Origin of the sequence: Pandoraea pneumonica (genome assembly GCF_902459645.1) — a bacterium.
Taxonomy (GTDB): Bacteria; Pseudomonadota; Gammaproteobacteria; order Burkholderiales; family Burkholderiaceae; genus Pandoraea; species Pandoraea pneumonica.
This window is the reverse complement of sequence record NZ_CABPSK010000001.1, coordinates 1,092,945-1,208,287: the sequence shown is the minus strand read 5'-3', so window position 1 is coordinate 1,208,287 and position 115,343 is coordinate 1,092,945. Positions and strand designations below refer to the sequence as shown.

Sequence of the window (115,343 nt, the reverse complement as noted above, 5' to 3'; positions counted from 1 at the left end):
TGCTGGCGATTTGCCGGGCGCGGGGCGTGCCTGCCCGCTACGTCAGCGGCTACATCGACCCGGGCGACGTGCCGCACGCGGCAAGCCACGCATGGGTCGACGTATGGGTCGACGGGGCCGGATGGGTTAGCATCGACGTCACGCACGCGTGCTTCGCCAGTGGTAATTACTGCCGGTTGGCGGTTGGGCGGGACTACGAGTCTGCCGCCCCCGTGCGCGGCATGCGCAGCGGCGGAGCGACCGAAGCCTTGCACGTGTCCGTGCAGGTCGACGCGGCACCGCTCGACCAATAGCCGATGGGCGTTGATTGATGACTTTTAGCAGCAACATCACAAGAATCACTCGCTGGGGCACCGAATTGGACGGTGCCCCGCATTGCAAGACAGGAACGACATGACGTATTGCGTGGCCATGAAGCTCGATGCCGGGCTGGTCTTTCTCTCCGATACCCGCACCAACGCGGGCGTCGATCACGTGAGCACCTTCCGCAAAATGCTGGTGTTCGAGCGCCCGGGCGAGCGCGTGCTCGTGCTGCTCTCGGCGGGCAATCTCGCCGTGACGCAGGCGGTGCGGCAGCATCTGGTGGAAGCGCGCGACGCCAATACGCTTTGGAACGCCAAGACCATGACCGACGTGGCGCGCGTCGTGGGCCAGGCCATTCGCGACGTGTACGAGCGTGACGCCAAGGCGCTCGAAGCGTTTGGCGTCGACTTCAATTGCAGCTTCCTGCTGGGCGGCCAGATTGCCGGTGCGCCGAGCCGATTGTTCCAACTGTATTCGGCGGGCAATTTCATCGAAGCGTCGTCGGTGAACCCGTATTTCCAGATTGGCGAATCGAAGTATGGCAAGCCGATCATCGACCGGCTCGTGACGCCAGCCACATCGCTCGACGACGGCGCCAAGTGCGCACTGATCTCGATGGATTCGACGCTGCGCTCGAATGTGTCCGTGGGGCTGCCGCTCGATTTGCTCGTGTACGAAGAAGACACGTTACGCGTGACGCGCTTTGCCTCGCTCAACGACGAGAACGTCTATTACAAGATGATTCACGACACGTGGGGCGAACGGCTTCGCCAGGTATTCGACGAATTGCCCGAACCGCAATGGGCGGCCACCGTGCCGGAGACGCCGACCGGGCTGCCGCCGCTCGCCACGCCGCCCGATGGCGTGCCGGGCGCAACCGAGCCGGGTGCCGTGCAATCGCTCGCGCAGACGTTCAAGCTCAAGATGCCGTCCTGACCGCGTGGGGTAGGGCAATCGCATCAGCATAAAAAAACGGCGTGACCGAAAAGTCACGCCGTTTTCATTGGCACGTTGCGCCATCAGGTTTGCATCTGCGGGGCAAGCAACTCGCCACCGTTGACCGTGCGCCAGTAAAGCCACGCGCTCACGGCCAGCGTCAGCAATTCGGTAATCAACAGCGTGTACCAAATGGCCGCGCCACCGAACGAGACGTTCAAGAGCCACAGCAAGCCGAGCAGCAACACCCAGCTACGCAACGCGGCGATCACGGCCGACGGACCCGGGGCCTCGATAGCGGTGAGAAAGCCCGCCACGATCAGGTTGCCTGCGGCCGGTAAGAACGCCACCGCGTACCACAGCACCGCGTGCTCCAGAATCGCCCATGCACTGCCGCCTTCCGGCAGAAACAGGAACGTGAGCGGACGTGAGAGGGTCGCCATGGCAATCGCCACCAGCACCGAGAAGCCCATCACCGCGATTACGCCGAGCTTGAACGAGCCCTTCAGCGCGGCCATGTCACGCGCGCCGCGATAGTAGCTGATCATCGGCTGCATGCTCTGCACCAGCGCCACCATCGTGACCGTCGCCCCTAGCGTCATGTATTCGAGAATGGCGTAGGCCGCCAGACCCGATTCGCCGAAGTTCGACAGAATCACCCGGTTGAACGCAAACACCGTAATCGCCGGGGCAATCGCGCCGAGGAATTCCGACGCGCCGTTGTACATCACACGGCCCACATACGATTCGCCGTTGCCGAAGGCGCGGCGGGCCGGTACGACCTGCTTGGCCAGCACGAAGTGATACGCCAGCATCACGCTGCTCGATACCATCATCGACAGCCCGGTCGCCAGCGACGCGCCATACATCCCCATGCCCTTGACGGCGATGAACCAGTAGTCGAGCGCCACATTGGCGAGCGCGCCGAGGAACATTGCATAGAGGCCGAAACGGGCCGCCGGTGCGCCTTCCACGCGCAGGAACAATTCCATCGCGTACAGGCCGTTGGCAAACAGCACGAACCAGCCCCAGCCGGACAGATACGCCACCACGTCGGTGGCGATCGCGCCCTCGGCACCCAGCATCGCGGCGATGTCGTGCTTGAAGATCAGCACCGCGGCGCTCATCGCGATACCGAAAGCGAGCATGGCCCAAAGCACTTGCGAAAACGCGCGGCGGGCATCCGCCTCACGGCCTTCGCCGAGCAAACGGGCGATCAGGGTCGCGCCGCCGACGCCGACCATCACGCTGAAGGCGTAGGGCACATACAGCAGCGGCACGACGAGGTTAAGCGCGGCGAGCGCTTGTTGGCCGACGTAGCGGCCGATGAAGATGCCGTCGATCAGCGTATAGATCGTGTAGACCCAACCGGAAAGGATGGTCGGCACGGCGAGCGCAGCGAACTGCTTGAAGAGTTGTTGGAACGCAGGCGTCCTCACGCCCTGCGTGGACGAATGGGAAATGGAATGAGACATGTTGGACATGATCCCCTCGATGACATACGCCGCGTCGTGTCGGGACGCGGCTCACCGTGGCTTGCACATCAGGTACTGCGAGATGGGGAGTGAAACCGGGTAGCGCGCAAGCGATGGCGCACCCGCTCCGCCCGAGGTAACGCACGCTGGCGCGGTGGCGTTATCGGGTCGGCAGGAAGGACGGCGGGAACATGGCCTGGTGCAAATGCACCCAGACAACGCCTTGCCGTGAATCGGAGAACAGAAGGAAATTCATGGTGTTTGTGCGTGACGCGCCTGCCGTGAAAGGCATCGCGCCGGTGTTCTGACGTCGTTGGAAGGTTACGGGGAGGTTCCCGGTATTGGATACCTTCTGAGCGTCACACCCGGACTGCCGGGCGCGTAGAACAGACCTGCACTCGCGTGACAAAGTTCCCAAGTGTTTGATTTTTATAAATTCGTGGGCATTGGCTTGCGGGCATGCTGTCACGCGCGCCCATAAAAAAGGGGCGCCGAAGCGCCCCAACATGGGTCCAGCAAGAAAGACGGTGTCAGCCGTTATTGTTGTGCGCCGCCATTGAACCACGCGGCAATCTTCTGGCGTTCTTCGTCGGTCATCTGGGTCACGTTACCCAGCGGCATCGACTTGAGCGCCACGCTTTGCTGATAAATACGCTGGGCGTTCTGCGAAATCTCGGCCGGCGTATCGAGCATCACACCGGCGGGTGCGCTGCCCATCATGGTCGGCTTGGCCGAGTGGCAAGTGGCACAACGTTGCGTGAGGATCGGCTGAATCTCCGAGAGCTTCACGGCAGGCGCGGCAGCTTCACCGTGCGCACTGGCGGCCGGGGCCGGAGTGGGGCGCGGGGCGGCAAACACGGCAACGCCAGCCAGCAGCGCAGCACCGGCAACCGGCAGTGCGTACAGATTCTTGCCTGCATGACGCAGCACGAAGAACTGACGAATCATTGCACCGGCAGCCATGATGATCGTGAGGATCACCCAGTTGTACTGGTTGCTGTACGTGAACGCGTAGTGGTTGCTGATCATGATGAACACGACCGGCAGCGTGAAGTACGTGTTGTGCACCGAGCGTTGCTTGCCCAGCTTGCCCCAGATCGGGTTCGGCACTTCGCCCTTCGTGAGCGCATCCACGCTCTTGCGTTGGCCCGGAATGATCCAGAAGAACACGTTCGCCGACATCGACGTGGCCATCATGGCGCCCACGATCAGGAAGGCGGCACGGCCAGCGAAGATGTGCGTCGTGGCAAACGTCGCGGCCACCACGAACAGCGCCACGGCGATACCCAGCACGCGCTCGTTCTTACCCAGCGCACGGCACAGGAAGTCATAGACGAACCAGCCGCCGATCAGGAACGCCACGGCGATGCCCACGGCCTGACCCGGTTGCAGGTCCATCACGTTCTTGTCGATCAGATACGTCTGCGGTTGCAGCAGATACAGCACGCAGAACAGGGCAAAGCCCGAGAGCCACGTGGTGTACGACTTCCACTTCGACCAGTGCAGGTCGGAAGGCATCTGCGGCGGCGAGTTCAGGTACTTCTGGGCGTGGTAGAAACCACCGCCGTGTACCGACCACATCTCACCGAATACGCCTTTTTGCTTGTCTTCGGCAGCCTTGGGCGGCTTCAGACCGTTATCCAACATCACGAAATAGAACGACTCGCCAATCCACGCAATCGCGGCCACCACGTGCAGCCAGCGCAACAGCAAATTGACCCAGTCGGTAATAAACGCTTCCATCTTATGTTCTCCTCAACTGCCTGACATTCACGCCCGCGGTTATTAGCTACCGCGATACGTGGAAAAGCTCCACGGCGACACCAGAAGGGGCACGTGGTAGTGCTGCGAAGGTTCGGCAATGCCGAAGCGCAAGACAACGCGATCGACGAAACGCGGGGCAGGCACGTCGACGCCCTGTGCCGCGAAGTAGTCGCCTGCGTGGAAAACCAGCTCGTACTCGCCGGCGACAAACTCTTCGCCTTCGAGCAGCGGCTTATCGCAGCGGCCGTCGTTATTGGTCTGCACGTCGCGCAGCGAGCGGCGTTCGCCGTCTACGCGCCACAGCTCGACACGGATGCCCGCGCCAGGCTTGCCGTGCGATGTATCAAGTACGTGGGTGGTCAGTCGTCCCATGGTGTCTCCTGTGATGGATGGCTGCATTGTAGGGAGATGGCGGCCCGGCAACGCGCGCAATACCAAAGATAAAAACGCGCACATACCATGTCACGCCTGACAAAAAGATGACGCGCATCAAGTGACTGCCTGAAGATGGCAAGCACGCTCAGCATGCACCGGATCGAGGAATTTTTGGACCACTATGGGTTTCGGTTATCCGGGGCATAACAGTATCCGCATGATGCGTGGACACGGCGGGCGGTGATCCGCCCGGAAAGCCCAATGGCAGCGTGCATTCTTGGGGAAAACCCGAAACTCAAGATAAGCATTCATGCATATGTTCTATGAAAAAAACACTATAGCCCCCGGTGGTCTTGCCGCAAAAGGCGTCGACCTGCAACATTGAGCCACCCCAAAAAATCAATCAAACAGCCCCCCTGGGATGGAGACGCAATGAGTGTGACAACGAAAACCGTCGATCCAGTCGACGAGAGACTGCCGATCGCAAAATTGTTCATGCTGGGCCTGCAACACGTGTTGGTGATGTATGCGGGTGCGGTCGCTGTACCGCTGATCATTGGGGGCGCGCTTGGCCTGCCCAAAGATCAGGTGGCTTTCCTGATTTCTGCTGACTTGATGTGCTGTGGTATCGCCACGCTGATTCAAAGCGTGGGTATTGGCCGCTTTGGTATCCGTATGCCGGTGATCATGGCCGTGACGTTCGCTGCCGTGGGCCCGATGCTCGCCATCGGCACCAACCCGGCGCTGGGCTTACCCGGCATCTTCGGCGCGACGATCGCCTCGGGCATCATCGGCACGCTCATTGCGCCACTGGTGGGCAAGCTGTTGCGGTTCTTCCCGCCGATCGTCACGGGCATTGTGATTACGTCCATCGGCCTGACGATCATCGGCGTGGGCATCAACTGGGCCGCTGGCGGTGTGGGCAACCCCGATTACGGCGACCCGGTGTATCTCGGCGTGTCGTTCGCGGTGCTCATCTTCATCTTGTTGATCACGCGTTTCGTGAAGGGCTTCTTCTCGAATATCGCCGTGCTGCTGGGCATTCTGTTCGGCTTTGGCATTGCGCTGATGCTGCACAAGGTGAGCTTCGACGGTCTCGATCAGGTGAAGTGGTTCGACGTGGTGCTGCCGTTCCACTTCGGTATGCCGGTGTTCGATCCGTGGGCCATTGCCACGCTGACGATCGTGATTCTGATTACGTTCATCGAATCGACGGGCATGTTCCTCGCGCTGGGTGAAATCGTCGGCAAGCCGGTCGATGAGAAGGCGCTGGTCGCTGGCCTGCGTGTGGACGGTGTGGCCACGGTGATTGGCGGCTTGTTCAACACGTTCCCGCATACGTCGTTCTCGCAGAACATCGGTCTGGTGGGCGTGACCGGCGTGAAGAGCCGCTGGGTGTGCGCCGCTGCCGGTGTGATTCTGCTGGTGTTCGGCCTGATTCCGAAGATGTCGGTGGTGGTCGCGTCGATTCCGCAATTCGTGTTGGGCGGTGCCGGTGTGGTGATGTTCGGCATGGTGCTCGCGACCGGTATCAAGATCTTGACCAAGGTCGACTACAACAACAATCGCTACAACCTGTACATCGTGGCCATCAGCATCGGTATGGCAATGATTCCGGTCGCCTCGAACAAGTTCTTCGCGAAGATGCCGGAACAGCTCGCCCCGTTGCTCCATAGCGGCATCTTGCTGGCCACGCTCTCGGCGGTGATCCTGAACGCTTATTTCAACGGCTTCAAGGCGCCGGCTGCGAACGGCCACGGCGAGAAGAGCGGTAACAGCATGGGGCTGGAGGCTCACTGATGAAAACGCTGCTCGTCAAAAACGCCGAAGTCGTCGTCACGATGGATGCCGGTCGCCGCGAGATCGCTCGCGGCGGGATCTACGTCGAAGACAACCGGATCGTGGCCGTGGGCAGCAGCGACTCGCTGCCCGCCACCGCCGACGAAGTGCTGGACATGACCGGGCACGTCGTGATTCCCGGTCTGGTCAACACGCACCACCATATGTACCAAAGCCTCACGCGCGCCATTCCGGCGGCGCAGGACGGCGAACTGTTCAACTGGCTGACGAATTTGTATCCGGTGTGGGCCAACCTCACGCCCGAGATGATCCGTGTCTCGACGCAAACGGCCATGGCCGAGTTGCTGCTCTCGGGCTGCACCACGTCGAGCGATCACCTCTACATTTATCCGAACGGTTGCAAGCTCGACGACAGCATCGAGGCGGCGGGTGAGATCGGCATGCGCTTTCACGCAAGCCGCGGCAGCATGAGCGTGGGCCAGAGCCAGGGCGGCTTGCCGCCCGATCGCGTGGTCGAGCGCGAGGCCGACATTCTGAAAGACACTCAGCGCCTGATCGAGAGCTACAACGACGCGGGCCGCTATTCGATGCTGCGCGTGGTGGTGGCGCCGTGCTCGCCGTTCTCGGTGAGCCGCGATCTGATGCGCGAGTCGGCGACGATGGCGCGTCACTATGGCGTGTCGCTGCACACCCACTTGGCGGAAAACGTCAACGACATCGCCTACAGCCGCGAGAAGTTCGGCATGACGCCGGCCGAGTACGCGCAGGATCTGGGCTGGGTCGGGCACGACGTCTGGCATGCCCACTGCGTGCAGCTCGACGATGCCGGTATTGCGCTCTTTGCCAAGACGGGCACCGGCGTGGCGCATTGCCCGTGTTCGAACATGCGACTGGCTTCAGGTATTGCGCCGATTCGCCGCATGCGCGACGCGGGCGTGCCGGTGTCGCTGGGCGTGGACGGTTCGGCCTCGAACGACGCCGCCAACATGATCAACGAAGTGCGTCAGGCGTTGCTGTTGCAGCGTGTGGGGTTCGGTCCGAATGCAATGACGGCGCGCGAAGCGCTGGAGATTGCGACGATCGGCGGCGCGCGTGTGCTGGGCCGCGACGACATCGGCGTGCTGGCCCCGGGCATGGCGGCCGACTTCGTAGCGTTCGATACCCGTGGCATCGGCATGGCCGGTGGCCTGCACGACCCGGTGGCGGCGCTAGTGTTTTGTAATCCCGGACAAGCTGCGTACAGCGTGGTGAACGGACGAGTGGTGGTGCGCGACGGGCGTCTGACGACGCTCGACCTGCCGTCACTCGTCACGCGTCACAACGCGCTGGCGCGGCAACTGGCCGAGGCTTCCCGATAACGCGTTGCCACACCGGCCACATATTCATGGTGTGTCGCCGAGCGTGGCAATAAATGTCGGGAAGTCTTAAGCGGTGTTCTCGTGCATGGGGGACGCCGCCTTGCGGTTCGGCGGAGCGGTGGGGGCCGCTCCGCCGGTAAAAACGGCAGCGTTGCTGGCAACTTCGCCAGCCGCTACACCGGCAAACTGACGGACAGATTTAGGGACAGATTTAGGGCAGGCTACGCGTCTCGAGCAGCGTCCGCGTGGCATCCGAGATGACGCTGCGCAGCCAGCGCACTTCGTCCGAGTAGTGCGTGCGTTCGTGCCACAGCTGGTAGTACTGCATCGGCGGGAAGTCGATGGGCGCTTCGACCACGGTCAGCGGCAGGAACTCGGCGTAGTGATCGGCAAAAAGGCGGGTGGTCGTGAAGATCAGATCCGACTTGAGTAGCACGTACGGCGCGAGATTGAAGTACGGAATCGTGACGACCACATTGCGCTTGAGGCGCTCGCGGGCCAGATGCATGTCAATGGCGCCGCGCTGCGCGACCGAGTAGGGCGTGGGCGCAAGGTGCGGGCTGGCGAGGTACTGATCGAGCGTGAGACCGCGCTTGGCATACGGGTGCGTGTTGCGCACCAGACAGACGATCTGATCGACGAACAGATTCGAGAGGTGAAGCTGCTCGGGCGGCTCGGGCCAGTTACCGATGACGATATCGACCTTGCCGTCTTCGAGCGCGTGCTCGTAGTCGAACGCCGGGCCGAGCGAGTGAAGTTCAAGCTGGGCGTTTGGCGCCTGCTGGCGAAAACGCTCGACGACGGTCGGCACGAAGAGGGTGTTCAGATAGTCGGGCGAGCCGATGCGGAACGTGCGAACGGTGGTGGCGGGATCGAAGTTCGACTGCTGAACGGTGATGCGCTCGATTTCACGCAGGGCGTTTTGGGTCGGTTCAAGCAGCGACTGACCGTATTCGGTAGGCACCATGCCCGACTTGCCGCGCACGAGCAGCGGGTCGCCGGTGATATCGCGCAGGCGGCGCAGGGCGGCGCTGATCGCGGGCTGCGACTGGTTCAGCTTGACGGCCGCTCGCGTGACGCTGCGCTCGATCAGCAAGGTGTGCAAGACGCGCAGCAAATAAGTATCGATCGGTTCGCGATTTTGGCTCATGACTAATATAACGATCCGAATATGTCGGACCCGGGATTGCATAAGTAAAACATTATGAGGCATAAGCGCCGGCCGACTCTATAGCGGAAAGCCCCTACCACCACAATAGCTGGTTCGCTTCGGGAAACTGCCATGTTATTGACACGCGCTCGACATTTCGCCGCGAATTGGGTATTTTCGGACCGCCCAAGCCCAGGACCGAGAATTCCGCCCGTGACATCCCCTTTGCAATCGACGCCACGCCTGGCGCTGACCGGCATCACCAAACGCTATCCGAGCGTGGTGGCCAACGACGACATCGCGTTGCACGTCTTACCCGGCGAGATCCACGCCGTGCTTGGCGAAAACGGCGCAGGCAAGAGCACCCTGATGAAGATCATCTACGGTGCTGTGCGCCCCGATGCCGGGGAAATTCTGTGGGAAGGCCAGCCGGTGCGTATCGAGAGCCCGGCCGCGGCACGCAAGCTGGGCATCGGCATGGTGTTCCAGCATTTCTCGCTGTTCGAGACGTTGACCGTCGCCGAGAACATTTCGCTCGCGCTCGACGATGCCGGTCACGACCTGAAGGCGCTGGCCGCCCGCATTCGCGAGGTATCGGCGCAGTACGGGCTGGAAGTCGACCCGGCGCGCCACGTTCACAGCCTGTCGGTCGGCGAGCGTCAGCGCGTGGAGATCGTGCGCTGTCTGCTGCAAAACCCGCGCTTGCTGATCATGGACGAGCCCACGTCGGTACTCACGCCGCAGGCGGTCCAAAAGCTCTTCACGACGCTGCGCCGCCTGGCGGCCGAAGGGTGCAGCATCGTCTACATCAGTCACAAACTCGACGAGATTCGCGATCTGTGCGATCGCGCCACGGTGCTGCGCGCGGGCAAAGTGTCCGGTCATGCGGTGCCGCGAGAAGAAACCGCCGAGACCCTCGCGCAGATGATGATCGGGCGCGCGTTGCCGCAAATCGAGCGTCGCGCGCATCAGCCCGGCGACGTGCTGCTGTCGATGCAGCACCTGTCGCTCGCTAGTGAAGACCCTTTCGGCACATCGCTGCACGATGTGACCCTCGACGTGCATGCGGGCGAAATCGTCGGCATTGCCGGGGTTTCCGGCAATGGTCAGGCGGAATTGCTAGCGGCGTTGTCGGGCGAGGCGCGCTCGGATCACCCGGATTCGATCAAACTCAACGACCGTGCCGTCGGCCGCATGGGCGCGGCCGCACGCCGCCGCCTCGGGCTGGCGTTCGTGCCGGAAGAGCGGCTGGGGCGGGGCGCCGTGCCCAGCATGTCGCTGACCGATAACGCGCTGCTTGGCGCGTCGGGCACGGCGCATCTGGGCCTGCTGCGCGGTGGTTGGGTCCGGCGCAGTGCGCTGCGGCGCTTCGCATCGCTGTGCATCGAGCGCTTCAACGTGAAGGCGGGCGGCCCGGACGCGGCGGCGCAAAGCCTGTCGGGCGGCAATCTTCAGAAATTCATCGTGGGGCGCGAGATCCTGCAAGAGCCCAAGGTGCTCGTGGTGGCGCAGCCGACGTGGGGCGTGGACGTCGGCGCGGCGAGTTTCATCCGTCAGCAATTGCTCGACTTGTCGTCGCGCGGCGTGGCCGTGCTGGTGCTCTCGGAAGAGCTCGACGAGTTGTTCGAAATTTGCGACCGGATTGCCGTGCTCGCGCAAGGGCGCTTGTCGCCGATGCGCAAGCCCGAGCAGACCGACGCGCGCGAAATCGGCCTGTGGATGGCGGGGATGTTCCCCGGTGGCCCCGGCCAGCGGGCCGCATAACCTCCTGCATTAACGGTAGCCCGCGGGTAGTTCGTGGGTAGCCCGCGCCCGCGCGGACACGACAACGTTTTCATCAAGACCAGACATCATGCTCGATTTCACGCTTGAGCCACGGCCAAGTCCCTCTCGCACCATGCGACTCGCCATGCCGCTGGTGGCCACGCTCATCACGTTGGCGGGCGGCGTGCTGATTTTCAGTTTCCTCGGCAAGAACCCGGCGCAGGCCATGGCCGCGTTCTTCCTCGCGCCGATCAGTAGCCTGAACGGCTGGTCGGAGTTGCTGCTCAAGGCGTCGCCGCTTTGCCTCATCGCGCTGGGGCTGGCCATCGGATACCGCGCGAATGTGTGGAACATCGGCGCAGAAGGGCAGTTGCTGCTGGGCGGGATCTTCGCGTCAGGCGTCGCCATTCATTTCGATGGGCATGGCGGCCCGTGGCTGCTGCCGCTGATGATGGTCGCGGGCGCGGTGGGCGGCATGCTGTGGGCGGCCATTCCGGCCCTGCTGCGCGTGAAGTTCAACGCCAATGAGATTCTCGTGAGCCTGATGCTCACGTACGTGGCGACGCAGTTGCTGATCTATCTGGTGAGCGGGCCTTGGCAAGACCCGCACGGCATGAATTTCCCGCAGTCGATCAATTTCAGCCGTGATGCGCTGTTCCCGCGCTTCTTCGGCGATTGGCACTGGGCACCGTGGCGCGGCACGCGTCTGAACGCCTCGGTATTCATGGCCGTGGTGGCCGTGCCTGCCGCATGGTTCTTCATGCGGAAGAGCTTCGCGGGCTATCGCATGGAAGTGGGCGGCCTTGCGCCGCTCGCTGCGCGCTACGCAGGCTATTCGGAACCGCGCGCCGTCTGGCTCGCGCTGTTGATCGGCGGGGCCGCTGCCGGGCTGGCAGGCACGGGCGAAGTGGCAGGGCCGGTCGGTCAGTTGCAGGCCACGTGGGCGCCGGGCTACGGCTTCACGGCGATTATCGTGGCGTTCGTCGGGCGGCTGCATCCGGTGGGCATCGTGCTCGCGAGCCTGCTCATGGCGTTGCTGTATCTGGGCGGGGAGGCGGTGCAGACCTCGCTGCAACTGCCCAAGGCCATCAGCGGCGTGTTTCAGGGGCTGCTGCTGTTCAGCCTGCTGGGGTGCGACGTGTTTGTGAATTACCGACTGCGTCGTCGCGCCCGTGCGCACGCGCAGAGCGTTTGAGGAGCGCGGCATGGACTGGATCAATTTGCTCACGCCGCTCGCTGCGAGTGCCGTCATCGCGGCCATTCCGCTGATGCTCGCCGCCTTGGGCGAACTCGTGACCGAAAAATCGGGCGTGCTCAATCTCGGCGTGGAAGGGATGATGCTCATGGGCGCTATCGGCGCCTTCGCCGTGACGGTGGTCACCGGCAGCCTGTGGCTCGGCGTGCTCGCCGGGATCGCTGCGGGCGTGGCGATGTCGGCGGTGTTCGCATGGCTCACGCTGACGTTGATGGCGAATCAGGTCGCTACCGGGCTCGCGCTGACGATCTTCGGCGTGGGGCTGTCGGCGTATGTGGGCCGCCCGTACACGGACGCCACGATCCCGATGCTGCGCGATCTGCCGATTCCCGGCCTGTCGTCGATCCCGGTGCTCGGGCCTTCGATCTTCTCGCTCAATCCGTTGGGCTATTTGGCTGCGGTGTTGCTGGTGGCCATCGCGTGGTTCTTGTATCGCACGCGTGCCGGGCTGGTGCTGCGCTCGGTCGGTGAAGCGCCGTCGGTGGCGCATTCTATCGGCTACCCGGTGGTGCGTATTCGTTATCTGGCCACGCTCTTTGGCGGTGCGATGTCGGGGCTGGCGGGCGCGTATTACTCCGTGGGGTATCTGCGCCTGTGGCAAGAGAATTTGACCGCTGGGCGTGGCTGGATCGCGCTGGCGTTGGTGGTGTTCGCCACGTGGCGTCCGGGGCGCACGGTGCTGGGCGCGCTGCTCTTCGGCGTGGTGATGGCACTGCAATTTCAGGCGCAGGCGATGGGCATTCGTATCCCGTCGCAAGCGCTCGCGAGCCTGCCGTATGTGGCGACCATCGTCGTGCTGGTGATCATTTCGCGCAATCGCCAGACCATTCGCCTGAACGCACCGGCCTCGCTGGGCAAACCGTTTTTTGCTGGGTCTTAAGTTAAGTCAGTTTTAATTCAATCGATACTGAGGAGAAAGTCGATGCGACGTAAAGTCCTGATCACGATGGCGAGCCTGGCGGCCGCCATGCTGGTTTCCGCCTGCGGCAAGCAGGAGAACAACACGGCCAGCGCGCCGGCCGCAGCATCCGACGCTTCGGCTGCCTCGGCAGCGCCGGCAGGCAAGGGCCCGCTCGGCGTGGCGTTTGTCTACATCGGCAACCCGGGCGATGCCGGCTGGACGTTCGCGCACGAGCAAGGCGCGAAGGCCGTGGAAGCCAAGTATGGCGACAAGGTGACGGTGACCCGCGTCGAGAACGTGCCGGAAGGTGCCGACTCGGAGCGCGTGTTCCGCGATCTGGCGAGCAAGGGCAACAAGCTGATCTTCGGTACGTCGTTCGGTTACATGGATTCGATGGTCAAGACGGCTGCCGACTTCCCCGACGTGACGTTCGAACACGCCACGGGCTTCAAGACCGCACCGAACCTCGGCACGTACGACGTGCGCACGTATGAAGGCGCGCATCTGGCCGGTGTGGTCGGTGGCCGTGTCACCAAGACGAACGTGATCGGGTACGTGGCGTCGGTGCCGATTCCCGAAGTGATCCGCAATATCGATGCGTTCACGATCGCGGCGCGCGAAGCCAACCCGAAGGTGAAGGTCAAGGTCGTTTGGATCAACAGTTGGTTCGATCCGGGCAAGGAACGTCAAGCCGCCGAGTCGCTGGTCGGGCAGGGCGCCGACGTGCTGATGCAGAACGTGGATTCGGCCGTGGTGATGCAAGTGGCTGAAGAGAAGAAGATTCACGCGTTCGGCTGGGATTCGGACATGAGCAAGTTCGGCCCGAACGCGCACCTGGCGTCGGCCGCGATCGACTGGAGCAAGTACTACATCCGCACGGTCGATGAAGTGATGCAGGGTTCGTGGAAGAACACCCCGGTCTGGGGCGGCATCAAGGAAGACGAAATCAACCTGGTTGCCATCAACGACAAGGCCGTGCCGGAAGCCGTGCGCAAGGCTGTGACCGAGCGTCACGACGCCATTCGCGATGGCAAGTACGATCCGTTCACCGGCCCGCTCAAGGGGCAGGACGGCAAGGAAATCGTGCCCGCAGGCAAGACGCTCAACGACGACGAGAAGCACCAGATCAACTGGTTCGTCGAAGGTGTCGAAGGCACGCTGCCGAAGCAGTAACGCTTCGGCAGCGCCAATGGCCGAACCGGTATCACCCCGGTTCGCGCCGGTTTGAGGCGAATGAAACCGCCGGCCGACTTGATGTCGGGCCGGCGGTTTTTTTATTCCGAGGCGGCTTTGAGTGAGGCAGGGGCCGACGGAACAGTGGCTGGCACAGCCAGCGGTTTGCCCGGCGTGCTGGCATAGAACACGATGAGATCGGCCCCTTTGTCGCCCGTGATACCCCGGTGGGCGATGTCGACCAACTCAGGCAGCACTTGCCCAGCCACGTATGTTTTCGAGGCACCTGAATCGGCCCGCTCGACGGTCAGTTCACCGGTTTCGACGTAGGCCGCGTTGGGGATCGGGTGCGTATGCCAGCCCAACGTCGTGTTGGGCGCGATGGTGATGCGCAGGACCGCCAGTTCAGGCGTGCCGGACGGGTAGGCCGTGTAGCCGGTCTTATCCCACGATGTGGTGCTTTTCAGGAGCGTTTGTACGCGCACGCCAGGGGTCTCGGGCGCCGCGTTGGCGGTGGCAGGCAGCCAGAGCCATGCGGGGATCGCCAAGGCGGCATACGCAAGGCGCGTGACGAAGGCGGTAACGCGAGGGCGGGAAATTAGGAATCTGAGGGGGCTAAGGGCGCTAAGGGGGCTAAGGCGAGGGTTGCGGGCAATGTGCGATGTCATTGAGCGGTCGATCTCTCGAAGTTGGGGGGGGGGCGCACGCCATCCTTGGTGATGACGATGCGCTGGCAAGCGTAGAGCGCCATAAATGGCGTCCCCACGCGCCGCGCTCACTTTGGGAGGATGACCAAGGCGTGCGCGCCCAATGGACGCGCGAGGAGGCGAGCGACACGTATCGGTGTTAAAATGTCCGGTTTCGTGGCGCAATTTCGTGCCGCCGCACCTCATCTCCCGGATACCGCCCGTGCTGTCTACCGCCAATATCACCATGCAATTCGGCGCCAAGCCGCTCTTCGAGAACATCTCCGTCAAGTTTGGCGGGGGCAACCGTTACGGCCTGATCGGCGCGAACGGCTGCGGCAAGTCCACGTTCATGAAGATTCTTGGCGACGATCTGGAGCCGAGCGGCGGCAACGTCATGCTCGAACCGAACGTGCGTCTCGGTAAGCTCAAGCAGGACCAGTTCGCTTACGAAGACATGCGCGTGCTCGATGTGGTGATGATGGGCCACACGGAAATGTGGGCCGCCATGAGCGAGCGCGACGCGATCTACGCCAACCCGGAAGCCACCGACGACGACTACATGCACGCCGCCGAACTCGAAGCGAAGTTCGCCGAGTACGACGGCTACACGGCCGAAGCGCGTGCCGGTGAACTGCTGCTGGGCGTGGGCATTCCGACGGATCAGCATCAAGGGCCGATGAGCAACGTCGCGCCGGGCTGGAAGCTGCGTGTGCTGCTGGCACAGGCACTGTTCTCGAACCCCGACGTGCTGCTGCTCGACGAACCGACCAACAACCTGGACATCAACACGATCCGCTGGCTGGAAGACGTGCTCAACGAGCGCAACTCCACCATGATCATCATTTCCCACGATCGCCACTTCTTGAACGCCGTGTGCACGCACATGGCCGACATGGACTACGGCACGCTGACGGTCTACCCGGGCAACTACGACGACTACATGCTGGCGTCGGCACAAGCCCGCGAGCGTCAGATGGCTGCCAACAGCAAGGCCAAGGAACGCATCTCCGACCTGCAAGACTTCGTGCGCCGCTTCTCGGCAAACAAGTCGAAGGCTCGTCAGGCGACCAGCCGTCTCAAGCAGATCGACAAGATCAAGGTGGAAGACGTCAAGCCGTCGTCGCGTCAGAACCCGTTCATCCGTTTCGAATACGAGAAGAAGCTGCACAACCTCGCGTTCGAATTCGAGGGCATCAGCAAGGCATACGACCGTCCGATCTTCAAGAACTACACCGGCGCAGTGCGTGCGGGCGAGCGCGTGGCGATCATCGGTGAGAACGGTGCCGGTAAGACGACGCTGTTGCGCAGCCTGATGGCCGAGCTGCCGGTGGATGCGGGCAACGTGAAGTGGGCCGAGAACGCCAACATCGGTTACATGCCGCAGGACACCTCGGAAGCGTTCCCGCAAGACCTGACGCTCACCGACTGGATGACGCAGTGGGGCAAGGAAGGCGACGACGATCAAGTGATTCGCGGCTCGCTGGGCCGTTTGCTGTTCGGTGGCGACGACGTGCGCAAGTCGGTGCGCGTGCTGTCCGGCGGTGAGAAGGGCCGCATGATCTGGGGCAAGCTGATGCTCGGCCGTCACAACGTGCTGATGATGGACGAGCCGACCAACCACATGGACATGGAGTCGATCGAATCGCTTCAGATCGCGCTCGACAAGTATCCGGGCACGCTGGTGTTCGTGTCGCACGATCGTGAATTCGTGTCGGGCTTGGCCACGCGCGTGATCGAAGTGAAGAGCGACGGTACGCTGGTCGATTACGCCGGGACTTACGACGAATATCTGGCGAGCCAGGGCGTCGAAGTCTGACGTAACGCGTCGGAAGTTTCGACAAGATAAACAGGGCGCTTGCATGGCAGGCGCCCTGTTTGCGTTTACCGCGCGCGACTACAATTAACGTTTGTTGCACCATGCCCGCAGGAGACATCGCATGATCACTTACGACAAGTTTTATATCGGCGGCGAGTGGGTCGCGCCGATCGGCGCCGGCACGCTGGACGTCTTTCACTCGGCAGACGGCAAGCTGATGGGGCGTATTCCGGAAGGCGCTGCCGACGACACCGAAGCGGCGATTGCGGCCGCGGTCAAAGCGCGTGATGCGTGGGCCGCGACGCCCCCAGCGAAGCGCGCCGACTATCTGCTCAAGATCGCGGCCGGGCTTGAGGCGCGTGCGGAGGAGTTGGCACAGGTCATCACCGGCGAGACCGGCATGCCGATTCGGGTGTCGCGTGCTGTTCAGGTAGCGGCCCCCATTCAGCACTGGCGTCACTACGCCGAATTGGCGCAAACGTTCGTCTTCGAGGCGCGCGTCGGCAACTCGCTCGTGGTTCGCGAACCGGTGGGCGTGGTCGGTGCGATCACGCCGTGGAACTATCCGCTCAATCAAATCACGGTGAAGGTCGCTCCAGCGCTGGCGGCAGGATGCACGGTGGTGCTCAAACCCTCGGAAGTCGCGCCGTTCGACGCGTTCATCCTTGCCGAAGTCATCGCGCAAGTTGGCCTGCCTGCGGGGGTGTTCAATCTCGTGACCGGCTTGGGGCCTGTCGCTGGCGAAATGCTCGCGCGGCATCCCGACGTGGACATGGTGTCGTTCACGGGCTCGACGCGGGCGGGCAAGCGTGTCTCGGAAGTCGCCTCGCAAACGGTCAAGCGTGTGGCGCTGGAACTCGGTGGCAAGTCGGCCTCGATCGTGCTGGACGATGCCGACATGGCAGCGGCTGTCAAAGGCACGCTCAATGCCTGCTATCTCAACTCGGGCCAGACGTGCGCAGCGCACACCCGCTTGCTGGTGCCCGCGACGCGTTATGACGAAGCGAAGGCACTCGCCAAGGAATCCGTCGCACGTTTCACGCTGGGCGATCCGCGCGAAGATTCGACACGCCTCGGGCCGCTGGCCTCGGAGGCGCAACGCGAGCGCGTGCAGTCGTACATTCGCAAAGGCTTGGCAGAAGGGGCCGAGTTGATCGCGGGCGGCGATGCGGTGCCTGAAGGGTTCGAAGCGGGTTTCTTCGTGCAGCCGACGGTGCTTGGCCGCGTGGCGCCGGAGACGACCGTGGCGCGCGAAGAAATCTTCGGCCCGGTGCTCTCGATCATCACGTATCAGGACGAAGCCGACGCCGTGCGCATCGCGAACGATTCGATCTACGGGCTGGCGGGCGGTGTGTGGTCAGGCGATGAGGCGCGTGCGGCACGCGTGGCGCGTCAGATCCGCACGGGACAGGTGAGCATCAACGGCGGGGAGTTCAACGTGGAAGCCCCGTTCGGGGGCTTCAAGCAATCGGGGAACGGTCGCGAAAACGGTGTGTACGGTTTCGAAGAATTCCTCGAATACAAGTCGCTGCAATTCAGGGCTGCGAAGGCTGAGAAGTAACGGTATCGTCGCAAAAGCGCATCGCCGTGCCTTCGCGGGTGATGCGCTCCCAAATGGCGCGCTTCTCGTCTTCGGAGAAGAACACCCAGTTCGACACTTCGGACGCGGTGCGGCCGCACCCTTTGCAGACCTCGTCGAACAGGGTGGAGCAAACGCCAATGCAGGGGCTGTCGGGACGGTCGTGCAGTTCGGACATGTCAGGGGGATTCACGTTGGTGGGACAGGCGCCATTATCGCATCGGCGACGGCGGCCATCACGGAATGATTACGCTCAAGCGTCTGGGGACCATCCGGGCGCGCATAGGAGATTTGCAAATGCTGCGGAGTTGGCAACTTTTCGCACTCGGTTCGGCGTTTTTCGCTGCATTGACGGCGGTGTTCGGCAAGCTCGGGGTGGCGCAAGTCAATTCGAACATGGCCACGTTGATCCGCACGGTGATCATCTTCGCCGTGACGCTCGCCATCGTCGGCATGCGCGGCGAATGGCAGCGGCCCACGAGCCTGAGCTCGCACACGTGGCTGTTTCTCGTGCTGTCCGGGGTCGCCACAGGCTTGTCGTGGCTGTGTTACTTCCGAGCGCTCCAACTCGGCCCGGTGTCGGGCGTGGCACCCCTCGACAAACTCAGCGTGGCCATGGCGATGCTGATCGGCTGGGTCGTGCTTGGCGAACCGTTCTCGCTCAAGGAAGCCCTCGGCGGCGCGTTGATCATTGCGGGCGCGCTGGTGCTGGTGCTCTGATCCGGAGCGCGCACTCGGTGGCCGTCGAACGATGGCCACCGAGGCCATTTCCGATGCCGATTACCAGCGGAACACGCTATAACCGATGCGCACTTGCGACGGCGAGTGGCGGTTGTAGTCGAGCAAGTCTTCGCCGTATCCGGTGAAATAGCCAATCCAGATGTAGCCGCCCGTGCCCGGAATCAACTTGCCGAGCGGATACGTGATCTGCAAATCCACACTGCCGTAGTTGCGCTTCATGCCCTTGCGCAACGTCGCGCCAATCTGCCAGCCGTTCGGCTTGCCCCACAGCACCAGCAAGTCCATATAGCCGCGATAGTCCTGAATATCGGGGTTGTCGGCCTTCTCGAGATACGCGTACAGCTTGGGGGCCACCGTCCAGTGATATTCCGACGGATTGCCGAATGTGAAGATCGGTTTGACGAAGACGGAGTTGATGCTGCGCGAGTCCGGGCCCGCCTTGCCGTTCGATTCGTGTTCGATACCGGCCGCCACGCCCAGCGACGAGAACCAGCCGGCACGCACGCCGGTATCCGGCACGTAATAGAAGAAGCTCGGCCGGTAGTTCGAATCGCGGAACGGCGCAGACTCCGCTTCCAGATCCCAGATCGACAACTGCGTATAGCCGAAGTACAGGTTGTCGAGGAACGACTTGGACGACGGATTATCGGGCTTGAGAATGTGGAACTTGAAGCTCAACTGAAAGCGCGCGTTGGCATCGCCGTTCTTACCGAACCCGATGTACATCGGCTCGTTGGATGAGATGCGCGCGAATTCGGTGTCGGCCGTCGGCGCCGCAGCATCGGCGGCAGCGCTGGCCGGGGCCGCCGAGGTACCGGGAGTACCGGGGGTTGCCGTTGCGTTCGCGGCGTTGGCGGCATCGGCCGCAGCGGCAATCGCGGTGCCTCCGGTGCCAGCAGCCCCCGCAGCGGCGGCAGCACTGCTTGCCGTCGCCGGGGCTGCGGCGACCATCGGCTCGGCGGGGGCAGCGCGATTGAGCACGATAGTGGTGGTCGACGCGTCCCAATCGACAGGCTCCAATCGCACCGTGCCGCGCAATTCCTTGGGCAATTCGGCCGCGTAGGCAATGCGGCGGAACTGGCCGTTCGAGAGCGTCACTTGGGCGGGGACGACGGCGGCACGCTTGAGATGCAGCAGCGTCGGTTTGAAATCGTCGTTGGAGATGCGCACGACGATTTCATCCGGCAGCTTGATGGTCTTGCGGCCCGGCGCGTCTTGCGTCACGAGCAGCGTGAGTTGCAAGGGCGCACCGCCGGTGAGGGCGCGGGGCGGTTGCAGTAATGACAGATCGGCGTGAGCGGCTTGGCTGGCGGCGAGGCAGAGGGCGGCACCAATCTGCATGGCGCGCAGGCGCAAGGGAGGTGACTTGGCGAACTTGGCGAGATTCGTCTTGAGCATCGGTCCGGTCTGGGTTGGCGACCCCGGGCCGGCGAGCCCGAAGTCAGTTACGAGCCGCCTCGGGTGAGCACCCGGAGGTCGGACTCGCGTGCGCAGCGATCGCGCCCGCGAGATTTGGCGAGATACAGTGCGGCGTCAGCGCGTTGCAGCCACGCGTTATCGTCGTCACCGGTGTGCCACTGCGCTACACCGGCACTGATAGTGAACTGAAGCGCGCGTCCGTCGACATTGATGCGCGCCGCGCGAACGGCTTCGCGCAAGCGCTCGGCGGCATCGAAGGCACGGGCTTCGGTGGCGCCACTCAGGATAATAGCGAATTCTTCGCCCCCCAAACGACCGCAGATGTCTTCTTCGCGTAACGAATCGTGACAAAGCCGCACGAACGTGGCCAATACGGTGTCGCCGAGCGCATGGCCCCACGTGTCGTTGATCTGCTTGAAATGGTCGAGGTCGACGAGGATGATGCAGGCCGCCACGCCGGTCGTATTGGCCTGATGCACTTCGCTGCGCAGACGTTTCAGGAAGTGGCCGCGCGAGAGGCTGCCGGTCAGGGCGTCGTACTTCACCTCGTGTTCGAGCGCGGCGTTCTTCGCGAGCGTGTCGGACAACTGAAGTTTTCCGCGCCGCAGGTGGCGAATCAGCAGGAAGAGGGCGCCAGCCGAGGTCAGCAGCAAGCCGAACACGAGCCACGTATAACGCTGGCGCTCGATAAAGAGACTGCGCAGCGTGGGCACCTCGCTCATCGTGTAGATGACCAACTCGCTGTCCATGGACGGTGCGGATTCGAGCAAATAAGGCTGATTGTCAGGGCGCACGCGCACCAGATCGGCCTCTTCGGGCGCGTGATGCGCCTCATGCCCCGGATTAGCCCCCTGACTGGCCCCCGGCTCGTCACTCGGATTCGACATCAGGAAAAACGGCGTGCCCGGCGAAGGATCGTAGTTCTCGATGGGCACGATCGTGAAGTCTTCCTGCTGATAAAGATGACGGCGCTCGGCCGGCGTCATCTTAAAGACAGGGGCGTCGGGGACTGCGAGGCCGGTAAACGTCGGATCGTTGGCGAGCACGATCACGCCATTGACGTCGGTGATGAACGAGGCGCCCGTATCGACCCAATGCGACAGCCTGCGCAGCCCGAGCTTAACTACCATCGCGCCGACGAGACGGCCTTCCTGATACACGGGCGCGGTGAAGTAGATGCCCGGCAAGCGGGTCTTGCGCCCGATCACATACTGCTGGCCCGCCGTGCCGAGGATGGCCGATTGAAAGTACGCTCGGTCGCCATAGTTGTCGCCGACGAGCGGATTGGGCTCGCGGGCGTCGCTCGACGCAATGGTTACCCCGTCCGGGGTGCCGAGCCAAACGAGATCGGCACCGAAATACAACTGAGCAGCGCGCAGCAGATCGTTGACCGGTTTGAGCGCCGGATTGGCGAGTAACCGTTCACGCGCCACCTCATGCGGCAGTTCAGTCAGCGGGTGGTCGGCGATCCCGGCGGCGGCATTCTGGATTTGCGCGATCTGCGCCAGCACCTGCGGAATGCCGCGAATGAGGATCAAATCCTGATTCACCGTGTGAACGGTGCCGCGCGCGAGCCGCGTCGCGACGCTACGTTCCTCGGCGAGCAGACGCGCTGAACGGTTCGCCACCAATTGATCGGCGGCGAAGCGCGCCAGTCCCCACGCGGCAACGATGCACAGGAGGATGACGATGCCGCGGACAATCAAAGGCGCGGCGCGGCGGCGGGAGGAAAAAAGGGCGTTGGGCAACGGCAAAAACGATTACAGACGTCCGTGCCAGTCTCGGATGAACGTCTCGATGTGACCGGGCGGTAAGGGCCGTGTGCAATGATACCCCTGCCATGCGTGACAGCCGAGTTGGGCAAGCGCATCGCGTTGCGCGCTCGTCTCGACGCCTTCGGCGACCGTCTCGATTTCCAGTTTGCGGGCGATGGCGATGATGGCGCGAATCAACTCGGTATCGTAGCCGCCGAGCAGCACACCGGCGACAAACTGATAGTCGATCTTCACAGTGCCGAACGGCCAGCGCTTCAGGCGCACGAAGCTGGAATAGCCCGTGCCGAAGTCGTCGAGCGACAGACGCACCCCCATCGCGACGAGCTCGTTCATCAGCGTGGCGGCTTCGTCCAGATGCGAAATCAACGACGATTCCGTGATCTCGATTTCCAGCTTGTCGGGCGGGACGCGGTGGTGCTTGAGCGCGTAGCGCACGGTTTCGAGCGTTTGCACGCGCATCTGCTGGGCCGAAAGATTCACCGCGACGCGCGGATATTCCTCGCCGTTTGTCTGCCATTGGTCGAGTTGGCGGCAGGCTTCGTGCAACGTCCACTCGCCAATCGGACCGATCACGTCGCAACGCTCTGCGGCCGGGATGAACTCGCCGGGCATGATCAGTTCGTCGTCGCGCTGCCAGCGAATCAGCGCTTCGAGACCGGTCAACCGGTGCGTGCGCATGTCGATTTGCGGCTGATAGTGCAGGCGGAATTCCGAGCTCGAGAGCGCGCGGCCAATCGCGTTGCGCCAATAGTGCTCGTTACCGGCGTCGTCCGGCGGGGTGACGATCTCGGTGGGGGCGCTTGGGGCGTCGGTCACGAGAAAGCGTGCGGCGCTCTCGCGAATGGCCTGATCGGCCACCTCGGACGTATGTTCGAGCAACGTTGCCGGCCACACCGGCACTTGCGGCAGGTGGGTGACCCCCGCCGACACAATCGGGTACAGCAAGCCGTTGCCACACGGCACCGGCGATTCGCCTGCACGGATGAAACGGCGGGTGATCTGCACGGCGGCTTCGCGGCTGCCGAGGTCACGCAACAGCACGGCAATCTGCTGATCGGAGATATGCCCGATCAGGTCGCGACGGCGAATGCGCGAGCCGATGCGAAAGGCGACGGTCGCCATCAGATCGGCGTCGGAAATGGCGTGCTGGTTGGTGGCGGTGCGCTGACCGCGCCCGACATGCAGCACCACGAGGGCACTGTGGCTGCCGGGCGGGCTGGGTGTGCGCAGCTCGAGACTGAGGGCGCGCAGGAGCCGCTGGCGATCCAGCAACAGATCGGCCAGAACGACTTGCCGGCGTAGCGCGTTGGTATCGTTCATCTCGGCAGGCAGGCAGACGTCGCCCGTACGGTTGAACGTGAGTCATTCTCGCGTGTCGCGCTTGCGCGCCGGTGAAACCCACGCGTCGAACAGGTCGTGCCGCCAGAAAACCCTTGAATCATGTTCTGCATAAGACGCGTAAATGTGTCGGCCGGTGACGGGCGATGCATTGGCAGCCCCATGCGAGGCACCCCCCGGTTTCCGGCAGACCGCGCGCAAGGCGTGGCCCGACTAGAAGCTCGTTCCCGGCTGCGAAAACCGGGTCCTTTGACCTTTAACGGCACCTGACTTTAAAAATTAAGTCCGGGTTTCACCTATGGCCCGGGCGGCTGGGTTGCGCCAGCCACTCACGGCCACGCAACATGTAATCCCAATACACCTTGGGCAGCACGTATTTCTTTAAAACCCACGCAAAACGGTTGGCGTGCGTGCCATCGATCGGGAACGTCGGCAGCAGCTTGCCGCCATAACCGAACTCGGCTAGCACGATCTTGCCGTGCTCGACCGTGAGCGGACACGCGCCATACCCGTCGTAATGCAAGGGCAGCGGCCGGCCATCCATCGCCGCTAGCAAGTTTTCGGCGACGACCACCGCCTGCTTGCGGGCAGCGGCAGCGGTCTTGGCATTGGGGGCCGAGATGGCATCGCCCAATCCGAAGACGTTGGCAAAGCGCGGGTGGCGCAGCGTCGCGTGGTCGACTTCGCACCAGCCTGCGGCGTCGGCCAGCGGGCTCGCACGCAGCACGTCGGGTGCACTTTGCGGCGGCACTACGTGCAGCAGATCGAACGGCTTGTCGACGAATTGCGATTGACCGTCGGCGTCGAAGATTTCGAAACGCGCCACACGGCGCTCGCCATCGACGGCGCGCAGATGCGAGAGGTGATTGAGCGAGATGTTGTAGCGCTTCACGTATTCCATGAGCGCCGGGATGTAGTCCTTCACGCCGAAGAGTGCCGGGGCGACGAGGTGAAACTCGATCTTCGTCTTATCGAGCACGCCGCGTGAGCGCCACGTATCGGCCGACAGATACATCGCTTTTTGCGGGGCACCGGCGCATTTGATGGGCATGGGCGGCTGCGTGAACAGCGCATTGCCGCCGGAGAATTCCCGCACCAGCGACCACGTGTAAGGGGCGAGGTCGAAGCGATAGTTCGACGTGACGCCATTGCGCCCGAGCGTTTCGCTCAGGCCGTCGATGGCTTCCCAGTTCAGTTGCAGACCCGGGGCGACGATCAGATAGCGATAAGCCAGACGGCGGCCATCGGAGAGCAAGACTTGCTGATGATCGGGGGCGAACGCGGTGACGGCGGCTTGCAGCCACGTGACACCTTCCGGGATGACGCTCGCCATGGGGCGTGCCGTGCGCGCCTGGTCGAACTCACCGGCGCCGACGAGCGTCCAGGCGGGCTGATAGTAATGCGTGTCGGCCGGATCGACGATCGTGATCGAGAGCGACGGGCGGCGGCGGCGCAGGCTGGCTGCCACGGAAATGCCTGCTGCGCCGGCGCCCATGATGACGATGTCGGCGCTGTGCTCCGTCACTGGAGTAGGCGTAGCGGATACGTCGCTGGACATAAGGTCTCCGGCAAATGGGAAAAATTAGGACGGATTACGACATATCGACACGTCTTTAAAACAGTGAACGAACGTCGTTAAAACGCTATGAAAGATTAGCTGCGTGAAACGTGCCGGGACATTGTATAGAAAACATGCAGGTTTGCCCGTGTTTCAGGTTGCAAACCCACGATTCATCACAATCATCGCGGCGTTCAACGCAATGCGCGCACCGGCATGCGTCGAAACGGTGCCGGTTGTGCGCGCAAAGTGGCGTGAGGTGAGGGCGGGAGGGCGGGAGACGCCGCAAACGCGGCAAACACGATTACGCGTGTTGGTGATCGTGCTCACACTCGACCGCGATCGGATCGGTGTCGTTGTGACAGGCGCAAGCTTCGCCATGCGCGCCTTGCATCAGCGCGCGCAGAATGCCGCAATCGCTCGTGTCGTGACGGCTCTGACATTGGGCCTGCAAATGCAACAACTGTTGCTCGAGTGCCTGCAATTCGTGAATGCGGGCGTGCACGCGCGTCAGATGCGCTTCGATCAACTGATTGGCGTCCTCGCAGGTCACGGTCGTGTCGTGCGCGAGTTCGCCCAGCCGTTTGGCGTCGGCCAGCGGCATATCGAGCGAGCGGCAATGGCGGATGAAGCGCAACGCTTCCAAATGTTCCGTGCCGTAGGTGCGATAACCCCCGTCAGTACGCGGCGGCGCGGCCAACAGGCCCGCCCGCTCGTAATAACGGATAGTTTCGACGTCGGTCTCGGCCGCACGCGCCAGTTCACCGATTTTCATGCTTGACTCCGTAGTGACTACAGGGTTTTGAATAGAGAGTAACACGAATCACGTAACCAGGAGTGAACATGCCCAATCCCTCGGATCCGGCCCGCCGGGCGGCCCCGGAGGCGGTGTGTGACCACGCGCACGGCCCCGAGCATACCCATTCGCATGACGATCATGGGCGCGGAAAGCGCGACGCCCACGCCCATGCGCATGAGCAGACGCACAACCATGGGGCTCAGGCCCGTCGCGACGACCATTCTCACGACCACGGGCACGATCACGGACACGATCACCGCCATGACACGGCGGCTGGCGCGCATTCGCACGCCCACGATCACGGCCACGCGCATGACGCCTCGGCGTGCTGCGCCGACCCGGCCAGCTTGATGCCTCAGGCGGTGGCCCCGGCGACCGACGCCCCGCAGGCGCGCTTTCGCATCGATCAGATGGATTGCCCGACCGAAGAGCGCCTCATCCGCGACCAGTTGGAGCGCCAGCCGGGCATCGACACCCTGTATTTCAACCTGCTCAAGCGCGAGTTGACGGTCGTGTTCGGTGCCAAGGCGTCCGAGGCGGAAGTCAGCCGCCAGAGCGATACCGTGGCCGACACCCTGCGTAAGCTCGGCATGACGCCGGTGCCGCTCACCGGCGATGCTGCAAATGCTGCACCGCCGCCCGCAAGCCGCAAAGGCGACGTCGCACGGCTGATCGCCGGGGGCGTGCTGGCTGCGGCCAGTGAAGCGGCCGTCTGGTCGGGCGTGCCCGAACACAGCCCGTGGGTCGGTGCCATCGTCGTGGCAGCCATCGCGTTGTGCGGTCTGCCCACGCTCAAGAAGGGCTGGATTGCGCTGCGCCATTTCACGTTGAACATCCACTTCTTGATGTCGCTCGCTGTGATCGGCGCGCTCGCCATCGGCCAATGGCCGGAGGCCGCGATGGTCATCGTGCTGTTCGCCATCTCGGAGAAACTCGAAGCGGCGTCGCTCACGCGCGCCCGCCGTGCCGTCGAAGCGCTAATGCGCTTGGCGCCGGACGTGGCCTCGGTTGAACAACCAGACGGCAGCTGGGCCGACCAACCTGTCGCTGCCTTGAGCATCGGTGCGCGTGTGCGCGCCCGTCCGGGCGAGCGGATTGCGATCGACGGCGTGATCGAGCAGGGCAGTTCGGCCCTCAATCAGGCGTCGATCACCGGCGAGAGCGTTCCCGTCGACAAGACCGTTGGCGACGACGTCTTCGCAGGCAGCATCAACGAAAGCGGCCTGATCGTGTACCGCACGAGCGTGGCGCCGGGCGATACCACGCTGGCACGCATCGTTCGCATCGTGGAGACGGCGCAACAGCAGCGCTCGCCGACGCAGCGCTTCGTCGACAAGTTCTCGCGCATCTACACGCCGGTCGTGGTGCTCTGCGCGCTGCTGGTCGCCATCGTGCCGCCGTTGGCCTTCGGACTTGCTTGGACGCCGTGGATTTACAAAGCGCTGGTGATGCTCGTGATCGCTTGCCCGTGTGCGCTGGTGATTTCGACGCCGGTCACCGTAGTGAGCGGTCTGACCGCCGCCGCGCGCGCCGGCATTCTGATCAAGGGTGGGGCGTTTCTGGAAAGTGGTCGGCTGATTCGCGCGGTGGCGCTCGATAAGACGGGAACGCTCACCCGGGGCGAGCCGCATCTAACCGATGTGGTGCCGCTCGGCGCAACCACGGATACGGCGCGTAACGACGTGCTGACGCTAGCCGCCGCGCTCGACGCGCAAACGACGCACCCGATTGCCCGCGCGGTGGTCGACGGCTATCAAGCCGCAGGTCTGGGCCCGTTGCCTGCGGTGACCGATTTCGAAGCGTTGCCGGGCATGGGCGTGAAAGGCCGCATCGGGCAGACGCTGTACTACCTCGGCAACCATCGCCTCATCGAGTCGCTTGGCGTGTGCAATGCGACGGTCGAAGCGGAGTTGACCCGTCTCGAAGCGCAGGCACGCACGGCCATTGTGTTGGCGAGCGAAACACAAGCCTTGGCAGTGCTGGCCGTGGCCGATACGTTGCGCGAAGAAAGCCGTGAAGCGTTGGCAGCGCTGGCGAAGATGGGCATTCGTACGGTGATGCTGACCGGCGACAACCGGGCGACGGCGCAGGTCATCGGCGAGCAAGCCGGTGTGAGCGACGTGCGCGCCGAGATGCTGCCGGAAGACAAGTGGCAAGCCATTACGGCGTTGCGTGCGGAATTCGGCCACGTCGGTATGGTGGGCGACGGCATCAACGATGCCCCGGCCTTGGCCGCCGCCGATGTGGGTTTTGCGATGGGCGTCACCGGCACCGACAGCGCGCTGGAGACCGCCGACGTCACCCTGATGGACGACGATCTGCGCAAATTGCCCGCGTTTCTGGCCCTTTCACGGCGCTCGGCGACGGTACTCAAGCAGAACATCGCGATCGCACTCGGCATCAAGGCGGTGTTCTTCGCACTGGCGGTGGTGGGGGCGGCGTCGCTGTGGATGGCGGTGTTTGCCGACGTGGGCGCGAGCCTGCTGGTGATTGCCAATGGCATGCGGTTGCTGCGTGCGCGAACCGCGCAGTGATGTGCTGCCGGTAGCTGGTAGGGCCGACGCCGACGGGGAAACCCGGCGGCGTTTCGCCTTTCTCTGAGCGTTAGCGTTTGCGAATGCCGCGCTCGAGCGATTCCGCATCGGGCAGTCGGCACAGCACGTGGGCGGCGCGACTCGTCGCGTTCACGATGAAGGTGTCGAGGCGTCCGGTCAGTACGTCGCGCTGGGCTTGCGAGAGCGGCATCGCCTCGCAGGCCTGCTGCGCGACCACCGCATCGTTGAGTTGGCCGAGCAAGTTTTGCGCGGCACGCAAGGTGTCCTGATAGGGCGTGCGTATTGCCTTGCGCAACCACGGCGTCAACGCTTCGGCGCTGTAACGGGCCTTTTTGATCCGCACGCGCAATGCGTGCAATTGATCGGTGTCGAGCATCGCCAACTGGCGACAATCCGGAAATAACGCAATGTAGCGCACGCGAATCACGTCACGTGCGTGCTTGGCCATCGCGCGCGGCCGCTTGCCCGGTGTCCGCGACGGGCGTCGCAGCGCTTTGGCCGCCTGCACATCCGTATATCCCTGCTCGTCGATGCCGAACGCGCGTCGCAACAATCGATGCAACGCCACCTGACGCTCGCTTAGCAGTGCCTCGTCGGCTTGGCTGTGGGCGTCGCTGCGTAGCTTGGCCACGTAGGCATCCACCGCAGGCCAGTCGATGTCGGGATGTTCTGTGCGCAACGCGGGCAACGTGGTCGTGGCCAGGACGTCGGCATCGCGCGCCGGTCCCATGGCATGACTCAGCCAGTGCAATTCTTGTTTGAGCTTGCGATGCCAGCGAGGCTTCAGCCATGGCGCGAAGACATCGATGAGCGCGCGCAGGCGACGTGTGGCAATTCGCAGATGATGGATGGCCTCGGGTGCGATGACGTCGCCACCACGAGTTGAAGCTGAATGAGCAGTCGAGAGCGTCGGCCACTGGGCGATCGTTTCGGCGGCAAGTGTGACGAGCAGGCGTGACGCGGGCATTCGGCGCATCTGTCCGGTATCGAGCCGTGAGCCGATGTCCGCAGCAGGTCGCGCAGATTGCGAGGAATTCTCGGGGGTGGCGGCGCTGGCCGCAGACGTCTCGCGTGTCATGTCACGCACCATAGCATAGGTCGCTAGGCCAAGAGAGTCGGAAGATATTACGTGGGGCAGGGCAATCGGGTATCGCCAGGGAAGGCGGCGGCAGTGCTAACGCGGGCGCCCGGTTCCCGAAGTGATTCGGCGCTGGACACCCGCGAGGCGCGCAGCTCACATCAGTCGTGGTCCTCGCGAGAGGGTGACGTGAGACGTATCTTTTTGCTGCAAACCGGAGACCGGCAGCGCAGGCAAAAAAGATAGGCCGGCCCGAAGGCCGGCCTGCGCGCAACTGGCTTTACTTCTTGTTCACAGCGTCCTTGAACGCCTTGCCAGCCGTGAACTTCACGGTCTTGGCAGCCGGGATCTTGATCGCTTCGCCGGTCTTCGGGTTGCGGCCGGTACGCGCAGCGCGCTTGCCCGAACCGAACGAGCCGAAGCCGATCAACTGAACCGCGTCACCCTTTGCGACTGCCTTCTTGACGGTCTCGAGCAGAGCGTCGATGGTTTCGCCGGTTTGAGCCTTGCTTGCACCCGTAACACCAGCGACGGCGTCGATCAGTTCCTGTTTGTTCATGTGTGTTTCCCTTGAGAGGTGGTGAATACCGGCGACAACTCTAACACTTTCGCCATTTGACGAGTGTCGGTGTTGTATCCGCGCCATAAGGCACGCGGCGCGCGCCAGAATGTCGCCTTCGCGGCACATCGAAAGAACCCGATCCGGAGATCGCGTCTCGTGACGTGACGAGAGGGCGCCGGCACTTGCCGGGCAGCCGCATTATAGAGCCTTCGGCGGCCTGTGGGCCAGTCCTGGCAACGGTTTGCGGCGATTTTGTTGCGCAATGCCGCGTACTTTCTCGTTCTTGGTGGTAAAACCCCGGTAACTGCGGTCATCTGCGGGCTTAGCGTCGCGCAATCCCTTGCTGGGCGGGCTTTGGGGGTTTCCCTAGCGCGGGAGGACTTGCGCTGACGCCCGACTTTTGGTTGGCGTCGCCTCGTCCTGTCTCGTGTCTCGCCAACTGTCATCCCAGTGTCATTTGCGACACCTAGCGTTGCGGCGCCTGCTACTGCCTACACTAAAGAGCACACGATGCCGCACCGGTGCGCTCATCAAGGATTCGCTTCTATGCTGCTTTGCCAGATCACCGATCTTCACGTCGCGCGTCCCGGTGCGCTCGCCTGCGAGCGCGTCGATACGGCCCGCGCGTTGCGCCAAGCGATCGCCACGATCCACCGCTGGTCGCCACGGCCAGACGCCGTGATCGCCACCGGCGACCTCGTCGATACACCACATCCATCGGAATACGAAGTATTGCGTGAGTGCCTCGCCGAATTGCAAATCCCGCTGTACCTCGTGGTCGGCAATCACGATCATCGTGCGGGCTTGCGGGCGGCGTTTCCCGAGCACACCTATCTTCATGGCGGCCACCCGGGCGGCGGCGACGGCTTCGTGCAGTACCGCGTAGACATCGGTCCCGTGACCGTGCTGGCGCTCGACACGCAGTCGCCGCCGGGCGCGGGCGGTCATTTGTGCGACGCGCGGCTCAGTTGGCTGGACGCTCAGCTACAGGCCTGCGCGGGGCGCCCGACGATCATCGCCATGCACCATCCGCCGTTCGATACGGGTATCGAGTTCATGGATGAACTGGGCCTCTCGTCGCAAGGCCGCGAAGGTTTTGCAGCGGTGGTGTCGCGTTACCCGCACATCGAGCGCGTGATCTGCGGACATCTACATCGCAGCATTCAGGCCGGGGTGGCGGGGGCGCCTGGTGTGATGGCCAGTACCTGTGTGTCGACCGCGCATCAAATCTCGCTCGGGCTTGCACCCGATGCCCCTGGCTCGATCACGCTGGAGCCGCCCGGGTTCGCGCTTCATCTCTGGACGCCGGGCGCTGGCGTGCGCACGCATTTGGCGTATGTCGGACCCTTTGAAGGGCCGTACACGTTCGAGGGTGAGTCGGTCTCCTGAAGGTTGCATACCCCCGGTATCGCCCCCTGTATTTCCGCTTGTCACGAGGCTGTCACAGGGCGCGCAGCCGTGTCAAAAATGGGGACGATAGTAGGACTGACGATGTGTAGAGTGCGGTCCTATCAACCATAAGAAGTCACTTCAGATCAGCAGTCATGGGCTGCGCCGGGGATCCAAATTACCGTCTCGCGCCGGTTCCGCGCGAAAGCCGTTGTCCGTCACGAGGTGCCAATGCCTGCACGGACGCCATACCGAAGCGTCGGTGCGTGAGCCCGCAGGCCACCCGACCCGGCTGATTCTTTTTTTCACGAGCGCCACGTGACAACCGCCACGCCTAACGACGCCGAACCGGCACGCGATGCCCATGCATCGGCGCGCGTTCGTCGCTCGCAACCGCTCGGCAATCTAGGCGTGTGGGGGCGCTGGCTGGCGCCTGCGGTCGCGCGTCCGTTTGCCGCGCTCGAAATCGTGGGCGTGATGGCGCTCGCGATCTTTGTCGCATGGGAATTCCGTCCGGAAGATCCGCTTCTCCGAACCGCGCAGTTTCCTTGGCTGTGGCTCATCGCCATGGTGACGGCGCTGCGTTACGGCGCACTGGCCGGGGCAGGCAGCGGCGCGTTGCTCGCGCTCGCCTGGTACCTGCTGAGCGGCCGGTTCGGCGAGGCGTTTCCGATTGGCTATTTCGCGGGTGGGATGACGGCGGTACTCGTCGCGGGCCATTTTTGCGACGTCTGGTCCTACCGTACGCGCCGCGCGCACAGCATCAACGGCTATTTGAACGACCGTTTGGTCGCCATCACCCACAATCACTATTTGCTCCGCGTCTCGCATGAACGGCTGGAGCGCGATTTGCTCGCGCGTCCTGTCACGTTGCGCGACGCCATCACGCGCTTGCGCGATCTGACCGTGCGCCGCGCGGGCGATGGGCAGCTAAGCGGCGGCATGTCGTTACCGAATGCGCAGCCGATGCTCGAGTTTGCCGCGCTCACCTGCCAGATCGAAGTGGCATCGCTCTTTCCGGTACGAGGCGAGCGTCTCGGCACGACGGCACTCGCGCGTGTGGGCGAGAGTTTCGAGCCCGTTACCGACGACCCGCTGGTCCAGCATTGCCTGCGCGAAGGCACCTTGACGCATGTGCGCTCGGATGCCGCTGCCAGCGAGACGAGCCCCTATCTCGCGTGCGCGCCCCTCGTCGACGCCGATGGGCAATTGGTGAGCGTGCTCATCGTGCGCCGCATGCCGTTTCTCGCCCTCAATCACGACAACCTTCAGTTGTTGCTCGTGCTGCTCGCGTATTACGCCGACGGCGTGGCGCAACAGCCGCTCGTGGCCGAAGTGCGGGCATCGGTGCCGCAAGCGCCGTACGATTTCGCGCTCGAATTGGGACGCCTGGCGCGGCTAAAGCGTGGCAGCGGCATCGAGTCGTCGCTCGTCGCGTTGGTGTTCCCGCGCGGGGCGCGCGGCGATTCGCTGTTCGAGCAGACGGTGCGCCAGCGGCGTGCACTCGACGCCTTATGGACATTGGGCACGCCGCGTCAGCAGATCGCGATTGCGCTCATGCCGATCACCGACGAGCACGGTATCGACGGCTATTTGTTGCGCGTGGAAAACCTTTTACGTCAGCAATACGACGTCGATTTCCAGAGCGCCCACATTGCGATTCACAGCGCCCATGTCGACGCCGACGCCCCGGGGGAAGGGCTGCTCAAACTGGTCGAACGGTGTACCGGTCATGGCTGAATCGACATCGCGCGACGACGTGCCGCCACGCTGGCACCGCCCCGGGCATCGCGGTGCGGCGAACGCGTTGCGCTGGAGCGTGCTGCTCGCCGTGGCTGGCCTTGCGATGGCGGCGCAATGGCAGGCGGCCCAAATCGTTCTGTTTCCTTCGACGCTTAGCGGCATAGCCAACGGGGTGGCGAACAGCACCGCCGAGGTGGCCGGTGCCAGTCACGCGCTCGCCATGACCGACCCGCTGTGGCTCGTATTGGCGTGGCAAGTGGTGTCGGCTTGTCTGGCGGGTGTGTTCATGTCGCATGCCTTGCCTGCGAGTTATCGCCATCGGCGCGGTACGGGGTGGCACACCGCGCTGATCTGCTTCTTCTTGCCGGGCGTGGGGTTGTTCGTACTGTTCGGCGTGATGTTGATCGGCTATCTGTTCCCGATGCCGCGCGATGTGCCGCAGACCGTACAGGTGGCGTCGCCCGGGTTCGTCACGCATTTGGTCGCACGCGTGCGGCACGGCACCGGCATGCGCCTGCGCGCCCGGCTGCGTAATGTGAACGGCGAACGCGATGACCGCGTGGCCGCGCTCGTGTCGGTGCAGGCGCTGCCGTCTCGCGTGACCAGTGAAATCGCGCGCGATCTGCTCGCCGATCCGGTGGAGGAAGTGCGTCTGCTGGCGTACGGCATTCTCGATGGACTCGAGAAACGCATCATGCAGCAGATCTTCCAGATGCGAGACCGCCATGAGGCCGCGCAGGATGAAGACGAGCGCGCCGACACCAGCCGGCGGCTGGCCCAGTTGTACTGGGAGCTGATTTATCAGAATTTGGTGCGCGGCGAGGTGCTGCGCTTCACGCTGGAGCGCGTCGAGTTCTTCGCGCACGCCACGTTGGAGCAGCACGAGGACGACGCGTCGATGTGGTACCTGCTTGGCCGGTGTTCGTTGCTGCGTCATGCGCCCGACGCCGCAGAGATGTATCTGCGGCATGCGCAATTCCACAGTTTCCCCAGCGAACGGCTGCTGCCGTGGCTGGCCGAGGCGGCATTTCAGAAGCGCCGCTACGACCGCGTGACGCAATTGCTTGGCGGGCTAGGCGGTCACGCTGCGCTGGCGGCCGTCTCGCCCACGGTGCAGCCCGCCGTGCGGTTCTGGACGCGATGATGTCCGCGCCGGTGGCCGACGTGGCGTTGCTGCTCGAAGGCACATTTCCCTACGTGCGCGGCGGAGTGTCATCGTGGGTCGATCAACTGATCCGCGCGTTTCCTCAGCAGACGTTTGCCGTGGTGTTCATCGGCAGCCGCCGCGAAGACTACGGCGCGCCGGTGTATGACTTGCCGCCGAATGTCACGCACTTCGAGGCGCATTACCTCTATGAAACGGCGTCGCAAGACGACACCGCGACGCCAAGCCATCACGGCGCACTCCATACCGAGGGCGACGCCCGGGCGTTTGCACAGGTCGGCGAGATGCACGATCTGATGCGCCGCCGCGACGCCGCAGGGGACGAGCGCACGGGCGGGACCGGAGGGACTGGCAACGACGCGTTGCGGCAGATGCTCGCCAATCTCTTGCCGATGCTGCGCGAGGGCCGCGAACTGGCGCAGCCCCAGTTTCTGCACAGCCGCGCCGCGTGGGACTTCATGACCGAGCGTTACGAGCGCCACTGCCTCGACCCATCGTTCACCGATTACTTCTGGACCGTGCGCACGATGCATAAGCCGCTATGGCAACTTGCGCGCATTGCCGACGCCATGCCGCCCGCACGCATGTATCACACGGTGTCCACGGGCTATGCGGGCCTGCTGGGTGCGTTGTTGCGGTTCTCGACCGGGCGGCCGCTGCTGGTGAGCGAGCACGGCAGCTACACCAAGGAGCGCAAGCTCGATTTGCTCCAAAGCGAATGGCTGCGCGATAACCGTGGGGTGTTGGAGCGCGACATCTCGCAGGTTGGCTACTTTCAGAATCTCTGGATGCGCTTCTTCGAGACCATCGGGCGCGTGTGTTACGACGCGGCCGACGATATCGTGGCGCTGTTCGAAGGCAACCGGCAACGGCAACTGGCCGACGGCGCGCCTGCGCACAAGACGCGCAACATTGCGAACGGTGTCGACGTGGCGCGATTTGCGGCGCTGCGGGTGCGGCGCCGTGGCGACCCGAACGCATCGGACGCATCGGACGTGTCGAGCGTGTCGAGCGCATCGAGCGCATCGAGCGTATCGGGCGTATCGGGCGTATCGGGCACATCCGGCGACCCCAGCGACGCGGACCGTGCCGACATCCCCCCGGTAGTGGCGCTCGTCGGGCGGGTGGTGCCGGTCAAGGACATCAAGACGTTTCTGCGGGCCATATTCATCGCCTATCGCCATCGCCCCGACGTGCAGGGGTGGATCATCGGGCCCGAGACGGAAGATCCGGCCTACGCGCAGGAGTGCCGCGACGTGGCCGCGAGTCTCGGCATGGAATATCAGGTGCGGTTCATGGGCTATCGGCCGGTCGAGACGGTGTTGCCGCACATCGGCGTGCTGGCGTTGTCGTCGGTCTCGGAGGCCTTGCCGCTCGTCGTGCTGGAAGCGGCGGCCGCCGGTGTGCCGGTGGTGACGACCGACGTCGGCGCCTGCCGCCATCTGATCGAGGGCGACGCCACGCTCGAAGGCGACTGCGAGCTTGGTCATGCAGGCCGCGTCGTGCCCATTGCCGACCCGGAGGCGCTTGCGGCGGCCATCGTTGACGTGCTGGAGCCTGACGTGTGGCACGCGGCGAGCCGTGCAGGCATGGCGCGAGTCGAGCGTTACTACACCCATGACGCCATGTGCGATGCCTATCGCGGGCTCTACCGGCGCCTGCTCGCGGGGAGTGCTGACTGATGGCAGGTATCGGTTTCGAATTGCGCCGCCTGCTCCGTAGCGACACGTTGTCGGGCACGCTTGTCGCGTATAGCTACGCGGGGATCATCAGCGCTGGCCCGCTCGTGTTGTCGATGGTGGGTGTCGTGCTGGTGGGGCTGATGAGCCTCGCGAACGTGCAGCCGCAAGCGGTGCTCACGCAGTTTCAAGTGTCGGCGACGTACCTGATCGCAGCGAGCGTGATCGTGACCGGGCTGGTGCAACTGGCCTTCACGCGGCATTTGAGCGACCGGTTGTTCGCGGGCGAATCGCGGGCCGTGATGCCTGCGCTGGGTGCGGTGGCGTTGGTCACGACCGTGGTGCTGGGCAGCATCGGGCTAGTGCTGTCGCAAACGCTTTTCGCCGCGTTACCACTCGCTTACCGGTGGTTGATGTGGATTGGCTTCGTGTTGCTGGGCAACCTGTGGATCGTGGTGTTGTTTCTCACCAGCGTGAAACAGTACCGCGCGATTCTCGGTGTCTTTTGCGTCGGCTACAGCCTGAGCGTGGTGAGCGCCGTGTTGTTGGGGCGTTACGGTCTGGTCGGGTTACTCGGCGGGTTCGTCATCGGCCATGCGTGCCTGTTGCTCGGACTGGTGGCGATCGTTGTGCGCCAGTACCGCACCGACACGTGGCTATCGTGGGACGTGTTCGCGCCGAAGGAGCTTTACGTCTCGCTGATCGGCGTGGGCGTGTGTTTCGGGCTCGGGGTGTGGATCGACAAGCTGATGTTTTGGGCATCGCCCGCCACGGGGATGACGATCATCGGGCCGTTGCGCGCGTCGCCGGTCTACGATTTGCCCGTCTTTCTCTCGTACATGTGCGTGATTCCCGGCATGGCGGTGTTTCTGCTGCGCATCGAGACGGATTTTGCCGAAGCCTATACGAGCTTCTTCGACGCGGTGCGGCACGGCGGCACGCTGCGGCAGATTGCAACGGCGCGCGACATGATGACGCGGGCGGTGCGCACCGGTTTGTACGAAATTCTGAAGGTGCAGGCGGTGGTCACGCTGCTCGTCTTCGCGTTCGGTGACGACATGCTGCGTTTGGTCGGCATGCCTGCGGCGTGGCAGCCGTTGTTGCGTGTGGATGTCATCGCGGCTGGCATGCAGGTGTTGCTGCTCGGCGTGCTCAACGTGTTGTTCTATCTCGATCGCCGCCGCGAGGTGCTGGTGATTACCGCGTCGCTGGTGGTGCTCAACGCGGTGTTCACGTGGGTCAGTCTGCGGCTCGGGCCTGACTGGTACGGTTACGGGTTTGCGTTGGCGCTGTTCTGCGTGCTGATACTGGGCATCGTCTGGCTGGGGCGCCGGTTGGGCGCGCTCGAGTACGAGACCTACATGCGTCAGCCGATGTAAGCCCGTGCAAATTGGCGAAGCCTGCAACGGTGGAGTAAGATGCGTGACCTCGCGCAACGTGCGCGACCCCGGGCGCGCCGGGAAGGCGGCGCCAAGGCATTTTCATGAGCAATCAGGGCACCATTCTCGTTACCGGCGGCGCCGGTTATATCGGCTCTCATACGTGTGTCGAGCTGCTAGCGAGCGGCTACGACGTCGTGATCGTCGACAACCTCAGTAACAGTCACCGCGAAGCGGTTTCCCGCATCGAGCGTATTGCTGGCCGTGCGCCGGTGTTCGAGCAGGGCGATGTCTGCTCCGCAGAGGTGATGGACGGCGTGTTTGCCCGTCACCATATCGATGGCGTGATTCACTTTGCGGCGCTCAAGGCCGTGGGCGAGTCGGTGAGCCAGCCGCTGCGGTACTACAGCAACAACCTCGGCAGCCTCGTCACTTTGCTGGCGACAATGGCGCGTCACAACGTCCTCGACTTGGTATTTAGCTCGTCGGCAACGGTGTACGGCAACCCGGGCTCAGTGCCGATTGATGAGACTTTCCCGCTATCGGCGACAAATCCGTATGGCCAAACCAAGCTGATGGCCGAACAGATGATTGCCGACACGGTGGCGGCCGATCCGCGCTGGCGCTGTGCCGTGCTGCGATATTTCAATCCGGTGGGGGCGCACGAGAGCGGCTTGCTCGGCGAAGACCCCGGCGGCGTGCCGAATAATTTGATGCCGTTTGTGGCGCAAGTCGCGGTGGGCAAGCAGGCGCAACTGAAAGTGTTCGGCGGCGACTGGCCGACGCATGACGGCACCGGCGTGCGCGATTATCTGCACGTGGTCGATCTGGCGAAGGGGCATTTGTCGGCGCTGGCCGGTCTGCGTGCGCTCGAGACGGGTTTCACCGTCAATCTGGGCACGGGGCAGGGGCAAAGCGTGCTGGACGTGGTGCGCGCCTTCGAGGCCGCGAGCGGGCGCGAAATCCCCTACGAGATTGTGGCCCGGCGGGCCGGCGACATCGCCACTTGCTACGCCAATCCGGCCAAAGCACAGGCGTTGCTGGGCTGGCGAGCGCAGTACGATCTGGCGCGCATGTGCGCCGATCACTGGCGCTGGCAGCGCCAGAATCCTGACGGATATCAATAATCGTCCCGAAAAACCCCGATGGGGGGCAGGGGACAAATGAAAGCCATTCCCAATTAAGGTAAAATAGTCGGGTTTTCCCGCCCTCGACCGATAGTGCGTGCACCTTGCGCGCCGCCGTCCCGGGCTACGGGGCCATTACCGCATTACCGACCGCCAATATGAGTACACAGAATCAACAGACCGTGCTGGAAGTCCACCACTGGACTGATACGTTGTTCAGCTTCAAGACCACGCGCGACGCTTCGTTCCGTTATGTCAATGGCCAGTTCACGATGATTGGTCTGGAAGTCGAAGGCAAGCCGCTGCTGCGCGCCTACAGTATGGCGAGCGCCAATTACGAGGAAGAGCTGGAGTTCCTGAGCATCAAGGTGCAGGACGGTCCGCTCACCTCGCGTCTGCAACATTTGAAGCCGGGCGACAAGGTCATCGTTGGCCGCAAGCCGACCGGCACGCTCATCAACGACAACCTGCTGCCGGGCAAGAACCTGTATCTGCTCTCGACGGGCACGGGCTTGGCGCCGTTCATGAGCATCATTCGCGACCCGGAAGTGTACGACCGCTACGAGCACATCATTCTCGTGCACGGTTGCCGCTTCACGAGCGAACTGGCTTACCGCGATCTGATCACGCAGCATCTGCCGGAACACGAGTATCTCGGCGAGTACGTGCGCGACAAGCTGATCTACTACCCGACGGTGACGCGCGAAGAGTTCGAGAACCAGGGCCGTATTACGGAACTGGTCGAGTCGGGCAAGATGTTCCAGGACATCGGCCTGCCGGAATTCACGCCGGAAAACGACCGCGTCATGCTGTGCGGCAGCCCGGCCATGCTCAAGGACACCCGCGAGTTGCTGGAAAAGCGCGGCTTCGTCGAAGGCCACAACCACGCACCGGGGCACTACCTCGTCGAGCGCGCGTTCGTCGGTTAAGTCGACTGGCGGTACCGCATCAAACGAAAACCCCACGACTGGAAAGTCGTGGGGTTTTTGTCGTCTGGCCTGTCGTCTAGCCCGACGGTTAGCCCCCTCCCGCAGAGAGGGGGCGGTAACTTAGAACTGAATCGTCGCGTTGGCCACGAACGTGCGGGTGGCACCGAGGAACAGGAAGCCGCCCCAGGCTTCGGTCCAGTACTTGCGATCGAACAGGTTGTTGATCCCCGCACGGAACACGACGTCCTTGCCGCTGATGCGGGTCTGATACTTCGCGCTGAGATCGAACGTGGTGTAGCCCGGAATGAACTGCGTGTTGGCTGCATCCACGGCCATACCGCCCACATATTTGCCGCCGAAGGCGACCGTCAGCTCACGCAGATACGACGGGTTGTACTCGATGCGTCCCGTGCCGATGAACTTGGCGGCGCCATAAACGCGCTTGCCGTTGACGCTCGGGTCGTCGATGTCCACGGCCTTCGAGTTCATCAACAGCACACCGCCCATCAGGCGCCAGTCGTTGACCGGCTTGACCCATGCGCTCGCGTCCAGCCCTTGGAAGCGCATGATGCCGTTCTGCACCAGATTGTTGTTCGAGTCGGCGTACGAATAGCCGCGGCGCAACTGGAACACGGCGATGTTGGCGCCCCAGTTGCGGTTATCCGTCTTGAAGCCCACTTCCCACTGCTTGCTCTTGAGCGGGCCGTACGTGGTGCCGGAGTTGGCATAGCGGTTGTCGGCCGACGCCCCTTCTTCCAGCGATTCGACGTAGCTCACGTAGGCGGTCGAGTTCGCGTCGGTCTTGTACATCAACGCGATGGTCGGCGACACCGGGTTGGCCGAGTAATTGGCCGACTGGCTGCCGTCGATGTTGTAGCTCCAGTCGTGATACTGCGTGTAACGCGCGCCAAGCAGCACCGACAGACGCGACGTGATGTGAACCGTGTCGCTCGCGTAGATGGCCGCTTGCGTAATGCGGCCTGCGCGATACAGGTCTGCGGAAATACCGGCTTGCGCGTTGGTCAGCAACGTGGTCGAGAACAGGTTGCCGTTGCCGAGGTTGTAGCCGTTTTGCCAGCCTTCGCCCGCGTCGTAGTCCTTCCACTGGTTCATGTAGCTCGCGCCGACGACCACGTCGTGCTTCACGCCCCACGTGTCGACCTTGCCTTGCAGCATGGCGTCGTAGTTTTGGTAGTAGTAACGCGTGAGCGCTGCGTACAGCGTGTTGGTGTAGTTGCCCGCGTTGTCGTTCACCGCGATGAAGCTGTCGAAGTTGTAGCGGTTTTCCTTTGCGAAGCGGAATTTCACGCTGGCACGCCAGTCGTCGGAAATGCGGTAGTCGAGGCCGGTGCCCACCGACAGAAACTCGGTTTCATACCAGTTCTGCGGTTGCGACAAATCCTTGACGCTCTTGGCCGACGGAATCTGCGTCACGCCATAGAACCCCAGACCAAAAATCGTGCCCGTCGATTTGCGATCCTGATACATCACGTCGGCCGACCACGTGAGGTCCGGCGTGATACGCCAGTCGAGCGCCAGCGACGCCCCCTTGCGGCGAATGTGCTGATTCGCTTCCGACGAGTTGCCTTCCTCGTTGACGACGTTCATGCGATAGCCGAACTGGTTGTCTGGACCGAAACGGCCGCCCACGTCGATCTTGCCCGCCCAGATGTTGGCCGAGGTGTAGCCGACCGTTACCGACTGGTACGGGTCGTCCGTCGGGCGTTTCATCACGTAATTGAGCATGCCGCCCGGCGTGGCAAAGCCATACATGAAGCCGCCAGCGCCCTTGAGCAGTTCGACCTTTTCGAACGGTTCGAGCGCCAGATCGGCGTCCCACACCGGGAAGCTCTGCCCGTCGACCTTGATGCCGTTGAGCATGTCGATAGCCAGACCGCGCACGCTGAACACGGCGTTTTCACCCGTTGCGCTGCTGATGACCTGCGCGACGGACGGGTCGTACTTGAACACGTCGTTGATCGACGTCGCCATCAAGTCTTGCGCTTGCTCGTTCGTCACGGTCGTGGTCGAGAAGGGCGTGTCGACGGCCTTGCGCGTGCCGAGGGCCCCCGACGTCACGTTCTTCACGGACAGCGGATCGGTGTCGTTGCTGCGATCGCCCACGACCGTCGTCGTCGCCAACTGCGCCGTCGGTTCCTGAGCGGTCGACGTGGTGCCGGTCGCGGCCGGAGTGGCGGTGGTGGCGCTCTGCGCGTAAGCCTGCGAAGCCGCCAATGCGGCGTAGGTTGCGATCAGCGCGAACGTGGCCCGGGCAATGAGTGAAGCGCGGGGCGAGGTGCGCGACAAAGCACGACGCGAAACTTCGGCGCGAGCGAGGCCGCGCGCCGTGACGGAGCGAGTTTGCTGCATTGGGTACATCTCCCTGTGTGATTGACTAAGTGTCTTGTGCTGGATCGATGGCGTCGGTGCGCCAAATCTGTTATTTCCCCGGCGAATGCCTCGCCGGGGCGAATCCTTAGCTGGCGGTATGCGCCTCGCGCTGTGCCTGTGTCGCGCTATCCGTCGGCAGGGCGGGCCTTGCCCACACACTGTTCGGATCGCCGTGGCGAGCGCGGCGCCATGTTGCGCGGGCGAACAAGCAGAACGCGACGGCGCAGACGATGGCCACGAGATCGACACCCGCGAGCACCCAGTCGCCAGCGGCAATCGAGTGCAGCACGCTGTCCGGCGTGACGAGGGCGTCGAGCACAGGAATGGCCAGACAGGCGAGCGCCGTGGCGGCGAGCAGCCCGGTGGCGGCGACGGCAGGCGGCGTCAGTGCCGCAAAGAGCAGCGACAGCGCAACGGTGACGACGAAGATCGACAGCGCCGTCGTGCCTTGCGAGAGCAACGCGCCGGAGAACGCGACAGCGAGCCCCAGGCAAGTACCGAGGAACACACCCGCGGTCGCCTTTGCCATCCAGCGCAGATTGGCCGGTTGAATGGCCGAGTTGCGTTTGCGGCGCGACTCCAGCCACAGCAAGTTACCGCTGTAGACCAGCACGGCGCCCATCAGGCCGAGGACGAAGTAGACCCAGCGCATGCCAATGCCCGCAAAATTGCCGAAGTGCGCGCCGTAAATCATGCTCATCACCGCGTGATTCGTGTCGCGAACCCCCGGGCTGTGCTGACCGACGATCGCGCCGTCGTTCAGGCGCACGGCCACGGCGGCAAACACCCCCAGCGAGTCACCGGCTTCGCCATAAACTTCCGCCACCGCGTCGGGCTTACCGTAACCGGTCCACGCGACGGCGGTCGCTTCCACGTCGGGCGCCGCGTGTTCGGCGCGTGCGAGCACGGCGGCCAAATCCAGCGGCTTGCCGTCGACCGGGGCGATTTTCGCGGGCACCGAGCCGGTCACCTGCGGAATCTGCGCCATCAGCTTGTTCTCGAACGTGACGACGTTGAACGCCATCATTAGCGGCAAGCTCAGGCATAGCAGTGCACCGGTGAGCGCAAAGACGATGTGAAACGGCAAGCTCAGCACGCCGATGGCGTTGTGGGCGTCTTGCCAGAAGCGCTTGAGGTTGCGCCCCGGGCGCAGTGCGAAGATGTCGCGCGTTACGCGCGGCAAGTGCACGATGACCCCCGAGATCAACGCCATGCCATAGAACAGCGACACGATGCCCATCAGATACAGGCCGTAGGTCGGAATCGACAGCGAGTAGTGCAGCGCATTGATCGTGGCCGACAGGCCGGGGCGGGCATTGCCGACGATGAGCGATGGCTGTCCCCCGTCGGTGGCGTCGCGCAAGCGCGCCTGCATCCACTCGCCATCGGTTTCTTGCCAATAGGCGAAGGGTGTCGGCGAGTGGTTGGGCAGTACCACGCCCATCTGCTCGCGCGCGGCCGGATACTTCGCGCGCACGAGTTCGGCCAGCGTTTCGGTCTGTGCGAGCGTGAGCGGGGCGTGGCGCGTCGCGGGTTGTTCCCAGCGCTCGATTTCGTGTTGAAAAACGGTCAGCGCACCGCCGAGCATCGCGATGAACAGGGCGAAGCCGGCCACGATGCCGGCCCACGTGTGGACGCTGAGATATTGACGTAGCGTTTGGGCACGCATCGGAAAATCCTTACCAGACGGCGCGCGCCAACCACAGCGCGACCCAGGCGACGACAGTGGTGGCACCCATGCCGATCCATGCGCGCGTGGCGGTTCGGCTTGCGTAGACCACGGCGAACAGGCCGAGCCACACGAGCGGGAAGAGGGCGATGACGGGGATGACGGCGGTGTGCCAGCCGGCCGGCGTCATGTACGCGATGGCCCCGCACAACGCCATGGCAGCGAAGAAGCCGAGCACGAGACCGGCAACGGTTCTACTCCACATGGGCATCTCCGCGCAGCCAATGCCAGCCGCCGGCGGCATACGGCCAAAACAGCAGGCCGAAACACAACGACATGAACGCCGCAGCGATACCGGCCGACGCACCGGTCACTGTCAGCCAGCACACCACGCTGGCGATGGCCGCCGCGAGCGCCAGTGCGCGTGCGGGCTGGGCGCTCAGGCGTTGCGCACGCAAACGCTGATGCACCGATGTCAGATAGCAGACGCCGCCTGCAAGCCAGGCCAGCGCGATAGCCAATGCAATCAACATGCTTAGGAATCGAAGAGAAACGAGGGCGCACAAGCAAAAACGCCGCCCTCAGGCGACGTCACGGCATGCGGGCCGATGAGAACGTTAACGAAAACGATTCGCATTTATATCATGTTTTGGGCAAATTCCGAAAGATTCCCGGGCGCAGGGAAAGATTCGCGACACGCAGTCGTTGTTTTGCGACAACGGCACCGGGCGGGCCGTTGTCAGCGTCGTGAGTCAGCTTCCTGAGTCAGTGTCTTGAGTCAGTGCGTGAGTCAGTGTCCTAGGTCGGGGTCTTGAGTTGGCGTCTTAAGCCAGCGTCTTGAAACTGTGCGCGATCAGTGCCCGGTAACTGCGGGAGCACTAGCGTTCGCGGCACTGGCCGCGATCGGGCCGCCGAACTGCCGCAGTGCGGCCTGTAGGTAAGGGATTTGCGGGCCCGGCGTGGGTTGTGCGCGGTTAATCTCCGGCAGCAGATGCCACGGCGCGGTCGGGTAGAGGTGATGGACGCGATGCAAATTCGCGTTCAGCAGCAAAGCGCGGATTGGTGCGGGGGCGTGGAAGTTGCGGGCGCGGGCGGGTTCGTCCATGGCCACGCCGTAGTGCGGCAGGTTATCGGCAATCGAGAGCCAGATGCCGCGTGCGACGAACGCCACGACGAACACCGGCCACCACGGCCCGTAGGCCCAGAGGGCGAGCGAGAGGACTGCCAGCGTCATGAGAAAGTCGCGCTGAATCCGGCGGCGGCGGATCGGGTCGCTGCCGAACATGACCACGCGGCGGCGCACGTCTTCGTCTTGCGCATCGGTGCCGAGCGCGCCGATCGCCAGCGCGGGGAGACGGCGCGTCGGTATACACGCAATGATCGGCGCAAAAATTTCGGCGAGCCACATGCCGCCGAGTAAGCGCGATTGATAGCCGAGCCAGGCGCGCAGTCGTGCGGGCGGGGTGGCGTTAAGAGGAAGCGTGGAGATATCGGGGCGGTCGAACGGTTGCCGTGTGAACCGGTGATGCAGCAGATGGCCGAAGCGCATGATTTCGAACGGCAGGCCGAGCAATATCGAGAGCATCCGGCCGGTGCGCTCGTTTGCGCGGGGCTTGAGTCGCAACTGGCCGTGAATCGATTCGTGGATCAGGCCCCAGTGCATCGGCGTGAGCAGCAACACGGGCAGTAGCGAGAGCGCGGCGGCAGGTCCCCAGTGACGCATCGCCCAGCCGAGTCCGAACCATTGCCAGAGCCCGGCGAGGCCGGTAAGCGCAATCAGCCACGGATTCCAGCGTGACGGGCGGGCATGCCGCCAGAGCGCCGGCGAAGCTAGAGAAGACAGCGATGAGTCGGTGTCCAACTGCGCCGGGGATGCGACGACATGCTCCATAGAGTCTCCGTGACGTGGGGTGCCATTTCGAGTGCCAGCGCGTTTGAGCGCCATCTTACGCAATCGGTCCGGCCTCGTGGCGACAAGAGTGTATGTCGCCCGTCAGGATGGAAATATGTCAGTCGCGTGGCATTGTCATACCACGGCCTTACAGGGTGGATTGCCCTCGCGGAAGGACTCTCGCGAGATGCCCCCGCGAGGTGCCCCCTCGGGATGCCCCCTCGGGATGCCGCCGCGCAATTACAACAGGCTGCTGTACTGCGCCCGTCCCGTGTCGGTGAGTCGCACGAGCCGCAGCCCGCGCTCGCCGTCTTCGATGTCGACCCAACCCGCCTCGCTCAGCACGCTGAGATAGCGCAGTAAATCGCTCATCGGCAATTCACTGCGCTTGGCCAGGCGCGCGAGCGAAAACGCGTCGCGGCCCGCTTCATGGCCCCCCTGGCGGCCTTGCGCCAACGTGAACAGCAGCCGCGCCAGCGCCTGCTCGGCCCTCGAGATCGGATCGCTACCGACGTTGGGGGCGTTGGGGGCGAGGGTGCCGTCAGGCACGGCGGCGCTCCATGATGACGGGGATCGATTTGGACGTCGGGGTGCCCGCGCCATCGGCGGTTGCATCGAGCGGCACGAGGCCGTTGGTTTCCGGGTAATAGGCCGCGATGCTGCCGCGCGGGATGTCGTACGCCACGAGCAGGAAATCGTCGGCGCGGCGCGCGATGCCGTCGTTCCACACCCCCACCAGATCGATGCGCTCGCCCACGCGAAAGCCCAGTGCGTCGAGGTCTTCCACGTTTGCAAACACCACGCGGCGTTGCCCGAACACGCCACGATAGCGGTCGTTCAAGCCGTAGATGGTGGTGTTGTATTGATCGTGCGAACGAATCGTGGCGAGTTGCAGCACCTCGGCCCCACGCTCGCCCGCCTGACGGCGCGCCGTGTCGATCGGCAGTTCCGTCGGCAGCGGGTGCGTCGTGAAGTTGGCGCGGCCCGTCGCCGTGAGCCAACGGCGCTCGGCGGGCGGCACGTCCAAACGGAAGCCGCCCGGATGGCGCACGCGGCGATTGAAGCCGTCGAAGTCGTCGAACGTTGCGGCGATCGCGTCGCGAATGCGGTCGTAGTCTTCGATATACCAATGCCAGTCGTCATGCCCGGCGAGCGCGCGGCCCATCGTGGCCTGTGCGATCCCGGCGACGATGGCGGGTTCCGAGCGCAGGTGTTCCGACGCGGGGGCGTTGATGCCGTACGAGAGGTGAACCATGCTCATCGAATCTTCAACCGTCACGCCTTGCACGCTACCGGCTTGCATGTCGATTTCGGTGCGCCCCAGGCAGGGCAAAATCAGCGCGTCGCGCCCATGCACGAGATGGCTGCGATTGAGTTTCGTTGCCACGTGCACGGTAAGGTCGCACTGACGCAACCCCTCCCACGTGCGCGGCGTGTCCGGGGTGGCCATGGCGAAGTTGCCGCCCATACCGATGAAGACCTTGATGCGGCCCTCGAGCATGGCCGAAATCGTATCGACCACGCCGAGTCCTTCGCGGCGGGGCGGGGCGAAGTCGAACACCTGAGCGAGCCGGTCGAGAAACGCGGCGCTCGGCTTCTCGTTGATGCCCACCGTGCGATCGCCCTGCACGTTGCTGTGACCGCGCACCGGGCACAGGCCCGCACCGGGGCGGCCGATGTTGCCACGCAGGAGCATCAGGTTGGTGATCATTTGAATGGTCGCCACGGCCTGCTTGTGCTGCGTGATGCCCATGCCCCACGTGGCAATCACACGCTCGCCGCGCAAGTAGACGTCGGCAATCTGGCACATCTGGGCTTGCGACACCCCGGCGGCGCGCACGAGATCGTCCCAGCGCTCGGCGCGCACGTCTGCCGCAAACGCCTCGAAGCCATGGGTGTGTTCCGCGATGAAGGCGTCGTCGAGCAACGCAGCCTCACCGTTGGCGCGGGCCTCGGCGTCGCGCTCCAGCACATGCTTGATGACCCCTTTGACGAACGCAAAGTCACCGCCGCTCGCGGGCGTGACGTAATGACCGCTGATCGCCGTGCCGCCCATGCTCAGCATCTCGGCGGCGCTTTGCGGATCGGCAAAACGCTCCAGCCCGCGTTCATGCAGCAGGTTGATCGAGACGATGGTGGCACCGCGCCGTGCAGCTTCGCGCAATTCACCGAGCATGCGTGGGTGGTTGGTGCCGGGGTTCTGCCCGAAGAGCAGCAGCGTGTCGGCCTGTTCGAAATCGTCGAGCGTGACGGTGCCCTTGCCGATGCCGACGACCGGAGGCAGGCCCACGCTGGTCGGCTCGTGACACATGTTCGAGCAATCGGGGAAGTTGTTCGTCCCGTATTGGCGCACGAAGAGCTGGTACAGGAAGGCGGCTTCGTTGCTGGTGCGCCCCGAGGTGTAGAACGCCGCCTGATCGGGGTCGGGCAGGGCGCGCAGGTGCTCGCCGATGAGGGCGTAGGCGGCATCCCACTCGATCGGCGTGTAGCGGTCGGTCGCCGCGTCGTAGCGCATCGGATGGGTGAGACGCCCGTAGCCTTCGAGGGTGTAGTCGTCGAGTGACAGCAAATCGGTGACGGTGTGTTCAGCGAAGAATGCGGGCGTGACGCGCCGACTGGTAGCCTCGGCGGCCACGGCCTTGGCGCCGTTTTCGCAGAACTCGAACGTCGACGCATGCTCGCGGTCTGGCCACGCACAGCCCGGGCAATCGAAGCCGCTGGGCTGGTTCGCGCTGAGCAGCGTGCGCGCACCCTTGAGCGGAATGCCTTGCGAGACGAGTTGGATGGCGACGTTTTTGAGGGCGCCCCAACCACCGGCGGGGCGCGTGTAGTTGGCGATCTTCGGTGTGGTCATGATGCGGTGCGCGTGGCGCGTGAATCCGGGGGGTGTTTGTTTGCCATCATTGGCAAATAAATGCATAAATCGACGTTGATGTTCCATCGTGAGAGCCAAGTGTGATGCTCTTGGTTCCTGATAAATCGTCGAATTACGGCATGTTATCAGCAAATTGCATGAGCTACATTATGCAATGAATAGCATATGACGCTCTGCGTAACGTCCCGGTTTCGATGCGTTGGCGGCACGTCGTGGATAAATGCACCCTTCGGGCGATTTTCGATGGGCTGGATAGGTAAGAATGTGCATAATTGTTCCGCTGCATCCGTTCCGATCGGCCGCGTAAGTGGCGCCATTTCGTTGGTGGGAAAGGGATTCGTGTTATTTGAACGGATCTTGATCGAGCGGATTTATGAATCAATTCACATATGGATGGCCCCATGCGGATCTCAATTGCCCCTCAACTTCGCTTTCGCCATGACGGCAGCGACGTGCCGCTCGACAAGCTGATTTCACTGCTCGCGCATGTCGATACGCTGGGCAATCTGCAAGCGGCGAGTCATGCGCTGAATTTGTCGTATCGCGGGGCATGGGGGCACGTGAAGGAAGCTGAGACGGCGCTCGGCGCGCCACTGCTCACGATGGCGCGTGGCCGAGGTGCGGTACTCACGCCGCTCGCACGGCGTTTGCTATGGGGGCAGAAGCGATTGCAGGCACGCTTGGGGCCGTTGCTCGAGACGATGGCCTCGGAGTTGCAGACGGAATTGGACGATCTGCTGGCGGACGACGATAACGATCAGTTGCGAATTTTCGCGAGTCACGGGCTAGCTGTGGCGGCACTCGTCGATTTCGCCGCGAAGGCCGAGTTGCCGCTTGAGGTGAGTTATCGGGGCAGCATCGAGGCGGTGTCGGCGCTCGCGAAACAGGAATGCGAGATGGCGAGCTTTCATGTGCCCGAAGGCGCGTTGGCGGAGCCGGTGCTGGCGCAGTACGCACCCTTGCTCAAAGGGAAGGCCTACCGCGTGGCCGATGTGGCGTCGCGTCGGCTTGGGTTGCTCGTCGCACGTGGCAACCCGCTGCATATCCAGTCGATTGCCGATTTGCCGCGCGTGGGCGCGCGCTTTGCCAATCGCGAGCGCGGCTCGGGCACGCGCATGATTTTCGATCTGCTCTTGCAGCAGGCGCGACTCGATCCGGAAACCATTCATGGCACGGAAAACATCGAACTCACGCACGCCGCCGTTGCCGCCTACATTGCCAGCGGCCGGGCCGATGCCGGGCTCGCTATCGAAGCGGCAGCGACCCAGTTCGGACTGGATTTCCTGCCGATCCTGACCGAACGCTATTGCCTGATTTTCCCCGATGGCGCTGCGGAGCATCGCTATGTGCGGGCGCTGCTCGACATTCTGCAAAGTGCGCCCTACAAGCAGGCGGTGCACGCCATTCCCGGCTATGCCGATGCGCACACGGGGCGCGTGGCGGCGCTGGCAGAGGCGTTTCCGTCGCTCGGTTGATCGTGCGTTGGTGGCATGCGCAGGCGATGTCGTTTGATTCATATGCAACGAGATACCTATGCGCCGTTCGGCGTTTTCGCCCACTGAATTGCGCCGGTAATGTTTTCCCGAATTTTGCCAGCGCGGGAAATATGGACTACTGTCGAAGCCGGGACGTCGTTGCAGTCACGTCGATTCATATGAATTGACGAACATATAAGGCGATGCCCGATCCTCACAGGAGACGCGCGATGCCTCGTCAGGTTGAACCGGGCCACGGCCCCGATTTCGGTACCCCGCAACGCACAGCCAGTCAGGAAATCACGCTGGAGATCGACGGCCAGCGAGTGAGCGTGCCAGCCGGCACATCGATCATGCGAGCGGCGGCGCTGAGCGACGTCAACATCCCCAAACTATGCGCGACCGACTCGTTAGAGCCATTCGGCTCGTGCCGCCTGTGTCTGGTGGAAATCGAAGGGCGGCGTGGTTTCCCCGCGTCGTGCACGACGCCCGTCGAAGCGGGCATGAAGGTGCGCACCCAGTCGCCGAAATTGCAGGATCTGCGCCGCAACGTGATGGAGTTGTATATCTCCGATCACCCACTCGATTGCCTGACCTGTGCGGCGAATGGCGACTGCGAGCTTCAAGACATGGCCGGTGTCACGGGGTTGCGCGAAGTGCGCTATGGCTTCGATGGCGACAACCACCTCACCAGCGCCAAGGACGAATCGAATCCGTATTTCACTTACGACCCCTCGAAATGCATCGTCTGTAACCGATGCGTGCGGGCATGTGAGGAAACGCAGGGCACGTTTGCCCTGACGATCTCGGGGCGCGGCTTCGAATCGCGTGTGTCGCCCGGGCAGGATCAGCCGTTCATGGACTCGGAGTGCGTGTCGTGCGGCGCGTGCGTGAGCGCGTGCCCGACGGCGACGCTTCAGGAGAAGAGCGTCATCCACATGGGACAGCCCGAGCACGCGGTGGTCACGACGTGTGCGTACTGCGGTGTGGGTTGCGCGTTCAAGGCGGAAATGAAGGGCAGCGAAATCGTTCGGATGACGCCCTACAAGGATGGCGGTGCCAACGAGGGGCACGCCTGCGTGAAAGGCCGTTTTGCGTGGGGCTATGCGACGCACAAAGAGCGGATCACGCGGCCGATGATTCGCAGCAAGATCACTGACCCGTGGCGCGAAGTGTCATGGGATGAGGCGCTCGATTACGCGGCGTCGGAGTTCCGGCGCATTCAGGCGAAGTACGGGCGCGATGCCATCGGCGGCATTACGTCGTCGCGTTGCACCAACGAAGAGACCTATCTCGTACAGAAGCTCGTGCGTGCGGCGTTCGGCAACAACAACGTCGATACTTGCGCACGCGTTTGCCATTCGCCAACCGGTTACGGCCTGAAGCAGACGCTCGGCGAGTCGGCAGGCACCCAAACGTTCAAGTCCATCGAACACGCCGACGTGATTCTCGTCATGGGGGCGAATCCGACCGACGGGCACCCGGTGTTCGCGTCGCGGCTCAAGCGCCGCGTGCGCGAAGGCGCGAAGTTGATCGTGATCGACCCGCGCCGCATCGATATCGTGAACGGCCCGCATATCAAGGCCGAATTCCATCTGCCGCTTCGCCCCGGTACTAACGTGGCGATGGTCAACGCGCTGGCGCACGTCATCGTCACAGAAGGGTTGCTCGACGAGGCATTTATCGCCGAGCGCTGTGAAGATCGCGCGTTTGCCCAGTGGCGCGAGTTCGTCGCGCTGCCGGAAAATTCGCCCGAAGCCGTGTCGGTGGCCACAGGCGTGCCTGCCGAAGCCATTCGCGGCGCGGCCCGGCTCTATGCGACCGGGGGCAACGCCGCGATCTATTACGGACTGGGTGTGACGGAGCATTCGCAAGGCTCGACCACGGTGATGGGCATTGCCAATCTGGCGATGGCGACCGGCAACGTGGGGCGCGAAGGTGTCGGCGTGAACCCGTTGCGCGGCCAGAACAACGTGCAGGGATCGTGCGACATGGGCTCGTTCCCGCACGAGTTGCCCGGTTATCGGCACGTGTCGGATACGACCGTGCGCGCGGAATTCGAAGCGGCTTGGGGCGTGGCGCTGGAAGCGGAGCCGGGGCTGCGCATCCCCAATATGTTCGACGCGGCGATTCATGGCAGTTTCAAGGGGCTGTACTGTCAGGGCGAAGACATCGTGCAGTCCGACCCGAACACTCAGCATGTGGCCGCAGCCATGACCGCGATGGAGTGCATCGTCGTGCAGGACATCTTCCTGAACGAGACCGCGAAGTATGCGCACGTGCTGCTGCCGGGGACGACGTTTCTGGAGAAGGACGGCACGTTCACCAACGCCGAGCGCCGAATTTCGCGCGTGCGCCGCGTGATGGCCCCGCTGCCCGGGATGGCCGACTGGGAGGTGACGATTGCACTCGCCAAGCGGTTGGGCTACGAGATGCCGTATGCGCATCCGTCGGAAATCATGGATGAGATTGCTCGGCTGACGCCGACTTTCCATGGCGTGAGCTACGCGCGGCTCGACGAGGCTGGCAGCCTGCAATGGCCGTGCAACGACGATGCGCCCGATGGCACGCCGATCATGCACGTCGACACGTTTGTGCGTGGCAAGGGACGTTTCATCATCACGCGCTATGTGCCGACCGACGAGAAGGTGACGCCGCGCTTCCCGTTACTGCTCACTACTGGGCGGATACTCTCGCAATACAATGTCGGAGCGCAGACGCGCCGCACGCCCAATGTGCACTGGCACGACGAAGACCGGCTGGAGATTCATCCGCACGACGCGCAGGAGCGCGGCATCAAGGACGACGACTGGGTCGGCATTCGAAGCCGTGCGGGCGAGACTGTGTTGCGGGCGGTGATCAGCGAGCGCATGCAGCCGGGTGTGGTGTACACGACCTTCCACTTTCCGGAGTCGGGGGCGAACGTCATTACGACCGACAACTCGGACTGGGCGACCAATTGCCCTGAGTACAAGGTGACCGCGGTGCAAGTGTTGCCGGTGGTGCAGCCGTCGGCGTGGCAGGCCAAGTATTCGACGTTCAACCGCGAGCAGCTCGAGTTGCTCGACGCGGCGAGAAAGCCCGCCGAAGCGGCGCCGGTGAAGTAGGGCGCATGAGTAGGGCGTATGAGGCATTGACGATTGACAGATAGCAACGACCACTGGAGCGAAAGTTTGACGATGTCTGAAACCCTGCGCACCGGGCAGGTAATGCCCGGTGCCGACGCTGCCGCCGATGAGAGTGACAACGGCCCGGTGTGCGATGTCGCGCCGGTGGCCATCGATCCGGCGAGCGTGGCTACACACGCTGGCTTTGACGTGCGTCGCTTCCGGCATGGCGGCTGGCAGCAGGCGAGCGACGAATTGGCCGAAGAAGTCCCCGTTGCGCTCGAATTCAACGGCATCTCGCACGTGGTGATGCTCGCCACGCCTGCGGATATCGAAGATTTCGCGCTGGGTTTCGCGTTGTCCGAAGGCATCCTTCGTCAGCGCAGCGAGTGCTACGGCATCGACGTGTCGGCCACGACGCTCGGCGTGACGGCGCACGTCGAGATTTCATCGCGTGCGTTCGCGGGACTCAAAGAGCGACGCCGTAATCTCACCGGCCGCACGGGCTGCGGGCTTTGCGGTACCGAGAGCCTCGATCAGGTGCTGCGGCCGTTACCTTCGGCAGGCACGTCGTTGCGCGTGTCGCATGCCGCGCTCGCCGCTGCGCATGCAGGGCTGGCAGCGCATCAATCGCTCAATGCGGTGACGGGGGCGGTGCACGGCGCGGCATGGTGCGCGCCGACGGGCGAGATTCTCTGTCTGCGTGAAGACGTGGGCCGCCATAACGCGCTCGATAAACTCATCGGGGCGTTGGCGCGGCAAGGGCAGGCGTTCGATGCGGGGTTCGTGCTGATGACCAGCCGCGCGAGTGTCGAAATCGTGCAGAAGGCCGCCCAAGTCGGAATTCCGATGGTGGCGGCGGTCTCGGCAGCGACGGCGCTTGCCGTGCGCACCGCGACGGCGGCGGGCGTCACGCTGGTGGGGTTCGTGCGCGGCGAGCAGTGCGTGGTCTACACCGGCGGGGCGGCGCTCGACGCGGGAACGTGAACGCGAGCCTACGCAGCTAGCGGTATAGTTACGGTGACGGTCGCGCACCGGCGCGGCCTCCGAAGCGGAGGACTTGATGAGCGATACCCCCACGCGCAAGCCCAAGCCACAGCAGCCTCACAAAGAGGATGAGGTGGAACGCGATCTCGACGAAGCCCTTGAGGAAACGTTCCCGGCGAGCGATCCCGTCTCCATCGATGTGTCTGAGCCCCGGCGAGTTCCGGCGCACAAAACGTCGACGGGAAAGCGTCTCGACGAGGGGCTTGAAGAGACCTTTCCGGCGAGCGACCCGGTGTCGATCGACACCGGTAAGACGCCAAAGCCGTAACAATGCGCGGGCGTTGCGCGCCAATCGCGGTGCGTTGCGTGCACAGCCCCGCCTGGCGGGGCCGCCAGCCGAAAATAAATCTCCGGCCCGGTACGGGTTTGCTGCCCGGCCGGGCCGAATTCATGGCAAAATGCCGCGCCTGACTCTCTCAGGCTGGGACTGTAGGAAATAAATGGCGGCAGGTACGGTAAAAAAGGTTCGGCGCTACGCTCTGGAAACCATCGACGTGATGGGGCAGAGCGGGTTGGGCGTCGTCGAGCGCCCGGATGGGCGTTTCGTCATGTATCCGGAGTACTGGACACAGACGCAGGCGCTCAGCCAGAAAATGCGCACGTTGTATCGCAAGAACTGCCAGCTCGAATATCAATTGGCGAAGCTCACGCGCGAGCTCGATCGCCTGCGCAGCGTGGTCGACACGCCGCGCCCGGCCGGTAACCCGCAGCCTTCGCTGCCGGGGACAGACGTGCCGCAGCCTGAGCCGAAACTCGAACGCAAGCCCGCCGCAGAACTCCCGCCCCGACGACGCAAACGCGCCGCCTGAGTGTGCGGCGCGCCGGGACTCAGTCACCGCCCGCGTCGCTCAGTCGCTTCGATTCACCCCGTAACGCCACAGAACTTCCCCCTAAAACACCGATTTTTGCCTGTCCGGCTGACCATCATGGCGCTCACCGCATCGCAACTCGAGACTTTCCGTGAAGACGGTTATCTGATCCTGCCGCGTTATGTGTCGCAGGCCGATTGCGAGGCCATTCTGGCCGACGCGCGAGCGCAATTGGCCGCCGCCACGCTGCCGCTCGAGTTCGAGGCCGATGTCGGTTATGCCGGTGCGCCCACCTCACGTGAGGCGGAAGGCGGGCAAACGGTGCGCCGCCTGCTCAAGGCCTATGACCGTGGCGACGCGCTACGCGGCTGGGCCACGCGGCCGGACCTGATCGAGTCGCTGGCGCAAATCTTCGGCGAAGACGTTGTGTTGACTCTGGCGCATCACAACTGCGTGATGACGAAGCACCCGCACTTCGGCACCGCCACCGGTTGGCATCGTGACATCCGCTACTGGTCGTTCCCGCAAAACTCCCTCATCTCGGTGTGGCTGGCCCTCGGTCCCGAGACGAAGGCGAATGGCGCGCTTCGCTTTATCCCGGGCTCGCACCGCGAGCAGTTGGGTGCCCATCAGCTCGACGCGTTGGACTTTCTGCGTCCTGATGAACCCGACAATCAGCCGCTCGTCGCGCGGGGCCGTCAGGTCGAATTGGCGCAGGGCGACGTGGTGCTGTTCCACAGCGGCTTGTTCCATGCCGCCGGGCGCAACGAGGGCGATACCACGAAGTTCTCGGTCGTGTTCGCCTATCGCGGCGAGAGCAATCCCCCGACGCCCGGGACTCGCTCGGCCTCTGCTGGCGAAGTCACGCTCGGGCACTGATCCCGGCAGGCCTGTCTCGTTCTCGCCCACACCGCTGGGCGATCGCTCCTTTTTGGGCCGTTTCCTAAACCGGGTAGAGCCTCTTCCCGCGTAGACTCCTCGACCATCCTAATGGCGTCGCACGTCGGCTCGCGTATGGCGGGCGACGTGATTGGCGGGCCCACCTTCCATGGTGGTACGCGCCCGTACCCTGCCTGACGCCATCCCATGACAAGTGTCGTGTCGTGCTGTCGAGCCAAGCGGCTATCGCGGGTATCGCAGCGCGTGCACGGCCGTATCCGGAGGAGACACGTGTCCCATCTGCCCATCTCGCCCTCGGCAACGCCGACAGCGACGAATTCCCCCGACGCTTCTCTCTCCAGCACTTCTCCTGTGTCGAATGACGTCGGCCGCGCCACTTGGGGCTCGCGGCTGGGTTTTGTACTGGCTGCCGCTGGCTCGGCCGTCGGGCTCGGCGCGGTGTGGAAGTTTCCCTACGTGGTGGGGCAGCACGGCGGCGGTGCGTTTCTGGTGGTGTATCTGGGGTGTGTGCTGACGCTCGGCGTCGCATTGCTGCTCGCGGAGATGACGATCGGACGTCTCACCGGCAAGTCCGCGACAACTGCCATGCGTGAACTGGGCGGACGCGGCTGGGCTTGGGTTGGCCGCATCGCCACCTTCAATGCGTTTGCGATTCTGTCGTTCTACGTCGTGGTTGGCGGATGGACGGTGGCGTATCTGCTGCGAGCGCTCAAAGGCTCGGTGCTCGCGCCGGACACGTCACGACTCGAAGCCGAATTCGTCGCGTTCATTGCCGACCCGTGGGCATCGCTCGCCAACATGGGCGCCTTTCTCGGGCTCGCGGCGCTGATTGTTGCCGCGGGCGTGCAAAAGGGCATCGAACGCGCGGGCAAGTGGCTCATGCCCGCGCTCTTCCTGTTGATGCTTGCGGTGATCGTGCGGGCGCTGACGTTGCCGGGGGCGATGGAGGGCGTGATCTGGTTTCTGAAACCCGACTTCTCGATGATCAGCGGCAAGACACTGCTCGAAGCCTTGGGGTTGGCGTTCTTCTCGCTGTCCTTGGGGGCCGGGATGATTGTGGTGTACGGCTCGTACCTGCCCAAAGATGCCAAGCTGGCCGGGTCCGCCGTCTGGGTGGCCACGCTCGCGACGCTGGCGTGTTTTCTCGCAGGGCTGATGATTCTGCCTGCCGTGTTTGCCTTTGGCGTTGCGCCTAACGCAGGCCCCGGACTCACGTTCATCACGATGCCCGCGATCTTCGCGCAGATGCCATTCGGTCATCTAGTGGCGGTAGCGTTCTTCCTGCTGCTGTTGTTTGCCGCGTTGACGTCCGCGGTGTCGCTTTTCGAACCGGTCACGGCGTTTCTGATCGACGAGTATCAGTGGCGACGCGGCCCGGCAGTCATCGCGGTGCTGCTCGCAACGTTCGCGCTAGGGGCGCCCGCAGCACTCTCGTTCGGCATATGGTCCGACGTGAAACTGTTCGGCCGCACGATTTTCGATTTGATGGATTTCGTGACGATCCACATGCTCATGCCCGCGGGCGGTCTGTGCGTGGCGATTCTGGTCGGGGCACGTGTCTGGCCGCAGGCGCGCACGGTGCTTGAAGGCACACGTGCGCAGTGGTTCCTCCCGGTGTGGCGGCTGCTCTTGCTGGTGCTCACGCCGCTGGCCATTCTCGGTATCTGGTACCAGAGCTTCTAATCGATCAAGCCAACGCGATCAAGCCACCGGCGTTCGCATCGTGACCCACTCCTCGGCGGCCGTCGGATGCACGGCGAGGGTGCGGTCGAAGTCCGCCTTCGTGGCACCCATCGACAACGCGACGCCAAGCAACTGCACTTGCTCGCCCGCGTGATCGCCAACCATATGCGCGCCGACAATTCTGTCGGTGCCGCCATCCACAAGCAGCTTCATCAGCACTTTTTCCTGCCGACCGGAGAGCGTCGCTTTCAGCGGCCGGAAGACGGCCTTGTACACCTTGAGTTGCGGGAATTGTTTACGCGCTTCGCTCTCGATGAGTCCAACGACACCGATCTCCGGAGTGCTGAACACCGCCGTCGGAATCAGCTTGTGATCGACGCGCGTCGTGCGCTCGCCAAACACCGTATCGGCAAACGCCTGACCCTCGCGAATCGCCATCGGCGTGAGATTGACGCGGTCTGTCACATCGCCCACGGCGAAGATGGTGGGCACATTGGTGCGTGAGAACTCGTCGACGATCACCGCGCCTTTGTCGTTGAGTGCGACACCGCTCGCCGCCAGCCCAAGCCCTTGGGTGTACGGCACACGTCCGGCCGCGCTGAGCAGCACGTCGGTCTCATGCGTGGTGCCGTCGGAGAGCGTCACGCGCAAACCGTCCGGCCCTTTGTCGGCGCGCGTCACTGTACGATCGAGCACCACATCGATGCCGCGCTCGCGATAGGCGGCTTCGAGCGACGTCCGCACGTCTTCATCGAACCCGCGCAGCAGGTGAGGGCCGCGATGCACCAGGGTGACTTTCGAGCCGAGCCCGGCGAACACCCCGGCAAATTCCACCGCAATGTAGCCGCCGCCAATCACGGTAATGCGCTTGGGCAACTGATCCAGATGAAACACTTCGTTCGACGAGATCGCGTGCTCGCGTCCGACGAAATGTGGCTGCTCGGCGGGTCGTCCGCCGGTCGCAATCAGAATGTGACCCGCCGTGATGCGCTCGCCGGTCGCGGGCAGCACGACGGTGTTCGGGCCTTCGATGACGGCGCGGGCCTCGATGAGCTCCGCGCCGGCGCGTTCCAGATTCGTGCGGTAGATGTTCTCGAGCCGCGCAATCTCGCTGTCCTTGCGGGCGATGAGCGTATTCCAGTCGAACGTGGGGGTGCCCACGTTCCAGCCAAACCCAGCCGCATCTTCGAATTCGTCGGCAAAGCGGCTCGCATACACCAGGAGCTTTTTCGGCACGCAGCCGCGAATGACGCACGTGCCGCCCACGCGAAACTCCTCGGCCACTTTCACGCGCGCACCATATTGCGCGGCGACACGTGCTGCACGCACACCGCCGGAACCGGCACCGATCACGAACAAATCCACATCGAACTGGGGCATTGCTGACTCCTGGTTGTCATGCGACGCGACCGGCCCGCACGCTGGTACACCGGCTAGGTGTGCAACGCATTGCCAGTCGCATCTGGCGTTGAGCGATTGTGCCAGAGAGCCGCCGGACACGTCGTCGGCCGTGCCGCACTTTCGGATACATCTGAGGGGGCAGTCAGCCGACGCGCGGCCTTATGCTGTCTTTATGCCGTCGGGCGCGTGCGCGAGCCATAGGACATGCCGTCCGTCAATTCGGGTTTTCGCACGGTCGTTCGCTTTGTTTGATTTACATCAATGCGCCAGACGAAACGCCAGCCCAGAATCGAGGGTGTCGAAAGTCGATAAATGCTTCATGGGTGAAGTAGGGCGCCTGCCCACAAGGTGGTGTCCGATGTTTCAACGTTGAAGCAATCGCGGCTGCCGGACGTTTCTGAAATGAAACACTTCTGAAGAAACGCGCCGACATCACGCGACTGGTGAAAATAGAAGTGCATAAGAATCAACAAGTTGTTTCTCGTGGTCCGGAAGTTGCTCCATGTCTGACAAGACAGGCGGGGCTGACCGCCGACACACGAGGATGTCATGACGAAGTCGCTCTCCCGCCCCTTGGGCGCCGCTCCTGCGCTGGCGTTGCTGTTGTTCGTGTGGATGTCGGCATCGGCACATGCCGCCACGCCGCCGGTTGCACCGAATCACTCGGTGGCAGCGACGAGCAGCACGGCCAGCGCAACCACCGGTACCCGGCCGGCGCGGGCCACACGTTCGAAGCGTGTGGCCCGCAGTTCGGCTCGCGCACCCACGCACGCGCCGCCGGGCGCACCCCCGGCCGCTCTGGTCGGCGTGGTGCCTCCGCCATGGAACGACGTGTTCGGGGAGGCGGGCGAGTGGGCTGCGGAGCCGATCATCGTGGGCGGCTCGACGCTGGGCGGCACACTGGCCAACGCCGGAGTGACGCGGCACGTCGACACTGTCATTACCGGACCGCGTGCCGGGCTCACGGGCTTGTACCAGACGGTCTGGCATCGCGCCTTGTCGGGGCCGGTGCAGAGCACCCAAATGTTCGTTGCATCGCCCGAGTACTTCGGACTGCATTTCTAATCCCCTCGACCGACCGATACGGTGCGCTTGCCCGCACCGGCCTTCGCACGTGCCGCGCTCACCGAGGCATTGACCCGTCTGTATCCCCTGCAACGCCACCGGCCGCCCCGATTCGCCGACGCCCTCGACTGGCTTTGTCGCCAGGTGCCGCGCAGGCCCTGCGTTTCGGGAAAATCGGTACGTGCTTCTCACTTTGTCTCGCGCTTGCCTCGCCAAGATCAATGCGGTTAGGATTAACCCGCAGTTCACGCGTGGCAGTTACTCAAGACATGCCGACTGCCGGCATGCCATTCCGTTCTGGAGCCCCCTTATGAGCACGCCTGAAGTCTCTGTGCAAAGCCCTCCCCAGCAGAAGAAAGCGATACCCATTGGATTGATTGCGGGTGTCGTCGTCCTGATTGCCGTGCTCCTGATCCCCATGCCCGATGACCTGCCGGTCGCTGGCCACCGCATGCTCGCGATTCTCGCGTTCGCCGTGGTGGTGTGGATTACCGAAGCCGTTTCGTATGAAGCCAGCGCCATCATCATTACGTCGTTGATGGCATTCCTCGTGGGCACCGCGCCCACGATTCAAGACCCAAGCGTCGAATACGGCACGTCGCGTGCCATCAGCATGGCGCTCGCGGGCTTCTCAAACTCGGCGCTGGCGCTGGTGGCCGGTGCGCTGTTCATCGCGGCGGCGATGACGCTCACCGGGCTCGATCGCCGCATCGCGCTTGTCACGCTGTCCAAAATCGGCACGAGCACGCGTCGGGTGATGATCGGCGCTATCGCCGTGACCATCTTGCTCTCGCTCGTGGTGCCGAGCGCCACGGCGCGCAGCGCCTGTGTGGTGCCGATCATGATGGGCGTGATTGCCGCGTTCGGTGTCGACAAGCGCTCGAACATCGCTGCCGGCATCATGATCATCGTGGCGCAGGCCACCAGTATCTGGAACGTCGGTATCCAAACGGCAGCGGCGCAGAATCTGCTCACCGTCGGCTTCATGGACAAGATGCTGGGCGACCGCATTACGTGGGCCGAATGGCTGGTCGCAGGTGCCCCGTGGGCCATCATCATGTCGGTGGTGCTCGTCGTCCTCGTGCTCAAGCTGATGCCGCCCGAAGCCGACGCCATCGCCGGGGGCAAAGAGGCCGTCGAAGCGCAGTTGCGTGAAATGGGCCCGATGACGAGTTCGCAAAAGCGCTTGCTCGCCGTGTCGATCGGTCTGCTGTTGTTCTGGGCGACGGAAGGCAAATTGCACCGCTTCGACACCACGTCGGTGACCTATGTCGGGCTGGTCGTGCTGATGTTGCCGCGCTTCGGTGTGATGACGTGGAAAGAAGTGCAGACGCGCATTCCTTGGGGCACCGTGATCGTGTTCGGGGTGGGTATCAGCTTGGGGACGGCGCTCCTGACCACGCAAGCCGGTCAGTGGCTCGGCAACCACGTGGTCGCCGCCACCGGTCTCGACTCGCTCTCGACACTTGGCATCTTCGCCGTGCTCGCGGCGTTCCTGATCCTGATTCACCTGGGCTTCGCCAGCGCAACTGCGCTGACCTCGGCCATGCTGCCGATTCTGATCGCCGTGCTGCAAACGCTGCCGGGCGACTTCAACCGTCTGGGCATGACCATGCTGCTCGGCTTCACCGTGAGCTTCGGTTTCATCCTGCCGATCAACGCGCCGCAAAACATGGTGTGTCTGGGCACCGACACCTTCACCGCGAAGCAGTTCGCCAAGGTGGGGATCATCGTCACCATCGTCGGTTACGCGCTGCTGATGCTCTTTGCCGCGACCTACTGGCGCTGGCTGGGCTGGCTGTAAAGAGAACCATTGCAAGAGGTCATAAGGAGTCACCATGCGAATTCCAGTCAAAGACGCCATCGACTTCGGCAAGCAACTGCTGCTAGCGCAGGGAGTGCCGGACGATATCGCGTACGACGTTGCGCAACATTTGGTCGAATCCGACCGCGTGGGCTATGCGAGCCACGGCCTATCTATTCTGCCGACCTATCGCAAAGTGCTTGAAGACGGTCAGGTCAACCCGACCGGCCGTCCGAGTGTGATGACCGACCACGGCAATTTGTTGCTGTACGAGGGCAACCGCGGCTTTGGGCAGCACGTGGGCAAATTCGTGGTGGAGCACGCGATTGCGCGCGCCTTCGATAAGGGGGTGTGCATTCTGACCCTGCGTAACAGTCACCACTTGGGCCGCATGGGTCAGTACGGCGAGATGGTGGCGCTACAGGGCCTCGTGTTCATGGCGTTCACCAACGTGACGAATCGTCAGCCGATGGTGGCCCCGTTCGGCGGTGCCGAGCCGCGCCTGACCACGAACCCGCTGTGCTTTGCGGGGCCGCTGCCGAATAACCGTCCGCCGCTCGTGGTGGATATGGCCACCAGTGCCATCGCCATCAACAAAGCGCGCGTGCTGGCGGCCGAGGGCAAGCAGGCGCCCCCGGGGTCGCTGATCGACGGCGAAGGCAATCCGAGCACGGATCCGAATGCGCTGTTCACCGAGCCGTTTGGCGCGCTGCTGCCGTTTGGTGGACACAAGGGTTACGCACTCGGCATCGTGACCGAGTTGCTCGCGGGTGTGCTATCGGGCGGCGGTACGATTCAGCCGGAACATCCGCGCGCGGGCGTGGCCACGAACAATATGTTCGCGATCGTGCTCAACCCGCAGGTCGACTTTGCGGCGACGTGGCGCTCGCACGAGGTCGAGGCATTTATCGACTATCTGACGTCGTGCCCGCCGCAGCCCGGTTTCGACCGGGTGCAGTATCCCGGCGAGTACGAGGCCGAGAACCGCAAGAAGCATCACGATCACGTCGATCTCACCCCGCCCATCTGGGAATCGCTGATGAAGATGGCGGGCGAGTTGAACGTGGCACCGCCGCGTACGCTGTAAGCATTCGCTGTGGGTTGGGCTGCCTCCGGCCTGTCTTTCGAGACAGGCCGGAGGGTATTAAGCGAAATTGGGAGAAGAGAAGAACATGGCATTACTCAAGGTCGACGTGGTGAGCACCGAGCGAGCGATATTTTCCGGGGAAGCGCGCTTCGTCGAGGTGCCGGGCTCGGCGGGCGAGTTGGGCGTGTTGCCCGGCCACACGCCGCTGCTCACGAGCATTCGACCGGGCACCGTGCGTATCGAAGCCGGGGATGGTGCGGAGACGTTTTTGTACATCGCCGGCGGCTTCGTAGAAATTCAGCCCGATCGGGTGACGATCCTCGCCGACACGGCCATGCGTGCCGACAGTCTCGACGAGGCGCGCGCCGAGCGTGCCCGCGAGGAGGCAGCGGCGCTGCTGGAAGATCAGCATGGCGACATCGACTACGCCAAAGCGCAGGCCGAACTGGCCGAAGCGGTCGCACAGTTGCAGGCTATCCGGCGCTTAAAAAAACATAAAGACGCGCGCTGACGGCGTCGCTCGCGGCCGTACCTCCATCTCCTCCAAATAGGGCACTCGGTCATTGGTGTCGTCATAGACCAATCTGACCGACTGCATGCCCATACTGTCGCCCATTGTCATGGGCGAATTTATGCGCAAGCCGGTAGATGTCTCCCGTGCTCACGCGCAACACGATCTCGCACAACGTTCCATCGATACCGACCGCCAAGGTTTGGGTATGCCGCGCGCTTACGCGATGCGCCTGGCATCACCGGGTGCAACCGCCTCACGTAAACCCCGAGGCGATTCCGGTTGCGCCATTATTTTTAAAAAACTATATTGCTCTCAGATAACAGTTATTGCAGTGAGATAACTGTTTAGCGAGAAGTGCGATGTCCGCACGACCGCCACCTCAATGCACATGTGAGTGCCCTTGGAGTTGAAATGAGCGAGACAGCAAAGCAGCCGGAGCAGGAAGTTCTCTTCACGCAGGTCGGAAAAGTCGCCGTGATTACGTTGAATCGTCCGCAGGCGCTCAACGCCTGGACCATCGCCATGCGCGAGCTGATCATCGCGGCGCTCGAGCGTTTCAATGCCGACGACAACGTGGCGGCCGTGATCATGACGGGGGCAGGGCGCGCCTTCTCGGCAGGGCAGGATTTAGGTGAGGCGAAGCACTTCGACGGCGACACCGCGATCGAGTGGATCAAGGGCTGGGAGCATTACTACGACGTGATTCGCAGTCTGAAGAAGCCGCTGGTGATGGCCCTGAACGGCACGGCCGCCGGCTCGGCGTTTCAGGTGTCGCTGTTGGGCGATATCCGCGTGGGTCACCCGGGTGTGCGCATGGGCCAGCCGGAAATCAATGCAGGCATCGCCAGCACCACCGGCCCGTGGATCATGAATCACATGCTGGGTCTGTCGCGCACCATCGAGCTCACGCTGACCGGGCGTCTGATGGAAGCCGACGAGTGCCATCGCTTGGGCCTGATTCATCACCTCGTGCCGGAAGACAAGGTGTTCGAGAAGGCACTGGAAATCGCGGCGGAACTGGCCGAAAAGCCGCCGGTGGCGATGCGTCTGGACAAGCAGCGCTTCCGCGAAATGACCGAAGGCACGTTCCAAGATGCCATCGAAGCCGGCATGCGCATTCAGCGCGAGTCGTACGAATCGGGCGAACCGGCACGCATGATGGCCGCGTTCTTCGAAAAGCGTGCAGCCAAGGCGCAAGCCGCCAAGGCCTGACGCGCCGCGCACACCCCACACGTTAGCGGAGTTACCTATGTCTTTCTCGCACGACCCGCAAAACCCTTCGCGCCGCCGCTTGCTGCAAGCGGCCGGTACCGTGGCACTGGCCAGCGCCTTGCCGCTCGTCGCGTCGCGCGGTGCGCATGCGCAAGCGCGTCAGTTGATCGTCTCTGACCCGGGCGGTCCGTACACCACGGCGTATCGCCGTGCGTTTTACGACCCGTTCGAGAAAGCCACGGGTATCAAAGTGGTGAGCGTGGCCCGCGATTCGCAGCCGGTCGCGCAATTCGCGGCGATGGTGCAGACGAAGAACTTCGTGTGGGACGTGACCACACTCACGCTGTCGGCCGACATTCCGTATCTCGAATCGAAGGGCTTTCTCGAGCCCATCGGCATGAAGGCGGCCGACTTCCCCGGCATCATGCCCGAGGCGGTGACGCCCGACTGGCTGGGGGTGGATGTGTACTCGACCGTGCTGGCGTATCGCACCGACAAGTTCACCAAAGACACGCCGAAAACATGGGCCGACTTCTGGGACGTGAAGCGCTTCCCGGGCCGCCGCTCGCTGCGCCGCAGTCCGCTCGACACGCTGGAGCAAGCGCTGATGGCCGACGGTGTGCCCATCGACAAGCTGTATCCGCTCGATCTCGACCGCGCCTTCAAGTCGCTCGACCGGATTAAGCCGCACATCAACTTGTGGTGGACCTCGGGCGCGCAGGCGATGCAAGCGATTCAGAGCGGCGACGTCGACATGATGTCCACATGGAATGGCCGCGCGCAGGCCGCCATCGACAACAAGGCACCGGTGAAGATCGTTTGGAACGAAGGGCTGTATTCCATCGAAGGGTGGGGCATTCCGAAGGGCACGCCGCGTGCCGAGTTTGCGCGTCAGTTTGTGCGCTTCTGCGGCGACCCGGCGCGTCAGGCGCTCATCACGCAGGACCTCGCGTACGGCCCGACCAACTTGAAGGCCTTCGACGCCATTCCGAAAGAGCGCGCCCCGTTGTTGCCGACCGCGCCGGACAACCTCAAGGGCATGCGTCTGCCCAGCCCGCAGTGGTGGGCGGAAAACCGCACCAAGGCGACCGAGCGCTTTAACGCATGGCTGCTGTCGTAAGCCACACGTTGTGGGTCGCACGCTGTTTGTCGTTTGCCGTATGTCGTTAGCTGCACCTTGCCGGATGAGTCGAACATGAGTACCAAACTGGAAACTGTCGGTCTTGCCAAGACGTATCGCGAGACGCCCGCGCTGCTGCCGACCGACCTGCGGGTCGCGGCGGGAGAATTCCTCACGCTGCTCGGGCCCTCGGGCTCCGGCAAGACCACGCTGTTGCAGATGATCTCGGGGCTAGTCGAGCCGACGTCGGGACAGTTGCTGATCGACGGGCGCGACGCCACGCGCGACGCCCCCGGCAAGCGCGGTATCGGCATGGTCTTCCAGAGCTATGCGCTGTTTCCTCACATGAGCGTGTGGGAAAACGTGGCCTACGGGCTGCGCATGCGCAAGCTGCCGAAGGCCGAACTGGGTCCGGCCGTCGACGCCGCGCTGGCCATGGTCAAGATGCAGGCGTTCGCGCAGCGGCTTCCGTCGGAGCTCTCGGGCGGGCAGCAACAGCGTATCGCGCTCGCCCGCTGCTTCGCGTTCCGTCCGTCGATCATCCTGCTCGATGAGCCGCTGGGCGCACTCGACAAGAAGCTGCGTGAGCACATGCAGTTGGAAATTCGCCGCTTACATCAGGAGCTGGGTGCGACGTTTATCTACGTGACCCACGATCAGGACGAAGCGCTCACGCTGTCGGATCGCATTTGTCTGATGAATCAAGCGCGTATCGAACAGATCGGCACCCCGGCGCAGTTATACGACCGGCCCGCGACGCGCTTTGCCGCCGATTTTCTGGGGCATTCGAATCTGCTCGACGGTGTGGTCGAACGCCTGCACGACGGCCGTGTCGCGTTGCGCGTGGGCAGCACGCTCGTGCCCATTGGCCCGAGTGCCGATTTGCCCGCAGCCGGTGAGGCGAGTTTGCTGGTGCGCCCGGAAGCGGCACGCCTTACGCCGCCGGGCGACGGTGCGCTCGCGGGCACCATTCGCGAAGTGGTGTTCCTCGGCTCGGACACGCGCGCCATCGTGACGCTCGGCCACCATGCCGAAGGCACCGAGACGTCCGAGTTCACGGTGCGGTGCCCGCGCGAATTGTCGCCGCGCGTGGGCGAGCACGTCGGCCTGTCGTGGGACGACAGCCGTGCCACGTTGCTCACACGTTGACGCAGACGCTCACGCTGCACTCGCCGCACTCGCTGTGATGAGGCGCTTCCCGATATCCCGTAAGGCATCCGCCTAAGGAGTTTTTTGCCATGTGGCTTGTTCAACGCCTGCCTCAGGCGGGGCCCCGCTTTGCCTGGCCGAAGCGCTTGCAAGGCTGGTTACCCGCTTTGCCCGCGCTGCTTTTCCTCGCGGTGTTCTTCATCGTGCCGGTCGTCGAGATTCTGCAAGGCGGTCTGTACGATGCCGACGGCGTGCTCTCCATCGCCCAGTTCGCCCGCATGACGCATTCGGCCGTCTATGTGAAGGTGCTGGGTTCGACGTTCTGGATCGCATTTCTCACCGCCGCGCTCTCGGTGGCGCTCGGCTATCCGGTGGCGTATCTGCTCGCGCGCTTGTCGAGCCGCTCACGCGAGCGCTGGCTGCTGTGGATCGTGCTGCCGTTCTGGACGAGCTATCTCGTCAAGACCTATGCGTGGATGCTGCTGCTCTCCAAGACCGGCTTGCTCACCATCGTGGCGACGCATCTGGGCTTGATCGACGACGCGAGTACGCTCGCGCCGTCGCTGACCGGTGTGCTGATCGGCATGGTGCACGCCATGCTGCCGCTCGCCGTGATGACCATGCTGCCGATCATGCGCGGCATCAACATGCAACTGGTGCAGGCCGCCGAGACGCTCGGGGCCGATCGCGCGACAGGGTTCTTCACGGTGTTCCTGCCGTTGTCGGGGTCGGGGGCTGCGGCCGCCGGTTTGCTGGTGTTCATCTCCAGCTTGGGCTTCTTTATCGTGCCTGCGTTGCTGGGTTCGCCGCGTGAGTCGATGGTGGCGCAACTGGTCATCTCGTCGGTGCTGGAGCTCTTCGATTTGCGCTTTGCCGGGGCGTTGTCGACGGTGTTGCTGCTGTGTTCGATCGTCGTGTTCTATGTCTATGATCGTGTGGTCGGCCTGTCGTCGCTCGCCGGGGAAGCGCCGCAGCGTGCAGGCGGGCAGGGCGGCCGTTTGTTGCCTGTGCTGCTGGCGGTCGGGCGCATCGCAGGCAAGTTCGTGCCGAATTCGGGGCGCGCTGGGCATGGCGTCGGCTTGAAAGCCTATGCGTGGGTCATCGTGCTGGCGCTGGTGCTGCCCATTGCGTTCGTGGTGCCGCTCGCGTTCACCAAGCAGTCGTTCGTAGCGTTCCCGCCCGAGTTGTTCACGTTCAAATGGTTCGTGGCGTTCTTGGAATCGAGCGTCTGGCAATCGGCGCTGCTGCGCTCGCTGGGCGTCGGGTTTGCCACGGCGGCATTGGCGCTGGTGTTGGGCTTTGGCGCGAGTCTCGCACTCGTGCGCTTGCCTAGCCGCTGGCGCAAACCGCTCTTCGCGGTGTTTATCGCGCCGCTGATCGTGCCGCGCATCGTGGTCGCCGTCGGCTTGCTGTATCTGTTCGCGCGCTGGGAGTTGGCGGGCACGAATGCCGGTCTCGTCATCGGACACACGGTGCTGGCGATTCCGTATGTGGTGGTCACGCTCAGCGCAAGTTTCAAGCGCTTCGACTGGCGTCTCGACGACGCGGCCAAGATGCTCGGCGCGTCGGCGTTCACCCGCGTTCGCACCGTGTTGCTGCCTTTGCTGGCGGCCAGCCTCGGCTCGGCGTTCCTGTTCGCCTTCATCGTCTCGTTCGACGACCTGACCATCGCCATCTTTGTCTCCGGCGGTATCAACACCACGCTGCCCAAGCAAATGTGGGACGACATTCAACTGGCCGTCACGCCGACGCTGGCCGCCGTAGCCACCTCGCTGGTGTTCCTGATGGCGTTCTGTGTCTGGCTGTCTTCGATGTTCAAACGTAAGAGCTACTGATTCCCGCGGATTTCCGTATGTCTATGTCTAACGCTGCCCGAGTTGCGCCGATGAATGCGCCATCACATTCGAACACCGAGTCGAACACCCATCCGTACACCCGCTACTTTCCCCAACGCGCGAAAGGCGACCGGCTCGATGTCGTACCGCTGTTGATGGCCGGTCTCGCCGGGGGGCGCGAGGCGGCGTCGGTCACGCGTCCTGTCGTCGTCTACGAAGGCGACGCCATCGACCGGGCGCAAATGGCCCGGCGAGTGGCGGCGATGCAAGCGTGGTTTGCCGCGCAGGGCCTCGTGCCGGGCGATCGCGTGGCCGTGATGCTCGGCAATAGCGCCACGCAGGTGGCGCTGATCTACGCGCTAATGCTCTCGGGGCTCGTCTGGGTGCCGGTCAATACCCGCCTCAAGGGCGACGGCCTCGAATATCTGTTGGGGCATGCCAAGCCGAAGCTGCTGATCGCAGAGCCTGCGTTTGGCGAGGTGCTCGACGCGGCCTTGGTGCTCGCCGAACAGCAGCCGGGTCATCACGGGCCGAGCGTGGTCCGGCACTGGCTGAGCGATGTGCAGCAACAAGCCGCCGCGTTCGATGGGGCGGCACTGAACGCTGCGCCGGTCACGCCCGCGTCGGTGCTGTGCATCATCTACACGTCGGGCACGACGGGTGCGCCCAAGGGGGTGCTGTTCACGCACCGCATGATGCGTATCGCCAGCGAGGCCGCGATGCAGGTGGCCGATGCGGGTGACGGCGATCGTCTGTTCTTGTGGGAGCCGTTGTGCCATATCGGCGGTGCGCAAATGCTGCTGCTGCCGTTTTTGGCCGAAGTGGAAATGCATGTGGTGGAGCGGTTCTCGGCGAGCCGCTTCTGGCAGCAGTGCGAGACCGCACAGGCCACGCATCTGCATTATCTCGGCGGCATTCTCGACATCCTGATGCAGTTGCCGCGTGAGGCTCAACCGGCGCAGAACAGTCTGCGTGTCGCGTGGGGCGCAGGCGTTGCGGCAAGCGCTTGGCAGGCAACGCGCGAGCGTTTGCAGTGTGCTTTGCGCGAGTGCTACGGCATGACGGAATGCTCCAGCTTCGCCACGCTCAACGATACCGATACGCCGGGCTCGATCGGTCGCGCACTGCCGTGGCTCACGCTCGAACTGCTCGACGACGACGGCCAGCCGGTGCCCGACGGCGAACTCGGTGAGATCGTGTTGTCGAGCGATGTCGAAGGGGTGTTCCTGCCCGGCTATCTCGACAATCCGGAAGCCAGCGCCAAGGCATTGCGCGACGGCAAGCTCTATACGGGCGACAGCGCTCGCCGCAGCCCGGACGGCAGTCTGGTGTTTGTGGGCCGTCGCACGGACAGCATGCGGGTGCGCGGCGAGAACGTGTCGGCGTGGGAAATCGAGCGCGTGTTCGCGCGGCATCCGGCCGTGGCAGCGTGTGCCGCGATCGGTGTCGCGAGCGAAATCGGTGAGCAGGACGTATTGCTCTATGTGCAGTTTCGCGACGGGCAGGCCGTCGACTGGCCGACCCTCTGCGCATGGGCCGCAGACAAGCTCGCCAGTTATCAGCGCCCGCGCTACTATCGCGAAACCGAACGTTTCGAGACCACGCCGTCGGAGCGCATTCGCAAGCATCTGCTGTCGCGCGACACGTCGTCGGCATGGGATCAATCGTCGGTGAAGTGACGGGATGACGGGGGGGGGAGCGGGAATTTTAGAGTTATCGGCATAAAATAGACTGTTATTTTTATGAGATAATTCTCGCCTGATTGCCTTATTCCATCACGATCGTGGCTACCCAAAAAACTCCCCGTACCCGTGCCAAAACGGCAGCCGCCGACGACATGCCGGCGGCCGCTTCGAGCGAATCGACGTTGTACGTGCAGTCCGTCGAAAAGGCGATGAAGGTGCTCACCGCGTTCGATGGCTCGAAGCGCCATCTCTCGCTGTCCGAAATTGCGGCCGCTACTGGCTTCGACATCAGCGCGGCGCAGCGCTTCACGTTCACGCTCTCGGCACTCGGCTATTTGCTCAAAGATCCGCAGAGCAAGAAGTACGAACTCTCGCCCAAGCTGCTCGACTTCACGTATCACTATCTTGTCTCGAACGAGCTGGTGAGCCGTGCGGCGCCGTATCTTCAGCAGTTGGCGGCGGAGACCGAAGAAGCGACCAACCTGACCGTGCGCCTCGATACCGACATTGTGTTCGTGCTGCGGATCGTGAGCCGAAGTGTGTTCAATGCCAACGTGATCGTCGGCTCGCGGTTGCCCGCATATTGCACGGCGCCGGGGCTGGCGATGCTCGCGACGCTCGACGACGCCGAGATCGACGACATCCTCGCGCGAACGAATTTGGTGGAGTTCACGCCAGCCACCGTCTGGCAGCCTCGCAAGATCAAAGAGCGTCTCGCACGCATTCGCAAGCAAGGCTACGCGCACACCGAAGACGAGTACTTCATGGGCGATATTTCCACGGCGGCGGCAGTGGTCAACCTCGACGGCCGTGCCATCGGTGCCATCAATATCGCAGTGCCGCGCGTGCGCTGGAACGCCGGACGCGACGAGCGCCGTTTTGCCGATCTCGTGATTCAAACGGCGGGGGCTCTGTCGGCACGTCGGCGTCAGGATTAAGGCGGAGCAGACGCTGGGCGCTTGTGTGAGGCAATGTAAGGCGCGCTGAGATGCGCCACACATGCGCTTCAGCCAGTCGACTGGCCGACCGGTTGAAGTCTCAAACTGGCGTGCTAGAATCCCGCCCCATGGGTATGGAGCAGGGCTGAATTCCAAGGATTCCGAGATACCACGCAGGGCTTGCCACCGCATATCGACGGGGCGCCCAGGGAAGTGCGTGATACGCCACGGCCGATTGCGCCACGGTGTCGGAAGACCTCTAGAGAAACCGATGGCCGAACCGGGGCGGCCAGACGGTGCGCCAAACGAGGCGCGCAAGCAGCTGCGGTGCTTACCATCCCAACTCACAGGCGGTGCAAAGCACCATTGCCGCCGCCCCCGCGCCTTCAATCCGCGCGTCTGCATCGTGTCAGGGCTGTTGTTCGCTTTTTGCCCGCTTGTGCCCGACACGGCAGCGCACACCGGGGAATGGAGCTATGGCTCTGGGGTTGTCGTTGCCTGCGTTGGACCTGCCGACGCTGCAATTCGTCACTTTCTTGCTGAGTATTGCGACGGGCATTCTGTTCATGCTCGATGCGCTGCGTCGCGACGAGGCCGAGTCTCCCCGCTGGTGGAGTCTGGCGTTCCTGCTTGCCACCTTTTCTCCCATCCTCTATTTGCTGGCAGCCCGAAGCGGGCGGCTCGCCGTGCTTTACCCGTTGGGCAATGCGGTGGCCACGCTCGCGTTCGCGATGGTGTGGAGCGGCGCCCGGCGTTTTTATGGGCGCAGTGTCCAGTGGGTTGCCGTGTTCGGCGGCCCGGCGGTGTTGCTGTGGGGGACGTGGTTGTTTGCGCGTCCGCTCGACGCGTGGAGCGGCGGGGTGCTGTTCTTCTCGCTGCTGGCGTTGTACAGCCTGATGGCCGCCAAGGAGTTTTGGCAGGCGTCGGGCACACGGCTTCCCAGCAGCATCGTGCTGGCGGTGGTGGCCGTGTTGCATGGCAGCTTTTACACGGCGCGCGCCGTCGCGCTCGTCTGGCTCGGCCCCACCGATGCGCAGTTTCTTGCATGGTTCGGTGCGCAGGTGGCGACGACCGAGATGCTGGTACTGATCGTGGTGGCGAGCTTCCTGATGGTGTCGCTCGGCAAAGAGCGCTCTGAAATTGCGTTGCATCGGGCGGCCACGCGCGACGGGTTGACCCAAGCGTTCAACCGGCCGGAATTTACCCGGCTTGCGCGCGAGCAGATGCGCCGCCATGGCACGGCACGCACCCCGGTGGCGTTGCTGCTGCTCGATCTCGATCACTTCAAGCGAATTAACGATACGTACGGACACCCGTTCGGTGACACCGTACTGCTGCTGTTCGCGCGCACGGCAGCGCAGCAACTGCGCTCCGACGATATCTTCGGGCGCTACGGCGGCGAGGAGTTCGCCCTGTTTCTTCCGGGCGTGAGCGTGACAGAGGCGTTGACGATTGCCGAGCGTGTGCGTGAGGCATTCGAGCGGGCGGGGCGCACCGTGCAGGGCGAAGCGGTGGCGGCAACGGTGAGCATCGGTGTGGCCTGCGACGAGCGAGCGCGCGGCGAGTTATCGTCGCTGGTGCAACGCGCCGATCGGGCACTCTATCAGGCCAAAGCAGCGGGGCGTAACCGCTGCGTGCGATATGCGCCGGAGACGGCAATTACGATGACCGAAGCGCGCACACCGTTGCGCGCCACGGGGTAGAAATCCATTGCGGCGCCAAGGTTTACCGCGTATAAGTGTTCAATCGAACATCAAGTCTGACGTTTATCGAGCGTCGATCCTACCGATCTTTGCGAGACACTTCCGATCTCTGAATTTCTTGGTTGTCCGTCACCGATTCAACAGGTGTCCTTCGACATCACCCGCGGTCCGAAGGGGTTGCAGACTTCCAGTACCAAACCCTCCTGATCTCATTTCCTTTCGTTGTGCCTGCTCGGGCGCGTAATCGACGCCAGGGAGCGGTGCAGCGGTCGTCGGGGGCAATATGGCCTACGTCACTCCGTATTACAAGGGTTTCCGCCTGGAAACGTTGGTGTTTCGCGAGCAGGACCCCGATTCGACAGAGCGGAAACACGATCGGACGTTTGGCGTGTCGGTGAAGATTTCCCGCACCACGCTCGAAGATCTCACTCCATCGGGGGATTCACAGGTCTACCGGCTCCAGAGCCTTCCGTTCGACTCCATCGGGGAAGCACGGCGTGCAGGCAATGCTTACGCTCAGGCACTGGTCGATAACTTCGTTGACAGCGGGACGCCTGCCCTATGAGGTCGACATGCATCCGAACCCGAGCTGGTTTCTGTATGCGGACTATCTTCCCCCTGACCGTACTCGCTTTTTTTCCGTTGCCGCGATGACTTTTGTCATGAGGCTGCGCTACCGTGCCTACCGTGGCGCGGCGCGCGATCTCGTGCAGCGCTCGCGCATGGCGCGCTGGCTGCCCGTGCCGGTGAAGGCGCGCGTGTTGAATGCCGTGAATATTCAATAAGGCTGCACGATCCTGCGTGATCGATTGCGGCCAGTACTAAATCGCACGAGCACAACGAACCATCCGTGATCGTCGATCATTGTCATTGACCGACCGCTGAGGATTCAAGAATGCTGACCCTTTCGAAGCAAGCCATCGTGGCCGCCATTCAACGCATTGCCGATACCGGGCAGACGCGTCCTTCCGAAGCTGTGATCAATGCGCTACTGGCGCGGGAGTTGATTTGCCGCGTTGGCGAACGGCTCGAGCTCACCCAGTTTGGGCGCTCGTATTGCCGCTCAGAGCGTGCGCCGGCCTGGCGCTAATCACGCTAATCGCGTTAATTGCGTTAATCGAGGCCGGATAGACTCGAGCCCCCTCGAGCGCATCGGCGGGGGCCGCTGGACGCAAAGCCTATGCGGTCATTCGCACTGACCTTAGCGGGCATACGTGCCCGCTAAACGTATTTCAGAAGCTCAGTGCCATGCTGGGGTGTGCATCGATCGGCAGTAAGATTTGCCGTACGGCGTCACTTCGAGGCGTTGGCCGACCCGGCGAACCAGTTCCCGGGCGAGTAGCGCATCGATGACCGCGTCTGACGGTGCTTCGTCGCCTTTCGCGATCAGTGCGAGCGCGGCCGCAATGGCTTGTTTAGTGAGCGAAAGCATGGTTTTTCTCCTGATGCCGCCGTTTTAACGAGTATGCGCGCTATGACGCCGCATTGCTCGAAATCTTTATGGCCCGTTGCTTAACAAGCGACAGGGTTCGGCGTCAGAATGTTTTGATGCGCGTTGGCAAGCTGGCTTAATGCGGCTGAATGCGCAGCGTATGCCCAACCGCGCCGGGAGATCAGAATGGATCGCAAAAATCAGGGAATCGAAGCGCTTCCCGACGAGCAACGCGAACGTTTTCTCGCGGCATGTCTCGCCAGTGGTATTAACGTGAAGCGTTTAATCGTGACGGTGGAAACCAGCTATTCGGGCGAGGGCGATCTTGCGCAGGCCATTCACGATGTCTACGTGAGCGGTATGCGCCGCATTCGGCACTACCGGTCGCTAGTCGGCGAAGCGTCCTGGACGATACAGTTCGAACAGGACGCCCGCGCAGGCGTTTTTAAATAAGTCGCCAGTTTCGGCATATCTCGCTGCGGCGGCGATCAAACCGAGATTCCGGGTTACCAAGTCCAGCGCAGCCCCAGCGTGGCAGAAACGCTTTGTTGCCGCGTGTTGTCGAGTTGTGTGAGGTAGGCCAGCGTGCCGTAGACGCTCGCCGATTTGTTGAAGCGCCCGGCGACACCGATGCCGAATTGTGCCGACGTGCTGTTTGCATTCGTCACGATCGGTGTGGTGCCGCCGAAGACAACTCGCCCGTCGCTACCGAACGTGTGCAAGAGGTTGAACAGCAGGTAAGGGCGCAGCAGTCCGCGCGCGCCGTCGTAGTTGCCTTCGAGCCGTGCGCCGATACGCGCGAGCCACGCATTCGTGTTGTCGAACGCGACACTCGAAATGCTGTCGTTGAAATTATCGATCGACTGATGCTGCCAGATGATCTGCGCCTGTGGTTCGAGCGAGAGCGTAGCGGTCAGCGGGATCGGCCAGCCGGTTTCCAGCGAGGCTGCAATGGCCTTGCCGTTCACGTCGCGATTGAGTCCGCTGATCGGCCGCGTTTGGTATTGCAGCGCCGATGCCAGCACCACGGCGTCGGTGTAGGCGCCGCCCGGCATCACGTGAGTCCAATACAACCCGGCGCTATACATATCCAGCGACAGCGAACCCGCCGCCGTATCGTTCGTGCCGAGCGCAAACCCCTGCACGTCGCCAGTGGCGCGCGTCCATCCACCCAGAATGCCGACGTGGTCGCCATGGCCGCTGTCCGAGTGGCGCGCGAAAATATCGTGGCCGAGTTGCACGCCACCGATGTTGCCGTCGAACTGTGGTGTCACGTCGCCTTTCGAGCGCAGCTGTTCCGTTTGTCCCCACACGCGTACCCAGCCATCGGTGAGCCATCCGCGCTCATCGAGCAGCCCCTGCTGTCCCTGCCGTTCGTGAAACGTCGCGAGTTGCGCAAACCCGGCAGTACGGGCCAGATCCGGCATGACCGAATACACCGGCACTTCGACGCGATAGATCGGTGCGGGCGGATCGCCGGCCGGGAGCGCGGCTGGCGCGCCCGGACTGGCCGCCACCGGCGCAAGCACTTCCGTGACCGTGGCCCCCGAAACGGGGTCGGTCGTCGTGACGGTCGTGGTCACTGGCACGGTCGAGCGCAGATACCAGCTATTCGTACTGTCTGCCGTCGTGCCGCCTTTGTAGAGCATGTACGTGTATGCCCCCACGGAGACGGGCGCCCCCAGCGCAAAAGCCGACGCCGACGATGTCGCGCCGCCCACCGCACTCACCATCGGAATGCCGTTGCCGGTCGTGAGCGCACCGAGCCCGCCCATATTGTTCACATTGATCGACGTATTGCCGCCGATGACACCGCCGCTCACCGTGAGCGGGGCCACTTTCGACGTGTCGTCGCCTAACACCGTATCGATCGCGAGCGTGCCGCCGTTGCCCGTATAGTTGCCGACGATGGTGAGCGTGCCGTTGCCGCTGCCATCGCCCGGGTGCACCGTGCCTGCATTAGTCACGTTGCCGGTGAGCGTGCCGGTGCCGGTCAGCGTCGCGCCCGACGCAATCGTGGTAGTCGCGCCGCCCAGTGTGCTGGTCAGGTTGAACGTGCCGCTTTGAAGTTGGGCGGTGGTGAAGTTGCCGCTGCCGCTCCATGTCCAGTTGTCGCCTTGGGCAAGCAAGGTGCCGAAGTTGACGAACGCGTTGCTGGCCGTGCCGGTACCTTGCAGAATCAGCTTGCTGACCGCGCTCGCGCCGCCGTCTGCCGTGCCGACGATTTGCGACCCGGTTTGCAGCGTGAGCGTGTTCGATTTTGCGGCGGGGTTCATGTAAATGGCGGTGCCGACATTGCTCTGCACCAACCCCGCGTTGGTGATCGAGATCGTGCCGTTCACAGTGCGAATGCCATAACCTTGCTGGCTGATGATCTGGCCGCCCGCTTGATTCACGATCGAAGAGGTGAACCCCAGCGCAGTGTTCGAGACGACGGCGTCGCTGTTAACGCCGCGGGCTTCGATGTAGCCGCTGTTGGTGAAGTTGTTGTTATTCCCTTGCATGAACACCGTGAACGAGCGATTCGACGCGGTGCCGCCGGTCGTGAGCAACGTGCCGGAATTCGTCACCGTGCTTTGTCCGCCCACCACGCTCAACGCGCGACTGCCGCTGCCGTTGGCCGTGACAGTGCCCGTGTTGACTACGGTGCTATACAGCCCGAGGCCCGAGGCTTGCCCCCACGCCACGGTCATGCCGTCCGCATTTGGGCCGGAGACGGTTATGGTGCCGTTGTTCGTCATCGTTCCGTGATTGCCGTTGATGGCCATGCCATCATCTGACGCACCGTTCGCCGTGATGACGCCCGTCGAGGTGTTTATCAGCGTGTTGTAATCGTGATTGCCCAGCATTGCCGCGCCGCGTCCAGAGGCCGCCGTGCCAACGATGCTCACGGTGCCTGAATTGGAAATCGTGCTCGACGAGTCGACGGTAATGGTCGCCACGTTGGGCGTGGTCCGCGTTGACGAGATCGTGGCCCCTTGCTGCACATTGACCGTCACGTTGGTGCTGCCGGTCTGCGCAGCCACGACGCCGTCGGTCCCGGTGCAGGTGACCGTTGTGCCGCTAGCAGGGTTGACGTTATCGCACGCCGCTTTAGCACTGCCGATCAGGCAAAGCAGCGATATTGCCAATATCACTGGCTTGCGAGGGAAGGGGCAATGCGCAGCGTTACATTTCTCGGAATCATTTATTGATGTTTTCATTTTCCGCACTCCCGCAGTATTTTTTTAATTCATGGGAACATCCGAGTGTTTGGAAAATATATTGAAAAACAGGCGATTACAAATTTCTTGTTGTTTTGTTAGTACGAATTGTAAGGAGTTGTTACGTTAAGAAATTCTAAATATTGTATGAATGAAAACCGTTCGTATTATTAATAAATTTATGTGAATATTTAATAAATTAATAAGGAGTTCAACGTATATGCCATCGTCCGTGCGTAATTCGTTGCTTTGGATTTTCGATGCTTTTGAGCGCGACGAGACGTTCATTCACAAGCGAATGTTCGGCAGTGATGCGGCGTATGTCGGCGGCTTGTTGTGTCTGATTGCGGCGGATCGCGAGCCGCCGTGGAGTGGCTTACTCGTTTGCACGTCGCAAGATCGCCATGCCGCGTTGATCGCGGAAATTCCCGCATTACGCACGCATCCCGTGCTGGGGAAGTGGTTATACGTGCCGCAATCAGACCCGGATTTTGAAACCGCCGCTCACACGCTGACGGCGTTGGTGTTGGCAGGCGATGCGCGCATCGGCGTCGAGCCAAAACCGCGCAAACGAAAATCGGCAAAGAAGAAAACGTAGGCGGCGGATATTTCTTTCGCGGCATGCATCCGGCATCTGCACCCACCCGTATGTCCTAGTGCTTCCAACGTGCGAAGCGCCACGAATCGGGTGAAGGAATGAAGACTTTTCAAGTATCCGGGCTGACCGGTGTTGTGCTTGCGATCGCCGTTGTCATGGGCGGTCAAGCCGTGACAGCATCGGCGGCGATGGACGGTGACAAGACCGTCATGGTAGGCGGTGCGGCGATGTACCCGTCGAAGAACATCATCGAGAATGCCGTCAATTCGAAAGATCACACGACGTTAGTCGCGGCAGTCAAGGCGGGCGGGCTGGTCGACACGCTCTCCGGCCCTGGCCCATTTACGGTCTTCGCGCCGACCAACGAGGCATTCGCGGCGCTGCCCGCAGGCACGGTCGATACGTTACTTAAGCCGGAAAACAAGCCCACGCTCGACAAAGTGCTGACGTATCACGTCGTGGCCGGTCGGCTGACCGCTCAAGATTTGATGAAAGCGGTGAGCGACGGCGGTGGCCGCGCGACGCTCAAGACGGTCGAAGGCGATTCGCTCACTGTGATGCAAAAGGGCAACCATCTCACGGTGACCGACGACAAGGGTGGCGTTGCCAATGTCACCATCGGCAACGTCATGCAGTCCAACGGCGTGATTCACGTCGTCGACAAAGTGCTCATGCCCTGATCAGTCGGCGGCCACGTGAACCATTTCCTCGACTTCGCCCGGCTGCTTTTTCTTCATGCGAATAAACAGCAATAACGGCATGACGAGCAGCGTCAGAATCATCATCAGCTTGAAGTCATCCAGATAGGCGATCATCGCTGCCTGCCGGGTGACTTCGGCGTTGATGGCGGCGATGGCCGCCGAGCCGTACGTTTGCGCGTACGCTTCCAGCCCTTGCGTGAAGGGCGTGATGTGCTCCGAGAGCACCGCGTGATTGACCTGTGTGTTCTGCGTGAGCAGCGTCTGCACGACCGAAATGCCGATACTGCTGCCGATGTTGCGCGACAGACTGTAAATCGCCGCACCGTCGGCACGTAGGGCACCGGGCAACGTGGCGAACGTCACCGTGGTGAGCGGCACGAACACGAATCCCAGCCCAAAGCCCTGAATGACGCCCGGCCAGACGATGTCGGACGGACTCAGCGTCGTGGTGTACCCGGCCATCAGATACAGCGAATAAGCGGTCAGCGCAAAACCGAAGCCCAGCAGATAGCGGACGTCGACCCGGCCGACGAGCCGCCCGACGATCAGCATCGCCGCCATCGTGCCCGCGCCCGACGGCGCCGTCACCAGCCCGGTGAGAATCGCCGGATAGCCGAACAGGCTTTGCAACATCGGCGGGAGCAGGGCGCGCGTCGCGTAAAGAATGATGCCGACCACGAAGATGTAGATCACCCCCGTGTTGAAGTTGCGGTCGCGCAGCAAGGCGCGGTTGAAGAACGAATTCTCGTCGGCCGTCCACGTATGCACGATGAAGTATGCGAAGCAAATAATCGCGCCAAGCATCTCCAGCCAGATTTCCGTCGAGCTCAACCAGTCTTGCTGTTCCCCACGATCGAGCAGCAACTGCAATAGCCCGATCGCCAACCCGAGCGTGACGAAGCCCATCGCATCGAACTTCCCGGCTTTTTGCTCAGGCGGTTCTTTGAGATACGCGGCGATACCGAGGAACGCGATCAACCCGATCGGCAGGTTGATATAGAACACCCAGCGCCAGTTATAGCTGTCGGTGAGCCAGCCGCCGAGCGACGGCCCGAGAATCGGCCCAACCATCACCCCCATGCCGAACACCGCCATGGCCGAGCCATGCTTGTGCGGCGGATTGATGTCGAGCATGGTCGCCTGCGAGAGCGGCACGAGCGCCGCGCCGCAAATGCCCTGAAACAGGCGCGCGGCCACAATTTCAGTGAGCGACTGCGCCATGCCGCACAACGCCGAAGCGATCGTGAAGCCCGCCACCGACCACAGGAACACGCGGCGGCGCCCGAAGCGCGCACAGAGCGCGCCGGTCAGCGGCGTCGCAATGGCGGCGGCGACGATGTAGGACGTGAGTACCCAGGTAATCGAGTCCTGCGAGGCGGACAGGCTGCCTTGCATATGGGGCAGGGCAACGTTGGCGATGGTGCTGTCGAGCGTTTGCAGCACCGTGGCGAGCATGACGGAAATACTGACGAGCGCGCGATGCTTGTTGGCGTCGCCAGCGCTTTGCGGGGAAGACACGGTATTACCTCGGGTGGAATGCGTTGTCGCTTTTGTTGTTTTGGCACCGCGTGCGGTGCGTTGGCCCGCCGAATGTCGGCCTTCGGCGGGTGGTCTCCTTCACGGCTCCTTCGAAATTCCTGAAACTCCTCAAAAAATCCTTATTCCGTCGTTTCGTCCGCCTGTCTCGCCGCGGACGGTGTGGAAGGCGGGCAGGCCGCCTCCGCGCGCGTCAGATTCGTCAGCACTTTGCCTAGCAGGCGCGCGAGCTCGGTGCGCTCGGCCGGCGTGAGATCGGCCATGGCATCGCGCTCGACCATGGTGGCGAAGGCGACGATGGTGTCGATCTTGGCTTCCGATGCCTCGGTCAGATAGAGCAAGTGGGCGCGCTTGTCGTTGGGGTCGCGCTCACGCCGCACCAACTCCTTTTCTCTGAGCCGGTCGAGCAGTCGGACGAGTGCCATCGGGGTCAACTCCATGCGTTCGGCCAGTTCGGCCTGTGTCTGTACGCCATACCGGTGCAGCATGACCAGCACTCGGCTTTGCGCGCGGGTGAGGTCGAAATTGCCCCGGGCGCGCCGGTCGAACAGGCGCGAGTGCACCCGTGCGACGTCGTGCACGAGCGTTCCGAAGCGGGACGACCAATCGATTTTCGGCATTGCAGGCTCACACCGGCAGCACGCCACCGGCAGATAAATTGATAAACACGTTTATCATTTTGCCAGAGACTCTCATCGAGCGGCAACTGTGGCAAATAGGTGACATGTGGACGGCGCGATGGCCGTGGCAGGGGCGTGCGGGGCGCGTTTCGCTCGGCGCGACGGGCGTTCCCGGGGCGGCGACTGCGGGGTATTACGGTCAACCAACGAAGGCGTAAAAAGTGTAAGGAAAATAAGCACTTGACACATTGCTTCGGCGGAACAAGAAAGGAATGGTGCGATGCGTTAGGCGTGAGCGCCATAGCGTGGCACCTAGCCCTTTTTTGACCCTAAGGAGTGTCAATCATGTTTGACCTTTCACAAGCTTCCGACGTCCTCTCGATTACCGAAGCCAACGATTCGCCCGTTCACCGCCTGCCGGCCAGTTCGGTGGCAGACCAAAAGACCCGTGTTATGCCGTCGAGCGTCGCCGACTTGACCGGTATGCGCGAGGAGTCGCTGCCGTTCATCGTCACCATCGCCAGTGACGAAACGGCTTTGCGCGACGCAGTAGCAATGCGTCAGGCGGCGTATGGCCGTCATTTGCCGGACCTGGCCGCGACGTTGAGCGAACCGGAAACGAGCGATCGCGAGCCCGGATCCATCGTGCTCGTGGCGCGCGCCCGGTTGGACGGCGCCGTCATCGGCACCATGCGCATTCAGACCAATCGCTATCAGGCACTGCATTTGGAAGACTCGGCACCGTTGCCTGAATGGCTGGGCGACGCGGCGCTGGCGGAAGCCACCCGGTTGGGCGTGGTGGCAGGGCCGGTTGGCCGGGCGGTGAAGACGGCGCTCTTCAAGGCGTTCTATCAGTACTGCCTGCTGTCGCGTATCGACTGGATGGTGATCACGGCGCGTCCGCCGCTGCATCGTCAGTACGAAGCGCTGATGTTCGTCGACGTTTTTCCTTCGCAGGCCTTGATTCCGATGGCGCACGTGGGCGGCATCGGTCACCGGGTGTTGGCGCTCGATGTGGCCAATGCACGTACGCGCTGGCAAGCCGCCGGTCATCCGTTGTTCGGTTATATGTGCCTCACCCATCATCCGGACTTGCGTCTGGGGATGCCGGAGATGGATGACCTTGCCTCGGAAATGGGGGCAGCACCGGGCGAAGCCAGTGTTGGCGCGCATTTGCGGGATTTATCTTTTGGTGCCGACGCGGTAGGATGCGTACCAACAGGCTACAGCCTGGCGGTGTAATGCCGTTATTTCAACTAACGTTGCCCCGGTTTGCGCTTCGACGCGATGTCGACGCGGCCGGCGGTGGCGAGCAGGACGGGTGCGAGACGCCTGCCCATGCCGGCCATATCCATGGGCCGGCATGGGACAGGGGCCGACCCGGCTGGCAAGGCGGGCTCATTGGGGCTCGCCTTGTCGGCGTACCACGCGGGGGCGACCAACGAAATAAGGGCACAAAAGGCATATGGCGGGGGATCTCGGCAACGAGCGTGACAATCACGGCCACCATGCGAACGATCTTGCCGACGAGCTAGCCAATTTTGGCAGCCCACGGCGTCGTTGGCGTGTAACGGCGCGTCTCGACGAGCTGTTTCGAACCGTTTCTCTGTATGCCGTACCCGTGGCGATCATGCTCGTCTCGGGCATCGTGCTGCTCTTTCAGGACAGTCAATACGCCGTGCGCGGCGCTGTGCCGCTCACTTTTCAGGCGCAGGGCGATCTGCCCGCCACGCTGGGACCGCCGATGGTGCAAAGCGCCCTCGAGCACGCGCCCGACGTGAGTCAATACAGCACCCATTTATCTGAAGCGCCGGTTTGGTTTCGCGTGAGCGTGCCGCCGGTCGACGACGAGCAACACACCGTTATCGAGTTTCCGTCGCGTCACGCGCAAACGCTCTCGTGCTGGCGAAATCCGGACGCGCCCGCCATCGGCCGCGCCGACCGAGGCGACGTGAGCGGTGCCTTCCGGGTATCGAAAGCGGGCTTTGCCATCGACTTGGGCAAACTTACCGCGCCTGTCACGTTGCTTTGCGAGGGCACCTTCTCCGGCCCCGCACACCTGACGCTCACCGCTTGGCCCGCCAGCGAACTGCGCGTGTCGGAAAAGGAATTCCACCGCAGCAACGGGCTGCTCGAAGGCGGGTTGCTCACGCTCTCGGCGTTTGTGCTTGTGACCGCCATCATCAATAAGGAATGGTTATATGTGCTGTTCGCCGCGTGGCTGATCGGGAATTTGCGGCTCGCCGCGAACTCGCTTGGCGCCGACACGCAGTGGCTGGAGCGCGCGATTCCGACCGAATGGGATGCGCTGGTGCGCAAGGCGACGTTCGCTATCTATTACGTCCTCACGTATTCGCTGTTCACCCAACTCTTCAAACGCGAGCTGCTCCGCATCGGCATGAAGTGGCTCGTGATGATTCTCCAGTGGGCGGGTGTGGTGTTGTGCTGCGCGGCCATTGCCTTGCCGTACGCCCATTTCATTCCGGTGCTGTGGGCGGTCGCGGCGCTCGGCATCGTGATCGTGTTGTTCCTGCTGGTGCGCATTCTCGTGGTGACGCGCTCGCGGGTGGCCATTTGGTACAGCGCGTCGCTCGCCATCGTGCTGTTTGCGACATTCTCGGAAGTGATTGCCGCCGCGTTCAACGCGCGGGCGCTGTCGACCGCGCTCAATAGCGTGACGGCGGCGTTGTTCTCGAGCCTGATGGCGGCGCTCGCCATTGCCGAGCAAATGCGCGCAGAACACCAGGGCAAGCTCGAAGCGCAGGCGGAACTGCGCAATGCCTACGACGTGACGCCGGTTGGCCTGTTCACGCTCAACGACGAGGGCGTGTTTGTGCGGGGCAACGCCGCACTGCACACCATGCTTGGCATTCCCAGCACGGAAGGGCGGTCGTACCGGTGGGATCAATTCTTCGGTCACAACACGTGGCGCATGTTGCTCGACGTGGCGCAGCACAGCGACGAATCGGAACTGGAAATTCTGTCGCTGCCGCGCGACGACGGCCGCACGAGCCGGTATCTCGTGAAGGCGATCTTCGCGGACGGCCGTATCGAGGGCTCGTTGCAGGACATTACCGAGCGCGCCCGGACGATGGAGCAACTGCGCTATTTGGCCGAGAACGACCCGTTGACTGGGGTTTCGAACCGGCGCGGCATCGAGAAGTCGCTCGGTGAGGCGATTCGCACGCTGTCCGATTCCCGCCCGGCGGCGCTGGCCTATCTCGACCTGGACCGCTTCAAGCTCGTCAACGATCTGTTCGGTCACGCGGCGGGCGACGAAGTGTTGCGTCAGGCGTGCGATCGCATGCGCGCGCGTCTGTCGGCCGACCAGAGTGTTGGCCGTACCGGCGGCGATGAATTCATCGTGGTATTTCGTGACGCCACCATTAAGGAGGCGGCTGCGGTGGCGCGCCGGTTGGTGGATGCGATTGCCGGCGAGCCGTATCAGATAGGCGAGCGCGCATTTCAGGTGCGCGCATCGGCCGGGGTGATCGAACTGACGACCGACATGCGGGTGCCCGACGCGATCTCGTCGGCCGACCGTGCGTGCCGCGAGGCGAAGAAGAGCCGTCGGGAACTGGTGGTCTATGAGCGTGGCGCAGCGGCGTTTCGCGAGCGGCTGGCGGAGCTGCGGCTCATCGATGCGCTCGACGCGGGCCTCACGCCGAACACGTTGTTTCTCGAAATGCAACCGATCATGGAGATGGCGGCCCCCAGCGGTTCGCTCAACTTCGAGGTGTTGCTGCGCATGCGCGATGGTGACGGCAATATCGTCCCGGCGTCGCGGATCATCAGTGCCGCAGAGGAAAACGGCACCATCGGCATGATCGACAAATGGGTGCTCACGAATACGCTCACGTGGATCGATCTGAACCGCGAGCGCCTGTCGAAGACGCAGTTCGTTTGCGTGAACCTCTCGGGGGCTTCGCTCAACGACGAGCATTTCATCCGCGATATCTTTGCGACGCTTGCGGCGCACGAGCGGGCCGTCGAGTTGTTGTGCATCGAAATTACGGAAACCGTGGCGTTGCACGATCTGGACAACACCCGCCGGTTCGTCGACCGCATTCACCAGATGGGCGGGCGTATCGCGCTCGACGACTTTGGTGCGGGCTTCAGTTCTTTCTCCTATCTCAAGGATCTCGCCGTCGACGCGATCAAGATCGATGGGGCGTTCGTTAAAAGCATGGCGGCGCATCCGGCCAATCTGGCCATCGTCGAAGCGATTGTGGCGCTTGCCAAGAATCTCGGCATTCGCAGCGTGGCCGAGTGGGTGGAGGACGCCGCCACGCTCGAAGCGCTCTCCGAACTGGGTGTCGACTATGTGCAAGGTTTCTTGATTGCACGCCCGCAGACGCCCGAAGCGATACTCGCTGCCGAGTCGGCGGCGAGCTTCGTGCGCGACCCGCAACTGGCGGCGTTGCTCGTGGAACTGGGGCAGGCGTATTACCCCAGCGAGCGCGGCAGCACAGCGCTGCACTAGATACGGGCATGACGGCAGCAAGCGCGCGTATGAAGCGTGTTTGCTGTCGCCATTGCCTGCATTTGGCGCAATGCTCTATTTCTCACGAAATTTCAATTCGGCCGTCTGCGCACGGCGCCGATTGTCGCGAAACCCCACAAATACAGGGCTTTTCGCTGTCAAGCCACCTCCATCGAATCGTCATCAGGGCGTAACCCAACGTAAGAATTCCACTTGGAATAAATCTTGTCCCCCGTAAAGAACGGGTGGCAGAATTTGTCCATCGACGCGGCTGGAGACAAATCCGGCGCGCCGGTGACGGTTTCTGCGGGCGGGGATGGCGCGGAGTTGCACGGCACCGGTGTTTGGCGACATGACCGGCGCGCGATGGGAAACGGGGTTAGGACCGAGTGCATCCACGAGATGTTTGCGGCGCGACTAGTAGACCTAACCAAAAAAACGACAATGATTTCGACACTGCTCAAACTTCTGTACCGTCACAGCCATTCGGCGAAGTGGCGGCACAACGAGCGCCTGTGGCCGCACGCGCAGATCGTGCGCGACGCAACGGGCGTGATCGAGCGCTTCACATGGCGCGGCCGAAACGTGCCGCTGGCACGCCGCGCCGAACTCCAACAATTGCGCCGACTGCCTTGCCATATCATCGCGAGCGGCCCGTCGGTGGCCGAGATCGATTACAACGCGCTGCCGATGCATCACGTCATGGGCGTGAACGGGGCGATTGCTCTGGTCGACCGCGCGCCGGTGAAGTTCAACTATTACTGCTTGCTCGACGCCGGGTTTGTGCGTCAGCGCCCGGATCTGGCGCGTCGCATCGTGGCGCGCGATCTCGTGTTGTTCGTCACGCCGGTCGTATTGGCCCGGCTGCTTGAGATGTACCCGATGTCGGCGTTCGGCTGCCGCTTCTATCTGGTCGACGATATTTTCAAGCGCGGCATGGAAGCCGCACGCTCCCCCGTGGAACTGCGCGCCAACGCGCGCGTAGTGGCCAGCGCTGCGTTTTTCGACGGCGACGGGCGCCTCGGCTACAGCTTCGATATCGACAACGGTTTCTTCCACGGCGGCACCGTGGCGTACTTCGCGCTGCAAGTGGCGACATGGCTCGGGTTTTCGGAACTGTATCTGCATGGCGTAGATCTGCGCGACGCTGCGCAAACGCCGCGTTTCTACGAAACGATGCAGTCGCGTGCACCGACGCGTCTCGATGTCGAATTCGCCAGCCTGATCGAGCCGTCGTTCCGGCGCGCCTCGGAAGTGTTGCGTGCGCGCGGCGTGCGTGTCGAGAACCTGTCGCGCGAGAGTGCGCTGGGTGACGATATTTTCGAAAAGGTCGACTGGCGCTCGCTGCGTCGGCGCAATCTCAGTCTGGTGGTGCCGGGCGACGCGGTACCGGCTTCGCTTGTCGATGTGGTCGGCGTGCCTGCAACGCCGACGTTCCGCCCGACGGGGACGCACGGTCACAAATGACGCGCGGCGCGGGATGTGCCGCGCTGTCGTGCCACGCCGCGTCGTCACGGTGTCATCGCGATGACACAAATCATGACGACATCGGGCTAAGAAGGCCGCCAGGCCACGGTCTACCTGCTACAATCGCACTCCGGGTTTTCCTGAAGCATGAGCGATTATGGGGTTTGGCTGGTTCGGACTGTCGACGTTTTGGTTGCTGGCGTTGTGCTGGCCTGGCGTACGGGGTCTGCTTGGCGGTGAGATTCGACTCTTCGGCCCCGGCACCCTGCGCATGCTCCTTGGTGTTCCGCTCGCGATGGTATCGAGCGCGACGCTGGCCGCGCTGACCGGCGGCGACAGCCAAAGCGCTGGCGGCAGCATCGGTCAATCGCTTTCCCACGGTTTGCAAGTCACATTAGGCGGCACGCTCGCGATGAGTGTTGCTGGCTTCGTTCTGCTGTTCTCCCTTCCGCTCGTTTTTGGCACCACTTGGTGGGGCCTGTTTGCGCGCGTGCTTCCCGCGGGCGACAGCGATGAGGACGACGAAGACGACGCTGCCCCGCGTGGCAAGCTGTTCGGCTTTCTTCGTCGCGATGCGGGGGAGAGTTCGCGCCACGAGAGCGGGTTTGGCGTGCGCAGCGAGCCGACGCGTGGTCTGTCGCAGATGTCGTTCGACGTGCCGGATCGCGCTGAACGTTCAGATCGTTCGGAGCGTGGCGAGCGTTTCACGCCGACGCTCGGGCAGGGCCATCACAACGTCGGCAGTCTGACCGAAGAACTGGTGCCGCGTCGCCGTGGGCTCTCCGCGCAGCCGCCGTGGAAGCTTTCCGACGAAGAACGCGCGCGGCTCGATGCGATGCAGCCGCCGCCTCCTACGCCGCGAAGTGCGACGCGGGCCGAGCCGTCGTTCCGTCCGTCGCCTCAACCCTCATTACCGTCACCTTCGCCGAGTCGCCCGGTCAACGCGCCACGCATGACAGGCAAAGCAGCCATCGCCGCGCGCGTTGCGGCGGCGGGCGGCATTGCCGGTGAAGCGGCACCGAGTGCCGTGGCTGGCACGCGTCCAGTACTGCCGCGCGGCGCCTACGCCTCGGGAACGAGCCGTGGCGACACGCTTCGGATGACGGAATTCGTGCGCGCAGAACCCGGCGCGCAAAACCGGCCGCAAGGGCAGGGCCGTCCGGCGTCTCCCCTGGGAATGCCGCCTGTGCCTGCCGCAGTGACACGGGCAACGGGGGCAGCCGCCGCCGCATCAGCAGCATCAGCAGGCGCGGCCGAAGCGGCATTGCATTCCACTTCTATTGGCGGGTCGACCGGTTATCGCCGTCCAGTGGGCACGGCACCTGCGCATTTGCAGGGCACGATCGTGCGCAGCCCGTTCCGCAAGCCGCAGTTGGGGTTGGAAGATATGCCGCCGCGAGGTGCGCAACCGGCGCCTGTTGTCAGTCAAGGTGCTGGGGTGTCCGCCCCGAAGGCGGTAGAGACGCCTCCGCCCGCGATGGTACCCATTGCGGCACCGGTGGCAACGCCTGTGCCAAGCGCAATCGCGGCAACCGCCGCAAGCACTGCGACCACCGCCGCTCCGGCGATGCAGGGGGCTGCGGCTTGGGCGGCAGCACACGCTGCTACGCCGATTTCGTCGGACTTCTCCGATTTCTCCCCGCTGCCGTTGTCCGGCAGCACCGACGCCGTTGCGCAGATCGACGCACCCAGTGCATTACCGGAAGTCCCCGCTGGCCCGACGCCCGAGATGATTGCCCGCGAAGCCGCTGCGCGCGCTGCGGAAGTGGCGCGCCAACAGGCGCTCGTCGCATTGCGCGAAGAAGCGGAAGCGCTGTTGCGCGATTTGCGCGCCTGGTCGTCGAGCGATAGCGCGGTGGCACCGCAGGCAAGTGCGCAAGCTGCTCAAGACATTCCCATGCGGGATGCCGACGATGTCGTTGGCAATGTTGCAGAGACGCTGCCTGCCACGCCTGAGGGACGATACGTCGAACCGCAGACGCTCGCCGATGACGAGCCGCCGGCGCTTGCCGATGCGCCGAATGCTGTCGCACCGACGCCTGCCGACGCGCCGAAAACCGTCGTATCGACATCCGATGACGCGCCGAAAATCATCGCCCCGACGTCTGCCGATGCTGTGCAAGCTCCGCCGACAGCGGCATTGACCATGCCAAGCCGTCCGTTCGTGTTCGCAGACGTATTGGCGAGCATTGAAGCTGGCGACGCGCAGGAGGATGACGTCGTCGACGTTATCGAACCTGCGGTGGCGGGGGAGGGCGAGAGCGCTGCCGAAGCACTCGATACGTTCGATAAGCTCGAACCCGCGATGCCGGTTGATACGCAGATCGACGACGCATCCAATCCGCCACACAAACCGCATTACGTGTTGCGTGCCGATGGCACTTGGGCGCGCACTGACGCCGCCGATGCTATCGACGCCGACGACGCCCCATTCGATACCGAAGACCCGGACGAGGGTAACGTCCCCCTCAATTCCGGCGACTGGCAACCGTTACCCCAAGTCACGCATACGGCATATCAGGCGTCGTCACCGACGATTCCGCCGGTTGTTGTGCCGAGTTTTGCTTCGGCACCCGCCATTCCGTCGTTTGCGGCGCGAACTGCCGCTGAGCCGCCCAAAGCGAATTTTGCCGACGACGCGCCATACGTCGCGCCGCCGCCGCGCGTAGCCGTCGACTACGATCTGCCGTCGCTAGATCAGTTGACGCCTGCGGTGGCCGTAACCGACAGCGCACACGAGATATCGGAAGAAGCCCTTGCGGCCGTCAGCCAGTTGATCGAACAGCGGCTGGCCGAATTCAAGGTGCCCGTAACCGTGGTCGGTGCCTCGGCGGGCCCGGTGATTACACGTTTCGAAGTCGAGCCAGCGGTCGGCGTACGCGGTGCGCAAGTCGTCGGGCTGATGAAGGATCTGGCGCGTGCGCTGGGTGTGACGTCGATTCGTGTCGTGGAGACGATCCCCGGCAAGACGTGCATGGGGCTGGAGTTGCCCAATGCCAAGCGTCAAATGATTCGCTTGTCCGAGATTCTGGCCGCGCCGGTCTTCGATGCGCATCCCTCGCGTCTCGCGTTGGCGATGGGCAAAGACATCACGGGCGAGCCCGTCGTGACCGACCTTGCACGTGCGCCGCACTTGCTGGTGGCCGGTACCACCGGCTCGGGGAAATCGGTGGCCGTGAACGCCATGATTCTCTCGCTGCTGTACAAGGCGACGCCGGACGATGTGCGACTCATCATGATCGACCCGAAGATGCTGGAATTGTCGGTATACGGCGGCATTCCGCATTTGCTGGCACCGGTGGTCACCGACATGAAACAGGCCGCTCACGCCCTCAACTGGTGTGTCGGCGAGATGGAAAAACGTTATCGCCTGATGTCGGCGCTGGGCGTGCGCAATCTGGCCGGTTACAACGAAAAGATCGAAAACGCTCGCGTGGCGGGCGAGAAGGTGAGCAATCCGTTCTCGCTCACACCGGACGCGCCCGAACCACTCGACCGCCTGCCGTTCATCGTGGTGGTGATCGACGAATTGGCCGACCTGATGATGGTCGCGGGCAAGAAGATCGAAGAACTCATTGCGCGGTTGGCACAAAAGGCTCGCGCCGCAGGCATCCATTTGATTCTGGCGACGCAACGTCCGTCGGTCGATGTCATCACCGGCTTGATCAAAGCGAACATTCCGACGCGCGTGGCGTTTCAGGTGTCGTCGAAGATCGATTCGCGCACGATTCTCGATCAGATGGGTGCGGAATCGCTGCTGGGGCAGGGCGACATGCTGTTCCTGCCGCCTGGCACCGGCTACCCGCAGCGGGTGCACGGGGCGTTTGTTGCCGACGATGAAGTGCATCGCGTTGTGCAGCATTGGCAGCAATACGGCGAGCCGGAGTACGACGAAGCGATTCTGGCGGGCGACCCTGCCGATGCGGCGTCCGCCGACCTGTTCGGCGAAGCCCCGGCAGATGCCGAGGCCGACCCGCTCTACGACGAAGCCGCTGCGTTTGTGCTCAACACGCGTCGCGCGTCGATTTCCGCCGTCCAACGGCAATTGCGCATCGGCTACAACCGCGCTGCGCGTCTCATCGAGCAGATGGAAGCAGCCGGGCTCGTCACCCCGATGGGCCGCAACGGCACGCGCGAAGTGCTAGCCCCAGGCGGTGCCGAATAACCTTGCAACAGATGGGCGCCAAGTGCGCTCATCTGTTGCATCGTTCCCCTCGCCACCGTGCCCATATACGGTGCAAAAGCTCGCCGCAGCGCATCGCTAATCGCCGTCGCTTACAGCTACCTTACGACCCGTCATTCGAGTCGAACTCTTTCGCACTCCGTGCTGATTCTGCGGACACGCGCCGTACATGGCGTAGCAGAGAAAACCCCTTCAAAACCCGCATGAAATGGGCCTTGCTTCGCGCAAACCCGCATCCCCGTAGGGGTATTCCCGCCTTTGCGGGCGAAACTCAGGGGTCACATAATCGGCCCGCTAGGTTGGTCGTTCGAAGCGTGCTTTACGGTATCGCCCTGACACGAATTACAAGACCGGGGCGGTGCGGCGGGGTCATAACGAACTCGTGAATCGCGCCTCCCACGGCAGGGCCTGCGACATGGATAAGCGCCGAAAGAAAGCGTCATATCGAAACGCATCGCACCGAAGGAGACCCTTATGCAATTCCGATTCAAGCTCATGGCAGGCGCAGTCGCGTTCGCCATCTCCGCTACCACCGCATCGCTGGCCATCGCCGCCGACCCGATCAAGCTCGGCGTGTCCGGGCCGTTCACTGGCGGCTCGTCGTCGATGGGCGTTTCCATGCGCGACGGCGTGCGTCTGGCTGCGGCCGAAATCAACAAGTCGGGCGGCGTGATGGGCCGTCAGATCGTGCTGGTCGAGCGCGACGACGAAGCCAAGAACGAGCGCGGCGTGCAAATCGCGCAAGAACTCATCAACAAGGAAAAAGTCGTTGCCACCGTCGGTTACATCAACACCGGCGTCGCACTCGCCTCGCAGCGTTTTTATCAGGACGCCAAAATTCCGGTGTTCAACAACGTGGCCACGGGCACGGTGATCACCGACCAGTTCAAGGCGCCGCAATATCCGGACAACTACGTCTTCCGTAACGCCGCCAAGGACAGCATTCAGGCCCCGATGATCGTGGAAGAAGCGATCACGCGCCGCGGCTTCAAGAAGCCGGCCATTCTTGCCGACTCCACCAACTACGGTCAGCTCGGTCGCGAGGATCTGGAAAAAGCGCTGGCCGCCAAGGGCATCAAGCCGGTCGCCGAAGAGAAATTCAACATTAAAGACGTCGACATGACGGCGCAGTTGCTCAAGGCCAAACAGGCCGGCGCCGACGTGATTCTGACTTACGGCATCGGCCCGGAACTGGCGCAGATCGCCAACGGTATGGCCAAGCTGGGCTGGAAGCTGCCGATCATCGGTAGCTGGACGCTCGCCATGGCGAACTACATCGACAACTCGGGCGCTAACGGCGAAGGTGCCCGTATGCCGCAGACGTTCATTCAAGAGCCGAACACGCCGAAGCGCAAGGCCTTCATCGACGCCTATCTGGCCATGTTCAAGCCGAAGAACAACCGCATCGACTCGGCGGTCTCGGCAGCGCAAGGCTACGACTCGGTGTACCTGCTGGCCGCTGCCATCAAGCAAGCTGGCAGCACCGATGGCCCGAAAGTGCGCGCCGCACTGGAAGACCTGAAGGCACCGGTGGAAGGCGTGGTCACGACCTACGACCGTCCGTTCTCGCATGACGACCACGACGCCATCACGGCCAACATTCCGGTGTTCGGTGAAGTGAAGGGCGGGCGCGTCGTGTATGCCTACGACACCGATCTGAAGGCCGGTAGCAAGGTCCGTGAAAAGGTGGCTGGCAAGTAAGCCGGTTTGTGCTCGACAGGCTGCCGCCAAACGGCAGGCAGCCTTGACGGGTGACCGACGGCGCGCGATGTGCAGGACCAAAGCCCACGGGGAAATACAGGGCCGAAGGTCCGGCATGCGCGCCGTTACCACACCCGCTGCCTGCCGCCGGCACTCGGGACTGGCGCCAGGCGCGTGATCCGTATGCCTCCCGTGCATCACTCGTAGGCTCGCACTCGCGAGAGAGGACCGCATGACCATCCTGATTCAACTCATCTACAGCGGCATCGCGCTGGGGATGATCTACGCCGTGATCGCCTTCGGTTACCAACTGACGTTTGCGACGTCCGGCACCCTGAACTTCGGCCAGGGCGAGGCGCTGATGCTTGGCGCACTGGTCGGCCTTACCCTGGTCGACACCCTCGGTCTCAATTACTGGCTGATGATCCCGATCGTGTGCCTGTTCGGCCTCGTGCAGGGCGCGTTCGTCGAGCGTATCGGCGTGAAACCTGCGTTACGCATCAAATCCGAATTCGGCTGGATCATGTCCACGATTGCGCTGGGCATCATCTTCCGCAACGTGGCCGAAAACGTCTGGGGCCGCGACGATTTGAAATTCCCGTCGCCGTTGCCTGAAGCCCCCGTCAAGCTGCTCGGCGCGAACGTACTGCCCATGGAAATGCTGGTGGTTGTCGGCGCGTTGCTGATGATGGCGGCCGTCGAATTGTTCAACCGCCGCTCGATCTACGGCAAGGCCGTGGTGGCCACCGCCAATGACCGCGACGCTGCCGGGCTGATGGGGATCAACACGAGTCTGGTCATCACGTTCTCGTATGCGCTGTCGTCGATGGCTGCCGCGTTTGCGGGCGTGCTCGTCGCACCGCTCACGCTCACGGGGGCCACGATGGGCGCCGTGCTCGGCCTGAAGGCGTTCGCCGTCGCGATTATCGGCGGCTTGTCGAGCGGCATGGGCGTGCTCGTCGGCGGGCTGATTCTCGGGATTGCCGAGACGACTACGGCGTTCTATGTCTCTACCGGTTACAAAGATGTGCCGGGCCTCGTGCTGCTGTTGCTCGTGCTGGCCGTGAAGCCGGCGGGCCTGTTCGGCAAGACCGCAATTAAGAAGGTGTAATCATGACCGCACAGACCTCCACCTCCCGCGAGGCCGGCGATCTCGGCGGCCTGCGCATGACCACGAAGCTCGCTGCGATCGTGGGCATTCTCGCGCTGTTCGGTTTTCCGCTCGCTGTCGGCAACCCGTATTACATCCACATGATCGAGACGATCATGATCTACGCGATCCTGCTCTTCGGGCTGGATATCGTCGTGGGCTATACGGGGCAAGTGTCGCTCGGCCACGCTGGGCTGTTTGGCATTGGCGCTTATGTCGCAGGCGTGTTCTTCGCCAAGCTCGGGCTCTCGCTCTGGCTGGCGCTGCCCGCCGCCATTCTGATCACGGCCGCTTTCGGCGCGGTTCTCGCGTTGCCTGCGCTGCGCGTGATCGGACCGTATCTGGCCATGGTGACGTTGGCGTTCGGCACCATCATCCAGATTCTCATCAACGAGATGGACTTCCTCACCTCGGGGCCGCTGGGCATCAAGCTCACCAAGCCGCTCATCGGTGGGCATCCGATCGACGAAGTCGAATACTACTGGCTGGTGGCCGTACTGCTGTTGGTCAGCATGCTGGTGGCGCATCGCATCCTGAAGTCGCATCTTGGCCGCGCGTTCGAGGCGCTGCGCGATTCGCCGGTGGCGTCCGACTGTATGGGCGTGTCGGTGTATCGCTACAAGGTGTATGCGTTCGTGATCAGCGCGGGCTTCGCGGGTCTCGCGGGCAGTCTCTACGCGTACTCCGAGCAGTACATCTCGCCGAACACGTACAACTTCGAGTTGACCATTCTGTTCTTGCTGGCCGTGATCATGGGCGGTCGCAAGACGCGCAGCGGCTCACTGCTGGGGGCGGCCATCATCGTGCTGCTGCCGCAGTTGCTCGACGACATCGGCACCTTCCGTATCGTGGCGACCGCCATTGCGGTGGTGACCACGGGCGTCGCGGTCACGGGCATTGCACGGGGCCGCACGAGTCTCGCCAAAGCTGCCGTGCCGATCGTCGGCACGATTGCGCTGGCGAGCGTGACCTGGTGGCGCGACAACATTACCGATTGGCGTCTGACGATCTTCGGGCTGATGATCTTGTTCGTCGTGTACTACTTGCCCGACGGCATCATCGGTTTCCTGCGTGCCAAGGTGATGAACCGCCGCCGTGCGCACACCGTGTCGGCCGCACAGATCGACGATGCTGCCAGTGTCACCGATCCGGTATTGGCGGCAGCGGCCAATGGCCCGGAAGAGTTGCTCAAGGTACGCCAACTGCTCATGCAGTTCGACGGGCTGAAGGCGCTCAATCAAGTGGACTTGACCGTCAAACGCGGCACGATTCACGGTCTGATCGGCCCCAACGGCTCGGGCAAGAGCACGATGATGAACGTGCTCACCGGCATTTATGTGCCGACGGCGGGCAGCATCGAATTCTCCGGGCAATCGCTGGCTGGGCGTACCTCGGCGGACATCGCGCTCTCGGGCGTGGCACGTACCTTCCAGAACGTGCAGTTGTTCGGTGAAATGACCGCGCTCGAAAACGTACTCGTCGGGCTGCACCACACGTTCGGCTCGACGCTGGTCGATGTGTCGTTGCGGCTGCCGCGTTACAAGCGCGAAGAGAGCGGTGCACGGGCGCGGGCCATGCGATTGCTGGAGTTCGTGGGGCTGGCGTCGTTGGCCGACGAAGAGGCGCGCAACTTGCCGTACGGTAAGCAGCGGCTGCTCGAAATTGCCCGCGCGCTGGCGCTCGATCCGCGTTTGCTGCTGCTCGACGAGCCCGCCGCTGGCCTGACCGCACCGGATATTCGCGAGTTGCTCACGATCATCCGCAAGATTCGCGATCACGGCATCACGGTGATTCTGATCGAGCACCACATGGACGTGGTCATGAGCACGTGTCAGACGGTGTCCGTGCTCGACTTCGGGCAGAAGATTGCGGAAGGGCTGCCGGCACAGATTCAGGCCGATCCGAAGGTGATCGAAGCCTATCTGGGCGGCGCAACGACGACTCACTGACGCGCGCCATCTCGCGGGTGCCAGGGGTCGGCATTCGCGAGATATCAGGCAGCCACGAACTCACGGAACTTCTATGCTTTCCATTCGTAATCTGCAAGCCGGCTACGGCAAAGTGCAGGTGCTGCACGGCATCGATATCGATGTGCCGGGCGGCCAGGTCATCACGCTCATCGGGTCGAACGGTGCGGGCAAGACGACGACCATGCGTGCCGTGTCGGGCATGATCAAGCCCACTTCGGGTGAAATTACGCTCGGCGAGAAGCGCATCGACGGGCTCGATTCGCATCGCATCGCCAAGCTCGGTCTGGCGCATTCGCCGGAAGGCCGGCGCGTGTTCGCCACCATGTCGGTGACCGACAACCTGCGTCTCGGCGCTTTCCCTCGCTTGACCGGCAGCCGCCCGCGCGGCGATGTCGCCGCCGATCTCGAACGGGCGATGGATTTGTTTCCACGCTTGAAAGAGCGCCGCAATCAGTTGGCGGGCACGCTCTCCGGCGGCGAGCAGCAGATGCTCGCGATGGCCCGCGCGGTGATGTTGCGCCCGGACATCGTGTTGCTCGACGAACCGTCGATGGGCCTCGCGCCGATTCTGGTCGACGAGGTGTTTCGCATCATCGGCAACTTGAAGTCCGAAGGCGTCACGATGTTGCTCGTCGAGCAATTCGCGGCGGCGGCACTCGCGGTGGCCGACTATGGCTATGTGCTGGAAAACGGCCGCATCTCCGTGCATGGTCCGGCCGAGCGTCTGCGCAACGACGACGCCGTGCGCGCGGCGTATCTCGGCGGCGGTCACTGAACGTCAAAACGGGCAGTCCGTGAGGGCTGCCCGTCTTGTCTCGCCGAATTCGCTAGCTAACTAGCGAATGAGCGATTTAGCGACTTAGCGATTCACATCCACGACCACTCGGCCGTGAATTTCCCCCTTCACAATGCGTTGCCCGATGCCGATGGCGTCGTGCAAACCTACGTCGTGCGAAATGCCGCCGAGTTTTTGCGGTTCGAGGTCTCGCGCCAGACGCTGCCACGCTTGTTCGCGCAACGCTTGCGGGCACATCACGCTATCGATGCCATGCAGCGTGACGCCGCGCAGAATGAACGGCGCCATGTTGGCGGGAAAGTCCATCCCTTGCGCAAGGCCGCATGCGGTCGCGACACCGCCGTAGCGCAATTGGGCGCACGCATTGACCAGCGTGTGCGAGCCCACGGAGTCGACGACCGCCGCCCAGCGTTCCTTCTGAAGCGGTTTGCCGGGGTCTGAGAGCAGGCTTCGGTCGACAACTTCAGCCGCGCCGAGTGCTTTCAGATAATCGGCCTCGTGAAGCTTGCCGGTCGATGCCACCACGCGATACCCAAGCGAGCTCAGCAGTGCGATCGCGACCGACCCCACGCCCCCGGAAGCGCCCGTCACCAGCACGTCGCCGTGACGCGGCGCGAGGCCGCTGCGCTCGAGCGCCATCACCGAGAGCATGGCCGTGTAACCGGCGGTGCCGATGATCATGGCGTCGCGCGTGCTCAGCCGTTCGGGCACACGCACCAGCCAATCGCCCTTAAGGCGGGCCTTCTGCGCCAGACATCCCCAATGCGTCTCGCCGACGCCATAGCCATTGAGCACGACGCGGTCGCCTTTCTGCCATGCCGGGTGCGACGATTCGAGCACCGTGCCCGCGCCGTCGATGCCCGCGACCATCGGCCAAGTGCGTACGACCGGGGCCCGGCCGGTGATCGCGAGGCCGTCTTTGTAGTTGATCGTGGAGTAGTCGATGGCAACGAGCACGTCGCCATCGGCTGGGAGGGTGTCTTCGTCTAGAGCCGTGACGGCGGCCTGCGTGGCCCCGTCGGATTGCGTCAGCAAAATCGCGTTGAACATGCCTTGGAGTCTCCGAAGCTGAAGGGGGGAACTTCGCTACCTTGCACTGCCAATGGAAGATTGCCGTGATCTGTGGCTGCCGGGGCCGCCGTCGCTGTCGTGATTACCCTCGGACCGCGGCGGTCACCGCCATCATCGCGGTAATGGCCTCACGGGTTTCACGCGTCAGCGCCTTGACCAATTCCGCCGCAGGTAAGACGCGCGCGAGCGGCGCGGCTTGGCCGGCCCATTGTGCCGCATAGCCGCTGTTTTGGTGTGCCTTGGCGGCGGCGTTGAGCGACTTGCCCGCGTCGTACGTGATCGGATAGTCGGGAATCGCCGGGCGGCCCGGCACTTGTTCGAGTTCCCAGAACCGATTGGCGAGACCGCGCGCGGGGCGTCCGGAGATGGCGCGAATCAGTGCGGTGCGTGGCGGCTCGGCGCGCGTGAGTGCTTCACGGTAGGCGGCGTCAGCGCCCGATTCCGGGCAGGGCACGAATGCCGTCCCCATTTGCGCGGCTTGCGCGCCGAGGGCCAGCACGGCGGCAATGCCCGCGCCGTCCATGATGCCGCCCGCCGCGATCACCGGCAGCGACGTGCGCGTCACCAGCCGCCGCACCAGCGCGAAGGTGCCCAACTGCTCGTCTTGCGTGCGCTGGCGATCGCCTTCGTCGTTAAAGCGTCCGCGATGCCCCCCGGCTTCCCAGCCTTGCGCAACGATGGCGTCGATGCCTGCTGCTTCGATGGCGGCGGCTTCGTCCTCGTTGGTCGCGCTGGCAAACAGCATGATGCCCGCCGCTTGCAAGGCGTCGATCCAGTCTTGCGACGGCAACCCGAAGTGGAAGCTGACGACGGCCGGGCGTTCTTCGAGAAACATCTCGTACATCGCCACGTCTTCCACGAAGCTCAGATAGATCTCGCGCAACGACGTCGGGGCCTTGGCATCGAAGCGTGCGAATTCGGGGGCCAGATAGTCGAGCCATGCGGCTTCGCGCGCGGCATCGGCGTTGGCCGGGACATGCGTGAACACATTGACGTTAAACGGGCGGTCGGTCAGCGCGCGCGTTTGGCGAATGACGTCGCGTGCGGCGTTGGCATCCATATTGCCGACGGCGAGCGAGCCGAGCCCGCCCGCGTTGGAGACGGCGGCAACCAGCGCGGGCGTCGAGGCGACAGCCATCGGGGCCTGAATGATGGGGGTGCTCAGGCCGAGGCGTTCAGTGAGGCGGCGTGTGGTCATGGGGCAACCCAGCGATCAAAGCGTGATGGCGAGTTCGCGCAGTGCGTCGAACGTCTCGTGCAATTCGGCGCGCAATACGCCGACCAGTTCGGCGGCAGGCATGGCCCGCGCCAGCGGTGCGGCCTGACCGGCCCATTGCGCCGCGTAGTCGCTGTTGCCCTTGGCTTTGGCGGCGGCATTGAGTGCTTTGCCCGCATCGTAAGTCACCGGGTACGCGGGCAGCAGCGGACGCTCGGTGGCTTCTTCCAGTTCATAAAGACGATTGGCAAAGCCCCGTGCCGGTCTGCCGGAAATGGCGCGAATGAGCGCTGTGCGCGGCGGGTGGCCGCTCGTGAGCCGCTCGCGATACGCGGCGTCGGCGGCCGATTCCGGGCATGCGACGAATGCCGTGCCGAGTTGCGCGGCTTGTGCGCCGAGCGCCAGCACGGCAGCGATGCCAGCGCCGTCCATGATGCCGCCGGCGGCAATCACGGGCAGCGAGGTGTGCGTCACCAGCAGGCGCACCAGCGCAAGCGTGCCCAGTTGTTCGTCGTCGGTGGGCACACGGTCGCCGAGGTCTTCGAAGCGTCCGCGGTGCCCGCCCGCTTCATAACCTTGTGCGACGACCGCGTCGATACCGGCGGCTTCGACCGCGCGGGCCTCTGCCAGATTGGTGGCCGTGGCAAACAACGTAATACCGGCCGCATGCAGCGCATCGATCTTGGCCTGCGACGGCAGGCCGAAGTGGAAGCTGACGACGGCAGGGCGCTCTGCGAGCAGCATCTCGAACATGTCGTCATCGGCTACAAAGCTCGTGTAGATCTCGCTCAGCGTGGCGGGCGGTACGGCATCGAAGCGGGCGAATTCGGGCGCGAGATAGGCGAGCCAGGCGGCGTCGCGCGCGGCATCGAGTTTCGCCGGAGCATGGCAGAAGAGGTTGACGTTGAACGGCTTGCGCGTGAGGGCGCGCGTATCCTGAATGGCTTTGCGGGCGGTCAACGCGTTGCCTGCGGCCACCCCCAGCGAGCCAAGACCGCCCGCGTTCGAGACGGCGGCGGCCAGCGCGGGCGTGGAGGTGCCAGCCATGGGCGCCTGAATGATCGGGGTCAGCAAGCCGAGACGCTCGGTGAGCGGATGAGAGGCAGGGGAGCTACGCATGGCGATCTGCACCTTTCAAGGGTCGGTGGGTTCAGTGGGGGCGGCAGCCGGGGGAGCTGCGGGGATGAAGCCGACAACGCAGGGCGAATGTCCACTATGGCACACGCCCAATGCGATAAAAGATATCACTGAAATGCATCTTTGTGCCAGCGCCCCCTCTGAAATCACGGGGTAGCCGATGCGCGGCATGACGGGATTTGCTGGCCGCATCGACGTGCGGGCAGTGCGCGGTAAGTGAACGACCGGCCAGTGGGGTTATGTCTCGGCTTGATCGTCGGTGACGTCGACCGCTCCCATCAGATCGGCGGCCCGCGACCGTGTCATGTCTGCGCGGCGGAAGTAGCCAACGACCGTGGCGACGCTGGTGTGCCCTGTCATCGCCATGGTCTCGGCAAGCGGCACTTGTTGATGGGCGGCTTCGGTGACAAACCCGGAGCGCAGCGAGTGCGCAGAGAAATCGCCTTCGAGGCCAGCAAGTTGGCAGCGCTCGCGCACGATGTCGCGCACAGCAGCTTCCGAGAGCGGTTCGCCGACATGGCCGCCACGCCGTACGCGCCGGAATATCGCCCCTTCGGTAATGCCCGCCGTCGCGAGCCAATCCGCGAGTGCCGCCGCCGCCGCGCCCGTCACGGGCTTATCGTTTTCAGCAAGATCGGCGCCGCGTTGGTTGGTCTTCGACCACGTGAGCGTGAACACATAACTCTCGGGGCCTGTGCGGCGCACGTTTTCGCAAGTCGCCCGCACAACTTCCGAGCGGCGGCGTCCGCCGCTCGCCCACGCGAATAACAGCAGCGCGCGATCGCGTTTGCCCCGTAGCGAGTCGTCGCACGTGGCGAGCATTTCCCGCAGCGGCTCACGGGTCAGCGCGTCTTTCTTGGTCGTGCGAACGCCTCGTTTGGCATAGGCACGGCGTGTTTTGGCGAGTAGCTCGCGCACGGCAGGGTCGGCGCACGGGTTGGGCAGCTCCCGCGAAGTATGCAACTTGGCCATGACGCTCACCCGGTGAAGCAACGTTGCGAGCGCTGGCGGCCCGAGGCGTGCCTTGACGCCTTCCGAGACGAGTGCGGCATCGAGTGCAGGCGGCATCTCGGTCGTCAGCCCGTGTTTGCCTTGGTGCATGGCGTGATCGACAACGAATTGCACGATGACGGCAGGGGGAAGCGGCAGCGGCAGACCTAACGGCGCCGTGGCATCGCCTGCATTTGCCGCCGCCGCGGAGGAGGTTTCCGCTATGCCGAAACGCAGCCGATACCAACTCAACCAGTACCGCATGGCCGACTGATAGCTCTGGCGCGTATTTGGCGAGTCGCCTTCGCGCACAAGGGCGCGGGCCGCATCGCGGGCAGCGGCGTCGAGTTTGGCCGGATCGAGCGGCGCGGGCAGGCGCGACGCCGTTACCTTCGCGGGCAAGTTTGGCTGATTCGATTTCAGGGGCGGCATGGTGCTGAATTGGACGTGAGATGTAATTTTTCTACTGAACATATGATTTCATATGTAATATGTAGAAAATATAACGTATGCAATAAATAACTAGCGATAATCTTCACTTATCGTGGGTTATTTGGCAATGACGTTGTTTCCGTGTCCGATAAAGCAGCAACTCAGCATCCAGACGAATGAAGGAGCCCCTATGAATGCCATGTCACCGAAAAACGCCATGCCCGCGCCATCACCGCGCTCGGCTGGGCGCGGTATTTCGGAGCAGGACGTCTGGTCGGCGGCCGACACGCTGCTGATGGCGGGCCAGCGGCCAACCATTGAGCGCATTCGACAGCAGTTGGGGCGAGGCTCGCCCAATACGGTGAGCCCGTATCTGGACGCGTGGTTTGCGGGGTTGGGCGCACGGTTGCAGGGGGTAATGCCCGGTGTTGGCGGACTGCCGGAAGGTGTTGCCATGCCGGAGTCCGTCGCGCGGGCCGCGTTGGACCTTTGGTCGCTGGCGCTGCACGAAGGCCGTGAGGCTTTGGCCGAAGAAGCGGCGGCGCGGCGCGCAGTATTGGATGCCCGCGAAGCGGAGCTCGCGGCGGAGCGTGAAGCCTTGGAACAGGCGAGGGCTGTGCTGCACGAGCGCGTGGCCTCGGCTGAAGTGGCCGCTGCCGACGCGCGGCAGGCCCGCGACGAAGCGCAAGCGCAGGCTCGCCGCGCTGAAGCGTTGTTGATCGATGCGCAGGCGGACGCTGTGACGTCGCGTCAAGCATTGGCCGACGCTCGCCTGGCAGCGCAGGCCACGCTCGAAGCGCATGCGCAACAGCGCACGGAATGGGATGGCGAGCGTCAACGATTGAGCGAACGTGCTGAGGCCAACGAGCGCCGTCTGTTGCTGGAGTTGGATACGGCACGCGAGTCGATCAAGGGACTCCAGCAGGAACGCAAGCAAAGCCAGCGCCAGTTGCAGGACACCGAGAGCGAACTTGCGGCGCTCACAGAGGCGCAGCATGAATTGAGAGCATCGAAGGCGGTACAAGATTCGCTGATCGCGCGCTTGAGAGAGCAGGTCACTGCGCAGGAGGCGCTGGTGTCGATGTATCAAGCCTCGTTGGCGGCGGTGCCTGCAACGGCCGGCGGTTTGAGCGCAACGGGCACGCTGGTCGGGCGAAAACGCCGCGCGAGCCATGCGGCGGCACCAGCCACATCGGTGCTGCGCCGTTCACGCAGGGCCGGGTAGTCTTATTTCACTTGCGCTAGCGCTGGTGTCGGCGCCTCCCATCCGCCGCCCAACGCCCGGAACGTTGCGACCGCAGCACGGGCGTTGTCCGCTTGCACGCGGGCATCGGCATCGCGCACCGTGAGCAACTGGCGGTCGGCGTCTAGCACCTCATAGAGACTGACCGTCCCACCTGTATACGCATCTTGTGCGCTGTCGCGCGCCCGCGTCTGCGCTTGCACGGCACTCGCTAGATCTTTGCGTTGTTGCTCCAGTTCGACGAGCGTGACAACGGCATTCTCCACATCCTCCGTCGCATGCAGCATTGCCAGCCGGTACTGCGCGAGTGCTTGCGCATTCGCACCACGCGCTTGGGCCACTTCCGCATCGATCCGGCCAAAGTCGAATAAGCGCCAGCGCAGACCCAGCGCCGCTAACGGCTGAAAGGTCGCCACGCTCGGCACGCGCCCACCCGCGAGCGTATCGAAGCCGAGCACCCCCGATAGCGACAGCTTCGGGTAGTACTCGGCGAGCGACGCCCCAATGCGCTCATTGGACGCCGCCAGTTGGCGTTCCGCCGCTATGACATCGGGGCGACGGCGCAACAAGTCGGCGGGCGCACTCGCATCGCCAATCGCGGGAATGGCCAACGGGCGGGCGTGCAAATCGTCGTCCTGCGTGGCGGCACTCATGCGCCGCGCGTATGTCCCCGGGGCGGCACCCATCAGTACGTCGAGCCGGTTGAGTTGCGTCTCGCGCTCGATGCGAAGCGGCGGCAGTGTCGTGCGTGCCTGTGCAAGCAGCGCTTCCGATTGCGCCATTTCGCGCGCCGTCGCCAGACCGTCCTTCAGCCGCAAACGTACGATTTCCACGAGCCTCGCATCCGTCGCGATCTGATCTTCGGCGATGGCCAGGCGGCGCTGCGCGGCACGCACGCGAAAGTAAGCATCGGCCGCCTCGGCAACGATGCTAACCCGCACGCCGTCTTGCTGCGCTTCGGCGGCCTGCGCCAACGCGCCTGCGGCTTGTGCCGAGCGCTGCAATCCCCCAAACAGATCGAGTTCCCAACTGGCACCTGCGCCAATGTCGTAGATCGTCATGTTCCGGTTGTAGCCGGGAAGGGTGCGCGCCACGGTACCAAGCGGGCTGTCGAGCGACTGATGCTCGCGCGTGACGCTCCCGTCGAGCGTGAGCGACGGCAATCGCTGGGCGCCGGCCTGCCGGGCTTGAGCGCGTGCCTGTTCGACGCGCGCCATGGCGGCCTGCAAGTCGAGATTCTGCGCCAACGCCTGCTGCACGATGCCGGTGAGTACTGGGTCGTGAAAGCCCGTCCACCACTCGTCTAACGCCGGCGCATCAGGGGCGCCATTCACCGTTTTGTGCGCGGCGTCGCGCTGGGCCAAGCGTTCGCTAGTGGCGAAATGCGTGGGCAAGTCGACGGCGGGCGCAACGTAATCGGGCCCGACGGCACAACCTGCCAGCATGCTGACGGCCGCCGCCAACCATACATATCGCAACGTTGTGGGCGGCGTGGGTGCGGGCATATGGGCGTGCGTTGGGGAGGCGTTGTTCATGTTTGGCAGGGGTGGCGGCGGGTGAATGGCAAAAAACACTGAGTTACTTGCAAGATGATAGTTGCAACTCTATACTCACTTTCATTCTGAAAGCAACCCTTTGTTGGCGATGTCGTTTCGACGTCGCGATCTCACTCCAAACGAAGAAGGACTGACCTCCATGACTTCCCCGAGCACTGCCGCCCCGCAAGCCACGCCGGCCAATCAGTCATCTGCGGCGCCGCCGTCCAAGGGCGCACGAGGGCGGCTCGTGCTGCGCGGTGCGGTTGTCGTGGCGGCCATCGCCGTGCTCGGTTACGGCGTTCACTGGTGGACGACGGGACGGTTTCTCGAATCGACGGACGATGCCTATGTCGGGGGCGACGTCACGGTGCTTGGCCCGAAGGTGCCGGGCTACATCGCGCAGGTGCTCGTGACCGACAATCAGGCGGTGCATGCGGGCGACGTGCTGGTGCGGCTTGACGACCGCGATTACCGCGCTGCGTTGGCCAAGGCCGAAGGGGCTGTGGCCGCGCAGCAGGCGTTGCTGGCCAACCTCGATGCCACGGCGCGACTGCAAACGGCGGTCATTGCGCAGGCGCGAGCGAGTGTCGTGGCGGTGGCGGCCGATGCCCGCCGTGCCCGTGACGATCAGGTGCGATATCAGGATCTCGTCGCCAAGGCCGCCGTTTCTGTGCAGAGCGCGCAGAAGGCCGACGCGGATTACAAGCAACTGGCCGCCAACCGTGACAAGGCGGAAGCCGGGGCCGTGGCCGCCGAGCGTCAGCTCGATGTCATTGCCACGCAGAAGCAACAGGCGCAGGCCGCGTTGGCGCAGGCGGTGGCCGAGCGCGACATCGCGAAGCTCAATCTAGAAGATACCGTCGTGCGTGCCCCGGTCGACGGCACGGTCGGCAACCGGCGTGCGCGTGCCGGGGCGTATGCCTCGGCAGGCACCCAACTGCTCGCTCTCGTGCCGGCGCATGGCCTTTGGGTCGATGCCAACTTCAAGGAAGGTCAGCTAGCCCGCCTGCGTCCGGGGATGCCGGTGAAGATCGAGGCGGATGTATTGCCTGGGCGAGTCTTCCACGGTCACGTGGCCAGTCTGGCCCCGGCGACCGGTGCACAGTTCAGCGTGCTGCCGCCGGAGAACGCGACCGGCAATTTCACGAAGATCGTGCAGCGGGTGCCGGTACGCGTGCAGCTCGACGATGCGGATGGGCGACTGGGGACGTTGCGCCCCGGCTTGTCGGTGACAGCGGAAGTGGACGCGCGCGGCGATGACGGCGCGAGCGTCCCGTCGGCTCCCAAGGTGGCGGCACGATGAGCGCCGCGCATACCGGCGGGGCGCAGCCGGTGGGGCTGCCGCTGCCAAGGCCGTCGGACGAGGGTGGTGTCGACGTACCGCCACGGCCAAATCAGCCCACCAAAGAGTCCACCAATGACGTACGCCCCGTGCCACACGTGGCGGCGGGAGGTGCGCCATCAGGTTCGGGCGGTGCGAGCGGCGGATTCTCCGCTGATTCCATGACGACCAGCGCCAAGGTCATCGCGTTCATGACGATGGTCGTGGGCATGTTCATTGCGCTGCTCGACATTCAGATTGTGTCGGCCTCGCTGCGGGACATCGGCGGCGGGCTATCGGCGGGGGCGGACGAAACGGCGTGGGTGCAGACCAGCTATCTGATCGCCGAGATCATCGTGATTCCGCTCTCGGGCTGGTTGTCGCGGGTGATGTCGACGCGCTGGATTTTTGCTGCCTCGGCGGCCGGCTTCACGGTGGCGAGCCTGTTATGCGGTGCGGCCTGGAATATCCAGAGCATGATCGCGTTCCGTGCGCTGCAAGGGTTTCTGGGCGGCTCGATGATTCCGTTGGTGTTCACGACGGCATTTGCATTTTTCAGCGGACCGCAGCGCGTGCTGGCCGCGGCCGTGGTCGGCGGGCTGTCGTCGCTTGCGCCGACACTCGGGCCGACCATCGGTGGATGGATTACCGACAACTATTCATGGCACTGGCTGTTCTTCATCAATCTGGTGCCGGGCATTTTCGTGACGGTCATGGTGCCGCTGCTAGTGCGTATCGATCGCCCGAACTGGTCGTTGTTGCGGGGTGCCGATTATCTCGGTATGGCGTTAATGGCGGTGTTTCTCGGCTGTCTCGAATACACGCTGGAAGAGGGGCCGCGCTGGGACTGGTTTGGCGACGCGACCATTCGCACGACGGCGTGGCTCGCCGGGTTGTGCGGCGCCGCGTTCCTTTGGCGCAGCCTGACGTACGCGCAGCCCGTGGTCGATTTGCGGGCGCTCAAGGAACGCAACTTTGCGCTCGGCTGTTTCTTCTCGTTCGCGACCGGTATTGGCATTTTCGCCACGATCTACCTGACGCCCGTATTTCTTGGGCGGGTGAGAGGGTTCTCCGCATTTGAAATCGGTGTAGCGGTGTTTTCCACCGGCATCTTCCAACTGATGTCGATTCCGCTGTATGCGATGCTCGCCAACCGCGTAGATCTGCGCATTCTGATGATGGGCGGTCTCGGCGCCTTTGCGCTGTCGATGTGGCAGTTCTCGCCGATTACGCACGACTGGGGCGCGGCGCAACTGATGTTGCCGCAAGCCTTGCGTGGGGCTGGGCAGCAGTTTGCCGTGGCGCCGATTGTGACGCTCACGCTGGGGAGCCTGCCGCCCGCCCGGCTGCGACTCGCATCGGGGCTGTTCAATCTCATGCGTAATTTGGGTGGCGCGATCGGCATTGCGGTGTGCACCACCGTACTCAACGACCGCACCAATCTTCACTTCTTCCGGCTTGCCGAGCAGTTGGGAGAGGGCAGCCCGAACGTCGGCGCGTGGCTCGCTGGCGTGGGCGCGCGGATGAGCGCTTCCGGGCTCGATGCGGTGGACGCGCAAACGGCGGCGCTGCGGCAACTCTGGCTGCTGACGTTAAGGGAAGCCCAAACCATTACCTTCGGCGATATCTACGGGGGCATGGCCCTGATGTTCTTTGCCGTGACGTTGATGGTGCCGCTCATGCGCCGGGTCGCCCCGCCGAAAGCGCCCAGTGCCGACGCGCATTGAGGGCGAAAACACTGGCCAACTTGCCCGCCGGCGTCGACGCGCTTATGCTCACTTGCATGGTAATAGGCAGCGCCGGTCATCTCCCGGCATGCCGGATGTGAAGAATTCGCGAGGACCCGATATGCAACGAAAGACTTTCCGCGACATGCAATGCCCCATCGCCCGCAGCCTCGAGCGCGTGGGCGAATGGTGGAGCATTTTGATTTTGCGTGAGGCCGGTTACGGGACGACGCGCTTCGACGACTTCCAGCGTCGGCTCGATATCGCGCCGAATATGCTCACCCGCCGACTTCATGCATTGGTTGAAGAAGGGCTGCTAGAGCGCCGTCAGTATTGCGATCGTCCGCCGCGTTTCGAGTATGTGCTGACCGATGCGGGACGGGATTTTCGGCCGGTGCTGTGGGCCTTGCTGGCATGGGGTAATCGCCACTTCGCGCCCGAAGGGATCTCGGCGCAACTGGTCGATCAGGAGACCGGTAAGGTGGTTGAGCCGGTCGTGGTCGATGCCGTGACGGGCGCGCGACTCGATCCGAAGCGGCATGTGCCGAGCGCCGGGCCGATGGCCAACGAAGGGATGCGCGCAAGACTGGCGCGGGCGGCGGCCTTTGCCACCGGCAAGCCAATGCCAGAGGCGGCCGACGTTGCCGATACTGACACCGTCACCACTGCCGAGCGCTAATTAAGCCCCGGCGAGTCTGGCCGAAATTCCGAGATTAGGCCATCGCCGGGGATGGCGGCGACGCGAGCAGTCGGGCAAAGGCTTCACTCGTCAGCGGTTTGCCAAGCAGGAAACCCTGCATTTCATCGCACGCCAGCGTCTTGAGCGCTGCGCGCTGCGAGTCGGTCTCCACGCCCTCGGCGACCACATCCATATCCAGCGAGTGGGCCAGCGCGATGATGGCCGACACCACGGCGCTGCCTTCGCGGCCATGCGTGTCGAGACCGTTGGTAAAGAACCGGTCCATCTTCAATTGCTTGACGCGGAAGCGTTGCAGATACGCGAGGCTTGAATATCCCGTGCCGAAATCGTCGATGGCAACTTCGAAGCCGCGATCCTGAAACGCCCGAATCACGTCGATCGTGTGCTGCGCGTCGAACATGGCCACCGTCTCGGTAATCTCGAACATCAGCCGGTCGCAGGCAATGCCCGCACCTTCCACGATGGCCACGATGTTCTCGACCAGCGCCGACTGTGCCAACTGCCGGGGCGACAGGTTGATCGCGACCTTCACCCGGGGCAGCCCGGCGGCGTCCCATGCCCGGATGTGTTCGCACGTGGCGCGCACCACCCAATAACCGATCTGCACGATTTGTCCGGTGCGCTCGGCCACCGGAATGAAGTCCACCGGTTGTAATTCACCGAACTGCGGATGGGTCAGGCGCAACAGCGCTTCCGCACCCGCGAGCGCCTCGGTGTCGCCGCGATACTTCGGCTGGAAGTGCAGCGAGAAATATTGCTCGTGTTCCGCGTCGTGCAGCGCCTGCTGAATCTCCCACGTGCGCTGGGCCGCCGCGTTCATGCGTGGCTCGAAGTAGCGGAAAATGCCGCGTCCCGCCCGTTTGGCTTCGTACATCGCCGTATCGGCGTGCTTGAGCAGAATGTCGATGCTCTCGCCGTCGTCGGGATACACGGCCACGCCGATGCTCGGCATCACGTGCAGCGACTGGTTGCCCACGCGCAGCCCGTCGCGCATGTCGTCAAGCAGGCGCTGGGCCACGCGCCCCGCAACTTCCGGTGACGACAGCGAGCCGAGCAGCACCACGAATTCGTCACCGCCCAGGCGGGCCACGACGTCGTCGCCATTCACGTTCTTGCGCAGCCGCTTGGCAAAGGCGCGTAGCACGTCGTCGCCGACGTTGTGGCCGAGCGAGTCGTTAATCGTCTTGAAGCCGTCCAGATCCATGAACAGCACCGCAAAGCGGCGTTGATCGCGGCGCGAATTGATCAGGGTGCGGGCGGCGGCGTCATGCAGCGCGCGGCGGTTGGGCAAATCGGTCAGGGCGTCGTACGTCGCCATGCGAGCGATTTGCGTGTTGAGTTGCAGCACGGAATTGGCGAGGAAGCTGGTGCGCGCATCGAGCCGCGACACGAGCAGGGTGGTCACCAGAATCAGGAACGTGAACATGCTCACCGTCGTGACCAGCCAAGGCGAGCTGACCGACGTGGCAGCACCGCAAATGGCCCCCGGGGCAAAGTTCGCTGCCGCCATGCCGGTGTAATGCATGGCGGTGATGGCGAGCCCCATCACCACGGCGGCACCGATGCGCTTGGCCATCACGTAGCGCAGACTGCCGTCGCGCAAGGTCTGCGCGATCCAGAGCGCCGCCGTCGCGGCGGCAATGGCGATCAGCACCGACGCCGTGAAGAGCCACGGATCGTACTGAATGCCGGGCTCCATGCGCATTGCGGCCATGCCCGAGTAATGCATGGCGGCGATCCCTACGCCGAGCGTGACGCCAGCGCCGGCCAGTCGCCAGGCGGTAAAGCGCTCGTTGGCGACGAGCCACAGGGCGGCCCACGAGATGAGAATGGCAATGCCCAGCGACCCGGCGGTAATGGCCGGGTCGTAGCCCAATGGGATGGCGGCATGCGACGTCAGGGGCGACCAGGACGGCGAAAGCGAAAGCGCGAGCATGCCGATGAAGTGCATCGACCAGATGCCAATGCCCATGGCGGTCGCGCCAACAGCCAGCCACGCGTGGCGCATGCCACGGTGGGTCAGGAGATAGATACGCCCCGAGAGATCGAGCGCTGTGAACGACGCCAGTACGGCAACCGCGAGCGATAGCGCAACGAGCCAACCACTGTACGAACTCGACATAAGAAAACCGACCGAAAAGTCCCGCTTATCTGGTTATCGGCAACTTCGGCCGATAGTTGAGGGCGCGCGTCAGAAATTTTCTGACACGGTGCTAACCGTCCATGCCAGTGCGACGGGCGCCGGGGGATCGGCCTGAGAACGGCGTCCTGCGCCGATCTCGACAGTCCCCATGCCATAGTGAATAATCCGTTCATACCCGCCCCCACCCGACGTTGCCGGGGGATGCGGCCGACGCAGGTGCCATCGACCGTCATCGACCCGATGCCGGACACATGCGCCCTCGGCGGCATGCTGGGGCTGCAAAATCGGGGGCAGAATTCGACAGCCCTCGATTTTGCCTGATTTCCGTGGGATTTCCTCGCACTGCATCAATCTTGATGGCCAACTTGCCCGCAGGAGCCGTGATATGAGCAATCGCATGGCCGCTAAATCGCCCGCACCGAAGCCGCCTGTCTCGCCGAGCACGGCGGCGGCCAATGCCGGGAATACCGAGAATACCGAGTTGGTCACTACCGGCCCCGTCATTCCGGCAGCACCCGTCATTCCGTTCGAGACGCGCGTCGCCGCTGGGCGCAAGCTGCGCGAAAAAACGCCGCGCAGCAGCCAGTCGCATCTGGGCAATACCGATCGCGACGTGATCGAACTCCTGCGCACGAGCAGCGAAGGGCGGGTCGCCTCGCTGGTCCCGCTGCGCTATGGCCGCATGCTCGCTTCGCCGTTTGCGTTCTACCGGGGCAGCGCGATCGTGCAGGCGCACGACTTGGCCGGTACGCCGCACTCGGGTCTGACCATGCAGATTTGCGGCGACTGCCATCTGGCGAACTTCGGCGGGTTTGCGACGCCCGAGCGCACGTTGATCTTCGATCTGAACGATTTCGACGAAACCGCGCCAGGGCCTTGGGAGTGGGACCTCAAGCGGCTGGTGGTCAGTCTGGTGCTAGCGGCCCGGCAATTCGGGTTCGGCGACACCCTCGGGGTGGAGATGGTGCGCGCCGCCGTCGACAGCTATGCCCGGCGCCTGGACGAATACGCGCACATGTCGACCATTGCGCTCTGGCACGAGCAGATCACGTTCGATCGCATGCTCAATCTGGCCGAGACCGACCGGGTGCGTGAAGGCGTCAAACGCGGCATCGCCCGCGCGACCGGCCGCACGCACGAAAACGTGCTGCCCAAGTTTGCCCAGCAGGTCGGTGACCATTGGCAAATTCGCGACACGCCGCCGACCGTTTTCCATGTTCACGGGGCCACCACGCTGTTCGGCCCAGAGGACGACTGGCTGGGGCTTGGCGACTGGCGCAACCTGTTTGCCCCTGTCTATAAGAGTTATGTGAGCTCACTGCCGCCCGATCGGGCGCGCATGCTCTCCAACTACACCCAGCAAGATCTGGTGTTCAAGGTGGTGGGCGTGGGCAGCGTCGGCACGCGGTGTCTGGTGCTGATGATGATGGATGCGCACGAGCAGCCGCTGTTCCTCCAGTTCAAAGAGGCGTCGAAGTCGGTGGTCTCGCGCTTCTTCAAGAACGTGACGCCCAAGCATGATGGCCGCCGCGTGGTCGAGGGCCAGCGCCTCATGCAAGCGGCCTCGGACGCATTTCTCGGTTGGGGGAGCGGACCGTTTGGGCGTTGCATCTACGGGCGGCAGCTGCGCGACATGAAGGTGTCGGCGCAGTTCGAGCTGTTCCGGGCAGACGGTTTTCGTGAGTACGCGGCCCTGTGCGGCTGGGTGCTTGCCCGGGCGCACGCGAAGGCGGGAGGGTGTGCGGCGGAGCAAGTCGGCTACGTGGGCAAGGGTATTCGGCTTGGCGAAGCCCTGATTCATTACGCCACCGACTACGCCGATCAGGTCGAGCGCGATTACGAGGTGTTCCGCAAGGCGTGTCGCGACGGGCGGCTCGAAGCGCGCACCGATGCCGATATGGCTGCCGATTTTGCCGCTTGATTGGCTTGCTTAACTTGCTGCCTGATCAGCTCGCTTGAGGGTGCCGCTTGAGATCACCGACGCAACGCCTATGGGCACGTACCTTACTTGCCGTTCGCCGGACTGTGCGGTGGGTGTCACGCACGCCGACGCTCATTGTCTGGAGCGGTGTCGCGATTTCCGTGCTGCTCATGGCCGTGGCAGCCGCTTTGCTCTACGAGGGGCGGGTGCTGGTGCTCGCACGGGCCGCCGACAACCAGCGCAACATCGCGCAGGTGCTCCAGCGCGACCTCGAGCTCAACTTCCAACTCTATGAGGCGTCGCTCGACGCCGTGGTCAAGCTGCTCGCGCGGCCCGATATCGACGCGCTGCCGCCTGCGCTGCGCCGTGAACTGATCTTCGAGCGCGCGGGCGCGTCGCGCCACATCGGCTCGCTGGTGGTGCTCGATACCCAGGGGAACGTGGTGATCGACGCCGCCAGCGAGATTCCGCGCGCCACCAATCTCGGCGATCGGGACTACTTCACCGTGCATCGCGATCATCCCGACGCGGGGCTCTATGTGAGCGGCTTCATCCACTCGCGGCTGCGTAATAACGCACCGACGATGGTGCTCAGCCGCCGTATATCCAAGCCGGATGGCTCGTTTGGCGGCATCGTGTCGCTCTCGGTCGATATCGAGTACTTCCGGCAACTGTTCGATCACATCGAGCTGGGGCGTCAGGGCGTGATCCTGCTGCTCGGCAAAGACGACGCGATTTTGATGCGCAAGCCTTACGACGCGGCGGTCATCGGCAAGACCATGGCCCAGACGGGGCGATACGAAGCCCTGCCGCCGGGCCGCGACAACCAGCGTATCTATCCCATCCGCTTTGAAGGGCGGCCAAGCCTGATGTCTCGGCAGTTTCTCGAAAACGCGCCGCTCACGCTGATTGTGGTGACGTCGAGCGACGACGCACTTGCCCCGTGGCATAAGCGTGTCGTCCAGCTCGGCGGCCTGTTCGTGGTGCTGATCGCGGGTTTCGTCGGCACGTCGTTTCTGCTCGCGGCGCAGTTGCGTCGGCGCTTACGCGCGGAGCGTGAATTGCGGTTGCTCGCCCGCACGGACGGGCTCACCGGGTTGTCCAATCGCCGCTCGCTCGACAAGATTCTCGCTAACGAATGGCGGCGCATGCGCCGAGGCGGGCAGTCGATGTCGGTGGCCTTCGTCGATATCGACTGGTTCAAGCGCTACAACGACACCCATGGGCATCAGGCGGGTGATGCGGCGCTCGCGGCCGTCGCCAGTGCCATCGGGGCGGCGCTGCAACGGCCGTCCGACAGTGCTGGACGATATGGGGGCGAAGAGTTCATTGCCGTCATGCCCGATACCGACGAGGACGGCGCTCAACGCGTGGCCGAGGCGATTCGCTTGCGCGTTGAACGGCTCAATCTCGAACACGCCGCGAGCGACTTCGGTCATGTGAGCGTGAGTGTCGGTGTGGCATCGCGCCGCCCGCACGGACGCGAGTCGGTCGACGTACTGGTGAAGGCGGCCGACGACGCGCTCTATCAGGCGAAGTCCACCGGGCGCAATCGCGTGACCGTCGCACCGCCCGACGCGTAACTCACGCTCGATTCGCCCGGCTTCGTAGGATTCCTCCGATGCCGGGCGCGCTTTCTGCGCATTTCTTCAGAATTTCCCTCATCTGACGTCACTTTCGATTGGTTTTGTAATCAATTGATTTTGCATGTCTTTTTGGTGAGACGTTACACCACCTCCGCGTTTCCCCCGTTCTTGCCAGCATTCACCTACACGTCTTTCAGATTCCGCCGATTCGCCGGGCGAAAACGCCTCTCTACAATCGGTTTCAACAAGTCAGACGACATAAGCGAAAGCAAGAACGAGTCCCCGGGCGAGGGGATCCACAAGAGACTCTTTTGGGAGGTCAACAAATGAAACAAGCCAATCTGCTCAAGCTCATCATGGCCGGCGCACTCGCCACCACCGGTATCGCAGCCCACGCGCTGGATCAGGGCGGGATCATCAAGATTGCCGACAACGCCAGCGCGAGCGGCGTCATGAGCGATACGGGCCGCAAGATCGATGACTCGGCGCTGACCGCCAAGGTCAAGGCCGAACTGCTGGCCAAGAAGGACGTGCCTTCGACAAAGGTACACGTGACCACCCGTCACGGTGTGGTTCACCTCACGGGTTCGGTGCCGCAATCGGCCCAACGCACGCTCGTCGTGGATACCGTCAAGGGTGTCGATGGCGTGGTCGACGTGAAGGACGACATCAAGGTGATGGCGCAATAAACGCGCAAGCATCGCCGCTGCATCTGCTGTAGATCCGTGACATCCGTGACATAGGCGTCGCAACGAGACTCTCGAGTCCGTTGCGGCCTCACCGGAAGACAAGGAGAGACATCATGACCATGCAAACTCGGGGCCCCGCGCCCCAATCAGGCGCCCGCATCGTAGGTGCCGCCACTAAGCTGCCCGATGGACCGGGCCCGTCGGTGATGGCCGCCGACACCCTCGACGCCGAAGACGTCGTGAACCCCGCAGGCGAGAGCCTCGGCAAAGTCAAACACATCATGCTCGACGTGCAGCGCGGCACCGTGGCTTACGCGGTGTTGTCGTTCGGCGGTTTCCTCGGCATGGGCGACAAGCTGTTCGCCATTCCCTGGCACGCCTTGCAGCTCGACGTCGAAAACAAACGTTTCATTCTCAACATCGATAAGGACGTGCTCAAGAAAGCGCCGGGGTTCGACAAAGACCACTGGCCCAGCATGGGCGACCTGCATTGGGCCGAACAAGTCCACACGTACTACACCGTCGACCCGTATTGGCATTGAGCCGGGAGGCGACCTGCTCATGCCGCGCACATTCGTTACACCCGCCATTACACCCATTACCCGCCGGCTGACGCAGGCCCCCCGCCTGTACGCGCATTTGCCCGAGCCTTTCGACCCGAGCAAACCGCCCGGGACACCGCCGCCGAAGTCGCCTCCGAGAGAGGACGAGCCGACGCCGATGCCCCCGCCTGACCGACCGCTTGACCCGCCCGTGGAGGAGCCGCCGTTGCGCCCGCCCGGCAAGTACGTCGCCAGCATCAGTGCAGAGGGTCTGGTTAGGTAACGCCAGCCCGGCAAGGGAGAAAAGTCATGC

The 115,343-nt window shown here is 63.4% G+C and carries 91 protein-coding genes (2 of these 91 cut by a window edge); 60 read left to right on the top strand and 31 right to left on the bottom strand.

Annotation, left to right across the window (positions count from 1 at the left end; translation table 11 throughout):
- Nucleotides 1-293 carry the final stretch of a transglutaminase family protein gene (locus tag PPN31114_RS05210; protein ID WP_150678383.1) on the top strand. It extends 508 nt beyond the left edge of the window, so 293 of the gene's 801 nt are visible here — the last part of the coding sequence; the start codon falls outside the window, past its left edge; the stop codon is at nt 291-293.
- 100 nt (nt 294-393) lie between these two features.
- Entirely contained in the window at nt 394-1,239 is an 846-nt protein-coding gene (locus tag PPN31114_RS05205; protein ID WP_150678382.1) for a proteasome-type protease, read from the top strand.
- A gap of 83 nt (nt 1,240-1,322) precedes the next feature.
- Here PPN31114_RS05205 and PPN31114_RS05200 read toward each other — a convergent pair whose 3' ends face one another.
- The 3 genes from PPN31114_RS05200 to uraH form a co-directional block, all read right to left on the bottom strand.
- Complete coding sequence (locus PPN31114_RS05200) at nt 1,323-2,723, bottom strand: MATE family efflux transporter (RefSeq protein ID WP_246182404.1); 1,401 nt, start codon at nt 2,721-2,723, stop codon at nt 1,323-1,325.
- A 528-nt stretch (nt 2,724-3,251) separates the two neighbouring features.
- Complete coding sequence (locus PPN31114_RS05195; RefSeq protein ID WP_150678381.1) at nt 3,252-4,457, bottom strand: urate hydroxylase PuuD; 1,206 nt, start codon at nt 4,455-4,457, stop codon at nt 3,252-3,254.
- A gap of 42 nt (nt 4,458-4,499) precedes the next feature.
- A complete protein-coding gene (gene uraH / locus PPN31114_RS05190) occupies nt 4,500-4,850 on the bottom strand; it encodes a hydroxyisourate hydrolase (protein ID WP_058378925.1) in 351 nt (116 codons plus the stop codon).
- 435 nt (nt 4,851-5,285) lie between these two features.
- Between uraH and PPN31114_RS05185 the strand changes: the two genes are divergently transcribed.
- The gene (locus PPN31114_RS05185) at nt 5,286-6,653 is read left to right on the top strand and encodes a nucleobase:cation symporter-2 family protein (protein ID WP_150678380.1); all 1,368 of its coding nucleotides are present in this window, start codon (nt 5,286-5,288) and stop codon (nt 6,651-6,653) included.
- Nucleotides 6,653-8,011: an 8-oxoguanine deaminase gene (locus PPN31114_RS05180; protein ID WP_217426918.1), complete on the top strand. Its 1,359-nt coding sequence runs from the start codon at nt 6,653-6,655 to the stop codon at nt 8,009-8,011. Before PPN31114_RS05185 ends, PPN31114_RS05180 begins: the two co-directional genes overlap by 1 nt.
- A 211-nt stretch (nt 8,012-8,222) precedes the next feature.
- Here PPN31114_RS05180 and PPN31114_RS05175 read toward each other — a convergent pair whose 3' ends face one another.
- Complete coding sequence (locus tag PPN31114_RS05175; RefSeq protein ID WP_150678378.1) at nt 8,223-9,161, bottom strand: LysR substrate-binding domain-containing protein; 939 nt, start codon at nt 9,159-9,161, stop codon at nt 8,223-8,225.
- A 132-nt stretch (nt 9,162-9,293) separates the two neighbouring features.
- Here PPN31114_RS05175 and PPN31114_RS05170 point away from each other — a divergent pair, with 132 nt between their 5' ends.
- The 4 genes from PPN31114_RS05170 (at nt 9,294) to PPN31114_RS05155 (ending at nt 14,254) form a co-directional block, all read left to right on the top strand.
- Nucleotides 9,294-10,925 (top strand): ABC transporter ATP-binding protein, encoded by a 1,632-nt coding sequence (locus tag PPN31114_RS05170; protein ID WP_150678377.1) that lies wholly within the window; start codon nt 9,294-9,296, stop codon nt 10,923-10,925.
- An 88-nt stretch (nt 10,926-11,013) separates the two neighbouring features.
- A complete protein-coding gene (locus PPN31114_RS05165) occupies nt 11,014-12,120 on the top strand; it encodes an ABC transporter permease (protein WP_370865830.1) in 1,107 nt (368 codons plus the stop codon).
- A 10-nt stretch (nt 12,121-12,130) separates the two neighbouring features.
- Nucleotides 12,131-13,060: an ABC transporter permease gene (locus PPN31114_RS05160; RefSeq protein WP_150678375.1), complete on the top strand. Its 930-nt coding sequence runs from the start codon at nt 12,131-12,133 to the stop codon at nt 13,058-13,060.
- Nucleotides 13,061-13,102: 42 nt separating this feature from the next.
- Nucleotides 13,103-14,254, top strand: a complete 1,152-nt coding sequence (locus tag PPN31114_RS05155; RefSeq protein WP_150678374.1) for a BMP family ABC transporter substrate-binding protein — start codon at nt 13,103-13,105, stop codon at nt 14,252-14,254.
- A gap of 101 nt (nt 14,255-14,355) precedes the next feature.
- Here PPN31114_RS05155 and PPN31114_RS05150 read toward each other — a convergent pair whose 3' ends face one another.
- Nucleotides 14,356-14,802, bottom strand: a complete 447-nt coding sequence (locus tag PPN31114_RS05150; RefSeq protein ID WP_150678373.1) for a cupin domain-containing protein — start codon at nt 14,800-14,802, stop codon at nt 14,356-14,358.
- Between the two features lie 361 nt (nt 14,803-15,163).
- Here PPN31114_RS05150 and PPN31114_RS05145 point away from each other — a divergent pair, with 361 nt between their 5' ends.
- Both PPN31114_RS05145 and PPN31114_RS05140 read left to right on the top strand, forming a co-directional pair.
- On the top strand, nt 15,164-16,759 hold the full coding sequence (locus PPN31114_RS05145) for an ABC-F family ATPase (protein WP_150678372.1): 1,596 nt from the start codon (nt 15,164-15,166) through the stop codon (nt 16,757-16,759).
- A 121-nt stretch (nt 16,760-16,880) separates the two neighbouring features.
- Nucleotides 16,881-18,320 (top strand): aldehyde dehydrogenase family protein, encoded by a 1,440-nt coding sequence (locus tag PPN31114_RS05140; protein WP_150678371.1) that lies wholly within the window; start codon nt 16,881-16,883, stop codon nt 18,318-18,320.
- On the opposite strand, the gene PPN31114_RS05135 is transcribed toward PPN31114_RS05140, so the two are convergent.
- Nucleotides 18,295-18,516, bottom strand: a complete 222-nt coding sequence (locus PPN31114_RS05135) for a DUF1289 domain-containing protein (RefSeq protein ID WP_150678370.1) — start codon at nt 18,514-18,516, stop codon at nt 18,295-18,297. The genes PPN31114_RS05140 and PPN31114_RS05135 overlap by 26 nt on opposite strands.
- A gap of 119 nt (nt 18,517-18,635) precedes the next feature.
- Between PPN31114_RS05135 and PPN31114_RS05130 the strand changes: the two genes are divergently transcribed.
- On the top strand, nt 18,636-19,058 hold the full coding sequence (locus PPN31114_RS05130) for an EamA family transporter (protein ID WP_174987696.1): 423 nt from the start codon (nt 18,636-18,638) through the stop codon (nt 19,056-19,058).
- Between the two features lie 60 nt (nt 19,059-19,118).
- On the opposite strand, the gene PPN31114_RS05125 is transcribed toward PPN31114_RS05130, so the two are convergent.
- The 5 genes from PPN31114_RS05125 to PPN31114_RS05105 all read right to left on the bottom strand — a co-directional run bounded on the left by PPN31114_RS05125 (nt 19,119) and on the right by PPN31114_RS05105 (nt 25,944).
- The gene (locus tag PPN31114_RS05125) at nt 19,119-20,477 is read right to left on the bottom strand and encodes a phospholipase A (protein ID WP_150678369.1); all 1,359 of its coding nucleotides are present in this window, start codon (nt 20,475-20,477) and stop codon (nt 19,119-19,121) included.
- 47 nt (nt 20,478-20,524) lie between these two features.
- Nucleotides 20,525-22,204, bottom strand: a complete 1,680-nt coding sequence (locus PPN31114_RS05120; protein WP_150678368.1) for a sensor domain-containing diguanylate cyclase — start codon at nt 22,202-22,204, stop codon at nt 20,525-20,527.
- A 54-nt stretch (nt 22,205-22,258) separates the two neighbouring features.
- On the bottom strand, nt 22,259-23,593 hold the full coding sequence (locus PPN31114_RS05115; protein ID WP_150678367.1) for a putative bifunctional diguanylate cyclase/phosphodiesterase: 1,335 nt from the start codon (nt 23,591-23,593) through the stop codon (nt 22,259-22,261).
- Between the two features lie 310 nt (nt 23,594-23,903).
- Nucleotides 23,904-25,169: an NAD(P)/FAD-dependent oxidoreductase gene (locus PPN31114_RS05110; protein WP_150678366.1), complete on the bottom strand. Its 1,266-nt coding sequence runs from the start codon at nt 25,167-25,169 to the stop codon at nt 23,904-23,906.
- Nucleotides 25,170-25,473: 304 nt separating this feature from the next.
- The gene (locus PPN31114_RS05105; protein ID WP_150678365.1) at nt 25,474-25,944 is read right to left on the bottom strand and encodes a Cd(II)/Pb(II)-responsive transcriptional regulator; all 471 of its coding nucleotides are present in this window, start codon (nt 25,942-25,944) and stop codon (nt 25,474-25,476) included.
- 68 nt (nt 25,945-26,012) lie between these two features.
- On the opposite strand from PPN31114_RS05105, the gene PPN31114_RS05100 reads away from it, so the two are divergent.
- A complete protein-coding gene (locus tag PPN31114_RS05100) occupies nt 26,013-28,502 on the top strand; it encodes a heavy metal translocating P-type ATPase (RefSeq protein WP_150678364.1) in 2,490 nt (829 codons plus the stop codon).
- A 70-nt stretch (nt 28,503-28,572) separates the two neighbouring features.
- Here PPN31114_RS05100 and PPN31114_RS05095 read toward each other — a convergent pair whose 3' ends face one another.
- Together PPN31114_RS05095 and PPN31114_RS05090 are read right to left on the bottom strand one after the other, a co-directional pair.
- Entirely contained in the window at nt 28,573-29,601 is a 1,029-nt protein-coding gene (locus tag PPN31114_RS05095; RefSeq protein WP_174987692.1) for a CHAD domain-containing protein, read from the bottom strand.
- 280 nt (nt 29,602-29,881) lie between these two features.
- A complete protein-coding gene (locus PPN31114_RS05090) occupies nt 29,882-30,160 on the bottom strand; it encodes an HU family DNA-binding protein (protein WP_058378908.1) in 279 nt (92 codons plus the stop codon).
- 549 nt (nt 30,161-30,709) lie between these two features.
- On the opposite strand from PPN31114_RS05090, the gene PPN31114_RS05085 reads away from it, so the two are divergent.
- The 7 genes from PPN31114_RS05085 (at nt 30,710) to PPN31114_RS05055 (ending at nt 39,574) form a co-directional block, all read left to right on the top strand.
- On the top strand, nt 30,710-31,552 hold the full coding sequence (locus PPN31114_RS05085) for a phosphodiesterase (protein ID WP_150678362.1): 843 nt from the start codon (nt 30,710-30,712) through the stop codon (nt 31,550-31,552).
- Nucleotides 31,553-31,870: 318 nt separating this feature from the next.
- Nucleotides 31,871-33,292 (top strand): PelD GGDEF domain-containing protein, encoded by a 1,422-nt coding sequence (locus PPN31114_RS05080; RefSeq protein ID WP_150678361.1) that lies wholly within the window; start codon nt 31,871-31,873, stop codon nt 33,290-33,292.
- A complete protein-coding gene (locus tag PPN31114_RS05075; protein ID WP_150678360.1) occupies nt 33,285-34,439 on the top strand; it encodes a lipopolysaccharide N-acetylglucosaminyl transferase in 1,155 nt (384 codons plus the stop codon). Before PPN31114_RS05080 ends, PPN31114_RS05075 begins: the two co-directional genes overlap by 8 nt.
- On the top strand, nt 34,436-36,142 hold the full coding sequence (gene pelF, locus PPN31114_RS05070) for a GT4 family glycosyltransferase PelF (protein WP_246182403.1): 1,707 nt from the start codon (nt 34,436-34,438) through the stop codon (nt 36,140-36,142). Before PPN31114_RS05075 ends, pelF begins: the two co-directional genes overlap by 4 nt.
- The gene (gene pelG / locus PPN31114_RS05065; protein ID WP_150678359.1) at nt 36,142-37,518 is read left to right on the top strand and encodes an exopolysaccharide Pel transporter PelG; all 1,377 of its coding nucleotides are present in this window, start codon (nt 36,142-36,144) and stop codon (nt 37,516-37,518) included. Before pelF ends, pelG begins: the two co-directional genes overlap by 1 nt.
- Before the next feature lie 104 nt (nt 37,519-37,622).
- Nucleotides 37,623-38,645: a UDP-glucose 4-epimerase GalE gene (gene galE, locus PPN31114_RS05060; protein WP_150678358.1), complete on the top strand. Its 1,023-nt coding sequence runs from the start codon at nt 37,623-37,625 to the stop codon at nt 38,643-38,645.
- Between the two features lie 158 nt (nt 38,646-38,803).
- Nucleotides 38,804-39,574 (top strand): ferredoxin--NADP reductase, encoded by a 771-nt coding sequence (locus PPN31114_RS05055; RefSeq protein WP_150678357.1) that lies wholly within the window; start codon nt 38,804-38,806, stop codon nt 39,572-39,574.
- A gap of 120 nt (nt 39,575-39,694) precedes the next feature.
- Here PPN31114_RS05055 and PPN31114_RS05050 read toward each other — a convergent pair whose 3' ends face one another.
- The 7 genes from PPN31114_RS05050 to PPN31114_RS05020 form a co-directional block, all read right to left on the bottom strand.
- Nucleotides 39,695-41,944 carry a TonB-dependent siderophore receptor gene (locus tag PPN31114_RS05050; RefSeq protein ID WP_150678356.1) on the bottom strand — a complete coding sequence of 750 codons (2,250 nt, stop codon included), beginning with the start codon at nt 41,942-41,944 and terminating at the stop codon, nt 39,695-39,697.
- A gap of 106 nt (nt 41,945-42,050) precedes the next feature.
- A complete protein-coding gene (locus tag PPN31114_RS05045; RefSeq protein WP_150678355.1) occupies nt 42,051-43,634 on the bottom strand; it encodes a PepSY-associated TM helix domain-containing protein in 1,584 nt (527 codons plus the stop codon).
- A gap of 10 nt (nt 43,635-43,644) precedes the next feature.
- The gene (locus PPN31114_RS05040; RefSeq protein WP_150678354.1) at nt 43,645-43,899 is read right to left on the bottom strand and encodes a hypothetical protein; all 255 of its coding nucleotides are present in this window, start codon (nt 43,897-43,899) and stop codon (nt 43,645-43,647) included.
- Entirely contained in the window at nt 43,889-44,167 is a 279-nt protein-coding gene (locus PPN31114_RS05035) for a hypothetical protein (protein ID WP_150678353.1), read from the bottom strand. The genes PPN31114_RS05040 and PPN31114_RS05035 overlap by 11 nt, the downstream gene beginning before the upstream one ends.
- A 320-nt stretch (nt 44,168-44,487) precedes the next feature.
- A complete protein-coding gene (locus tag PPN31114_RS05030) occupies nt 44,488-45,525 on the bottom strand; it encodes a fatty acid desaturase family protein (protein WP_174987690.1) in 1,038 nt (345 codons plus the stop codon).
- 240 nt (nt 45,526-45,765) lie between these two features.
- A complete protein-coding gene (locus PPN31114_RS05025) occupies nt 45,766-46,074 on the bottom strand; it encodes a helix-turn-helix domain-containing protein (RefSeq protein WP_150678351.1) in 309 nt (102 codons plus the stop codon).
- A complete protein-coding gene (locus PPN31114_RS05020) occupies nt 46,067-48,379 on the bottom strand; it encodes an FdhF/YdeP family oxidoreductase (RefSeq protein ID WP_150678350.1) in 2,313 nt (770 codons plus the stop codon). The genes PPN31114_RS05025 and PPN31114_RS05020 overlap by 8 nt, the downstream gene beginning before the upstream one ends.
- 422 nt (nt 48,380-48,801) lie before the next feature.
- Between PPN31114_RS05020 and PPN31114_RS05015 the strand changes: the two genes are divergently transcribed.
- The 7 genes from PPN31114_RS05015 (at nt 48,802) to PPN31114_RS04985 (ending at nt 57,421) form a co-directional block, all read left to right on the top strand.
- Nucleotides 48,802-49,875, top strand: coding sequence for a substrate-binding domain-containing protein (locus tag PPN31114_RS05015; protein ID WP_174987687.1), 1,074 nt, complete (start codon nt 48,802-48,804; stop codon nt 49,873-49,875).
- Between the two features lie 230 nt (nt 49,876-50,105).
- The gene (fdhF, locus tag PPN31114_RS05010; RefSeq protein WP_150678348.1) at nt 50,106-52,982 is read left to right on the top strand and encodes a formate dehydrogenase subunit alpha; all 2,877 of its coding nucleotides are present in this window, start codon (nt 50,106-50,108) and stop codon (nt 52,980-52,982) included.
- Nucleotides 52,983-53,084: 102 nt separating this feature from the next.
- Nucleotides 53,085-53,969 (top strand): formate dehydrogenase accessory sulfurtransferase FdhD, encoded by an 885-nt coding sequence (gene fdhD, locus PPN31114_RS05005; RefSeq protein WP_150679165.1) that lies wholly within the window; start codon nt 53,085-53,087, stop codon nt 53,967-53,969.
- 76 nt (nt 53,970-54,045) lie between these two features.
- Nucleotides 54,046-54,297, top strand: a complete 252-nt coding sequence (locus PPN31114_RS05000) for a hypothetical protein (RefSeq protein WP_150678347.1) — start codon at nt 54,046-54,048, stop codon at nt 54,295-54,297.
- Nucleotides 54,298-54,469: 172 nt separating this feature from the next.
- The gene (locus PPN31114_RS04995; RefSeq protein ID WP_150678346.1) at nt 54,470-54,838 is read left to right on the top strand and encodes a hypothetical protein; all 369 of its coding nucleotides are present in this window, start codon (nt 54,470-54,472) and stop codon (nt 54,836-54,838) included.
- Nucleotides 54,839-54,955: 117 nt separating this feature from the next.
- Nucleotides 54,956-55,717, top strand: a complete 762-nt coding sequence (locus PPN31114_RS04990; protein WP_150678345.1) for a phytanoyl-CoA dioxygenase family protein — start codon at nt 54,956-54,958, stop codon at nt 55,715-55,717.
- 291 nt (nt 55,718-56,008) lie between these two features.
- Nucleotides 56,009-57,421, top strand: a complete 1,413-nt coding sequence (locus tag PPN31114_RS04985) for a sodium-dependent transporter (RefSeq protein ID WP_246182401.1) — start codon at nt 56,009-56,011, stop codon at nt 57,419-57,421.
- A gap of 18 nt (nt 57,422-57,439) precedes the next feature.
- Here the strand turns inward: PPN31114_RS04985 and gor are convergent, their stop codons facing one another.
- On the bottom strand, nt 57,440-58,801 hold the full coding sequence (gor, locus tag PPN31114_RS04980; RefSeq protein ID WP_150678343.1) for a glutathione-disulfide reductase: 1,362 nt from the start codon (nt 58,799-58,801) through the stop codon (nt 57,440-57,442).
- Nucleotides 58,802-59,371: 570 nt separating this feature from the next.
- On the opposite strand from gor, the gene PPN31114_RS04975 reads away from it, so the two are divergent.
- From PPN31114_RS04975 to PPN31114_RS04910, 14 genes are all read left to right on the top strand, one after another.
- Nucleotides 59,372-59,887, top strand: a complete 516-nt coding sequence (locus tag PPN31114_RS04975) for a hypothetical protein (protein WP_150678342.1) — start codon at nt 59,372-59,374, stop codon at nt 59,885-59,887.
- A gap of 310 nt (nt 59,888-60,197) precedes the next feature.
- Entirely contained in the window at nt 60,198-61,691 is a 1,494-nt protein-coding gene (locus PPN31114_RS04970; RefSeq protein ID WP_150678341.1) for a DASS family sodium-coupled anion symporter, read from the top strand.
- A gap of 34 nt (nt 61,692-61,725) precedes the next feature.
- Entirely contained in the window at nt 61,726-62,778 is a 1,053-nt protein-coding gene (locus tag PPN31114_RS04965; RefSeq protein WP_150678340.1) for an Ldh family oxidoreductase, read from the top strand.
- 85 nt (nt 62,779-62,863) lie between these two features.
- Entirely contained in the window at nt 62,864-63,289 is a 426-nt protein-coding gene (locus PPN31114_RS04960; RefSeq protein WP_150678339.1) for a F0F1 ATP synthase subunit epsilon, read from the top strand.
- 414 nt (nt 63,290-63,703) lie between these two features.
- Nucleotides 63,704-64,504, top strand: a complete 801-nt coding sequence (locus PPN31114_RS04955) for an enoyl-CoA hydratase/isomerase family protein (protein WP_150678338.1) — start codon at nt 63,704-63,706, stop codon at nt 64,502-64,504.
- Between the two features lie 37 nt (nt 64,505-64,541).
- Nucleotides 64,542-65,624: an ABC transporter substrate-binding protein gene (locus PPN31114_RS04950; RefSeq protein WP_150678337.1), complete on the top strand. Its 1,083-nt coding sequence runs from the start codon at nt 64,542-64,544 to the stop codon at nt 65,622-65,624.
- Between the two features lie 75 nt (nt 65,625-65,699).
- A complete protein-coding gene (locus tag PPN31114_RS04945) occupies nt 65,700-66,773 on the top strand; it encodes an ABC transporter ATP-binding protein (protein WP_150678336.1) in 1,074 nt (357 codons plus the stop codon).
- An 89-nt stretch (nt 66,774-66,862) separates the two neighbouring features.
- Nucleotides 66,863-68,608, top strand: a complete 1,746-nt coding sequence (locus tag PPN31114_RS04940) for an ABC transporter permease subunit (protein WP_150678335.1) — start codon at nt 66,863-66,865, stop codon at nt 68,606-68,608.
- Between the two features lie 50 nt (nt 68,609-68,658).
- Nucleotides 68,659-70,287 (top strand): AMP-binding protein, encoded by a 1,629-nt coding sequence (locus PPN31114_RS04935; protein ID WP_246182400.1) that lies wholly within the window; start codon nt 68,659-68,661, stop codon nt 70,285-70,287.
- A gap of 158 nt (nt 70,288-70,445) precedes the next feature.
- A complete protein-coding gene (locus tag PPN31114_RS04930) occupies nt 70,446-71,231 on the top strand; it encodes an IclR family transcriptional regulator (protein ID WP_246182461.1) in 786 nt (261 codons plus the stop codon).
- Nucleotides 71,232-71,707: 476 nt separating this feature from the next.
- Complete coding sequence (locus tag PPN31114_RS04925; RefSeq protein ID WP_150678334.1) at nt 71,708-72,934, top strand: GGDEF domain-containing protein; 1,227 nt, start codon at nt 71,708-71,710, stop codon at nt 72,932-72,934.
- Between the two features lie 283 nt (nt 72,935-73,217).
- Nucleotides 73,218-73,499, top strand: coding sequence for a hypothetical protein (locus PPN31114_RS04920; RefSeq protein ID WP_150678333.1), 282 nt, complete (start codon nt 73,218-73,220; stop codon nt 73,497-73,499).
- A 7-nt stretch (nt 73,500-73,506) separates the two neighbouring features.
- Entirely contained in the window at nt 73,507-73,719 is a 213-nt protein-coding gene (locus PPN31114_RS04915; protein ID WP_150678332.1) for a hypothetical protein, read from the top strand.
- Between the two features lie 110 nt (nt 73,720-73,829).
- The gene (locus tag PPN31114_RS04910) at nt 73,830-74,024 is read left to right on the top strand and encodes a hypothetical protein (protein WP_150678331.1); all 195 of its coding nucleotides are present in this window, start codon (nt 73,830-73,832) and stop codon (nt 74,022-74,024) included.
- A gap of 150 nt (nt 74,025-74,174) precedes the next feature.
- Here the strand turns inward: PPN31114_RS04910 and PPN31114_RS04905 are convergent, their stop codons facing one another.
- A complete protein-coding gene (locus PPN31114_RS04905; protein ID WP_150678330.1) occupies nt 74,175-74,366 on the bottom strand; it encodes a hypothetical protein in 192 nt (63 codons plus the stop codon).
- A 186-nt stretch (nt 74,367-74,552) separates the two neighbouring features.
- On the opposite strand from PPN31114_RS04905, the gene PPN31114_RS04900 reads away from it, so the two are divergent.
- Nucleotides 74,553-74,819: a hypothetical protein gene (locus tag PPN31114_RS04900; protein WP_150678329.1), complete on the top strand. Its 267-nt coding sequence runs from the start codon at nt 74,553-74,555 to the stop codon at nt 74,817-74,819.
- 53 nt (nt 74,820-74,872) lie between these two features.
- On the opposite strand, the gene PPN31114_RS04895 is transcribed toward PPN31114_RS04900, so the two are convergent.
- Nucleotides 74,873-77,497 carry an autotransporter family protein gene (locus PPN31114_RS04895; RefSeq protein WP_246182399.1) on the bottom strand — a complete coding sequence of 875 codons (2,625 nt, stop codon included), beginning with the start codon at nt 77,495-77,497 and terminating at the stop codon, nt 74,873-74,875.
- 292 nt (nt 77,498-77,789) lie between these two features.
- Between PPN31114_RS04895 and PPN31114_RS04890 the strand changes: the two genes are divergently transcribed.
- Together PPN31114_RS04890 and PPN31114_RS04885 are read left to right on the top strand one after the other, a co-directional pair.
- Nucleotides 77,790-78,167, top strand: coding sequence for a hypothetical protein (locus PPN31114_RS04890; RefSeq protein WP_150678327.1), 378 nt, complete (start codon nt 77,790-77,792; stop codon nt 78,165-78,167).
- A 98-nt stretch (nt 78,168-78,265) separates the two neighbouring features.
- Nucleotides 78,266-78,847: a fasciclin domain-containing protein gene (locus PPN31114_RS04885; RefSeq protein ID WP_150678326.1), complete on the top strand. Its 582-nt coding sequence runs from the start codon at nt 78,266-78,268 to the stop codon at nt 78,845-78,847.
- Here the strand turns inward: PPN31114_RS04885 and PPN31114_RS04880 are convergent, their stop codons facing one another.
- The gene (locus PPN31114_RS04880; protein ID WP_150678325.1) at nt 78,848-80,386 is read right to left on the bottom strand and encodes an MDR family MFS transporter; all 1,539 of its coding nucleotides are present in this window, start codon (nt 80,384-80,386) and stop codon (nt 78,848-78,850) included.
- A gap of 140 nt (nt 80,387-80,526) precedes the next feature.
- Nucleotides 80,527-81,024, bottom strand: coding sequence for a MarR family winged helix-turn-helix transcriptional regulator (locus tag PPN31114_RS04875; RefSeq protein WP_150678324.1), 498 nt, complete (start codon nt 81,022-81,024; stop codon nt 80,527-80,529).
- Nucleotides 81,025-81,369: 345 nt separating this feature from the next.
- Here PPN31114_RS04875 and PPN31114_RS04870 point away from each other — a divergent pair, with 345 nt between their 5' ends.
- The 8 genes from PPN31114_RS04870 (at nt 81,370) to PPN31114_RS04835 (ending at nt 96,753) form a co-directional block, all read left to right on the top strand.
- Nucleotides 81,370-82,266: an N-acyl amino acid synthase FeeM domain-containing protein gene (locus PPN31114_RS04870; protein WP_150678323.1), complete on the top strand. Its 897-nt coding sequence runs from the start codon at nt 81,370-81,372 to the stop codon at nt 82,264-82,266.
- 223 nt (nt 82,267-82,489) lie between these two features.
- Nucleotides 82,490-85,507, top strand: a complete 3,018-nt coding sequence (locus PPN31114_RS04865) for a putative bifunctional diguanylate cyclase/phosphodiesterase (protein ID WP_150678322.1) — start codon at nt 82,490-82,492, stop codon at nt 85,505-85,507.
- Between the two features lie 444 nt (nt 85,508-85,951).
- Nucleotides 85,952-86,974: a hypothetical protein gene (locus PPN31114_RS04860; protein WP_150678321.1), complete on the top strand. Its 1,023-nt coding sequence runs from the start codon at nt 85,952-85,954 to the stop codon at nt 86,972-86,974.
- A 157-nt stretch (nt 86,975-87,131) separates the two neighbouring features.
- A complete protein-coding gene (locus tag PPN31114_RS04855; protein ID WP_150678320.1) occupies nt 87,132-91,139 on the top strand; it encodes a DNA translocase FtsK in 4,008 nt (1,335 codons plus the stop codon).
- Between the two features lie 492 nt (nt 91,140-91,631).
- Nucleotides 91,632-92,858 (top strand): ABC transporter substrate-binding protein, encoded by a 1,227-nt coding sequence (locus tag PPN31114_RS04850; protein ID WP_150678319.1) that lies wholly within the window; start codon nt 91,632-91,634, stop codon nt 92,856-92,858.
- A 232-nt stretch (nt 92,859-93,090) separates the two neighbouring features.
- Complete coding sequence (locus PPN31114_RS04845; protein WP_150678318.1) at nt 93,091-93,969, top strand: branched-chain amino acid ABC transporter permease; 879 nt, start codon at nt 93,091-93,093, stop codon at nt 93,967-93,969.
- A gap of 56 nt (nt 93,970-94,025) precedes the next feature.
- Nucleotides 94,026-95,957, top strand: a complete 1,932-nt coding sequence (locus tag PPN31114_RS04840; RefSeq protein ID WP_150679162.1) for a branched-chain amino acid ABC transporter ATP-binding protein/permease — start codon at nt 94,026-94,028, stop codon at nt 95,955-95,957.
- Nucleotides 95,958-96,030: 73 nt separating this feature from the next.
- On the top strand, nt 96,031-96,753 hold the full coding sequence (locus PPN31114_RS04835) for an ABC transporter ATP-binding protein (protein WP_150678317.1): 723 nt from the start codon (nt 96,031-96,033) through the stop codon (nt 96,751-96,753).
- An 84-nt stretch (nt 96,754-96,837) separates the two neighbouring features.
- Here PPN31114_RS04835 and acuI read toward each other — a convergent pair whose 3' ends face one another.
- The 4 genes from acuI to PPN31114_RS04815 form a co-directional block, all read right to left on the bottom strand.
- A complete protein-coding gene (acuI, locus tag PPN31114_RS04830; RefSeq protein ID WP_150678316.1) occupies nt 96,838-97,824 on the bottom strand; it encodes an acrylyl-CoA reductase (NADPH) in 987 nt (328 codons plus the stop codon).
- Nucleotides 97,825-97,927: 103 nt separating this feature from the next.
- Nucleotides 97,928-99,043: an NAD(P)H-dependent flavin oxidoreductase gene (locus PPN31114_RS04825; protein ID WP_150678315.1), complete on the bottom strand. Its 1,116-nt coding sequence runs from the start codon at nt 99,041-99,043 to the stop codon at nt 97,928-97,930.
- Nucleotides 99,044-99,058: 15 nt separating this feature from the next.
- Nucleotides 99,059-100,180 carry an NAD(P)H-dependent flavin oxidoreductase gene (locus PPN31114_RS04820; RefSeq protein WP_150678314.1) on the bottom strand — a complete coding sequence of 374 codons (1,122 nt, stop codon included), beginning with the start codon at nt 100,178-100,180 and terminating at the stop codon, nt 99,059-99,061.
- A gap of 255 nt (nt 100,181-100,435) precedes the next feature.
- Nucleotides 100,436-101,620, bottom strand: coding sequence for a site-specific integrase (locus tag PPN31114_RS04815; protein ID WP_174987681.1), 1,185 nt, complete (start codon nt 101,618-101,620; stop codon nt 100,436-100,438).
- A gap of 190 nt (nt 101,621-101,810) precedes the next feature.
- Here PPN31114_RS04815 and PPN31114_RS04810 point away from each other — a divergent pair, with 190 nt between their 5' ends.
- Nucleotides 101,811-102,845 (top strand): DNA-binding protein, encoded by a 1,035-nt coding sequence (locus PPN31114_RS04810; protein WP_174987678.1) that lies wholly within the window; start codon nt 101,811-101,813, stop codon nt 102,843-102,845.
- A gap of 2 nt (nt 102,846-102,847) precedes the next feature.
- On the opposite strand, the gene PPN31114_RS04805 is transcribed toward PPN31114_RS04810, so the two are convergent.
- Nucleotides 102,848-104,308: an efflux transporter outer membrane subunit gene (locus tag PPN31114_RS04805; protein WP_246182398.1), complete on the bottom strand. Its 1,461-nt coding sequence runs from the start codon at nt 104,306-104,308 to the stop codon at nt 102,848-102,850.
- A gap of 250 nt (nt 104,309-104,558) precedes the next feature.
- On the opposite strand from PPN31114_RS04805, the gene PPN31114_RS04800 reads away from it, so the two are divergent.
- From PPN31114_RS04800 to PPN31114_RS04790, 3 genes are all read left to right on the top strand, one after another.
- Nucleotides 104,559-105,704 carry an HlyD family secretion protein gene (locus tag PPN31114_RS04800; protein WP_150678312.1) on the top strand — a complete coding sequence of 382 codons (1,146 nt, stop codon included), beginning with the start codon at nt 104,559-104,561 and terminating at the stop codon, nt 105,702-105,704.
- 200 nt (nt 105,705-105,904) lie between these two features.
- A complete protein-coding gene (locus tag PPN31114_RS04795; protein WP_150679159.1) occupies nt 105,905-107,449 on the top strand; it encodes a DHA2 family efflux MFS transporter permease subunit in 1,545 nt (514 codons plus the stop codon).
- 121 nt (nt 107,450-107,570) lie between these two features.
- A complete protein-coding gene (locus PPN31114_RS04790) occupies nt 107,571-108,128 on the top strand; it encodes a winged helix-turn-helix transcriptional regulator (protein WP_150678311.1) in 558 nt (185 codons plus the stop codon).
- 34 nt (nt 108,129-108,162) lie between these two features.
- On the opposite strand, the gene PPN31114_RS04785 is transcribed toward PPN31114_RS04790, so the two are convergent.
- Nucleotides 108,163-110,271, bottom strand: a complete 2,109-nt coding sequence (locus PPN31114_RS04785) for a putative bifunctional diguanylate cyclase/phosphodiesterase (RefSeq protein ID WP_150678310.1) — start codon at nt 110,269-110,271, stop codon at nt 108,163-108,165.
- Between the two features lie 406 nt (nt 110,272-110,677).
- Here PPN31114_RS04785 and PPN31114_RS04780 point away from each other — a divergent pair, with 406 nt between their 5' ends.
- The 5 genes from PPN31114_RS04780 to PPN31114_RS04760 all read left to right on the top strand — a co-directional run.
- Nucleotides 110,678-112,213, top strand: a complete 1,536-nt coding sequence (locus PPN31114_RS04780; RefSeq protein WP_246182397.1) for a DUF2252 domain-containing protein — start codon at nt 110,678-110,680, stop codon at nt 112,211-112,213.
- A gap of 113 nt (nt 112,214-112,326) precedes the next feature.
- Complete coding sequence (locus tag PPN31114_RS04775) at nt 112,327-113,796, top strand: GGDEF domain-containing protein (RefSeq protein ID WP_150678309.1); 1,470 nt, start codon at nt 112,327-112,329, stop codon at nt 113,794-113,796.
- A gap of 329 nt (nt 113,797-114,125) precedes the next feature.
- A complete protein-coding gene (locus tag PPN31114_RS04770; protein ID WP_150678308.1) occupies nt 114,126-114,488 on the top strand; it encodes a BON domain-containing protein in 363 nt (120 codons plus the stop codon).
- Nucleotides 114,489-114,601: 113 nt separating this feature from the next.
- Nucleotides 114,602-115,030 (top strand): PRC-barrel domain-containing protein, encoded by a 429-nt coding sequence (locus PPN31114_RS04765; RefSeq protein WP_150678307.1) that lies wholly within the window; start codon nt 114,602-114,604, stop codon nt 115,028-115,030.
- Between the two features lie 309 nt (nt 115,031-115,339).
- Nucleotides 115,340-115,343, top strand: the beginning of a protein-coding gene (locus tag PPN31114_RS04760) for a DUF3309 family protein (protein WP_150678306.1). The gene runs 152 nt beyond the window's last position; the window shows 4 of its 156 coding nt (coding positions 1-4); its start codon is at nt 115,340-115,342; the stop codon falls past the right edge of the window.

Excerpts from the sequence above, each read along its gene's own strand:
- PPN31114_RS05205 (WP_150678382.1), top strand. The coding sequence starts at position 394 with ATGACGTATTGCGTGGCCATGAAGCTCGATGCCGGGCTGGTCTTTCTC.
- PPN31114_RS05200 (WP_246182404.1), bottom strand. The coding sequence starts at position 2,723 with ATGTCCAACATGTCTCATTCCATTTCCCATTCGTCCACGCAGGGCGTG.
- PPN31114_RS05195 (WP_150678381.1), bottom strand. The coding sequence starts at position 4,457 with ATGGAAGCGTTTATTACCGACTGGGTCAATTTGCTGTTGCGCTGGCTG.
- uraH (WP_058378925.1), bottom strand. The coding sequence starts at position 4,850 with ATGGGACGACTGACCACCCACGTACTTGATACATCGCACGGCAAGCCT.
- PPN31114_RS05185 (WP_150678380.1), top strand. The coding sequence starts at position 5,286 with ATGAGTGTGACAACGAAAACCGTCGATCCAGTCGACGAGAGACTGCCG.
- PPN31114_RS05180 (WP_217426918.1), top strand. The coding sequence starts at position 6,653 with ATGAAAACGCTGCTCGTCAAAAACGCCGAAGTCGTCGTCACGATGGAT.
- PPN31114_RS05175 (WP_150678378.1), bottom strand. The coding sequence starts at position 9,161 with ATGAGCCAAAATCGCGAACCGATCGATACTTATTTGCTGCGCGTCTTG.
- PPN31114_RS05170 (WP_150678377.1), top strand. The coding sequence starts at position 9,294 with ATGTTATTGACACGCGCTCGACATTTCGCCGCGAATTGGGTATTTTCG.
- PPN31114_RS05165 (WP_370865830.1), top strand. The coding sequence starts at position 11,014 with ATGCTCGATTTCACGCTTGAGCCACGGCCAAGTCCCTCTCGCACCATG.
- PPN31114_RS05160 (WP_150678375.1), top strand. The coding sequence starts at position 12,131 with ATGGACTGGATCAATTTGCTCACGCCGCTCGCTGCGAGTGCCGTCATC.
- PPN31114_RS05155 (WP_150678374.1), top strand. The coding sequence starts at position 13,103 with ATGCGACGTAAAGTCCTGATCACGATGGCGAGCCTGGCGGCCGCCATG.
- PPN31114_RS05140 (WP_150678371.1), top strand. The coding sequence starts at position 16,881 with ATGATCACTTACGACAAGTTTTATATCGGCGGCGAGTGGGTCGCGCCG.
- PPN31114_RS05135 (WP_150678370.1), bottom strand. The coding sequence starts at position 18,516 with ATGTCCGAACTGCACGACCGTCCCGACAGCCCCTGCATTGGCGTTTGC.
- PPN31114_RS05130 (WP_174987696.1), top strand. The coding sequence starts at position 18,636 with ATGCTGCGGAGTTGGCAACTTTTCGCACTCGGTTCGGCGTTTTTCGCT.
- PPN31114_RS05125 (WP_150678369.1), bottom strand. The coding sequence starts at position 20,477 with ATGCTCAAGACGAATCTCGCCAAGTTCGCCAAGTCACCTCCCTTGCGC.
- PPN31114_RS05115 (WP_150678367.1), bottom strand. The coding sequence starts at position 23,593 with ATGAACGATACCAACGCGCTACGCCGGCAAGTCGTTCTGGCCGATCTG.
- PPN31114_RS05110 (WP_150678366.1), bottom strand. The coding sequence starts at position 25,169 with ATGTCCAGCGACGTATCCGCTACGCCTACTCCAGTGACGGAGCACAGC.
- PPN31114_RS05105 (WP_150678365.1), bottom strand. The coding sequence starts at position 25,944 with ATGAAAATCGGTGAACTGGCGCGTGCGGCCGAGACCGACGTCGAAACT.
- PPN31114_RS05100 (WP_150678364.1), top strand. The coding sequence starts at position 26,013 with ATGCCCAATCCCTCGGATCCGGCCCGCCGGGCGGCCCCGGAGGCGGTG.
- PPN31114_RS05095 (WP_174987692.1), bottom strand. The coding sequence starts at position 29,601 with ATGACACGCGAGACGTCTGCGGCCAGCGCCGCCACCCCCGAGAATTCC.
- PPN31114_RS05090 (WP_058378908.1), bottom strand. The coding sequence starts at position 30,160 with ATGAACAAACAGGAACTGATCGACGCCGTCGCTGGTGTTACGGGTGCA.
- PPN31114_RS05085 (WP_150678362.1), top strand. The coding sequence starts at position 30,710 with ATGCTGCTTTGCCAGATCACCGATCTTCACGTCGCGCGTCCCGGTGCG.
- PPN31114_RS05075 (WP_150678360.1), top strand. The coding sequence starts at position 33,285 with ATGGCTGAATCGACATCGCGCGACGACGTGCCGCCACGCTGGCACCGC.
- pelF (WP_246182403.1), top strand. The coding sequence starts at position 34,436 with ATGATGTCCGCGCCGGTGGCCGACGTGGCGTTGCTGCTCGAAGGCACA.
- pelG (WP_150678359.1), top strand. The coding sequence starts at position 36,142 with ATGGCAGGTATCGGTTTCGAATTGCGCCGCCTGCTCCGTAGCGACACG.
- galE (WP_150678358.1), top strand. The coding sequence starts at position 37,623 with ATGAGCAATCAGGGCACCATTCTCGTTACCGGCGGCGCCGGTTATATC.
- PPN31114_RS05055 (WP_150678357.1), top strand. The coding sequence starts at position 38,804 with ATGAGTACACAGAATCAACAGACCGTGCTGGAAGTCCACCACTGGACT.
- PPN31114_RS05050 (WP_150678356.1), bottom strand. The coding sequence starts at position 41,944 with ATGCAGCAAACTCGCTCCGTCACGGCGCGCGGCCTCGCTCGCGCCGAA.
- PPN31114_RS05045 (WP_150678355.1), bottom strand. The coding sequence starts at position 43,634 with ATGCGTGCCCAAACGCTACGTCAATATCTCAGCGTCCACACGTGGGCC.
- PPN31114_RS05040 (WP_150678354.1), bottom strand. The coding sequence starts at position 43,899 with ATGTGGAGTAGAACCGTTGCCGGTCTCGTGCTCGGCTTCTTCGCTGCC.
- PPN31114_RS05035 (WP_150678353.1), bottom strand. The coding sequence starts at position 44,167 with ATGTTGATTGCATTGGCTATCGCGCTGGCCTGGCTTGCAGGCGGCGTC.
- PPN31114_RS05030 (WP_174987690.1), bottom strand. The coding sequence starts at position 45,525 with ATGGAGCATGTCGTCGCATCCCCGGCGCAGTTGGACACCGACTCATCG.
- PPN31114_RS05020 (WP_150678350.1), bottom strand. The coding sequence starts at position 48,379 with ATGACCACACCGAAGATCGCCAACTACACGCGCCCCGCCGGTGGTTGG.
- PPN31114_RS05015 (WP_174987687.1), top strand. The coding sequence starts at position 48,802 with ATGCGGATCTCAATTGCCCCTCAACTTCGCTTTCGCCATGACGGCAGC.
- fdhF (WP_150678348.1), top strand. The coding sequence starts at position 50,106 with ATGCCTCGTCAGGTTGAACCGGGCCACGGCCCCGATTTCGGTACCCCG.
- fdhD (WP_150679165.1), top strand. The coding sequence starts at position 53,085 with ATGCCCGGTGCCGACGCTGCCGCCGATGAGAGTGACAACGGCCCGGTG.
- PPN31114_RS05000 (WP_150678347.1), top strand. The coding sequence starts at position 54,046 with ATGAGCGATACCCCCACGCGCAAGCCCAAGCCACAGCAGCCTCACAAA.
- PPN31114_RS04995 (WP_150678346.1), top strand. The coding sequence starts at position 54,470 with ATGGCGGCAGGTACGGTAAAAAAGGTTCGGCGCTACGCTCTGGAAACC.
- PPN31114_RS04990 (WP_150678345.1), top strand. The coding sequence starts at position 54,956 with ATGGCGCTCACCGCATCGCAACTCGAGACTTTCCGTGAAGACGGTTAT.
- gor (WP_150678343.1), bottom strand. The coding sequence starts at position 58,801 with ATGCCCCAGTTCGATGTGGATTTGTTCGTGATCGGTGCCGGTTCCGGC.
- PPN31114_RS04975 (WP_150678342.1), top strand. The coding sequence starts at position 59,372 with ATGACGAAGTCGCTCTCCCGCCCCTTGGGCGCCGCTCCTGCGCTGGCG.
- PPN31114_RS04970 (WP_150678341.1), top strand. The coding sequence starts at position 60,198 with ATGAGCACGCCTGAAGTCTCTGTGCAAAGCCCTCCCCAGCAGAAGAAA.
- PPN31114_RS04965 (WP_150678340.1), top strand. The coding sequence starts at position 61,726 with ATGCGAATTCCAGTCAAAGACGCCATCGACTTCGGCAAGCAACTGCTG.
- PPN31114_RS04960 (WP_150678339.1), top strand. The coding sequence starts at position 62,864 with ATGGCATTACTCAAGGTCGACGTGGTGAGCACCGAGCGAGCGATATTT.
- PPN31114_RS04955 (WP_150678338.1), top strand. The coding sequence starts at position 63,704 with ATGAGCGAGACAGCAAAGCAGCCGGAGCAGGAAGTTCTCTTCACGCAG.
- PPN31114_RS04950 (WP_150678337.1), top strand. The coding sequence starts at position 64,542 with ATGTCTTTCTCGCACGACCCGCAAAACCCTTCGCGCCGCCGCTTGCTG.
- PPN31114_RS04945 (WP_150678336.1), top strand. The coding sequence starts at position 65,700 with ATGAGTACCAAACTGGAAACTGTCGGTCTTGCCAAGACGTATCGCGAG.
- PPN31114_RS04940 (WP_150678335.1), top strand. The coding sequence starts at position 66,863 with ATGTGGCTTGTTCAACGCCTGCCTCAGGCGGGGCCCCGCTTTGCCTGG.
- PPN31114_RS04935 (WP_246182400.1), top strand. The coding sequence starts at position 68,659 with ATGAATGCGCCATCACATTCGAACACCGAGTCGAACACCCATCCGTAC.
- PPN31114_RS04930 (WP_246182461.1), top strand. The coding sequence starts at position 70,446 with ATGCCGGCGGCCGCTTCGAGCGAATCGACGTTGTACGTGCAGTCCGTC.
- PPN31114_RS04925 (WP_150678334.1), top strand. The coding sequence starts at position 71,708 with ATGGCTCTGGGGTTGTCGTTGCCTGCGTTGGACCTGCCGACGCTGCAA.
- PPN31114_RS04920 (WP_150678333.1), top strand. The coding sequence starts at position 73,218 with ATGGCCTACGTCACTCCGTATTACAAGGGTTTCCGCCTGGAAACGTTG.
- PPN31114_RS04915 (WP_150678332.1), top strand. The coding sequence starts at position 73,507 with ATGCATCCGAACCCGAGCTGGTTTCTGTATGCGGACTATCTTCCCCCT.
- PPN31114_RS04910 (WP_150678331.1), top strand. The coding sequence starts at position 73,830 with ATGCTGACCCTTTCGAAGCAAGCCATCGTGGCCGCCATTCAACGCATT.
- PPN31114_RS04905 (WP_150678330.1), bottom strand. The coding sequence starts at position 74,366 with ATGCTTTCGCTCACTAAACAAGCCATTGCGGCCGCGCTCGCACTGATC.
- PPN31114_RS04900 (WP_150678329.1), top strand. The coding sequence starts at position 74,553 with ATGGATCGCAAAAATCAGGGAATCGAAGCGCTTCCCGACGAGCAACGC.
- PPN31114_RS04890 (WP_150678327.1), top strand. The coding sequence starts at position 77,790 with ATGCCATCGTCCGTGCGTAATTCGTTGCTTTGGATTTTCGATGCTTTT.
- PPN31114_RS04885 (WP_150678326.1), top strand. The coding sequence starts at position 78,266 with ATGAAGACTTTTCAAGTATCCGGGCTGACCGGTGTTGTGCTTGCGATC.
- PPN31114_RS04875 (WP_150678324.1), bottom strand. The coding sequence starts at position 81,024 with ATGCCGAAAATCGATTGGTCGTCCCGCTTCGGAACGCTCGTGCACGAC.
- PPN31114_RS04870 (WP_150678323.1), top strand. The coding sequence starts at position 81,370 with ATGTTTGACCTTTCACAAGCTTCCGACGTCCTCTCGATTACCGAAGCC.
- PPN31114_RS04865 (WP_150678322.1), top strand. The coding sequence starts at position 82,490 with ATGGCGGGGGATCTCGGCAACGAGCGTGACAATCACGGCCACCATGCG.
- PPN31114_RS04860 (WP_150678321.1), top strand. The coding sequence starts at position 85,952 with ATGATTTCGACACTGCTCAAACTTCTGTACCGTCACAGCCATTCGGCG.
- PPN31114_RS04855 (WP_150678320.1), top strand. The coding sequence starts at position 87,132 with ATGGGGTTTGGCTGGTTCGGACTGTCGACGTTTTGGTTGCTGGCGTTG.
- PPN31114_RS04850 (WP_150678319.1), top strand. The coding sequence starts at position 91,632 with ATGCAATTCCGATTCAAGCTCATGGCAGGCGCAGTCGCGTTCGCCATC.
- PPN31114_RS04845 (WP_150678318.1), top strand. The coding sequence starts at position 93,091 with ATGACCATCCTGATTCAACTCATCTACAGCGGCATCGCGCTGGGGATG.
- PPN31114_RS04840 (WP_150679162.1), top strand. The coding sequence starts at position 94,026 with ATGACCACGAAGCTCGCTGCGATCGTGGGCATTCTCGCGCTGTTCGGT.
- PPN31114_RS04835 (WP_150678317.1), top strand. The coding sequence starts at position 96,031 with ATGCTTTCCATTCGTAATCTGCAAGCCGGCTACGGCAAAGTGCAGGTG.
- acuI (WP_150678316.1), bottom strand. The coding sequence starts at position 97,824 with ATGTTCAACGCGATTTTGCTGACGCAATCCGACGGGGCCACGCAGGCC.
- PPN31114_RS04825 (WP_150678315.1), bottom strand. The coding sequence starts at position 99,043 with ATGACCACACGCCGCCTCACTGAACGCCTCGGCCTGAGCACCCCCATC.
- PPN31114_RS04820 (WP_150678314.1), bottom strand. The coding sequence starts at position 100,180 with ATGCGTAGCTCCCCTGCCTCTCATCCGCTCACCGAGCGTCTCGGCTTG.
- PPN31114_RS04815 (WP_174987681.1), bottom strand. The coding sequence starts at position 101,620 with ATGCCGCCCCTGAAATCGAATCAGCCAAACTTGCCCGCGAAGGTAACG.
- PPN31114_RS04810 (WP_174987678.1), top strand. The coding sequence starts at position 101,811 with ATGAATGCCATGTCACCGAAAAACGCCATGCCCGCGCCATCACCGCGC.
- PPN31114_RS04805 (WP_246182398.1), bottom strand. The coding sequence starts at position 104,308 with ATGCTGGCAGGTTGTGCCGTCGGGCCCGATTACGTTGCGCCCGCCGTC.
- PPN31114_RS04800 (WP_150678312.1), top strand. The coding sequence starts at position 104,559 with ATGACTTCCCCGAGCACTGCCGCCCCGCAAGCCACGCCGGCCAATCAG.
- PPN31114_RS04795 (WP_150679159.1), top strand. The coding sequence starts at position 105,905 with ATGACGACCAGCGCCAAGGTCATCGCGTTCATGACGATGGTCGTGGGC.
- PPN31114_RS04790 (WP_150678311.1), top strand. The coding sequence starts at position 107,571 with ATGCAACGAAAGACTTTCCGCGACATGCAATGCCCCATCGCCCGCAGC.
- PPN31114_RS04785 (WP_150678310.1), bottom strand. The coding sequence starts at position 110,271 with ATGTCGAGTTCGTACAGTGGTTGGCTCGTTGCGCTATCGCTCGCGGTT.
- PPN31114_RS04780 (WP_246182397.1), top strand. The coding sequence starts at position 110,678 with ATGAGCAATCGCATGGCCGCTAAATCGCCCGCACCGAAGCCGCCTGTC.
- PPN31114_RS04770 (WP_150678308.1), top strand. The coding sequence starts at position 114,126 with ATGAAACAAGCCAATCTGCTCAAGCTCATCATGGCCGGCGCACTCGCC.
- PPN31114_RS04765 (WP_150678307.1), top strand. The coding sequence starts at position 114,602 with ATGACCATGCAAACTCGGGGCCCCGCGCCCCAATCAGGCGCCCGCATC.